The sequence below is a fragment of the Pseudomonas sp. 05N432 genome (genome assembly GCF_056396945.1).
This window is the reverse complement of sequence record NZ_JBFTMM010000007.1, coordinates 113,357-219,720: the sequence shown is the minus strand read 5'-3', so window position 1 is coordinate 219,720 and position 106,364 is coordinate 113,357. Positions and strand designations below refer to the sequence as shown.

The 106,364-nt window shown below is 59.9% G+C and carries 110 protein-coding genes, 1 tRNA gene and 3 pseudogenes (1 of these 114 cut by a window edge); 41 read left to right on the top strand and 73 right to left on the bottom strand.

Features of this window, described 5'->3' with window-relative positions; genetic code table 11:
• Positions 1–329 precede the first annotated feature (329 nt).
• Positions 330–1,214: a LysR family transcriptional regulator gene (locus AC1DHT_RS10235; RefSeq protein WP_054597883.1), complete on the bottom strand. Its 885-nt coding sequence runs from the start codon at positions 1,212–1,214 to the stop codon at positions 330–332.
• 148 nt (positions 1,215–1,362) lie between these two features.
• Here AC1DHT_RS10235 and AC1DHT_RS10230 point away from each other — a divergent pair, with 148 nt between their 5' ends.
• Genes AC1DHT_RS10230 through AC1DHT_RS10220 form a run of 3 tightly spaced genes read left to right on the top strand, consistent with a single transcriptional unit; the run spans position 1,363 to position 3,962 of the window.
• The gene (locus tag AC1DHT_RS10230) at positions 1,363–2,061 is read left to right on the top strand and encodes a CoA transferase subunit A (protein ID WP_054597884.1); all 699 of its coding nucleotides are present in this window, start codon (positions 1,363–1,365) and stop codon (positions 2,059–2,061) included.
• A 36-nt stretch (positions 2,062–2,097) separates the two neighbouring features.
• Positions 2,098–2,757, top strand: a complete 660-nt coding sequence (locus AC1DHT_RS10225; RefSeq protein ID WP_054597885.1) for a CoA transferase subunit B — start codon at positions 2,098–2,100, stop codon at positions 2,755–2,757.
• Positions 2,758–2,780: 23 nt separating this feature from the next.
• Positions 2,781–3,962, top strand: a complete 1,182-nt coding sequence (locus AC1DHT_RS10220; RefSeq protein WP_427527388.1) for an acetyl-CoA C-acetyltransferase — start codon at positions 2,781–2,783, stop codon at positions 3,960–3,962.
• A gap of 410 nt (positions 3,963–4,372) precedes the next feature.
• On the opposite strand, the gene AC1DHT_RS10215 is transcribed toward AC1DHT_RS10220, so the two are convergent.
• Entirely contained in the window at positions 4,373–4,909 is a 537-nt protein-coding gene (locus AC1DHT_RS10215) for a DUF4174 domain-containing protein (RefSeq protein WP_103317253.1), read from the bottom strand.
• Positions 4,910–5,453: 544 nt separating this feature from the next.
• On the opposite strand from AC1DHT_RS10215, the gene AC1DHT_RS10210 reads away from it, so the two are divergent.
• Complete coding sequence (locus AC1DHT_RS10210) at positions 5,454–6,500, top strand: class I SAM-dependent methyltransferase (protein ID WP_054597889.1); 1,047 nt, start codon at positions 5,454–5,456, stop codon at positions 6,498–6,500.
• 55 nt (positions 6,501–6,555) lie between these two features.
• On the opposite strand, the gene AC1DHT_RS10205 is transcribed toward AC1DHT_RS10210, so the two are convergent.
• Complete coding sequence (locus AC1DHT_RS10205) at positions 6,556–7,341, bottom strand: sulfite exporter TauE/SafE family protein (protein ID WP_427546131.1); 786 nt, start codon at positions 7,339–7,341, stop codon at positions 6,556–6,558.
• A 285-nt stretch (positions 7,342–7,626) separates the two neighbouring features.
• On the opposite strand from AC1DHT_RS10205, the gene AC1DHT_RS10200 reads away from it, so the two are divergent.
• The 6 genes from AC1DHT_RS10200 (at position 7,627) to AC1DHT_RS10175 (ending at position 12,925) form a co-directional block, all read left to right on the top strand.
• Complete coding sequence (locus tag AC1DHT_RS10200; RefSeq protein ID WP_427546083.1) at positions 7,627–8,403, top strand: ABC transporter substrate-binding protein; 777 nt, start codon at positions 7,627–7,629, stop codon at positions 8,401–8,403.
• Between the two features lie 185 nt (positions 8,404–8,588).
• On the top strand, positions 8,589–9,278 hold the full coding sequence (locus AC1DHT_RS10195) for an ABC transporter permease (protein WP_103317257.1): 690 nt from the start codon (positions 8,589–8,591) through the stop codon (positions 9,276–9,278).
• A gap of 17 nt (positions 9,279–9,295) precedes the next feature.
• Positions 9,296–9,991, top strand: coding sequence for an ABC transporter permease (locus AC1DHT_RS10190; RefSeq protein ID WP_427546085.1), 696 nt, complete (start codon positions 9,296–9,298; stop codon positions 9,989–9,991).
• Positions 9,992–10,000: 9 nt separating this feature from the next.
• Positions 10,001–11,113: a succinylglutamate desuccinylase/aspartoacylase family protein gene (locus tag AC1DHT_RS10185; RefSeq protein WP_427546087.1), complete on the top strand. Its 1,113-nt coding sequence runs from the start codon at positions 10,001–10,003 to the stop codon at positions 11,111–11,113.
• Positions 11,114–11,131: 18 nt separating this feature from the next.
• Positions 11,132–11,896 (top strand): ABC transporter ATP-binding protein, encoded by a 765-nt coding sequence (locus AC1DHT_RS10180; RefSeq protein WP_019689777.1) that lies wholly within the window; start codon positions 11,132–11,134, stop codon positions 11,894–11,896.
• A 120-nt stretch (positions 11,897–12,016) separates the two neighbouring features.
• The gene (locus AC1DHT_RS10175) at positions 12,017–12,925 is read left to right on the top strand and encodes a MurR/RpiR family transcriptional regulator (protein WP_123583653.1); all 909 of its coding nucleotides are present in this window, start codon (positions 12,017–12,019) and stop codon (positions 12,923–12,925) included.
• A gap of 9 nt (positions 12,926–12,934) precedes the next feature.
• On the opposite strand, the gene AC1DHT_RS10170 is transcribed toward AC1DHT_RS10175, so the two are convergent.
• Positions 12,935–13,246, bottom strand: coding sequence for an AzlD domain-containing protein (locus AC1DHT_RS10170; RefSeq protein ID WP_162491294.1), 312 nt, complete (start codon positions 13,244–13,246; stop codon positions 12,935–12,937).
• Positions 13,246–13,944 (bottom strand): AzlC family ABC transporter permease, encoded by a 699-nt coding sequence (locus AC1DHT_RS10165; protein ID WP_427546090.1) that lies wholly within the window; start codon positions 13,942–13,944, stop codon positions 13,246–13,248. Before AC1DHT_RS10165 ends, AC1DHT_RS10170 begins: the two co-directional genes overlap by 1 nt.
• Positions 13,945–14,251: 307 nt before the next feature.
• Here AC1DHT_RS10165 and pcsA point away from each other — a divergent pair, with 307 nt between their 5' ends.
• The 4 genes from pcsA (at position 14,252) to ahr (ending at position 17,124) form a co-directional block, all read left to right on the top strand.
• On the top strand, positions 14,252–14,971 hold the full coding sequence (pcsA, locus tag AC1DHT_RS10160) for a phosphatidylcholine synthase (protein WP_054597897.1): 720 nt from the start codon (positions 14,252–14,254) through the stop codon (positions 14,969–14,971).
• Between the two features lie 11 nt (positions 14,972–14,982).
• The gene (locus AC1DHT_RS10155) at positions 14,983–15,384 is read left to right on the top strand and encodes a DUF488 domain-containing protein (protein WP_427546092.1); all 402 of its coding nucleotides are present in this window, start codon (positions 14,983–14,985) and stop codon (positions 15,382–15,384) included.
• A 73-nt stretch (positions 15,385–15,457) separates the two neighbouring features.
• Positions 15,458–15,859 carry a cupin domain-containing protein gene (locus AC1DHT_RS10150; RefSeq protein ID WP_427546094.1) on the top strand — a complete coding sequence of 134 codons (402 nt, stop codon included), beginning with the start codon at positions 15,458–15,460 and terminating at the stop codon, positions 15,857–15,859.
• A 233-nt stretch (positions 15,860–16,092) separates the two neighbouring features.
• Positions 16,093–17,124, top strand: coding sequence for an NADPH-dependent aldehyde reductase Ahr (gene ahr / locus AC1DHT_RS10145; RefSeq protein ID WP_442114589.1), 1,032 nt, complete (start codon positions 16,093–16,095; stop codon positions 17,122–17,124).
• 451 nt (positions 17,125–17,575) lie between these two features.
• Here ahr and AC1DHT_RS10140 read toward each other — a convergent pair whose 3' ends face one another.
• The 5 genes from AC1DHT_RS10140 to AC1DHT_RS10120 form a co-directional block, all read right to left on the bottom strand.
• Positions 17,576–17,794, bottom strand: coding sequence for an ester cyclase (locus AC1DHT_RS10140; RefSeq protein ID WP_429538781.1), 219 nt, complete (start codon positions 17,792–17,794; stop codon positions 17,576–17,578).
• 30 nt (positions 17,795–17,824) lie between these two features.
• Positions 17,825–18,241: a nuclear transport factor 2 family protein gene (locus AC1DHT_RS10135; protein WP_427546098.1), complete on the bottom strand. Its 417-nt coding sequence runs from the start codon at positions 18,239–18,241 to the stop codon at positions 17,825–17,827.
• 90 nt (positions 18,242–18,331) lie between these two features.
• Positions 18,332–18,952, bottom strand: a complete 621-nt coding sequence (locus tag AC1DHT_RS10130) for an NADPH-dependent F420 reductase (protein ID WP_427546100.1) — start codon at positions 18,950–18,952, stop codon at positions 18,332–18,334.
• Positions 18,953–19,067: 115 nt separating this feature from the next.
• Entirely contained in the window at positions 19,068–20,033 is a 966-nt protein-coding gene (locus AC1DHT_RS10125) for an SDR family oxidoreductase (protein WP_477761345.1), read from the bottom strand.
• A gap of 48 nt (positions 20,034–20,081) precedes the next feature.
• Positions 20,082–20,717, bottom strand: a complete 636-nt coding sequence (locus tag AC1DHT_RS10120; protein ID WP_427546104.1) for an NADPH-dependent F420 reductase — start codon at positions 20,715–20,717, stop codon at positions 20,082–20,084.
• Positions 20,718–20,877: 160 nt separating this feature from the next.
• On the opposite strand from AC1DHT_RS10120, the gene AC1DHT_RS10115 reads away from it, so the two are divergent.
• On the top strand, positions 20,878–21,330 hold the full coding sequence (locus AC1DHT_RS10115) for a winged helix-turn-helix transcriptional regulator (protein ID WP_018930255.1): 453 nt from the start codon (positions 20,878–20,880) through the stop codon (positions 21,328–21,330).
• Between the two features lie 60 nt (positions 21,331–21,390).
• On the opposite strand, the gene AC1DHT_RS10110 is transcribed toward AC1DHT_RS10115, so the two are convergent.
• The 4 genes from AC1DHT_RS10110 to AC1DHT_RS10095 all read right to left on the bottom strand — a co-directional run bounded on the left by AC1DHT_RS10110 (position 21,391) and on the right by AC1DHT_RS10095 (position 23,772).
• Positions 21,391–21,807 (bottom strand): nuclear transport factor 2 family protein, encoded by a 417-nt coding sequence (locus AC1DHT_RS10110; protein WP_427546106.1) that lies wholly within the window; start codon positions 21,805–21,807, stop codon positions 21,391–21,393.
• Between the two features lie 47 nt (positions 21,808–21,854).
• Entirely contained in the window at positions 21,855–22,283 is a 429-nt protein-coding gene (locus AC1DHT_RS10105; RefSeq protein ID WP_427546108.1) for a nuclear transport factor 2 family protein, read from the bottom strand.
• 83 nt (positions 22,284–22,366) lie between these two features.
• Complete coding sequence (locus AC1DHT_RS10100) at positions 22,367–22,966, bottom strand: NADPH-dependent F420 reductase (protein ID WP_427546110.1); 600 nt, start codon at positions 22,964–22,966, stop codon at positions 22,367–22,369.
• Positions 22,967–23,037: 71 nt separating this feature from the next.
• Positions 23,038–23,772: an SDR family NAD(P)-dependent oxidoreductase gene (locus tag AC1DHT_RS10095; protein ID WP_427546112.1), complete on the bottom strand. Its 735-nt coding sequence runs from the start codon at positions 23,770–23,772 to the stop codon at positions 23,038–23,040.
• A gap of 112 nt (positions 23,773–23,884) precedes the next feature.
• Between AC1DHT_RS10095 and AC1DHT_RS10090 the strand changes: the two genes are divergently transcribed.
• Entirely contained in the window at positions 23,885–24,247 is a 363-nt protein-coding gene (locus tag AC1DHT_RS10090; protein WP_347929875.1) for a winged helix-turn-helix transcriptional regulator, read from the top strand.
• 351 nt (positions 24,248–24,598) lie between these two features.
• Here the strand turns inward: AC1DHT_RS10090 and AC1DHT_RS10085 are convergent, their stop codons facing one another.
• A complete protein-coding gene (locus AC1DHT_RS10085) occupies positions 24,599–25,555 on the bottom strand; it encodes a LysR family transcriptional regulator (protein WP_427546114.1) in 957 nt (318 codons plus the stop codon).
• A 124-nt stretch (positions 25,556–25,679) separates the two neighbouring features.
• Between AC1DHT_RS10085 and AC1DHT_RS10080 the strand changes: the two genes are divergently transcribed.
• Positions 25,680–26,438: a sulfite exporter TauE/SafE family protein gene (locus AC1DHT_RS10080; RefSeq protein ID WP_427546116.1), complete on the top strand. Its 759-nt coding sequence runs from the start codon at positions 25,680–25,682 to the stop codon at positions 26,436–26,438.
• Between the two features lie 210 nt (positions 26,439–26,648).
• Positions 26,649–26,921 (top strand): DUF2790 domain-containing protein, encoded by a 273-nt coding sequence (locus tag AC1DHT_RS10075; RefSeq protein ID WP_427546135.1) that lies wholly within the window; start codon positions 26,649–26,651, stop codon positions 26,919–26,921.
• Positions 26,922–26,965: 44 nt separating this feature from the next.
• Here the strand turns inward: AC1DHT_RS10075 and AC1DHT_RS10070 are convergent, their stop codons facing one another.
• From AC1DHT_RS10070 to AC1DHT_RS10050, 5 genes are all read right to left on the bottom strand, one after another.
• Positions 26,966–27,922 carry a LysR family transcriptional regulator gene (locus AC1DHT_RS10070; RefSeq protein WP_427546137.1) on the bottom strand — a complete coding sequence of 319 codons (957 nt, stop codon included), beginning with the start codon at positions 27,920–27,922 and terminating at the stop codon, positions 26,966–26,968.
• Positions 27,923–28,041: 119 nt separating this feature from the next.
• Positions 28,042–28,992, bottom strand: coding sequence for an aldo/keto reductase (locus tag AC1DHT_RS10065; RefSeq protein ID WP_427546118.1), 951 nt, complete (start codon positions 28,990–28,992; stop codon positions 28,042–28,044).
• Between the two features lie 66 nt (positions 28,993–29,058).
• Positions 29,059–30,549 carry an efflux transporter outer membrane subunit gene (locus AC1DHT_RS10060; RefSeq protein ID WP_427546120.1) on the bottom strand — a complete coding sequence of 497 codons (1,491 nt, stop codon included), beginning with the start codon at positions 30,547–30,549 and terminating at the stop codon, positions 29,059–29,061.
• A 19-nt stretch (positions 30,550–30,568) separates the two neighbouring features.
• The gene (locus AC1DHT_RS10055) at positions 30,569–32,068 is read right to left on the bottom strand and encodes a DHA2 family efflux MFS transporter permease subunit (RefSeq protein WP_427546122.1); all 1,500 of its coding nucleotides are present in this window, start codon (positions 32,066–32,068) and stop codon (positions 30,569–30,571) included.
• Positions 32,065–33,204: an HlyD family secretion protein gene (locus AC1DHT_RS10050; protein ID WP_427546139.1), complete on the bottom strand. Its 1,140-nt coding sequence runs from the start codon at positions 33,202–33,204 to the stop codon at positions 32,065–32,067. Before AC1DHT_RS10050 ends, AC1DHT_RS10055 begins: the two co-directional genes overlap by 4 nt.
• A gap of 258 nt (positions 33,205–33,462) precedes the next feature.
• Between AC1DHT_RS10050 and AC1DHT_RS10045 the strand changes: the two genes are divergently transcribed.
• The 3 genes from AC1DHT_RS10045 (at position 33,463) to AC1DHT_RS10035 (ending at position 35,654) form a co-directional block, all read left to right on the top strand.
• Entirely contained in the window at positions 33,463–34,086 is a 624-nt protein-coding gene (locus AC1DHT_RS10045; RefSeq protein WP_427546124.1) for a TetR/AcrR family transcriptional regulator, read from the top strand.
• Between the two features lie 37 nt (positions 34,087–34,123).
• Positions 34,124–34,648, top strand: a complete 525-nt coding sequence (mug, locus tag AC1DHT_RS10040) for a G/U mismatch-specific DNA glycosylase (RefSeq protein ID WP_427546126.1) — start codon at positions 34,124–34,126, stop codon at positions 34,646–34,648.
• 91 nt (positions 34,649–34,739) lie between these two features.
• The gene (locus AC1DHT_RS10035; protein ID WP_429538545.1) at positions 34,740–35,654 is read left to right on the top strand and encodes a LysR family transcriptional regulator; all 915 of its coding nucleotides are present in this window, start codon (positions 34,740–34,742) and stop codon (positions 35,652–35,654) included.
• A gap of 70 nt (positions 35,655–35,724) precedes the next feature.
• Here the strand turns inward: AC1DHT_RS10035 and AC1DHT_RS10030 are convergent, their stop codons facing one another.
• The 10 genes from AC1DHT_RS10030 to AC1DHT_RS09985 form a co-directional block, all read right to left on the bottom strand.
• On the bottom strand, positions 35,725–36,741 hold the full coding sequence (locus AC1DHT_RS10030) for a M14 family metallopeptidase (protein ID WP_427545812.1): 1,017 nt from the start codon (positions 36,739–36,741) through the stop codon (positions 35,725–35,727).
• A 172-nt stretch (positions 36,742–36,913) separates the two neighbouring features.
• Complete coding sequence (locus AC1DHT_RS10025; protein WP_427545814.1) at positions 36,914–37,903, bottom strand: DMT family transporter; 990 nt, start codon at positions 37,901–37,903, stop codon at positions 36,914–36,916.
• Positions 37,903–38,601, bottom strand: a complete 699-nt coding sequence (locus AC1DHT_RS10020; RefSeq protein WP_216741572.1) for an ABC transporter permease — start codon at positions 38,599–38,601, stop codon at positions 37,903–37,905. Before AC1DHT_RS10020 ends, AC1DHT_RS10025 begins: the two co-directional genes overlap by 1 nt.
• 5 nt (positions 38,602–38,606) lie before the next feature.
• Positions 38,607–39,320 carry an ABC transporter permease gene (locus tag AC1DHT_RS10015; RefSeq protein ID WP_477761344.1) on the bottom strand — a complete coding sequence of 238 codons (714 nt, stop codon included), beginning with the start codon at positions 39,318–39,320 and terminating at the stop codon, positions 38,607–38,609.
• A gap of 146 nt (positions 39,321–39,466) precedes the next feature.
• Complete coding sequence (locus tag AC1DHT_RS10010; RefSeq protein ID WP_103317292.1) at positions 39,467–40,249, bottom strand: transporter substrate-binding domain-containing protein; 783 nt, start codon at positions 40,247–40,249, stop codon at positions 39,467–39,469.
• 26 nt (positions 40,250–40,275) lie between these two features.
• Positions 40,276–42,279: an aminotransferase class I/II-fold pyridoxal phosphate-dependent enzyme gene (locus tag AC1DHT_RS10005; protein WP_427545817.1), complete on the bottom strand. Its 2,004-nt coding sequence runs from the start codon at positions 42,277–42,279 to the stop codon at positions 40,276–40,278.
• A gap of 255 nt (positions 42,280–42,534) precedes the next feature.
• The gene (locus tag AC1DHT_RS10000) at positions 42,535–42,720 is read right to left on the bottom strand and encodes a hypothetical protein (RefSeq protein ID WP_427545862.1); all 186 of its coding nucleotides are present in this window, start codon (positions 42,718–42,720) and stop codon (positions 42,535–42,537) included.
• Between the two features lie 56 nt (positions 42,721–42,776).
• Positions 42,777–42,851 (bottom strand) — tRNA-Gln (locus AC1DHT_RS09995).
• A gap of 192 nt (positions 42,852–43,043) precedes the next feature.
• Entirely contained in the window at positions 43,044–43,697 is a 654-nt protein-coding gene (locus AC1DHT_RS09990) for a peroxiredoxin (RefSeq protein ID WP_103317300.1), read from the bottom strand.
• A gap of 162 nt (positions 43,698–43,859) precedes the next feature.
• Positions 43,860–44,873: a GlxA family transcriptional regulator gene (locus AC1DHT_RS09985; RefSeq protein WP_427545819.1), complete on the bottom strand. Its 1,014-nt coding sequence runs from the start codon at positions 44,871–44,873 to the stop codon at positions 43,860–43,862.
• 309 nt (positions 44,874–45,182) lie between these two features.
• Here AC1DHT_RS09985 and AC1DHT_RS09980 point away from each other — a divergent pair, with 309 nt between their 5' ends.
• Both AC1DHT_RS09980 and AC1DHT_RS09975 read left to right on the top strand, forming a co-directional pair.
• Positions 45,183–45,488: a panthothenate synthetase gene (locus AC1DHT_RS09980; protein WP_427545821.1), complete on the top strand. Its 306-nt coding sequence runs from the start codon at positions 45,183–45,185 to the stop codon at positions 45,486–45,488.
• Between the two features lie 100 nt (positions 45,489–45,588).
• The gene (locus AC1DHT_RS09975) at positions 45,589–45,990 is read left to right on the top strand and encodes a hypothetical protein (RefSeq protein WP_427545823.1); all 402 of its coding nucleotides are present in this window, start codon (positions 45,589–45,591) and stop codon (positions 45,988–45,990) included.
• A gap of 63 nt (positions 45,991–46,053) precedes the next feature.
• Here the strand turns inward: AC1DHT_RS09975 and AC1DHT_RS09970 are convergent, their stop codons facing one another.
• From AC1DHT_RS09970 to gabT, 3 genes are all read right to left on the bottom strand, one after another.
• Positions 46,054–46,542, bottom strand: coding sequence for an Lrp/AsnC family transcriptional regulator (locus AC1DHT_RS09970; RefSeq protein ID WP_008055821.1), 489 nt, complete (start codon positions 46,540–46,542; stop codon positions 46,054–46,056).
• A gap of 45 nt (positions 46,543–46,587) precedes the next feature.
• Positions 46,588–47,244 (bottom strand): HAD family hydrolase, encoded by a 657-nt coding sequence (locus AC1DHT_RS09965; protein WP_427545860.1) that lies wholly within the window; start codon positions 47,242–47,244, stop codon positions 46,588–46,590.
• Positions 47,245–47,339: 95 nt separating this feature from the next.
• Positions 47,340–48,632, bottom strand: a complete 1,293-nt coding sequence (gene gabT, locus AC1DHT_RS09960) for a 4-aminobutyrate--2-oxoglutarate transaminase (RefSeq protein ID WP_427545825.1) — start codon at positions 48,630–48,632, stop codon at positions 47,340–47,342.
• 273 nt (positions 48,633–48,905) lie between these two features.
• On the opposite strand from gabT, the gene AC1DHT_RS09955 reads away from it, so the two are divergent.
• Positions 48,906–49,832 (top strand): 2-hydroxyacid dehydrogenase, encoded by a 927-nt coding sequence (locus AC1DHT_RS09955; RefSeq protein ID WP_427545827.1) that lies wholly within the window; start codon positions 48,906–48,908, stop codon positions 49,830–49,832.
• Between the two features lie 124 nt (positions 49,833–49,956).
• On the opposite strand, the gene AC1DHT_RS09950 is transcribed toward AC1DHT_RS09955, so the two are convergent.
• The 13 genes from AC1DHT_RS09950 to AC1DHT_RS09890 all read right to left on the bottom strand — a co-directional run bounded on the left by AC1DHT_RS09950 (position 49,957) and on the right by AC1DHT_RS09890 (position 66,151).
• A complete protein-coding gene (locus tag AC1DHT_RS09950; protein ID WP_019689743.1) occupies positions 49,957–51,036 on the bottom strand; it encodes a tartrate dehydrogenase in 1,080 nt (359 codons plus the stop codon).
• Between the two features lie 26 nt (positions 51,037–51,062).
• On the bottom strand, positions 51,063–52,520 hold the full coding sequence (locus tag AC1DHT_RS09945; protein ID WP_427545829.1) for an NAD-dependent succinate-semialdehyde dehydrogenase: 1,458 nt from the start codon (positions 52,518–52,520) through the stop codon (positions 51,063–51,065).
• A 257-nt stretch (positions 52,521–52,777) separates the two neighbouring features.
• Positions 52,778–53,935 carry an acetylornithine deacetylase gene (gene argE / locus AC1DHT_RS09940; protein ID WP_427545831.1) on the bottom strand — a complete coding sequence of 386 codons (1,158 nt, stop codon included), beginning with the start codon at positions 53,933–53,935 and terminating at the stop codon, positions 52,778–52,780.
• A complete protein-coding gene (locus AC1DHT_RS09935; protein WP_427545833.1) occupies positions 53,932–55,086 on the bottom strand; it encodes an NAD(P)/FAD-dependent oxidoreductase in 1,155 nt (384 codons plus the stop codon). Before AC1DHT_RS09935 ends, argE begins: the two co-directional genes overlap by 4 nt.
• On the bottom strand, positions 55,083–56,474 hold the full coding sequence (locus tag AC1DHT_RS09930) for an FAD/NAD(P)-dependent oxidoreductase (protein WP_427545835.1): 1,392 nt from the start codon (positions 56,472–56,474) through the stop codon (positions 55,083–55,085). Before AC1DHT_RS09930 ends, AC1DHT_RS09935 begins: the two co-directional genes overlap by 4 nt.
• Positions 56,456–56,764, bottom strand: coding sequence for a (2Fe-2S)-binding protein (locus AC1DHT_RS09925; RefSeq protein ID WP_054597940.1), 309 nt, complete (start codon positions 56,762–56,764; stop codon positions 56,456–56,458). The genes AC1DHT_RS09930 and AC1DHT_RS09925 overlap by 19 nt, the downstream gene beginning before the upstream one ends.
• On the bottom strand, positions 56,761–58,602 hold the full coding sequence (locus AC1DHT_RS09920) for an ABC transporter ATP-binding protein (RefSeq protein WP_427545837.1): 1,842 nt from the start codon (positions 58,600–58,602) through the stop codon (positions 56,761–56,763). The genes AC1DHT_RS09925 and AC1DHT_RS09920 overlap by 4 nt, the downstream gene beginning before the upstream one ends.
• 1 nt (position 58,603) lies before the next feature.
• On the bottom strand, positions 58,604–59,479 hold the full coding sequence (locus AC1DHT_RS09915; RefSeq protein WP_054597942.1) for an ABC transporter permease: 876 nt from the start codon (positions 59,477–59,479) through the stop codon (positions 58,604–58,606).
• Entirely contained in the window at positions 59,476–60,432 is a 957-nt protein-coding gene (locus AC1DHT_RS09910; RefSeq protein ID WP_019689735.1) for an ABC transporter permease, read from the bottom strand. The genes AC1DHT_RS09915 and AC1DHT_RS09910 overlap by 4 nt, the downstream gene beginning before the upstream one ends.
• 48 nt (positions 60,433–60,480) lie before the next feature.
• On the bottom strand, positions 60,481–62,118 hold the full coding sequence (locus AC1DHT_RS09905; RefSeq protein WP_427545839.1) for an ABC transporter substrate-binding protein: 1,638 nt from the start codon (positions 62,116–62,118) through the stop codon (positions 60,481–60,483).
• A gap of 94 nt (positions 62,119–62,212) precedes the next feature.
• Positions 62,213–63,487, bottom strand: coding sequence for an NAD(P)/FAD-dependent oxidoreductase (locus AC1DHT_RS09900; protein ID WP_427545841.1), 1,275 nt, complete (start codon positions 63,485–63,487; stop codon positions 62,213–62,215).
• Positions 63,488–63,533: 46 nt separating this feature from the next.
• The gene (locus tag AC1DHT_RS09895) at positions 63,534–64,202 is read right to left on the bottom strand and encodes a haloacid dehalogenase type II (protein ID WP_427545843.1); all 669 of its coding nucleotides are present in this window, start codon (positions 64,200–64,202) and stop codon (positions 63,534–63,536) included.
• Between the two features lie 476 nt (positions 64,203–64,678).
• A complete protein-coding gene (locus AC1DHT_RS09890; protein WP_427545845.1) occupies positions 64,679–66,151 on the bottom strand; it encodes an aldehyde dehydrogenase family protein in 1,473 nt (490 codons plus the stop codon).
• A 242-nt stretch (positions 66,152–66,393) separates the two neighbouring features.
• Here AC1DHT_RS09890 and AC1DHT_RS09885 point away from each other — a divergent pair, with 242 nt between their 5' ends.
• Positions 66,394–67,251, top strand: coding sequence for a GNAT family N-acetyltransferase (locus tag AC1DHT_RS09885; protein WP_427545847.1), 858 nt, complete (start codon positions 66,394–66,396; stop codon positions 67,249–67,251).
• Positions 67,252–67,320: 69 nt separating this feature from the next.
• Entirely contained in the window at positions 67,321–68,034 is a 714-nt protein-coding gene (locus AC1DHT_RS09880; RefSeq protein ID WP_427545849.1) for a cupin domain-containing protein, read from the top strand.
• Positions 68,035–68,140: 106 nt separating this feature from the next.
• Here the strand turns inward: AC1DHT_RS09880 and AC1DHT_RS09875 are convergent, their stop codons facing one another.
• Both AC1DHT_RS09875 and AC1DHT_RS09870 read right to left on the bottom strand, forming a co-directional pair.
• Entirely contained in the window at positions 68,141–68,512 is a 372-nt protein-coding gene (locus AC1DHT_RS09875) for a DUF6124 family protein (RefSeq protein ID WP_427527497.1), read from the bottom strand.
• A 212-nt stretch (positions 68,513–68,724) separates the two neighbouring features.
• Positions 68,725–69,261: a dihydrofolate reductase family protein gene (locus AC1DHT_RS09870; protein ID WP_427545851.1), complete on the bottom strand. Its 537-nt coding sequence runs from the start codon at positions 69,259–69,261 to the stop codon at positions 68,725–68,727.
• A gap of 138 nt (positions 69,262–69,399) precedes the next feature.
• Here AC1DHT_RS09870 and AC1DHT_RS09865 point away from each other — a divergent pair, with 138 nt between their 5' ends.
• Positions 69,400–69,879, top strand: coding sequence for a VOC family protein (locus AC1DHT_RS09865; RefSeq protein ID WP_427545853.1), 480 nt, complete (start codon positions 69,400–69,402; stop codon positions 69,877–69,879).
• Positions 69,880–70,147: 268 nt separating this feature from the next.
• On the opposite strand, the gene AC1DHT_RS09860 is transcribed toward AC1DHT_RS09865, so the two are convergent.
• From AC1DHT_RS09860 to AC1DHT_RS09835, 6 genes are all read right to left on the bottom strand, one after another.
• Entirely contained in the window at positions 70,148–71,470 is a 1,323-nt protein-coding gene (locus AC1DHT_RS09860) for a purine-cytosine permease family protein (RefSeq protein ID WP_427545855.1), read from the bottom strand.
• 111 nt (positions 71,471–71,581) lie between these two features.
• On the bottom strand, positions 71,582–72,556 hold the full coding sequence (locus tag AC1DHT_RS09855; protein WP_427545856.1) for a 5-oxoprolinase subunit C family protein: 975 nt from the start codon (positions 72,554–72,556) through the stop codon (positions 71,582–71,584).
• Positions 72,553–73,425, bottom strand: coding sequence for a 5-oxoprolinase subunit B family protein (locus AC1DHT_RS09850; RefSeq protein ID WP_427545858.1), 873 nt, complete (start codon positions 73,423–73,425; stop codon positions 72,553–72,555). The genes AC1DHT_RS09855 and AC1DHT_RS09850 overlap by 4 nt, the downstream gene beginning before the upstream one ends.
• Positions 73,422–74,795 carry an acetyl-CoA carboxylase biotin carboxylase subunit gene (locus AC1DHT_RS09845; RefSeq protein ID WP_429538526.1) on the bottom strand — a complete coding sequence of 458 codons (1,374 nt, stop codon included), beginning with the start codon at positions 74,793–74,795 and terminating at the stop codon, positions 73,422–73,424. Before AC1DHT_RS09845 ends, AC1DHT_RS09850 begins: the two co-directional genes overlap by 4 nt.
• Positions 74,796–74,805: 10 nt before the next feature.
• Entirely contained in the window at positions 74,806–75,051 is a 246-nt protein-coding gene (locus AC1DHT_RS09840) for an acetyl-CoA carboxylase (protein ID WP_427546810.1), read from the bottom strand.
• A 92-nt stretch (positions 75,052–75,143) separates the two neighbouring features.
• The gene (locus AC1DHT_RS09835; protein ID WP_427546807.1) at positions 75,144–75,902 is read right to left on the bottom strand and encodes a 5-oxoprolinase subunit PxpA; all 759 of its coding nucleotides are present in this window, start codon (positions 75,900–75,902) and stop codon (positions 75,144–75,146) included.
• 125 nt (positions 75,903–76,027) lie between these two features.
• Between AC1DHT_RS09835 and AC1DHT_RS09830 the strand changes: the two genes are divergently transcribed.
• Entirely contained in the window at positions 76,028–76,945 is a 918-nt protein-coding gene (locus AC1DHT_RS09830) for a LysR family transcriptional regulator (protein ID WP_427546804.1), read from the top strand.
• Positions 76,946–77,376: 431 nt separating this feature from the next.
• Here the strand turns inward: AC1DHT_RS09830 and AC1DHT_RS09825 are convergent, their stop codons facing one another.
• From AC1DHT_RS09825 to AC1DHT_RS09800, 6 genes are all read right to left on the bottom strand, one after another.
• Positions 77,377–79,659, bottom strand: coding sequence for a heavy metal translocating P-type ATPase (locus AC1DHT_RS09825; protein ID WP_427546801.1), 2,283 nt, complete (start codon positions 79,657–79,659; stop codon positions 77,377–77,379).
• Between the two features lie 132 nt (positions 79,660–79,791).
• On the bottom strand, positions 79,792–80,226 hold the full coding sequence (locus AC1DHT_RS09820) for a GFA family protein (protein ID WP_427546813.1): 435 nt from the start codon (positions 80,224–80,226) through the stop codon (positions 79,792–79,794).
• A 148-nt stretch (positions 80,227–80,374) separates the two neighbouring features.
• The gene (locus tag AC1DHT_RS09815; RefSeq protein WP_427546799.1) at positions 80,375–81,706 is read right to left on the bottom strand and encodes an MFS transporter; all 1,332 of its coding nucleotides are present in this window, start codon (positions 81,704–81,706) and stop codon (positions 80,375–80,377) included.
• Positions 81,707–81,752: 46 nt separating this feature from the next.
• The gene (locus tag AC1DHT_RS09810) at positions 81,753–82,598 is read right to left on the bottom strand and encodes an amidohydrolase family protein (RefSeq protein WP_427546796.1); all 846 of its coding nucleotides are present in this window, start codon (positions 82,596–82,598) and stop codon (positions 81,753–81,755) included.
• Between the two features lie 28 nt (positions 82,599–82,626).
• Entirely contained in the window at positions 82,627–83,910 is a 1,284-nt protein-coding gene (locus tag AC1DHT_RS09805) for an MFS transporter (RefSeq protein WP_427546793.1), read from the bottom strand.
• A gap of 137 nt (positions 83,911–84,047) precedes the next feature.
• Positions 84,048–84,779 (bottom strand): GntR family transcriptional regulator, encoded by a 732-nt coding sequence (locus AC1DHT_RS09800; RefSeq protein WP_442114586.1) that lies wholly within the window; start codon positions 84,777–84,779, stop codon positions 84,048–84,050.
• Positions 84,780–84,870: 91 nt separating this feature from the next.
• Here AC1DHT_RS09800 and AC1DHT_RS09795 point away from each other — a divergent pair.
• Positions 84,871–85,076 (top strand): annotated as a pseudogene (locus AC1DHT_RS09795) (ubiquitin family protein); the annotation flags it as partial.
• An 82-nt stretch (positions 85,077–85,158) separates the two neighbouring features.
• Here AC1DHT_RS09795 and AC1DHT_RS09790 read toward each other — a convergent pair.
• The 4 genes from AC1DHT_RS09790 to AC1DHT_RS09775 all read right to left on the bottom strand — a co-directional run bounded on the left by AC1DHT_RS09790 (position 85,159) and on the right by AC1DHT_RS09775 (position 89,188).
• A complete protein-coding gene (locus AC1DHT_RS09790) occupies positions 85,159–86,739 on the bottom strand; it encodes a DHA2 family efflux MFS transporter permease subunit (protein WP_477761343.1) in 1,581 nt (526 codons plus the stop codon).
• Complete coding sequence (locus AC1DHT_RS09785; protein ID WP_427546785.1) at positions 86,736–87,833, bottom strand: HlyD family secretion protein; 1,098 nt, start codon at positions 87,831–87,833, stop codon at positions 86,736–86,738. Before AC1DHT_RS09785 ends, AC1DHT_RS09790 begins: the two co-directional genes overlap by 4 nt.
• 97 nt (positions 87,834–87,930) lie before the next feature.
• The gene (locus tag AC1DHT_RS09780) at positions 87,931–88,344 is read right to left on the bottom strand and encodes a cupin domain-containing protein (RefSeq protein ID WP_123583725.1); all 414 of its coding nucleotides are present in this window, start codon (positions 88,342–88,344) and stop codon (positions 87,931–87,933) included.
• Positions 88,345–88,426: 82 nt separating this feature from the next.
• On the bottom strand, positions 88,427–89,188 hold the full coding sequence (locus tag AC1DHT_RS09775) for an SDR family oxidoreductase (protein ID WP_427546781.1): 762 nt from the start codon (positions 89,186–89,188) through the stop codon (positions 88,427–88,429).
• A gap of 259 nt (positions 89,189–89,447) precedes the next feature.
• Here AC1DHT_RS09775 and AC1DHT_RS09770 point away from each other — a divergent pair, with 259 nt between their 5' ends.
• Positions 89,448–91,046, top strand: a complete 1,599-nt coding sequence (locus tag AC1DHT_RS09770) for a winged helix-turn-helix domain-containing tetratricopeptide repeat protein (protein WP_442114585.1) — start codon at positions 89,448–89,450, stop codon at positions 91,044–91,046.
• A 57-nt stretch (positions 91,047–91,103) separates the two neighbouring features.
• On the opposite strand, the gene AC1DHT_RS09765 is transcribed toward AC1DHT_RS09770, so the two are convergent.
• Together AC1DHT_RS09765 and AC1DHT_RS09760 are read right to left on the bottom strand one after the other, a co-directional pair.
• Positions 91,104–91,871 carry a methyl-accepting chemotaxis protein gene (locus tag AC1DHT_RS09765; protein ID WP_427546918.1) on the bottom strand — a complete coding sequence of 256 codons (768 nt, stop codon included), beginning with the start codon at positions 91,869–91,871 and terminating at the stop codon, positions 91,104–91,106.
• Between the two features lie 87 nt (positions 91,872–91,958).
• Positions 91,959–93,044 (bottom strand): annotated as a pseudogene (locus tag AC1DHT_RS09760) (cache domain-containing protein); the annotation flags it as partial.
• 259 nt (positions 93,045–93,303) lie between these two features.
• On the opposite strand from AC1DHT_RS09760, the gene AC1DHT_RS09755 reads away from it, so the two are divergent.
• The 3 genes from AC1DHT_RS09755 (at position 93,304) to AC1DHT_RS09745 (ending at position 94,441) form a co-directional block, all read left to right on the top strand.
• Positions 93,304–93,432, top strand: coding sequence for a hypothetical protein (locus AC1DHT_RS09755; RefSeq protein WP_427546912.1), 129 nt, complete (start codon positions 93,304–93,306; stop codon positions 93,430–93,432).
• Complete coding sequence (locus tag AC1DHT_RS09750) at positions 93,429–94,169, top strand: Mut7-C RNAse domain-containing protein (RefSeq protein ID WP_427546909.1); 741 nt, start codon at positions 93,429–93,431, stop codon at positions 94,167–94,169. Before AC1DHT_RS09755 ends, AC1DHT_RS09750 begins: the two co-directional genes overlap by 4 nt.
• Positions 94,170–94,279: 110 nt before the next feature.
• A complete protein-coding gene (locus AC1DHT_RS09745; protein ID WP_427527521.1) occupies positions 94,280–94,441 on the top strand; it encodes a DUF2986 domain-containing protein in 162 nt (53 codons plus the stop codon).
• 77 nt (positions 94,442–94,518) lie between these two features.
• Here AC1DHT_RS09745 and AC1DHT_RS09740 read toward each other — a convergent pair whose 3' ends face one another.
• Entirely contained in the window at positions 94,519–94,905 is a 387-nt protein-coding gene (locus AC1DHT_RS09740; RefSeq protein ID WP_427546906.1) for a hypothetical protein, read from the bottom strand.
• Between the two features lie 411 nt (positions 94,906–95,316).
• Here AC1DHT_RS09740 and AC1DHT_RS09735 point away from each other — a divergent pair, with 411 nt between their 5' ends.
• Complete coding sequence (locus AC1DHT_RS09735) at positions 95,317–95,970, top strand: HAD hydrolase-like protein (protein ID WP_427546903.1); 654 nt, start codon at positions 95,317–95,319, stop codon at positions 95,968–95,970.
• Here AC1DHT_RS09735 and AC1DHT_RS09730 read toward each other — a convergent pair.
• Positions 95,944–96,708: a tetratricopeptide repeat protein gene (locus AC1DHT_RS09730; RefSeq protein WP_427546900.1), complete on the bottom strand. Its 765-nt coding sequence runs from the start codon at positions 96,706–96,708 to the stop codon at positions 95,944–95,946. The two genes, AC1DHT_RS09735 and AC1DHT_RS09730, sit on opposite strands and share 27 nt — an antisense overlap.
• Positions 96,709–96,814: 106 nt before the next feature.
• Here AC1DHT_RS09730 and AC1DHT_RS09725 point away from each other — a divergent pair.
• Positions 96,815–96,934: pseudogene (locus tag AC1DHT_RS09725) on the top strand (integrase); the annotation flags it as partial.
• Here AC1DHT_RS09725 and AC1DHT_RS09720 read toward each other — a convergent pair.
• Entirely contained in the window at positions 96,927–97,511 is a 585-nt protein-coding gene (locus tag AC1DHT_RS09720) for an eCIS core domain-containing protein (RefSeq protein ID WP_427546897.1), read from the bottom strand. The pseudogene AC1DHT_RS09725 and the gene AC1DHT_RS09720 overlap by 8 nt on opposite strands.
• 79 nt (positions 97,512–97,590) lie before the next feature.
• Positions 97,591–97,992, bottom strand: coding sequence for a DUF3224 domain-containing protein (locus tag AC1DHT_RS09715; protein ID WP_427546894.1), 402 nt, complete (start codon positions 97,990–97,992; stop codon positions 97,591–97,593).
• A gap of 179 nt (positions 97,993–98,171) precedes the next feature.
• Between AC1DHT_RS09715 and AC1DHT_RS09710 the strand changes: the two genes are divergently transcribed.
• On the top strand, positions 98,172–99,020 hold the full coding sequence (locus tag AC1DHT_RS09710) for an AraC family transcriptional regulator (RefSeq protein ID WP_427546891.1): 849 nt from the start codon (positions 98,172–98,174) through the stop codon (positions 99,018–99,020).
• 219 nt (positions 99,021–99,239) lie between these two features.
• On the opposite strand, the gene AC1DHT_RS09705 is transcribed toward AC1DHT_RS09710, so the two are convergent.
• The gene (locus AC1DHT_RS09705; RefSeq protein WP_427546888.1) at positions 99,240–99,827 is read right to left on the bottom strand and encodes a TetR/AcrR family transcriptional regulator; all 588 of its coding nucleotides are present in this window, start codon (positions 99,825–99,827) and stop codon (positions 99,240–99,242) included.
• Positions 99,828–99,975: 148 nt separating this feature from the next.
• On the opposite strand from AC1DHT_RS09705, the gene AC1DHT_RS09700 reads away from it, so the two are divergent.
• The 4 genes from AC1DHT_RS09700 to AC1DHT_RS09685 all read left to right on the top strand — a co-directional run bounded on the left by AC1DHT_RS09700 (position 99,976) and on the right by AC1DHT_RS09685 (position 103,939).
• Complete coding sequence (locus tag AC1DHT_RS09700; protein WP_427546885.1) at positions 99,976–101,076, top strand: alkene reductase; 1,101 nt, start codon at positions 99,976–99,978, stop codon at positions 101,074–101,076.
• Between the two features lie 53 nt (positions 101,077–101,129).
• Positions 101,130–101,918: an SDR family NAD(P)-dependent oxidoreductase gene (locus tag AC1DHT_RS09695; protein WP_427546882.1), complete on the top strand. Its 789-nt coding sequence runs from the start codon at positions 101,130–101,132 to the stop codon at positions 101,916–101,918.
• Positions 101,919–102,002: 84 nt separating this feature from the next.
• Positions 102,003–102,872: an alpha/beta fold hydrolase gene (locus tag AC1DHT_RS09690; RefSeq protein WP_427546879.1), complete on the top strand. Its 870-nt coding sequence runs from the start codon at positions 102,003–102,005 to the stop codon at positions 102,870–102,872.
• A gap of 68 nt (positions 102,873–102,940) precedes the next feature.
• Positions 102,941–103,939, top strand: coding sequence for an NADP-dependent oxidoreductase (locus tag AC1DHT_RS09685; protein WP_427546876.1), 999 nt, complete (start codon positions 102,941–102,943; stop codon positions 103,937–103,939).
• A 42-nt stretch (positions 103,940–103,981) separates the two neighbouring features.
• Here the strand turns inward: AC1DHT_RS09685 and AC1DHT_RS09680 are convergent, their stop codons facing one another.
• Positions 103,982–104,836 (bottom strand): LysR substrate-binding domain-containing protein, encoded by an 855-nt coding sequence (locus AC1DHT_RS09680; protein ID WP_427546873.1) that lies wholly within the window; start codon positions 104,834–104,836, stop codon positions 103,982–103,984.
• Between the two features lie 105 nt (positions 104,837–104,941).
• On the opposite strand from AC1DHT_RS09680, the gene AC1DHT_RS09675 reads away from it, so the two are divergent.
• Entirely contained in the window at positions 104,942–105,583 is a 642-nt protein-coding gene (locus AC1DHT_RS09675) for an FMN-dependent NADH-azoreductase (protein WP_427546870.1), read from the top strand.
• Positions 105,584–106,016: 433 nt separating this feature from the next.
• On the opposite strand, the gene AC1DHT_RS09670 is transcribed toward AC1DHT_RS09675, so the two are convergent.
• Positions 106,017–106,364 carry the 3' portion of a LysR family transcriptional regulator gene (locus AC1DHT_RS09670; protein WP_427546868.1) on the bottom strand. 582 nt of this gene lie beyond the right edge of the window, so 348 of the gene's 930 nt are visible here — the last part of the coding sequence; its start codon lies beyond the right edge, outside the window; the stop codon is at positions 106,017–106,019.

The window sequence follows — 106,364 nt, the reverse complement described above, 5'->3', positions numbered from 1 at the left end:
GGCGAGGTGCCGTACGCTTGGGGCGAGCGTTTTTTTGCTTACTTTTTTTAGGCGCTTGTAAAAAAAGTGAGTCGCCGTAAGGGCGAAACCGCCAGCCGCCGTTACCGCAGGAATGGATATGTACACCTGCGAGAGATTGGTCGGCTGTCAGGCCGTCATCGCGAGCAGGCTCGCTCCCACAATGGATTGGTGTACATCTGCGGGAGATAGGCCGGCTGTCAGGCCGCCTTCGCAGGCAAGCCAGCTCCCACAGGTTTGATTGGGGTACATCCGCGAGAGATAGGCCGGCTGTCAGGCCGCCAAGGCCAACAGATCGCAGCCTGCGGCAGCTACAGGCGAACTTCGTCCTTGAGAATGTCAAACAACGCCTGCGCCGCCGCCGACAACTCATGCCCCGGCTTGGTCAACACCCCAATCGCCCGCTCAATCACCGGATCACTCAAGGTAATGCAACACGCCCCAAGCTCACGCATCTGCTCGACACACAACGCCGGCACCGCACTCACCCCCAGCCCACTGGCAACCATCCGCCCGACGGTCGCCAACTGATGACTCTCAAACTCCACCGGCAGCTTCATCTGCCGCGCCTGCAAGTGCTCCTCAAGCATCACCCGCACCGTCGACGGCCGCTGCAACGTGATAAACGGCTGCTCCAGCAGCGTTTTCCAGTCGATCTCGGCACGCTCGGCCAGCGGCGAATCACTCGGCACCACCGCGACAAAGCGATCCATGTACAACGGAGTGAATTCCAGCGACGAACTCTGCGTCGGCTCAAACGCCACGCCAAGCTCCACATGACGGTCACGGACCATTTCCAGCACCTGCTCGTTGATCACGTCGTTCACCGTGACGTTGACCTTCGGGTAACGCGCACGAAAGGTCTTGAGGATCGGTGGCAGCAGGTTGCCGGCAAACGACGGCATCGCCGCCAGCGTCACCCGCCCTCGCTGCAGGGTGAAACGCTGGCGCATTTCATCCTCGGCGTTGTCCCAGTCAGCAATCAACCGCCGGGCCAGCGGCAGCAGGGACTCGCCCTCCGGGGTCAGCGCAACGTTGCGGGTGGTGCGGCTGAACAGCCGCCCACCGAGCCCGTCTTCCAGCGCCTTGATGGTCAAACTCAACGCCGACTGCGACAGGTGCAGCCGCTCACAGGCCACCGCAAAGCTCAAACTCTGCGCCACTGCCAAAAACGCCCTGATCTGCTTGACTGTCATCACCGTCCCTCACCATGCTGACCATTACCGATTGCTGAGTTTTATCTATCAATCAACCTTAAAAATCAACTTATCAAATCAATCTGATAGAGCAACACTCCACCCCATACGGCTAGCCAGCCGCCCACAAAGAATAAAAGAGGTGCATATGGCAGGTTTCGACAAGCGCGTGAGTTCCTATGAGGAGGCTCTGGCAGGCCTCGAAGACGGTATGACCGTGATCTCTGGCGGCTTCGGGTTGTGCGGTATTCCGGAAAACCTGATCGCCGAGATCAAGCGCAAAGGGACCCGCGACCTGACCGTGGTTTCCAATAACTGCGGCGTCGACGGTTTTGGCCTCGGCGTACTGCTGGAAGATCGCCAGATCCGCAAAGTGGTCGCCTCCTACGTCGGCGAAAACGCCCTGTTCGAAAAGCAACTGCTGAGCGGCGAGATTGAAGTCGTGCTGACTCCGCAAGGCACCCTGGCGGAAAAAATGCGCGCTGGCGGCGCTGGCATTCCGGCGTTCTTCACTGCCACCGGCGTGGGCACTCCAGTCGCCGAGGGCAAGGAAATCCGTGAATTCAAGGGCCGTCCATACCTGATGGAAGAGTCCATCACCGGCGACTTCGCCATCGTCAAAGGCTGGAAAGCCGACCACTTCGGCAATGTGATCTACCGCCACACCGCGCAGAACTTCAACCCGCTGGCCGCCACCGCCGGCAAGATCACCGTGGTCGAAGTCGAAGAGATCGTCGAACCCGGCGAGCTGGACCCCACACAGATCCACACCCCAGGCATCTACGTCGACCGGGTCATCTGCGGCACGTTCGAAAAACGTATCGAACAACGCACCGTGCGCAAGTGATCCTCGCCCTCAGCCCGAACAGTGGAGAATAAAAAAATGGCTCTTACCCGCGAACAAATGGCTCAGCGCGTCGCCCGCGAAATGAAAGACGGCTACTACGTGAACCTCGGCATCGGCATTCCGACCCTGGTCGCCAACTACATCCCCGAAGGCATGGAAGTCATGCTGCAATCGGAAAACGGCCTGCTCGGCATGGGCGCCTTTCCGACCGACGATAAAGTCGACGCGGACATGATCAACGCCGGCAAGCAGACCGTCACCGCGCGCATTGGCGCCTCGATTTTCTCGTCTGCAGAATCCTTCGCGATGATCCGCGGCGGCCACATCGACCTCACCGTACTCGGCGCTTTTGAAGTCGACGTACACGGCAACATCGCCTCGTGGATGATCCCCGGCAAACTGGTCAAGGGCATGGGCGGCGCGATGGACCTGGTGGCCGGTGCCGACAACATCATCGTCACCATGACCCACGCCTCCAAGGACGGTGAATCGAAACTGCTGCCGTATTGCAGCCTGCCGCTGACCGGTGCCAATTGCATCAAGCGCGTGCTGACCGATCTGGCCTACCTGGAAATCGAAAACGGCGCATTCATCCTCAAGGAGCGCGCACCCGGTGTGAGCGTCGAGGAAATCGTCAGCAAGACCGCTGGTAAACTGATCGTTCCCGAGCATGTTCCGGAAATGCAGTTCGCCTGAACCGCACCTTGAGGAGAAATTCGATGCAAGACGTTGTGATTGTTGCCGCCACCCGTACCGCCATTGGCAGTTTTCAGGGTTCGCTGGCCAGCATCCCGGCACCGGAACTCGGTGCCGCGGTGATTCGTCAATTGCTCGCACAAACCGGTCTGGCAGCGGATCAGGTCGATGAAGTGATCCTCGGTCAGGTGCTGACCGCAGGCTCCGGCCAGAACCCGGCACGTCAGGCGTCGATCCTCGCCGGCCTGCCCCACGCTGTTCCGGCGATGACCCTGAACAAGGTCTGCGGCTCTGGCCTCAAGGCCTTGCACCTGGGTGCGCAAGCGATTCGTTGCGGCGATGCCGAGGTGATCATCGCCGGCGGCATGGAAAACATGAGCCTCGCGCCGTACGTGTTGCCGGCCGCTCGCACTGGCCTGCGCATGGGCCACGCGAAAATGGTCGACAGCATGATCAGCGACGGCCTGTGGGATGCGTTCAACGACTACCACATGGGCATCACCGCCGAGAACCTGGTGGACAAGTACCACCTGACCCGTGAGGAGCAGGACGCCTTCGCCGCCGCTTCGCAGCAAAAAGCCACGGCGGCTATCGCAGCCGGGCGTTTTGCCGACGAGATCACGCCGATCCTGATCCCGCAGCGCAAAGGTGAGCCGTTGTCCTTCGCGGTCGACGAACAACCGCGCGCCGAGACCACTGCCGAGTCTTTGGCCAAGCTCAAACCGGCCTTCAAGAAGGATGGCAGCGTCACCGCCGGCAATGCCTCTTCGCTCAATGACGGCGCCGCTGCGGTGTTGCTGATGAGCGCCGACAAGGCCAGGCAATTGGGCTTGCCGGTGCTGGCAAAAATTGCCGCCTACGCCAATGCCGGCGTCGACCCGGCGATCATGGGCATTGCTCCGGTATCCGCGACCCGCCGCTGCCTCGACAAGGCCGGCTGGAACCTCGATCAACTGGACCTGATCGAAGCCAACGAAGCCTTCGCCGCGCAGTCACTGGCGGTCGGCAAAGAGCTGGAATGGGATGCAAGCAAGGTCAACGTCAACGGTGGCGCGATTGCGTTGGGCCATCCGATTGGTGCGTCCGGTTGCCGGGTGCTGGTGTCGTTGCTGCACGAAATGATCAAGCGTGACGCCAAGAAAGGCCTCGCCACCTTGTGCATCGGTGGTGGTCAGGGCGTGGCCCTGGCGATCGAACGGGCCTAAACCCGCAGGCGTTCAACAGTCAGCGCACGGACCCACGATATCCGCTCGCTGACTGGCAACACACCCGGCGCGACTTCGGTGGCGCCGGGTCTTTTTTTGCCTGGCGAACACTGTTTTTCCACGATGACCTGTCACTGATGCGACATTGGACCTGGAGCGTGTACAGCTGGTGGTGCCGGTCAATTCAAAAATCCCGGATTTCACGCAATCCCCGTAGCCGCTGCCGAAGGCTGCGTTCGGCCGCGAAGCGGTCGTGAAATCAGGCAACACGTTTGTCCCGGTAATCCGCGTATGCAGGATTTGCGAGGACTTCGTCCGAACGCGGCCCGCCTCTAACGCAGCCTCGCGAGCTCGGCAGCTGCTACGGGGATTGCGTGTGTTGAGCCGACATGTCATGCCAGACAAGCGTATCAATCATCCAAAGGTTGCGGTGGCGCTGCCGGTTTTGCTCCTTTGCCCTTTTTTCCGCCCTTGACCGGCGCAGCCTCTACGGGTGGCGGCGCAGGTGGCGCTGCCTCTTTCTCGGCGGCTGGAAGCTGGTCAACGGTGGCGAACAGATCCTTGGCCTCGATCGGGCCGAGGTGGTCGAGTTTTTTCTCGCCGTCCTTGCCCACCAGAATGACCTTGGTCTCGCCACTGACGCCCAGTTTCAACTCGCGAATCAGCGCCATGGTGGTTTGTGCATCGAGGTCCTTGCCGTCACGTTGGCCCATGAGATTGACCACGGTGTACAGCACCATATTGCGTTCTTTGAAGGCCTGGCTGTTGGCCGGTTCCGCCAGGGACTTTTTCAGGCTGACCAGTGTCGGGTCGATGCTGCTGGGAGCGATGACAATCAGCGGCCGGGTCCTGCCGCGTTCCTGGGCCAGGGGCGTGTCGTTGTCGGCGGCGAATAGAGGGCCGGCGACAGCGAGCAGAGTTGCAAGGGTCAGTGACCGAATGAGCATGCGCATCTCCTTTTGATTTCCACACTTTATGATTGCGCATCAAGGCGAAAGATCCAGTTCCGTCGCCTGAAATTTCTATCGCCATGCTGCGAAGCTTAGGCGAGTGGGCTTAATCCGCAACCGAATTTCGCGACACGGGTTTAGGCCATTTAGTTTGTCCAGGCTCACACCGCCAAGGCCAAAACACACGGCGCAGGTTTTTATCGCGTACTACACTTTTATTTGTCCCCCATAGGGGGGACGTTGCCAAATCCGGGTCCGTAAGCAGCGGGTTTGTCGAAGAAGCCCGCTCATGATGCTGGAGCTAATGGCTACTCGTAATCGTCCTGTGGGGCTCGGCCCCACAGTGACGTCATGCAGGACGACGTTATCGCGTCCCACTCGCCCGGACATGTCGCGTGTCCGGGCATTCGCGTGGCAGACGGTTTGGCTTCACAACGCGCCTGCCGTGTCGTCCTGATCATCCACCCGACTGCCGCCTGAAAGGTTGCTGCCTCTGCACACGCCCTCCTTCACCGGTGGTCTTTTTTCAGGAGGAGCAGTTATGGACGAAGCCAAACTCAATGACTTCATGGGCAAGGTGGTTTCCGACATGGGCGGCGCAGCGATGCTCGCGAACATGATCCTGGGCGATGAACTCGGTTTGTACCGGGCGATGGCCGACAGCCAGCCTGTCACCCCTGAAGAACTGGCCAGCAAGACTGGCTGCAATGCACGACTGTTGCGCGAATGGCTCAGTGCTCACGCAGCCTCTGGCTACATGGAGCACGTCGACGGAAAGTTCCGCCTGCCAGAAGAACAAGCCCTGGCGCTGGCGATCGAGGACTCACCGGTTTATGTCCCGGGCGGCGCTGCAGTGATTGCCTCGTTTTACCATGACAAAGACAAACTGATCGCCGCCATGCGCGGCAATGGTGCCCTCGCCTGGGGCGATCACCACAGCTGCATGTTCAAAGGCACCGAACGCTTCTTCAGACCCGGCTACCGCGCACACCTGGTCGGCGAGTGGTTACCTGCGCTTGAAGGCGTGGTGGACAAACTGAAAGCCGGGGCCAAGGTCGCGGATGTCGGTTGCGGCCACGGCGCTTCAACGGTAGTCATGGCCAAAGCGTTCCCGGCCTCCAATTTTGTCGGCTTCGACTATCACGCACCATCCATCACCACGGCTACCCAACGCGCTGAAGAAGGTGGCGTGGCCGATAGTGCTCGCTTCGTTCAGAGTACCGCCAAGAACTTTCCGGGCAATGACTACGATTTGATCTGCTACTTCGATTGCCTCCACGACATGGGCGATCCGGTGGGCGCTGCCAAACACGCCTATCAGGCGCTCAAGCCCGACGGGACGGTGCTGTTGGTGGAGCCGTATGCCAATGACCATCTCGACGAAAACGCGACCCCGGTAGGACGGCTGTTCTACGCCGCGTCGACGTTCATCTGCACGCCTAACTCGTTGTCTCAGGAAGTCGGTCTGGGGCTCGGGGCTCAAGCGGGAGAAGCACGGCTGCGGGATGTATTCACCCAGGCCGGATTCACGCATTTCCGCCGGGCAGCAGAGACACCGTTCAACCTGATTCTGGAGGCGCGTAAATAATCGCGGGGAGTATGCCTCGGGCATGGCGCTGAGAGGGGCAGCGCCATGCCGGGGATCAAAACACTAATTTGTAGCCGATAAACACCAGCATGACCGCCAGGCAAGGACGCAGCACACCATCAGAAATACGCCCGGACAAATGACTGCCCACGTAGATTCCCGGCAACGACCCCATCAGCAGGAAACCCAACAGGTGCCAATCCATGTTGCCCATGCTCGCGTGCCCCAATCCTGCAACCAGGGTCAGCGGTACGGCGTGGGCGATTTCTGTGCCGACCAGGCGTCTGGTCGGCAGGAACGGGTACAGGATAAACAGTGCGACAGTCCCCAGGGCGCCAGCACCAATGGACGTCAATGCGACCATCAGGCCGAGTAGCGCACCGGTAACGACGGTCAGCAGGTTCAGGTTGCGGTTACTCAAATGGTAATGGTCGCCCGCATGTTTCTGGGCAAACGCCAGCAGCTGGCGTTTGAAGAAAATCGCCAGCGCCGTCAGCAACAGCACAATCCCCAAGGCCTGTTTGATAATCGCATTGGTCGTTTGCGGATCGGTATTGAGGTACTTCAGGAACACCAGGGTCAGGGCGACCGCAGGCACGCTGCCCAGCGTCAGCCAGCCGGTAATTTTCCAGTCGATGTTCCTGTGCTTTTGATGAACCAGCACACCACCGGACTTGGTGATCGCGGCGTACAGCAAATCCGTCCCGACGGCGGTGGCCGGATTGATGCCGAACCATAGAAGAATCGGCGTCATCAACGAGCCTCCCCCCACACCGGTCATTCCGACAACGAACCCGACAACCAAGCCTGCGACTACAAAACCCAAATTACCGAAGTCCATTGCCATACCCTGCAAACCAGCGCGACGACTAAAAATCTCGCGGGCAGCATAGCGATTTTTCTTATAACTACTTATACCAATGTGATCTGACTTTATAACTTTCGGCAATTCAACCTTGACCGTCGGGCTGACGCATCGGCCCGTTTTGATATTTTTATTTTCACGCATTTGATTTATGAAATAAAACGTGTCATTTATACGCTCCATGGACATGCAACCCGCTGCACACCCCCGCCAGACCGGAAGGCATTCACCCCCAAACACCCTATCCACGGAGTCAACAATATGAACAAGACCGGACTTCTGGCTGCTCTGGCATTTTGCGCCGTCAGCACCCTGGCCCACGCCGACGAAGACAGCCTGCGCATCGGTATCGAAGCCGCCTACCCGCCGTTCTCCTTCAAGACCCCGGAAGGCAACATCAGCGGGTTCGACTACGACATCGGCAACGCCTTGTGCGAAGAAATGAAGATCAAATGCCAGTGGGTCATCCAGGAATTCGACGGGATGATCCCCTCGTTGAAAGTGCGCAAGATCGATGCGGTGCTGTCGTCGATGTCGATTACCGACGACCGCCTGAAGTCAGTCGACTTCAGCGAAAAGTACTACCACACCCCCGGCAAGTTCGCGGCGAAGGCCGGCCAGGCGATCAATGACCCGAAGGTCGATTTCAAAGGCAAGAAACTCGGTGTGCAACGCTCCTCCACCTACGACCGCTACGCCACCGAGCAACTGGCCCCCGCCGGCGTCGAGGTGGTGCGCTACTCCTCGCAAAATGAAGCCTTCCTGGACCTGGCGTCGGGCCGACTGGACGCTACCCTCGCCGACATCGTCAACACCAACGAGAGCTTCATCAAGACCCCGGCCGGTAACGGCTTTGCCCTGACGGGACCGGACATCAATGACCCGAAATACTTCGGCCGGGGCGCCGGGATTGCGCTGCGCAAAGGCGATACCGCAAACGCGGCACGCCTGAACACGGCGATTGATGCGATCCGTGCCAACGGCAAGTACCAGCAGGTCATGGCCAAGTACTTCGCGTTCGATATCTACGGCGAATAAGCGTTGTGGGAGCGAGTCGGCTCCGGACGGCGTTCCGACGATAGCGGAGTGTCAGCCAACATTGATGTTGACTGATATTCCGCTATCGCGAGCAGGCTCGCTCCCACAGGTTTGTACCTTGATTGATAGCAATTAATCCGTATGGTCCCGCGCGCCTGCCGGCGCTTCGGGTGAGGAACTTCATCATGCTTCACGGCTACGGATCGAGCATTCTCGATGGCGCCTGGCTGTCGATCAATCTGGCTCTGAGCTCCATGGCACTGGCCATTACCCTGGGCCTGATCGGCGCGGCGTTTCGCCTCTCGCCGCTCAAATGGTTGTCGACGCTGGGCGAAGGCTACACCACAGTGATTCGCGGTATCCCCGACCTGGTACTGATCCTGCTGATTTTCTATGGCGGCCAGGACCTGGTGAACCGCATCGCCCTCGGGCTCGGTTACACCCACTACATCGACATCAACCCGTTTGTGGCGGGTGTCTGCACCATGGGTTTCATTTTCGGTGCCTACCTCTCGGAAACCTTTCGCGGCGCCTTCATGGCGATCCCGCAAGGTCAGGCTGAAGCCGGTGCGGCCTATGGCATGAGCAGCGCCCAGGTGTTCTGGCGGATTCTGGTGCCGCAGATGATTCGCTTCGCGATTCCCGGCTTCACCAACAACTGGCTGGTGCTGACCAAATCCACGGCGTTGATATCGGTGATCGGCCTGCAGGACATGATGTTCAAGGCCAAGAACGCCGCCGACGCGACCCACGAACCCTTTACGTTTTTCCTCGCGGTGGCGGCGCTGTACCTGGTGCTGACCAGTGTCTCGTTGCTGGTGCTGCGCGCATTGGAAAAACACTACTCGGTCGGCATCAAAGCCGCCGTTCTGTGAGTGGGAGCGAACCGACCATGCTCGACTACAACCTGATCTGGGAAAACCTGCCGCTGTATTTCAGTGGCGCGTTATTGACCCTCAAAGTACTGCTGATCTCCCTGGCCTTCGGCCTGATGCTGGCCGTTCCGCTGGCGTTGATGCGCGTCTCTCGTTCGCCGCTGATCAACTTCCCGGCCTGGCTCTACACCTACGCCATTCGTGGCACGCCAATGCTGGTGCAGCTGTTTTTGATCTATTACGGCCTGGCGCAATTCGAAGCGGTACGCCAAAGCGTGCTCTGGCCATACCTGTCCAGCGCGACCTTTTGCGCGTGCCTGGCCTTTGCGATCAACACCAGTGCCTACAGCGCGGAACTGCTGGCCGGCAGCCTGAAGTCCACCCCCAACGGCGAGATCGAAGCTGCCAAGGCGATGGGCATGTCACGCCTGACCCTGTACCGCCGCATTCTGCTGCCGTCGGCCCTGCGCCGGGCGTTGCCGCAGTACAGCAATGAAGTGCTGATGATGCTGCAGACCACCAGCCTCGCGTCGATCGTCACCCTGGTCGACATCACCGGTGCGGCGCGCACGGTCAGCTCGCGGTTCTACCTGCCGTTCGAAGCGTTCATCACTGCCGGCCTGATCTACCTGGCCCTGACCTTCATTCTCGTGCGCCTGTTCAAGCTCGCCGAACGTCACTGGCTGGCGTACCTGGCCCCACGCAAGCACTAAGGAAGTCCCATGGAACACATCCACTACGTTTTGCCCTGGAGCGCCTGCGGCACTGAACGCACGCTGTCGCTGTTTAGATTTGGCAGCGGCTCACGCAAGGCTTACATCCAGGCGTCCTTGCACGCCGACGAACTGCCTGGCATGCGCGTCGCCGTCGAGCTCAAGCGCCGTTTGCGCGAGCTGGAATTACAAGGCCGCCTGACCGGCGTGATCGAACTGGTACCGATGGCCAATCCGATCGGCATCGGGCAAATGTTCCAGGCCACCCATCAGGGACGCTTCGAATTCAACAGCGGCAAGAATTTCAACCGTGACTTCCCGGAGCTGGCCGAAGCCGTGGCCGTGCACCTGAAAGGACAACTGGGCGAGGATGCCGAGGCCAACGTGGCGCTGATCCGTCGCGCCATGATCGAGGTCATTGCCGACATGCCGCTAGCCGAATCGGAACTCGACGGCCTGCGCCGCCTGCTGGTGCAGCACGCCTGCGATGCCGATGTGGTGCTGGACCTGCACTGCGACTTCGAGTCGATCATGTTGCTGTATGCCCTGCCGCAAAACTGGCCGCGCCTGCGTTCATTGGCCGCACGCCTGGGCGCCGAAGCCGTTCTGCTGGCCGAGGACGCCGGCGGCAATGCCTTCGATGAAGCCTGCGCGATTCCCTGGTTGCGCCTGGCCGAGCTGTTCCCGCTGGCGAACATTCCACTGGCCTGCGTGGCGACCACCATCGAACTGCGCGGCATGGCCGACACCGAACGGGAACCATGCATGGCCAGTGCCGAACAAATCCTCGGCTACCTGGCCGAACAGGGCCTGATCAGCGGTGACTGGCCAGACGCGCCGGCCACCTGCTGCGACGCAACGCCCTTCGCCGGTGCGCAATACGCCTATGCACCACACCCCGGTGTGGTGAGTTTTCTGCAACCGTTGGGTGCCCGGGTCTCGGTCGGCGACCCGCTGTTCGAAGTGCTCGACCCGCTGACCGATCGCCACAGCGTGGTGAAGGCCAGCACCGACGGCATTCTTTATGCCCGCGAACGCCTGCGCTTTGCCCAACCGGGTTTGTGGCTGGCCAAGGTCGCAGGCTCTACCCCCATTCGCCAGGGTCGCTTGCTCAGCGACTGACTCAAGAGAACCGACACCATGAACACACTTGAAATTCAGGACCTGCACAAACGCTACGGCACCCACGAAGTGCTCAAGGGCGTGTCCCTGGAAGCCAAAGCCGGCGATGTGATCAGCATCATCGGCTCCAGTGGCTCGGGTAAAAGCACCTTCCTGCGTTGCATCAACCTGCTGGAGCAACCCAACTCGGGCAACATCCTGCTCAATGGCGAACAGCTGAAACTGGTCGCCAACAAGACCGGCGGGCTCAAGGCCGCCGAGCCGAAACAGCTGCAACGCATGCGCTCGCGGCTGGCGATGGTGTTTCAGCACTTCAACCTCTGGTCGCACATGAGCGCCCTTGAAAACGTCATGGAAGCGCCAGTGCATGTGCTGGGCCTGGACAAGAAACTCGCCCGGGAAAAGGCCGAGCACTACCTGAACAAGGTCGGCGTGGCCCATCGCATGGGCGCTTATCCGGCGCACATGTCGGGTGGCGAACAGCAGCGCGTGGCGATTGCGCGTGCGTTGGCGATGGAGCCAGAGGTGATGTTGTTCGATGAACCGACCTCGGCGCTCGACCCGGAGTTGGTCGGCGAAGTGCTTAAAGTCATGCAGGACCTAGCCCTGGAAGGCCGGACCATGGTGGTGGTGACCCACGAAATGGGTTTTGCCCGGGAGGTGTCGAACCAACTGGTGTTCCTGCATAAAGGCCAGGTCGAAGAGCGTGGCAATCCGCGTGAAGTGCTGGTCAACCCACAGTCCGAACGCCTCCAGCAGTTCTTGGCCGGCAGCCTGAAGTAAGCCGCTTGCCGACCGTTCCGGGTGCTGCACGCCAACGGTCGGCTTCGGATACACTGGCGCGCACTCATGTCAGGGACCAGACCTGGTCCCTTCCAACCTCCTGCGGATGTTGAGCCGGTTATGCCTACTCCTTCGAAAAACACCACGGTCTACGCCGCGCCGGTCATGCGCAAACTGGCAGAAATTCTTGCCGACTTGCAGCCGTCACTGCGCAAGGTGGCGGACTTCATCCTGCGCCATCCGCTGAAAGCCGCGACACTGACCATCGAAGAGATGGCCCATGAAACTGCCACCTCACCGGCGGCGGTCAACCGTCTGGCCAAGGCGTTGGACCTGGGCGGTTACAGCGGCATGAAAGCCGAACTGGTCGCAACCTTGCAGCAGATGGTCTCCCCGGTAGACAAACTGCGTAACGAACTGGCGCACCGCCCCGGGGGTGCGTTCGGTCTGCATGAGCAGATCCAGAGCGCCACCAGCAATCTAGGCACCGCTGGCACCAACAATCACCCCGACACCTTCGAAGCCGTGGTCACCTGCCTGATCGAGGCGCGCAAGATCTACATCCTCGGGTTTGGCAACAGTGTCTACATGGCCGGTCTCGCGGCCTCGACACTGATGCCGTTCTGCGCCGACGCCACGGCGATCAGCATGGAAGGCGGCAACGAAAACGCCGCTTATCGACTGGCTGCAATTACCGATCAGGACGTGCTGCTGGCGATCTCGCTACCGCGCTATTCCCTCGACACCCTGCAACTGTCGCGCTTTGCCCATGAGCGTGGCGCGACGGTACTGGCGATCACCGACTCGCCCGCCTCGCCCCTGACTCACATCGCTCAGCACGTGTTGTTTGCGCCGGCCGACCACCCGGTGCTGACCAGTTCCAATATCGCGGTACTGGCGCTGATCGAAGGCCTGGTTGCCGGCGTGATGGCGCGTAACAAAGAAGCGGTGAAGCTGGCGACCGAACTCACCGAAAGCGTGATGAATTACCTGCACATTCCCGGCAGCAGCAAAACCTCGAAAAAATGAGGCAGCGCGTCACAGCCACCAGCGCAGCAGGAAAAAGAAGCCCATGCTCAGCAGCATGCTGATCAGGGTACTGCGGGTGTAGAGCACCAGGCCGATGGCGACCAGTGAGCTGATCAGGTACGGATTGTCGTACTGCAGATTCAGTTGATGGTCGGGCATGAACACAATCGGCCCGCAGATCGCCGTGAGCATGCCGGGCACCGCAAATCCGAGAAATTGCCGCGCGTTGCTGCTCAGGCGCACGGGCAACCGTGGTTCAAGGAACACATAGCGGTTGAGAAAAACCAGCATGCCCATTCCGAAAATAACCGCCCAGACCATCATGTGCGCGCTCCATAAAACTTGTTGCAGACAAACCCGGCACTCATTCCCAGCAAGCCGGCCAGCACCAGCGCCGAGCCCCAGTGCCAATAATTGAAGAGCACCGAGCAGAACAGCGAAACCGCCACACAGACGACCGTCGGAACGTTGCGCACCACGGGGGTGATCAACGCGATAAATGTGGCCGCGATGGAAAAATCCAGGCCCAGGCGTTCAAGGCCCGGAATGCTGCTGCCCAGCACAATCCCGGCCAGGGTGAAGAGATTCCACGCCACATAAAAGGTCAGGCCCACCCCGAGGGCGTACCAGCGGTTGAACTGCCGTTGGTCAAATTGACTGGTCAGTGCGAACAGCTCGTCGGTGAGCAAAAAGCCCAGCCCCACCCGCCAGCGACCCGGCAACGGCGAAACCACCGGACGCATGCTCATGCCGTACAGCAGGTGTTGCGAGGTCAGCAGCAAGGTGGTCAGCAGAATCGAGAAAATCCCGGCGCCGCCCTTGAGCATCCCGATCGCGACCAACTGCGCAGCACCCGCAAAGACGATGCTCGACAAGCCCTGGCCTTGCAGTGGAGTGAGGTTGGCCTCAATGGCCATCGAACCTGCCAACAGCCCCCATGGCGCGGTCGCCAGGGACAAGGGCATGACGGCAGCGGCACCGCGCAGGAAAGCACTGCGCGGCAATGGATTGTCAGACATAGCGCTCTACAACGAAGGAAAGGTCGCTAACTGTGTCAGCCGATCAACCTTCTGTCTTGAACAATCTTGCGTAATTGCACATCCAGGCACAGGTCGGTAGTTGAACGCTGACCGGCAAAAAGTACTGCTCGATAAACATGGCAGCGACAGGAGATGGTCTATTTTTAATGGGTGTCGACTTCGGGTCGTTTGAGTGCAGGTGAACCTTATCGCCCGATAGCCGGTCGATAGGTGCAGCCCAGCCAGGTTGCCGGTGACCCCGTCGGTGGTAGCAACTGGCCCGTTTTATTCGCTGGAGAACGCTCCCTTGATAACGACCCGACGCATGGCCACGCTTAAAGCCTGGGGCGCCCACGGTTTTACCGCAACCGGTGTGGTGACCGCCTTCCTGGCGACCCTCGCCTTGTTCGATAACCAGCCCAGGGCCTGCCTGCTGTGGCTGGGCGTGGCGCTGATCGTCGACGGTGTGGACGGCGCGCTGGCGCGCAAGGTGAATGTGCAAACGGTACTGCCGCATCTCGACGGCTCCATACTGGATCTGGTCATCGACTACCTGACCTACGTGTTCATCCCGGCCCTGTTCATCTACCGTTACATCGACTTGCCGGCCTACACCCCGCTGCTGACCACCTCGGTGATCCTGGTCTCGTCGCTCTATTGCTTCTGCAACGTCAACATGAAGAGCAAGGACAACTACTTCCAGGGCTTCCCCGCTGCTTGGAACGTCGTCACCCTGTGCCTCTACATCATTGCGCCGACACCCTGGCTGACGCTGCTGACCATTATCGGCCTGGCGCTGTTGACGGTGACCCGGATGAAGTTCCTGCACCCGTTTCGGGTGCGGCGGTTCATGCCGATCAACATTGCCGTGACGTCCATCTGGTTGCTGTGCAGCCTGTCACTGGTCCTCAACCATCCGACCGCCAACCCTTGGGTCATGGGGTTGTGGCTGGCGATGTCAGCTTACTTCCTGGGGATCTGCATCTGCCGCTCGGCCGCTGACTGGCTTGAGCGCAGTCATCATTAATGGAGGCATGAATGCCTATCCATATCGTGCAATTGGGCACGCCCCGTACACCCCATGAAGGGCTGCGCCTGGGCACAGTCCGCCGCCCACCGCGCGGCGTTCCGAAAGCCGAATTCGCCAGCCGCGACTTCTACGACACCTGGCTCCCGGCCCTGTCGCCCAGCGCGGAGCTGGTAACAGAAGCCAAAGCTGCGGAAGACGAAAAACACTGGGAAGCCTTTCGACGTAAATTCAAGGCCGAAATGAACCACCCCGCCCCCAGCCAACTGCTGGATCTGCTGGCTGCCCTGTCCCATCAAACGTCGCTGGCAATCGGCTGCTACTGCAAGGAAGAACGCCACTGCCATCGCTCGGTGCTGCGGGAGCTGTTGATCGCTCGCGGGGCGGTGGTTGTGGCGGCTCAAGAGGTGTAACGGGTGTTGGATATCAGAAGCTGACAACACAGAAAAACTGTACTGTTAGCGATAATAAATCTGAGCATCAACCATGAATAAATATCTATCCATTTCTATTTTAGTCGGAACCATGATGGCTGCTCATCCAGCCATGGCTGCAGGTATTGCGCCTGCCGCAAAAGAGACAGAAACATTGCAGAGGATTGCCGTAAATGGAACTAATCGTGAGTTGGGTATGGGGATCTCGGAGTTTCCGCCCAATGCAGAAAAACCGCGTCACCGGGCTATCGGACCGGAGATTGTGTATGTCATCCAAGGAGAAATAATCGTTCTTATTGATGGGCAACCCGCGAAAACCGTTCGCGCAGGCGAGAGCTATCAACTTGCGGCGAAAGACGTTCATACAACCAAAGCTGGCCCATCCGGGGCAAAAACAATTGCTTCCTGGGTGACCATCCCAGGTAAACAGTTCAACATCTACACCAAAGAATAGGACATTGTTTATTTATCGAACCTTTTTAATCATGGCTGGTTGCGAATAACCCATTAGGTTTTTCTGACCGCACAATGAGAGCCAGGACATCCCCACGCTATGGACCGGTAGTTTGGGGGGAACAGCAAGCCGGCTTGCGAGAACCAGGACGACGGCAAGCGATACGCTACACTTCCCTAGCTCCGCCGCGGCACCTGAGGTACCAAACCTGTCTCCTGATCTGGAGGTATCCAATGAGCGCTAGCACCGAACTCACTTCCTTCACCGGCTGGGCCGCAACGGCGGCCGGCGCTCCACTGGAGCGCTACAGCTACGATCCCGGTCCATTGGGGGAAGAGGAGGTAGAAGTCGCCGTGGAGTATTGCGGCGTCTGCCACTCCGACCAGTCGCTGATCGATAACGAATGGGGCATCAGCCAGTATCCCTTTATTCCCGGCCACGAGGTGGTCGGCAGTATCGTGCGAGTCGGCGCACAGGTACGCGGTCTCGACGTGGGGCAACGGGTGGGCATTGGTTGGTACAAAGGCAGTTGCATGCATTGCTCCTCGTGTATCGGAGGCTCCCACCATCTGTGCAGCACCGTCCAACCCACCATAGTCGGCAGCAACGGCGGCTTCGCCGACCGCCTGCGTTCGCACTGGGCCTGGGCCCTTCCAATACCGAGCGGACTCGACCCGGCCATGGCAGGCCCGCTGTTCTGCGCCGGCTCGACGGTGTTCAATCCACTGGTGGAATTCGACGTCAAGCCCACTGACCGGGTCGGCGTAGTGGGCATCGGCGGCCTCGGTCATCTGGCACTGCGCTTCCTCAACGCCTGGGGCTGCGAAGTCACGGCCTTTACCTCGTCGTTGAGCAAACAGGACGAAGCCAGGCGCCTGGGCGCGCACAACGTGGTCGCCTCAACCGACAGTAACGCACTGAAGTCCATCGCCGGCACTTTGGATTTCCTGCTGGTCACCGCCAACGCCGACCTCGACTGGCCAGCCATGCTCGGAACCCTGCGCGGCAAGGGCCGCCTGCATTTTGTTGGCGCCGTGCCTGGCGCGATTCCAGTGCACGTGTTCAATCTGCTTCCTCAACAAAAGAGCATATCCGCCTCGCCGGTCGGCTCACCCAGTACCACGGCGACCATGCTGGAATTCTGCGTACGCCATCAGATCCTGCCGCAGGTCGAGCACTTCCCCATGAGCCGGGTCAACGAAGCCATCGACCACCTGCGCAGTGGCAAGGCTCGTTATCGCATCGTACTGGATGCCGGTAAATGACTGATTGGCGCGTGGGGTGACGCCCGTACGCGCCTTTGACTGCGCTCCCCCCTTCACTGGTTCAAACGGTTCATCAATGGATGGATTGGGATCATTGAGAAACTTTGGGGGGAGTAGAAAACTCAAGGGGGAAGTTATGGTTTAAGAGGCCTTTTGTCTCATGTGAGATATCCGCTTTGGGTTGGTTACAACTCCTCGCGACTGGCGGCAATCGGCCAGAAGCTGCCATTCGCTGAAAGCAAGTTTCGACTGAATTTGCCTTTCATGCAGGCGGATGGAGACATCGACCAATCACACGGCCATATGAAGCCGCCGATTGCCATCCCCCACCAAAGATCCATAGTGCGCAGATGACCACGCTGCTCGCGCTTCCTTGGCGAAGCCCTTCAAGTGTGGACGACGGTGGCGACAGAGGTGAGGAAGAGCTTGATGCAGTCCCCAGCGCCGCTCATCAGCTGCTGGCAAGGCAAAGTTGCTGCTGCATTACGGAAGCCGCGTTGTAGCAATTAAAGGATATGACCTTGCCACGCTCCAGGTGAAAAACGTCACAGCACGGAACATCTATTGTCTTGCCCGTTGGAGCGACAGTCCCTGAGGCAAGTGTCAGCTCACCTTTATGCGTCCCCCGAATTGCGAGTTCGACGACTACGACATTCTCCGCGACATAGATGTTGAATAATGTGGTATCGATCTCGATGGGTCAGGGACTGGAGCCCGCGTCCATCTCGGAGGCCCGCGCCAGTGCTTGCGTATCGAGATACTCCCGGATGTTCGTCAGTTTTCCATTTCGCACAGTAATGGCGAAGACCCAATCGTCCTCCCACGTCTTATTCGTCGCTTTAATTCTCCCCCTGGCGAAGCCGACGACCAGAACCCGGTCTCCCTGCGCTACGTATTCGTGGAACTCCATGACTGATGTTTCCATCTTTTCGGAAGCCTTCTGAAGCAGATCTGCCAATCCCGCGTGCCCGCGATGCGTGCCAGCCAGCGGCCAGTCCTCGCCCGGAATGATCCATTCAATATCTTCGGAAGTCAGCGCCAGTAGGTCTCGCCTATTGCTGCGGCCCATTGCTGTAAAGAAGTCCTTAACAACCTGAACATTCTTTTGTGTGTTCATCGAAATCTCTCCGCATCTCTCGCATCTGATCGCGTCCGTTCTGATCAGATACCTTGTGGACCTGCCGGTGAAGGGCGTGGTGTCGGAGACTCAGCCGATATCGACTTTCAAGGCAATGTCCCAAGTGCCGGCGCCGTTTTTCGCCAGGCCGATCATCATCAGGCCGAGCGCCTCGAGCGTCTGGGCCATGTGCAGGCCGCCGACATCCAACGGACGCAGCCCGAGACTTTCGATGAACGTCGAGACGCGCGCCTTGGCCTCCAAATCGTCGGCGGCGATGAACGCGTCGAGGGGGCCTCCCTTGGCAAGGACGTGGCCGAAAAGGGTATTGAATGCCTTCACGACATGCGCGCTGGCGGGGGCGATCCTGGCGATTTCCTGCGCACCAGAACTGCCGGCGGGAGAGACGAGGCCCGTGAGGTCCGGCGAGGCCGTGTTGGTGATGTCGATGATCACCTTGCCGTCGAGGGCGTCCCCGTAATCGGCCACCACCGACGCCGCGCCGGTGTACGGCACGGCAAGGATGACGATGTCGCCGGCGGGCGCGGCCCCATAGGTTCCTGTGGTCGCTCCGGCTCCCAGCTTGTCGACCAGCGCCTGCGCCTTGGCGGGGTCGCGGCTGACCACCTCGACGGTGTGTCCTGCTTTGGCTGCACGACCGGCGATGGCCGCAGCCATGCCTCCTGAACCGATGATGCTGATAGTGCTCATGTGTAATCTCCAAATGAGTTGGGGTTTTGCCCGCAGTCTCTCTGAACAGGCTTCCCCCGGTTAATATCCCGTGGGTGCCGGGCTCGTTGCGACCCGGCGAACAGCCTCAGCTCACTCAGGCAGCAGGGAAGTAGTGGCCGTTGTCCATATCGGCAAACAGGCCGGGCTGCGTTGGTGTCCAGCCGAGCATCTGGCGCGTGATATCGTTCGACGCCGGGGTATCCAGCGTCACCAGATTCGCGAGGAAGCCGAAGAAGCCCGGCCCCATCATTACGTCCACAGGAATGGGCACGACGGGAAGGTTCAGACGGCTGCCAATGGCCTGCGCGATCTCGCGGTACGGGATCGCCCCTTCAGCAACCGCATGCCAGGATCTGCCAGCGGGACTCTTCTCCAGCGCCAGGCGGAACAAGGTAGCGAGGTCGCGGGCATGCACTGCCGCCCACCGGTTGGAGCCGTCGCCGKGGTAGCCAACGACGCCCTTTTCCTTTGCTTGACCGATTAGAACCTGAAGGAATCCGGCCTTGTCGGTTGAGCTGTGCATGATTTCAGAAATGCGCACGACCGAAGACCGCACGCCCCGCTCTGCGAGACCGATTGCAGTCAGCTCGACGATGTTCCGAACCCGCAGCGAGCCCTTATATTGATCGCCAGCCGGAGAAAGAGCCGGATCCTCCTCGGTCGCCGGTCGGCTCTGGAGCGGCCCTGGAACCGGCCAACCCTCGTTAGTCGGCGAACCGATGCTTCCCGACACGACCAGCGGCTTCCCCGTTCCAGCCAGTGCATCACCGTATGCGAGCATGATCTGGACCTCCGCTGCGGCAACAGCGTCGATCCCGCCGACCGGAAGCAGGTCTTGTCGGTGCGCGACGTGGATTACGCCGTCGGCGGCTGCAGCCGCCTCCTTGAGCCCCTCGAGATCATCGAGATCACCGCGACGCACCTTTGCGCCGAGCGCAGTGATCGCCTGCGCCGCGCTGTCCGACCGGGCCAAAGCGGTGACCTCGTGGCCGGCGGCGATGAGGTCGGAGATGATGTACGGACCGGAATGGCCGGTCCCGCCAGTAACGAAAACGCGCATGTTGGTGTTCCTTGTAAGTGAGATAAAAAAAGGGTGCTGCGGGTGCGGTCAGCCGAGAAGGCTGACGCCGATTGAGAAGTGGCTGTGCTTGACGGAGTGGGCGATGAGGCCCAGCGAAAGCAGGCAGGCGTGCTCCAGCGTTCGCGCCATGAGCAGCGGCCCGGTGTCCATCGGGTGTAATCCGAGGCTCTCGATGAATGCCGAGACGCGTGCCTTCGCCTGCGCGTCGTCCCCGGCGATGAACACGTCCAACGGCTTACCCTCGACAGAACTGGCAGCCAGGACGTGGGAGAACTGAGTGCTGAACGCCTTGACGACTTCGGCGTCGGCAGGCGCGGCTTTGGCGATCTCCTGTGCACCGAAACTGTCCTCAGGGGTCACAAAGCTTGTGAAGTCGGGAGCAACGGGGTTGGTGATGTCGACAAGAAGCTTGCCTGCCAATTCTTCGCCGTAATGCTTCACCACGTCGAGAACGGCGGAATAGGGAACCGCCAGGATGACAATATCCCCGGCCGGGGCGGCGCCGAACGTTCCTGTCGTGGCGCCGGCTCCGATCTGCTCGACCAGCGCCCGCACCTTGGCGGCGTCACGACTCATCACCTCGACGGTGTGTCCGGCTTTGGCGGCAAGGCCGCCGATCGCTGCGGCCATGTCACCTGAGCCGATAATGCTGATAGTGCTCATGCGCAGTTTCCTTGCAGGTATGGGGTTGATCATTCCAAGGCTGCTGGTGCGATCCGGCGAACTCATTCAACGTGCGATCCATGCTGGTCGCTTTACTTGCAAAAAGCAAGTGATCAATAGGATTTTACTTGCGACATGCAAGCGATGCTAAGATCCAGCCATGAAGACAACTCTTAAAGAAGACTTTCGATCCCATTGCGCGGTGAACTACGGCGTGGAGATTTTCGGCGACCGGTGGTCGCTCTTGATCATTCGCGACATCGTTTTTGTTGGAAAGAAGACGTATGGCCAGTTTCTGAAATCGGAAGAGGGAATCGCGACCAATGTTCTTGCTTCCCGACTTGCCTTTCTTGAGGAGCAAGGCGTTCTCTCGAAGGCGCCCAGCCCCGACGACAGGCGCAAGGACTTTTATACGTTGACCGAGAAGGGCCTGGACCTCATTCCCATCGTGATCAACATTGTGCTCTGGAGCGCGAAGCATGATTCGAAGTCGTACGTGCGGCGCCACGAGGATTTAGTTGCTCGATTAAGTCAAAACCCCATGCAGGTGAGCGAGGAAGTGAAGGCGCTGGTCCGCAATGGCGGGTGCCTCTTTCCTGAGAGCGGGGGATGAACAAGGTAGCGAACGCGCCCTGTCATGGCGCGCAAATGAGTTGGTATCGGTTCCGATGACTCAGGTCCGAGGGCTCGCGACCATTTCTGAGGCCCGCGCCAATGCTTGCGTGTCGACGTACTCCCGGATGTTCGTCAGCTTGCCATTGCGAACAGTGATGGCGAAGACAAAATGGTCCTCAAACGTCCTGTTCGTGGCTTTGACTTTCCCCGTAGCAAAGCCGACGACCAGAACCCGGTCTCCCTGTGCTACGAACTCGGGGGGCTGCGGGGAGGAAACTTCCATCTCTGCGGAAGCCTTCTGAAGCACGTTTGCCAATCCTGCGTGCCCGCGGTGCGTGCCGGCCAGCGGCCAACCCTCTCCCGGAATAATCCACTCGATATCTTCGGCAGACAACGCCAGCAGACCTTGCCTATCGCCGCCGCCCATTGCTGCAAAAAAGTCCTTCACAATCTGGATATTCTCTTGATTGCTCATAAAGACTTCTCCATTGCTCTTACAGAGGATCGCGTGGTGTCCGTCATTCAGCCGGGGACGAGGCCGAGTTGTTGCTGCATCGCAGAAGCCTCGTTGTAGCAATGGAAAGATTTGACCTTCCCGCCTTCGAGGTGGAAAACATCGCATGACGGGACATCTATCTTCTTACCCGTGGGAGCTAGCGTCCCTGAAGCAAGAGGCAGATCACCCTTGTGCGTTCCCCGAATCGCGAGTTCGACAACGACGACGTCTCCCGCGACATGGATGTTGAATATCTCACGGTGGACATCGGGGAACGCACTGACCATACCCGCGATAGATTCACCAATGGCCTTGCCGCGAAACTTCATGCCGGATGCCATATCCCACATGTATCCTTCCTCAGAGAACATGGAAACAAATTTCTCGATATCCGTTCCTTGGCCTTCCGCAGCGGCGCAGAGTTCTCTGATTATTCTTTCATTATCAAGCATCATCATTCCTCTCCTTCATTATTGAGCGCTTACCCATTCGTATAAGTTGTGGCCAGGACCGCATCAACATTTGCGATCGCGATGCATCAGCCAAACTTGACCAAGTCCTTGAAGATCAGTTGACCCCAGGTATTTCCGCGCGCCTGCACAAGCAGTCCACCTTCCGAAAGCCCACCCAGTTTGATCGGCGAGAAACCGAGATTTTCTGCAAGCGCACCCACTTCCGTTGCGGCGCCGTCATCGTCGCTCGCCAGAAACACGACTCTCCTGCCACCCTGTACGGCCGGATCCTGGCCAAGGACGGCAGCGCCCAAATGGTTGAAGCCCTTGACCAGTCGTCCACCAGTAAAGGCCTGCGCGACGACTCTGGAAGATGGCTCTCCTCCCAGTTCTTCAGGGGACACGCCGTAGGCATTGGTCATATCGATGATGGTCTTCCCCTTCCAGGTCGGCAACGCCTTGGCGACATCCGGGTGCGACTCGAAACGGACAGCCAAAAAGACGATGTCCGCCTTGACCGCGTCCACCAGGTTTTTGGGAATGATCTGAGGTCCGATCGCTGCTGCGGCGGACGCAAAGCTTTGCGGGTCGCGCGTGGTTGCAACGGATACTTCGATGCCGTTGCGGGCAAACGCCTTGGCCAAGGCCTGACCGATATTGCCGAAGCCGATAATTGCATAGCTCATATACTTTCCTCAGGTTTACCACGCCCAGCGGCTCCCACTATCGAATGGAGTGACCGGCCGGGCGCGGCGGGTCAGATTTGCGCCAGGCCGCCGTCGACGGCGACCTCACTTGCGGTCATGAAGCTGCTGTCCTGCGATGCGAGAAACGCGGCTGCCGCTCCGATCTCCGCCGGATCGGCCATGCGCTGGAGCGGATTCATCGAGGCGAAGACCTTCATGCCTTCCTCGCCTAACGCTGCCTTCGCAAGTTCGGTCGCAGTCGGCCCGGGCGACAGCACGTTTACCCGGATGCCGGTACCCTTCAGGTCCTCCGCCCAGGTCCGCGCGAGGTTGCGCACTGCTGCCTTGCTTGCGCTGTAGACACTGAATGCCGGGGCGCCCGTGGTGCCTGCGCTCGACCCGGTCAGGATTATCGAACCGCCCTGCCCCATCAGAGGTAGCGCCTTCTGGACCGTGAAGATCAAACCCTTCACGTTGGTGTCGAAGATTTCGTCAATGTGCTCGGCAGTGATTTTGCCGAGCGCAAGCTGGCTTCCCGCCCCGGCATTGGCGAAGACGATGTCGAGGGTTCCGCGCTCGGCCTTCACCGCCGCGTAGAGTCGGTCGAGGTCGGCCAGATCGGAGACCGAGCCCTTCACCGCGCGGGCATTGGGTCCAAGGTCGGCCACAGCGGCGTCGAGCGCTTCCTGTCGGCGGCCAAAGATGAAGACGAAGGCGCCCTCCTCGATGAAGCGCTTTGCCGCGGCCCGGCCGATGCCGGTAGCGCCGCCGGTAATCACGGCGGTCTTTCCATTCAGTCTGGTCATGTCGTGCATCCTTCGTTGGAGTTGTACCCAAGCAGGAATTGCTTGCTTGAGAACGAGGATGCAGCTCTGATAACCTAAGGGCAAGTATGCACCTTTTGGTAAGTATCAAAAAATGACGACGACTTCTGAAATCTGCGGTACCGGATGCGGGCTCAACGCCACGCTGCGCATCATTTCGGGCAAATGGAAACCGCTGGTCTTGTTTTTCCTGCGCGACGGCCCGAAGCGCTACGGCGAGCTCAAGCGTTTGATCCCGGGCGTTAGCGACAAGGTGCTGATCCAGCAATTGAAGGATCTGGAAGCCGACCACGTGCTGGCGCGGACCGACTACAAAGAAGTGCCCCCGCGCGTGGACTACACGCTGACCCCGCTCGGCCGCAGCCTGGCTGAGGCGATCGTCCCGCTGTGCAACTGGGGAACCGAGAACGCGGCGGAAATGGCAAGCATCTTCGCCAAGCGCGACACGTTGCCCTAGCGGGATGCTGAAGAACCGATGCGTCGGACAACCCTGCGCGTTGGTGGGAGGGCGGCAGGTCGAACTCCTCCAATCAGATCGTCAGGATGCGCGATTTGGCACTCTGGCCCATGTTTGTGTTGCATCAACCGGTTGAATTCACAGCCGTTAGCTGCCTTTCACAAAGGGCAGCTTTGGATCAGTTGTTGCCGCTGGTAATGGATCACCATCGAAAGGGGTTTAAGTGTCGATGAGCGGCGCGTCTGCGATCAGGTCGATCCAGTAAGAGGGCATGTATCGATCAATTTTGAAGGTCTCCGTTTTGATTGGCTCAAGCCCCCCCACACAATCGCCGCCAACCGACTTGCAGGGTCAGCCCATCCCCTGCAATCCGGTTTTGATCAGCGGTAACGCGCGTTTTCGGTCCAGACTCTCGCCAAAGCCACGGATCACCTGCAGCAGAGACTTCACCCGCAGCGGCAGATTCCCGGCCGGGTACACCGCGTGCATCTGTGGGCTTTCGCCGCTGCTGGAGGTGAGCATGTACTCGGGGCAGACCCGGAGCAGGCGCCCCGCTTCCACTTCGGGCTCTGCGACCCAGTCCGCCAGGCGGGCGATACCGACGCCCGCCAGGGCCGCCTGGAACACCGCCGAACCGGAGTTGAAGCGAAACTTGGGATCAGCCCGAAAGCTGATGGCCTGCGTCTCACTGCGAAAATTCCAGTCTTTTAGAATCCGCGGCGCCGTGTGCAGGATCAGCGAGTGCGCCTCCAGCGCTTCGATGGAGTCGGGTGTCCCGCGCCGCTCCAGGTACCCGGGGCTGGCGTACAGGTATCGTGAATAACTCCAGAGCGGAAAGCCGATCAGGTCACTGGATTGCGGATACCCGCCACGAATCGAGAAGTCCAGTTTGCTCTTGGCCGGGTCGATGGTGTCATCGGTGAAAATCCCATCGACGTTCACGTCTGGATAACGCTCACCGTACTGCGCGATCAGCCGGGGCAATACCCCGTGGCCGAGAAACTCGGGGGCGGAAAAGCGGACCCAGCCGTAGGCCTGGCCGCTGATTCCGGCCAGGTCTTCATCCGCTTCACGTTGCAGATCCAGCATTTTGTAGGCGTGGGGCAACAAGCGCTCGCCCGCCTCGGTCAAGCTCACGGCATTAGAGGAGCGATTGAACAACTTGACCCCGACGCTTTCCTCCAGGGCTTGAACGGCGCGGGTCAGCGAACTCGGGGAGCGCCCCAGCGAGCGTGCCGACGCGACAAAACTGCGCTTGCGAGCCACCGTCGCAAAGGCTTCGAGCTCCCCCAACATATCCAGTGCCATTCACCACCTCGTTGCACTTTTCACAATGTGGCATTGCAACACAAAAAAAGTCGTTCCGTTAACCTTCCCGCTCAATCCACACCGCTGGACCTTCACCACTCCTTCATCGTCAGGGCCTGAATTCATGATCGATATTGTCATCCTTTGCGTGTTCGCCTTTGCTGCCGGCCTGATTGATGCGGCGGTGGGTGGCGGCGGACTGATCCAGATACCTGCGCTGTTCAACGTGCTGCCCACGGCACAACCCGCGGCACTGCTGGGTACCAACAAGGTCGCGGCAGCGTGCGGCACCGCATTCGCGGCCCGGTCTTTCGTGCGCAAGGTGGTGATCGACTGGGGGCTGGTGATTCCCGCTGCCTGTGCGGCCTTTGTCATGTCCTTCTTCGGCGCGGCCACGGTGTCGTCCGTCCCGCAGTCGGTGATCCGGCCGGCAGTGCTGGTGTTGATCGTGCTGATGGCGATCTACACCTTCTGGAAAAAGGACTTCGGCGCCCTGCACAAACCCATGCACATCGGTACCCGGGAGAAATTGCTGGCGATCGTCATCGGCGGTGCGATTGGCTTCTACGACGGACTGTTTGGTCCCGGCACCGGCAGCTTCCTGATTTTCCTGTTTATCCGCTGCTTCGCCTTCGACTTCCTGCATGCCTCGGCGTCGGCCAAACTGGTGAACATCGCGACCAACGTCGCGGCGCTGATTTTCTTCATTCCCACGGGTAACGTGCTCTACCTGATCGCCCTCCCCATGGCCGCATTCAACATCCTTGGCGCGCTGACCGGCACCTGGCTGGCGGTTCGTAAAGGCGTGCCCTTTGTCCGGAGCCTGTTCCTGGTGTTGCTGGTGATCCTGATCAGCAAACTGTCTTACGACCTGTTCGTGTGAACCTGAGCCGTGGTTCTGACTGTCCCCGTAGCATTCTATTCATGCGAAATCCGACAACAGTGTTTGTCCAATAGGCCGCTGTCTGGGAAAGGGATAAACATCTAGCATCGTTCCTACCCGGTGAGCACATTGAATAAACATCAACTAGCTCTCGAGGTAAAAACGATGCAGGTCAACCCCTTGAGCGATACGGTGAATATGATGAACATGATGAATATGTCAAAAGTTGCGATCTTCCTTGCGCTTGGCAGTTTAGGCGCACAAGCATTTGCAGACGAGAGCCATTCAACAGTCGCCACCCGTCAGACACCGGTAGAAAGTTACACTTACGCAACCAAGCTCGACATTAAAAAAGTCATTGCAATGACAGACGCTGCGGACCAGTGCGGGCCGGTTCCTGTTCAAATGACCTATGAAGACTCTCACGGTCAACAGCACGTCCTTCAGTATCAAGTCATGGGAACGGGCTGTTCAAACGGTTGAGCACTGTGCGGACGATGGAGGGTCGACACTCCATACCTGCCGCGCTAGCGAGCTCGAAAGCTGTTGTCTTTTCTGGCCGAGCGAACGATTTCTTCATCGGATGCGAGCAAACTCGGAATGTAATCTTTAAGAAATTCCACCCATGTCTTTATTTTTGCATCCACGAACTTTCGTGATGGATAAATGGCAAACAAGTTGAACTCTTCAAAATGATACTCCGGCAGTACGCGCACTAACGTGCCGGCCCTGAGTCCGTCGACTGCCGACGCAATCGGCTGAATACCAATCCCCATCCCATTCGTTATGGCAACAGTCATGGCGTCGGCGGTATTAACGTGAAATGGCGACAATGGAACGTTGACGGTCTCCACGCCTTCGGGCCCCTCAAATACCCAGTTTTCAACCGGCATTACCGTATTCACAATTCTCAAACAATCATGTTCGCCAAGCGATCTCGTGGAATCGGGAATCCCGCGTTTCTTCAGGTACGCGGGCGAGGCACAGAGAATGCTGTAAGTGATGCCGAGCCGCTGAGCGACAAACCCGGAATCGGGTAGATCCCGCGCCAAAACAATCGATATGTCATAGCCCTCCTCCAGCAAGTCAGGTAGTCGATTGGTCAGTGTCAAATCAAACATTACCAAGGGATAAGTCTCTCTATACTTGGCAATGGCTTTGATCACGTAATGATTACCGACGGCTCCCATCGCGTGGATCTTGAGCCTGCCAACGGGCATGACCTGCGCGGTACCCGCTTCCTCTTCGGCCTCACGTACCTCCTCAAGAATTTTCTCGCAGCGCTGCAAATAGCGCACACCTGCCTCGGTCAACGCCAGGCGTCGGGTCGTGCGGTTAATCAGCCGTGTTTGAAGCCTGGCCTCCAGACTGGAAACCGCTTTGGAAACGTTAGTTGTGGTGGTGTCCAACAGCTCAGCCGCCGCCGTAAAGCTGCCGCTCTGAGCGACAGCTGCGAAGAAGCGCATGGTCTGGAAAACGTCCATCGTTACCGCCTCCGCAGATAAGTAAAAAACCAGCATGCTCTCCAGGCATGTCTCGCGTGAAGAGTTATTCGTATCGAAAAAAGGGGCGGCCTTGCAAAAGACCACCCCCTTGTCATGCGTTATTTTTTGCCCGGAATAAATCCGGGCACACCGGTTTCCACCACCGAGTTGAATCGTACGCGGGTCGTAATATCGTCCTTGATTTCAAGCATGGCCCTGTGAGGCAGGGTAGAAATCGCAAAGTTTTCCTGGATATGGCTCAACGTTGCAGACGTGGTCAGGAAAGCCACGCCACGTTGTACGGACCAGGCCAACGCAACTTGAGCCGGAGTCTGTTGCAAGCGCCGGGCGACGCCTGTGATCACCGCGTCTTCCAGTACGTTCGGCTGCATGCCATGCCCCAGTGGTGCAAAGGCAAGGACGATAATTCCATGCTGCCGACAAAACTCGAGCAGTTCCCATTCAGGCAGATAAGGATGCGATTCAACCTGCACGACGGCAGGTTTTATCCGGGCCACTGCCACAATTTCTTGCAATGCCTGCAGTGTAATGTCGGATAACCCGATGGACTTGCACCGCCCCTCATCAACCAAGCGCTCAAGTGCTCGCCAAGTCTCGATTAATGTCACGCCGGAGTCGTAAACGATTCTCCCCTGCTCGTCTCTTGGTTCCTGGTCTTCGCCCGGTTGAAAGGCGAAGGGTGTGTGGACGAGGTAGCAATCGATGTAATCCACTTGAAGCCGTCGGCAGCTGGCTTCAAAAGCCGGCAGAACCCGCTCGGGGCGATGGTTGGTGTTCCACAGCTTTGTGGTAATAAACAGGTCTTCGCGCCGGACCTTACCAGTATCCAGGAATTCCTTTATCGCCACTCCGACCTTGTCTTCGTTTCGATAGCGCTCTGCACAATCGAAATGGCGAAAGCCTGTTTCCAGCGCGTGCTTGACGGCTTGTGTTGTCACGCTCAGATCCCGGAACAGCGTGCCAAATCCAACCGCTGGCATCGCACCCGATCCGTGGACAATAGGGAACTTTGTATCGCGAAGTTCATCGTGAAACGCTTCGTATGACATGTCTTTACTCCGATGTCTGGGGCTACAGCCGCAATGGCGATAGTGGTCTCTGGTAAAACGCAGCTGCTATTGATAAACAGTTTTCGGCGCTTCGCGGCTGGCAACGCGTTGCTCGGACACACCCACCGAATTACCGCCGAGTGCCACATACAAGCGCACCGTGTCGAGATACTGCGCCGTCTTCACTCTGATTTGACCCAGTAACGCCTGCTCATAGGCACGTTCCGCTTCCAGCACCTGGAGAATGCTGTTCTCGCCTTGCGCGTAGGCTTGCTGGTTCAAACGAAAACTGGTTTCGGCCGCGCGTAATGCGTCCTCCTGCGCCAGGTTTTCTTCCGAGTCATGGTTGATTGCCTGCAGCGTGTCTGCGACCTGGCCAAATGACTGAATGAGCGTTTGCTGGTAGTCAGCGAGTGTCGCCTTGTAGCCGTCGACGGCTGCCTGACGTTCAGCCTTGAGCGTGCCGCCATCGAAGATCGGCCCTGCCAGTCCCGCAGCAAGACTCCAGAGTGCAGCGCCGCCATTGCCTGAAGCCGCCTGCGCAAGAGACGCGGACAGCGTTACATGGGGATAGAGATTGGCTGTCGCGACCCCGACGGCGGCGCTGGCCATGTGCAATTCAGCTTCTGCTTGCAGTACATCCGGCCGGTCGTGGGCCATTTCCGAGGGCAAGCTGACTGGCACGCTAGATGGCAAGGCAAACTCAGCGAGGTTGAAGTCGGGAGCGGTCCAGTCTCCCGGGCCTTTTCCCGTCAGGACCGACAGCGCATGCCGTGCCGAATCACGCTGTTGAGCGAGGGGCGGCAACAGCGTGCGGTCCTGAGCGAGCCGTGTCTCGGCCAGCGAAACGTCGATCTGCGTGGTGGTGCCATTGGCGTGCGCCATGCGCACAAGCTCGAGGTTCTTCGCGTCATTGGCGAGCAGTTTCTCAACGGCTTCCATCTGCGCGTTTGCCGAAGCAACCAACAACGCCTGGCTCGCAACATCGCCGGTCAGGGTCAGGTACGCCGCTTCGTAGCGGTGTTTCTGCAGACTCGTAAACGCTTCCTTCTGCTCGACCAGCCGCTTGGTACCGCCAAAAGCGTCAAGGTCGAAGCCAACCCGTGGCCCAATCGAGTAGAAATTGGAGACGGTTGGCTCGGGCCCGTTGTGGGTCCGTTGGCGGCCAGCCTGGGCGCCAAAATCGACCTGCGGATACAGTGCACCCTCAGCCGCGGCAACAGAGGATGCCGCTTGCCGGATCGTCGCATCTGCCGCCACGAGTTCAAGATTGCCGTCGATTGCCCGACGTACAACCTTGTCGAGCTTCGGCGAATGGAAGGCAGACCACCAGTCACCGCTGACCTTCTTGCCCAGCTCAATGTGCTGTTCAGCAACCTTGTTGCCGCCCTCGCCGAGACGCTGCTCGGCCTGTTGATCATAGTGCTGCGACAGGCTCTGCGCTGGCTCTTTATAGTCAGGGCCGACGGTACAGGCGGACAGAAACATAAGCGCCGACACCGCACCGACCGTCATTGGGAACTGCTGTCTGTTGAGTACGAACGTATTGGATTTCATTGGGCAGACTCCACGAAAACTAGTTGGTCGGAACGGGTTTGCGAAGAAAGACAACCAGCGGGCTCACCACCAGCATCGCCAGCATCAAAATCTTGAACTGGCCGATAACCGCGATAAAAGCCGCCTGGCCGGTGATCATTTCGTTGAGCCCCCCGAGTGCTTGCAAGGACGTCGACGCCGTCATGGAATGTGCCGCGGTGCGATAAGGCGTCAGATGGCTTGCCAGCGCCACGTGCATCGTTTGCGTGTTGTTGAAGAAGAACACTTGCACGATGGCAACGCCGAGGGTGCTGCCATAGACACGGGCCAGATTGAAAAAACCGGTACCTTCCGGGCGGAACCTGGGATCGAGCGTGCTGAAAGCCACCTTACTGATCGCCGGCATCAAGATGCCGAGGCCGATACCCTGGAGTGCACCGGCCACCGCCACGGGCCACCAGTCCATCAAGGGCGAATAGCCGAGCATCAGCCAGTTGGCATACGCCACCAGTGCAACACCCGCGGCAACAAAGAGTCGCGAGTCGATCCGAGCAGGAACCCGGCCCATCAGTAGAAATGCACCGACAAGCCCGACACCTCGCGGTATCGTCAGGTAACCGGTCGTGTCAGGTGGGTATCCAAGAATTTCATCCAGCATCGGCGATGTCAGGGCCATCGTCGGCAACAGCACAAAACCGAGTGCGAAAAAGATGATCGTCGACAGCACGAAATTGCGGTCTTTGAACAAATTCTTGTTGAGGAAATGCACCTTTGCGGTCAGCACATGAACAACGAACAGGTAGAGCCCCAGTGCACCTGCCAGCGCCTCCAGCCAGATCTCGGGCGAAGCAAACCAGTCCAGACGCTCTCCGCGGTCGAGCAGCATTTGCAACCCGATCATTCCCAGCGTGAAGGTGCCGACGCCGAAGAAGTCGAAAGGCGGACTTTTCTCGGCCTTTTTCTCGGCCAGCAACAACGTCACCACCACGAAGATAAACGCCGTTAGAGGAAGGCTGATGGAGAACATCGAGCGCCAGTCGTAATGTTCGCAGACCCAACCACCGATACTCGGGCCGCTGACGATGCCCAAGAGCACAATGGCCGTGAACATCGAGCCGAATTTCGCGCGCCGCGCAGGTGGCAGTGTCTCCATTGCAATGGCCATCGAAAGCGGTGCCAGCAGGCCACTCGCGGCGCCTTGAATGATGCGCGCACCGACGAACTCCAGCGGAGTCGTTGCCTGCATGGCGAGCAACAAGCCAAGGACGAACAAGGCTATCGCGGCTTGATACACAACCCTCAGGCCGTAGCGTCCGGCGAGCCACTGCGCAATCGGCAGGGTAATGGCGCTCGCCGCGAGGTATGAAGTGAATACCCAGCCAGCCTCGTCATCGGTCATCGATATGGCGCCCTGAATAAACCTCAGTGCCGCATTCGGCAGAGGCAGGTTCGCCGACTGCATATAGGTCGCGAGCAATGCCGCGAACCTGAGCGTGCGCGAGCCCTCTCCCGCCGGGTTTCCAGCAAGACTGGCGTTCATCGGTCGGTACCTGCCGTCAACAGAGCCTTGAGTGGGTGCCACCAGGGCGTGCGATACCCGGTGTCGACTTTGACCGTGGCGCTGGTCCCCGAGAAAAGCGGCAGAGCAGGATCCACTTCATCGAGTTCGAGTCGGACCGGTACCCGCTGGACAACCTTGACCCAGTTGCCGGTCGCATTTTCCGGTGGCAGCAGTGCGAAGTCCGACCCGGCACCCGGACTCATACTGGTCACGTGGGCCTTGAATACGTGATCAGGGTACGTATCGACACTGATGGTCGCTTCCTGGCCCCGACGCATATGCGTCACTTCCGTTTCGCGGAAGTTGGCCTCCACCCAGATCTGACGATCGGACAGCAGCGCAAAGGCCGGCGCACCGCTGTTGACGTAGTTGCCCACCTGCAAATCGTCGACCTTGGCCACGATGCCATCCTCCGGCGCATACACCGTCGCGTACGAGAGATAAAGCTGCGCTTCGTCGAGCTGAGCCTTGGCCTCGCGCACCATCGGGTGTTTATCGGCTTCGATGTCCGGATTGCCGTTCAAGGCAACGACCGTGCTGGCGATCTGCTGTTCGATCGACGCTATTCGTTGCCGGGCAACTTTAAGGTCGGTGTCGGCACGTTCGTAAATGGCGCGCGAAACGAACTCGGTAGCGACCAGCGCTTTCTTGCGGGCAAATTCCCGCTGGTCGAAATCAGCCGACTCTTTGGCCGATTGCAGTTCCGCCTGCTGCTGGCGGTAGCTTGCCTTGAGGCCATCGATGCGAAGCCGCGCGACGCTCAACTGCGCTTCTGCACGGTTAATCGCGATCTGGAACGGCTCCGGGTTGATCCGAAACAGCACCTGGCCCTTGCGAACAGGCTGATTGTCCTCGACCGCGATTTCGACGACTTGTCCGGAAACGCGAGCGTTGATCGACGCCTTCGCTACTCGGGCATAAGCGTTATCGGTCGAAACGTAGGGCTCGCCCGTCACATAGTGTGAGTACCCAACCGCAGCGACGAGAGCAGGAACGCCTACCATAAGGAGTGGTCGCAACTTCTCTTTAAACGGTTTCTTGACGGGCCTGTCGGCCTGGTTCGGCCCTGGGTGCTCGAAGGTTTGCGAAGCTGGAATGTCGAACTGTCTGGTCATGATCGAATACACCTTTAACCGGGAAATCGGGCTAACACGGGCAACGATCGCCTGCGACCCTGATGTCAATAATTGCTGTGAGCAATCAATCTCGTGTGCGTCAGGAGGATCGCTCTGCCGCACCTGTTTCATCGCCGCAACACCCAGTTCGAGCTCCGCTGCAACAAACCTGAAATTCAGGAACTTCTGGTTCCTTAATTTTGTGCGATGGTGTAAGAATATGCCGTGACTCACCTTCATTCAAGGAATTTGTACAACATGGCACAAAATAAAACTGCAGAGGGCAAAGGCCGCGGCCGCCCTCGCGCGTATGACCCGCAGACAGCGCTGCAGCAGGCGCTTGGGGTTTTCTGGAGCACCGGATATTCCGGCGCCTCTCTGGATAGCATCGCAACGGCGGCCGGCATGAATCGCCCAAGCCTCTATGCGGCATTCGGTGACAAGCACGCGCTCTACATCAAAGCGCTTGAGCAGTATTGGGAATTTGCCGCGGCGGCCATGCATGAGGCGCTGACAGACAACACACTGACGCTGGAGCAGGCGTTGATGCGTTTCTATGAGGGGCAGTTGTCGATCTACTTCTCGGGCGAAGGACAACCGCGCGGCTGTTTCGCGATTGGTACGGCGACTACCGAGGCCGTCGAGGATGCTGAAATACGCGACGTGCTTTCGGATCGACTGAGCAGGCTCGATGCCGAACTCGAAGCGCGTCTGCGGGCAGCAATCAATTCCGGCGAGTTGAAAAGCGATGCCGACCCTGCAGCCCTTGCCGTACTCGCGTCATCCTTGCTGCACAGCATTTCGATACGTGCCCGGGCGGGCAAATCCCGCGAAGAATTAACGGAACTTGCACGCAATGCGGTCAGCGTGATCTGCGGCTAGTTAACCTCGGCAGCTGTCGGGTTTGTGAGGTTTTATCGTGGGTGAAAGACTCGAAGATATTCTTGCCGAGCAGCTTGCAGTGATTTTCTGTGGCATCAATCCGGGCATGACGGCCGCCGCCCAGGGGCATCATTTTGCGGGTCGGGGCAATCGTTTCTGGCGCACACTGCATCTCGCCGGTTTTACGCCGGAGGAAGTACGCCCGGAACACGATCGGACGATCTTGCAGTATCAGTGTGGGTTAACCGCCGTGGTCGAACGGCCAACGGCGCGGGCGGATCAGCTGTCTGCACATGAATTCATCGCTGCCGCAGCGGATTTTGAACAAAAGATCGCACGCTATGCACCACGCTTTGTGGCGTTTCTCGGCAAAGCGGCGTACAGCGCATTATCTGGTCAACGAGAAATTGCATGGGGGCTTCAGTCAAAGACCTTTGGTAATGCCTCGGTCTGGGTCCTGCCCAATCCGAGCGGGCGAAATCGCGCGTTCACGCAGGATCAACTGGTCGGTGCTTACCGCCAACTCTGCCTGGCAGCAGGTTCGGATCGGTTTTCCGTTTGATCAGGGGATCACTTTACTTTTTCGTCAGACCGGGATAGATAGCGTGTTACACCCCCTACTTGATACCTGATGTAATCAATCGAGAGATGCGATGCCCCGGCATTTTGACGATGTGCAACTCGGCAGCATTGAGCTGTTCTGTCTGGCAGTCGAGTTTGAAAGTTTCACTGCCGCTGCGCAGGCCGCCGGCGTGACGCCTGCCGCCGTGAGCCGGTCGGTGTCACGCCTGGAGGAGCGTCTGGCGGTGCGCTTGTTTGTCCGCACCACCCGGCAGATACGCCTGACCGAGGCAGGTCGGGTCTATTACGAGCAATGCCGTCAAGCGTTGACTCAACTGGTTGACGCGGAACGTAAAGTGACGGGCCAACAACAGGCGCCCTCAGGGGAATTGCGCATCAGCGCACCGACGCCCTATGCGCATTTTCGACTGTTACCGCGCCTTGCCGAGTTTCGTCGACGCTACCCACTGGTCAAGGTAGTCGTACACGTCAGCACCCGGAACATAGATTTCGCTGAGGAAGGTTACGATCTGGCCATCCGTGGTCGAGCGCCCGATGACTCGGCGCTGATTGCGCGCACACTCGAGAATGCAGAGCTGGTGGTCGTCGCCTCTCCTGAATACCTTCGGCAGCATGGCGTTCCACAGTCACTGTCGGACCTGGAATCACACGATTGCATTCAATTTGAACTGCCCAGCAGCGGAAGGAATGTGCCGTGGACTTTCATCGTCGATCAACGCTCGGTGAGCGTGAACACCTCTGGAAATACCACCTGCCTTGAAGATTATCTGGCAACGATCACGATGGCCAGACACGGCGCCGGGCTCGTCCAGGCGTACCGGTTTACCGTTCAGGCGCAAATTGACAGTGGTGAATTGGTCGAGGTACTCGGGGAGTTTGGTGGTGCTACCCGCCCCTTCCTGTTGCTGTATCCCCATGCCCGCTACCTGCCGATGAAAGTCAGAGCGCTGATTGATTTCTTGACGGACCCGGAGTCGGTTCATTGATTGCCAGGTCAGGTGCTACTTCTCTGGGGGCTGAACACATGCTGATTCGGAAGGCTGCCGCTTCCCCCTGCTAATTAGGGTCCAACAATCCTCCGCTCCAGTTGCGCGACACCCGGGTTCCGGTGAACTTCGCCACCACCATGCCCTGTTGCACAAGGCGATCCCGATAACGTGTCACCATCCGCCCCGCTTGTTCGGCAACCAGCACCACTTCGGAAGACGGATCACCCGGGCGCCCCAGAATCCGCGCAAACCGCTGCCCTTCTTCGACAAAATCGCCCAGCTCCTTTTCAAAGATCAGCACCCCGGGCTGCGGCGCGAGAATGGTCTCCATGTGGCTCATCTCTATCGCCTCGACAGGCCAATCGCCTGGCGACTGCGGCTCATCGATCACCCCGCACGCGCAAAGCCAGGCGTATAGCCCCGCAGCATCCTGCTCGGCAAACCGGTCGCTGACATCGCCCTGCCCGCGCAATTCCAGGGTCGCCGCCAGGCGCTGGTCCGTGACGCCATCGCGCAGCCAGGGCGCAATGATGGTTTCCTCGAAGGAGCCATCGCCACCGTCATCCCAGATGATCGCCACCGCCATCTTCATCGCCGCCGCCAGTTCACGGCCACGTGGCCAGAAACTGCGATGAACGTAGAGGTATGGCATTGCCTCGTCATCGGTGTGCAGATCGAGCATTAAGTCCGCCGTGGCCGCCAGTTGTACCAGGCTTTTTTGCCAGGCCTGGACAGGAGTCGAAGGCCGGGCCATCGCGGTCGACTGGTCGAATGAACGGTTGAAATTATGGCCCGTGGCGTCGTGAAACCGACCGAGTATTCGCCCTTGGCGAAACTGCCCGATGCCCAGGGGATTGGCCTGTGGCACCACGGTCACACTGCCCTTCAGGCGGCCCTCGGTCTCGGCGATCTGGAGTCGCTGCATCAACAGGTGCAGGACCAGCATCCCGGCGATTTCGTCGGCGTGCACCCCCGCCTGCAGGTGCACCTTCGGCCCGCCGCCATTGCCCTCGAATCGCCACACGCCGACCCGCACCGCGTCGCCGTTATTGTTCCGAACCGCGAACGAAATGTCCTGCCCCATACGTGTGTCCTCCGGTCATGACCGTTAAAACCCGATTACTCAATCCGTAGCAGCTGCCGAAGGCTGCGTTCGGCCGCGTAGCCGTCGCAAATTCGGCATCCACGGATTATTGGAAGACCGCATTGCGTGATTTTACGACCGCTTCGCGGCCGAACGCAGCCTTCGGCAGCTGCTACGGGGGTATGCGTCGCCCCGGAATCTCTTGACTGAGTGGCATTACGCCAACGGCCTCGCTATCTTGGGTTGCGGGATAAAGGGCTTGCGTCACGGAGCATTCGGCGCCGACGACGTCTTGTGCCGGGTGACGGCCAACGATCATCGCCAGGGTGCCGCTGACCGCGATCAACCCGGCGCCAATCATCAGCGACTCATCCATCAGCGTGCCCCAGACCAGGTTCGATAGCAGGAACGCCCAGACCAACCCGGTGTACTCGAACGGCGCCAGCAAAATCGCCGTGGCCCGCTGAAAACTGGCGAACAGCAGGAACTGCCCGATACCGCCCACCAACCCGGCACCGAGCATCCCCAGCCAGGCCGGGGTCGGCGATGGGGTGTGGGTCCAAGGCAACGCCAGCATCATGCAAATGACAAACACCCCATTGGTGATCAGCATCTGTTCCAGCACTGACGTCTGGTTATCCACCTGCCGCAACTGGATGTAGGTGAAGGCCCAGCACATCGCCGCCAACAGCGTCAGCACGATCGGCAAGGGCTCGGTCATATTGCTGGGGCGACAGGCAATGATCACGCCGACAAAGCCGATGATCAGGGTGAACCACTGCCAGCCGCTGGCACGCTCCTTGAGGATGACGACCGCCAGCACCGTGACCATGATCGGCGCCGAAAAATACAGTGTGGTCATTTCTGCCAGGGTCAGGTCCCGGGCTGCCGTGTAATACAGCAGCCAGGCAACGAGCGACAGCAACCCGCGCACCACCAGCAAGCGCCGGCTCGGTGAGCGCCAGGCCCGTTGAACCAGCCGCGGGCGTCCGGCCAGCAGGCAGGCGACCACCACCACGAGGCTGCGCCAGAACAGGATGCTGACCACCGAATAGTCGGCCACCAGCCACTTGATGCTCGCATCCTGCAACGCCAGGAACGCATAGCCCAAGGTGCACAGGCCGATGCCCTGCAGCGACCGGTCAACCCGTGGCGCGCTCATTACACCGCCCTGCGCAGTGGCGTCCCGCGCCGTTCGGCAAAAGCGAACAGCGCCTCGATCAGGAACGTCAGACAGACATACACCCCGGCCACCAGCAGCAACGGTTGATAGACTTGCAGGGTCTGCGCGCGGACCACATTGGCGGCGCCCAGCAGATCGATCACCGCGATGGTCGAGGCCAGCGCCGTGGACTTCAGCAACATCACGGTCTCCCCGGCCAATGTCGGCAACAGCAACCGCATCGCCCGCGGCAAGCGCACCCGCAGCAGGGACTGGCGCGGGGTCATGCCAAACGCCGAAGCGGCTTCCATTTCCCCCTTTGGCACCGCCAGCAGGCCGCCGCGAATCACTTCGCCCACATAGGCCCCCACCGACAGCACCAGGGCGAACACGATGTACCAGTAGCCGTCACGCAGATAAGGCCAGAGAAAACTGCCACGGATCAGCGGAAACTGTGCAAACAGGCTGCCAAGCCCGTAATAGAAGATGTAGATCTGGATCAGCAACGGTGTCCCGCGAAACACACTGGTGTAGAACAGGCTGGCCTTGGCGATGACTTTATTCTTCGAGATCCGGGCCAGCGCCACCAGCACCGCGAGCAAAAAACCGAACGCACTGGCAAACAACAGAAGGGTGATGCTCGTTTGCAGCCCTCGGCCCAACAGCGCCGCGTATTCAACTATCCACGCTGGAATCATTTCATTCACTCAGCCAAAGGCATCCAGCGACGCGTGCGTCGCTCAAGCCRTCCCGACAGGTAGTTGGACACCAACGTCACCACGTAGTACATCGCCGCGGCCGTGAGGTAGAACAACAGGTAGTGACGCGTCGAACCCGCCCCTTGCTTGGCGGTGTACAACAGCTCGTTGGTGCCGACTACGCTGATCAATGCGCTGTCCTTGATCAGGTTGATCCACAGGTTGGCCATCCCGGCCATCGCATAAGGCGCCATGATCGGCAGCGTGACGCGCCGGAACAGTCCGAACCCGCTCTGGCCGAACGCCCTCGCCGCTTCGATCTGACCAAAGGGAATCGCCTGGATCGCCGCCCGGAAAATCTCCGAGGCATAGGCGCCTTGCACCAGGCCCAGCACCAGGATTGCCGCCAAAGGACCGCTGACATCCATCGCGCCGTAACCCATCCGGGCCATCAGCGAATTGAGGAGCATGGAGCCGACGTAGTACAGCAACAGGATCAGTAATAATTCCGGAACCGCCCGGAACAATGTGGTGTAGCCACGCATCAGTGCCGCAATCGGTTTGGGCGCGTTCAACTTGAGACAGGCCACCACCAGGCCAATGAACAGCCCGACCACAAAGGCCCCGGCCGATATTTGCAGGGTCATCCAGAGCCCCTTCAACAGCGCACTGCCCCATCCTTGTTCGCTGAAATCGATCAACTCGAACATTGCTGGCATTTCACTCTCCGGTTAGCAGGCGTGAGGACACCGCTGGACCTTGTGGGGGCGGGCTTGCTCGCGATGGCGGTGGTTCAGTCACCATAGATGTTGACTGTTGTGCCCTCATCGCGAGCAGGCTCGCTCCCACAGGATTTGTGTTCAGGTCAGAACGCGGGCTTCACGCTGGTCCCGAAGTAGCTTTGGGAGAGGTCGTCATAGTCCTTGCTCGCCAGCAGGGTCTTGATCGCCTTGTCGAGATTGGCCTTGAGCTCGGTGTCATCCTTGCGCAGACCGGCGCCCACGCCTTTGCCGAAGATCGGGTCATAAGGCACCGTGCCCAGGTAGGCCAGGTCCTTGGCATCCGGCGTCTTGACGAATGCCGCCATGGCCGTGCCGTCCGCCATCATCAGGTCGACTCGACCGGCAATCAGGTCGGCGTTGGCCGAGTCCTGGGTGTCGTAATACTTCACGTCGGCAATTTTTTCGTAGTAAGCCTTCAGGTAACTGGCGCTCACTGTCGAGTTCTGCACCGCGATGATCTTGCCCTTGAGGTCATCCGGGTACTTGTTCACCGCAGTGCCCTTGGGCCCGACAAGCGCAATCGCCGAGTCGTAGTAGGCCTTGCTGAACGCGATCTGTTTTTCGCGCTCTTCGGTCACCGACATGGAAGAGAAGATCACGTCGATCTTCTTCGCCAGCAGCGACGGGATGATCCCGTCCCACGCCACTTCCTTGATCTCGCACTCGGCTTTCATTTCGCTGCACAGCTTGTGGATCAGGTCGACTTCAAAGCCTTTCCATTCACCGTTGGCCTGCTTCTCGGTGTACGGCGGATACGGTTCGGCGGCGACCGCGAACCTGATCGGCTGCGCCTGTGCCGCACTCATGCCGGCCAGCATTACGCAGGCCACGCCGGTCAACCAGTTTGCCAAACGTCGATTTCCCATGATTGTTCCCCGTTTTTTTTATGTTATTAGCGAGTCTGATGAGCGTTGACGAATTGTCGGCAACGTTCGCTGCGTGGGTGTACGAACACTTCATCCGGCGAACCGGCTTCCTCGATCAACCCTTGATGCAAGTAGGCGACTTTGGAAGAGACATCGCGTGCAAAGGCCATCTCATGGGTCACCAGGATCATGGTCCGGCCTTCTTCGGCGAGAGAGCGGATCACCCGCAGCACTTCGCCGACCAGTTCCGGGTCGAGTGCCGAGGTGGGTTCATCGAACAGCATGACCTTGGGCCGCATGGCCAGGGCCCGGGCGATAGCCACCCGTTGTTGCTGTCCCCCGGAGAGAAACGCCGGGTACTCGTTGCGCTTGGCCGCAAGCCCGACGCGTTCAAGCAAGGCTTCGGCCCGTTCAGTGGCCTCCGCACGGCTTTCACGCAGGACCTGAGTCGGCGCTTCGATGAGGTTTTCCAGCACCGTGCGATGGGGCCAGAGGTTGAAGTTCTGGAACACCATGCCCAGGCTCGAACGGATCCGTACCAGCTGTTTGACGTCGGACACCAACGGCGCGCCGGGACGGTCGAAGTTCAACTGAATGCTTTCGCCGTCCACCAGAATGCGCCCCTGGTCGGGCACTTCGAGCATATTGATGCAGCGCAGCAAAGTACTTTTTCCCGAGCCGCTGGCGCCGATCAGGGAGATTACATCGCCTTCGCGGGCCGTCAGGGAGACGCCTTTGAGGACTTCGATATTGCCGAAGCGTTTGTGCAGGCCATCAACCTCGATCATGGTCTTGGCCGCGACCGGCTCAGTGGCCGCTTGGCTGGTCACACGAGTGATCGCCGGTCGCGGCGCTTCGCCTTTCAACACCCGGACAAAATCGCGAATACGCTGGCAGGCCTGGGCCAGTCGTTCTTCACCGAGCGTGAACGAGAGCCGCACAAAGCCTTGTGCCGGTTCGCCGAAAGCCGCCGCATCGAGAACCGATACCTGCGCCTCGCGCAACAGACGCCAGGCGAACTCCAGAGAACTCAGGCCAGTGCCCCGCACGTCCACCAGCACGAACATGCCGGCATCGGGCGTGAGCACTGAAATTCCCGGGCAATCAGACAAGCCTTTCACCACCAGATCACGACGACGGCGATAGATTTCGCGCATGCCGTGGGTCACGTCCTCATGGGCCTGCACAGCCTTGAGCGCGGCCTCCATGACAAACCCCGGCAAGCCGTAGAGCATGCTCAGCATCAGGGTTTCGGCATGCGCCACCAGGGCTTCAGCGGCGACGATCCAGCCGATCCGCCAGCCGGTCATGGCATGGGATTTCGACAGGCTGCCGATGACCACGCAACGCTCGGCCATGCCCGGCAAGGCCGCCAGACTGAAGTGCTCGCGTTCGAACGCCAGGCTCTCATAGACCTCATCCACCACGACCCACAGGTCATGGGTGATGGCGAGATCCGCGATGGCTTGCAGCTCTTCGCGACTGAGCACCACGCCGGTGGGGTTGTTCGGATTGGACAGGAAAATCGCCCGGGTGCGCGGGGTGATGGCCTTGGCCAGCACCGCGGCATCGAGCCGGAAACCCGAATCCGCCGCGCAAGGCACCCGCACCAGCGTCGCGCCGGAGGCCTTGAGCGTCGCCTCGTAAGTCACGTACATCGGGTCCAGGGCAAGTACTTCGTCGCCGGCAGTCAGCAGGCACAGTGAGGTGATGAACAGTGCGTTCTGCGCCCCCGCCACATTGATGACGTTTGACGCTTGCAGCTCACGGCCGAACAGTTGGCTGTATCGCGCGGCGATGGCTTCGCGCAAGGCCAGGCGACCGGCGATTTCGGTGTAGTGCGTGTCGCCCTCACGCAGGGCATCAACCGCGGCATCGGTAATGAAGTCTGGCGTGGGGAAATCCGGGTCCCCGACGCTGAGGATGATGACATCCTCGCCACGGCGCTGGGCATCGAACGCGGCATGGTGAATATCCCAGGCGGCAACGCCCTGGCCCGAGATCCGCTCAACAAAGGGTGAAAACCGCATGCCAGTGCCTCGTTCGGGAAGAAGAAACGCAAGCCCGCAACCAGCCGGGGAGAAGGTGGAACGAACATAGTCGAAGCTGAACAGTCGTTCAACAGAAAAGTCACGAGGGTTCGCGTTCAGCGTCAACAGGTCGTTTTTACGACAGTCGAGGCGCTTTCCAGTATTCGAATGGCAGGCAGAAATGAGGTTTGCGATGGCGCTGCTGGTGCGTTGGGCAATGCTGCGATAGCTTGGCCCCTTTCCCAAGGAACGGCGTCAGGCATCCTGGAGTTGCTCACGCAGGAACTCGATAAACCGTTGGGTTTTCGTTGGTAACAGTCGGGTTTCGATCAGGCGACCGCTGAGGCCTTCGCCGCGCAAGGTCACGGCTGCGCAGCCACCGGCATTCGACACGCCGGAAAAGCCAAGGAAGAGAGTGCGGTTGTCGATATAGACGATCATCCTGTATTCGCGCAAAACCTGCCGGTTGAGGGAATACCTGGATGAGCATGGGAAAATGGCAGGGGCGGCTGGATTTGAACCAACGCATGGCAGGATCAAAACCTGCTGCCTTACCGCTTGGCGACGCCCCTGTAGCTGTTGCTGAAAGCCCCGTGAGGGCCTCTGCAAGAACGCGCGGAAATTTATCAACTTTCGCTTCGTCTGGGAAGCCCCCCAAACCACATAAATTGTTTTTAAAACAGCCACTTGCTATTGATCGAATTAAGCAACCCTCCCCTGCCCGAGCCTGAGGCAATCGTTGCAAGGAAGGGACGCTGGCTGAGTTACTTCGGTTGCGCCACGGTGCGCAAATAGGGTTTCAACGTCTTGAAGCCCTGCGGGTACTTCTTCCTGGCCTCTTCGTCGGACACCGACGTGGGAATAATGACGTCCTCGCCCGGACGCCAGTTCACCGGGGTGGCGACCGTATGCTTGGCGTTTAATTGCAGCGAGTCGAGCAGACGCAATACTTCATCGAAGTTGCGTCCGGCACTCATTGGGTAGATCAGCATCGCCTTGACTTTCTTGTCCGGGCCGACAATGAACACAGAACGCACCGTCGCGTTATCCGCGGCGGTGCGTGAGCCGCCGCTGGCATTCGGGTGAATCATGTCGTAGAGCTTCGCCACGACCAGGTTCTCGTCGCCGATCATCGGATAGTTGACCGCATGCCCCTGGGTTTCTGCGATGTCACCGAGCCACGCCCGGTGGTCACTGACCGGGTCGACGCTGAGCCCGACGATCTTGGTGTTGCGCTTGTCGAACTCCGGCTTGAGTCCGGCCATATAACCGAGTTCAGTGGTACAGACAGGGGTAAAGTCCTTCGGATGCGAGAACAGGATCGCCCACTTGTCGCCAATCCACTCGTGGAAATGGATCGGGCCTTCGGTACTTTCGGCAGTGAAGTCCGGTGCTTCATCGCCAATGCGAATTGCCATGTTCAATCTCCTTGCAGTGACTGATAGGGAAGCTGTCAAAACCCTGACGGCGGGCCCGACGGCGTTGGGTGCCAGCGTTGGCCTGGCAACGCGAATCAGTATAGGAGACGTATCAAGACAGCCGTGACAATCGCTTGGCCCGGCCTCGCGGTGGCGTCGTTTTCATTTGACCAGTCGCGTTTCCTTGGATGGCCTGTATCCAAAGTACGAGCTGTAGCATTTGCTGAAATGACTGGGTGAAACAAAACCGCAGGCCACCAGCACATCGACCTGGGACAGCTCGGTGTGTTGCAGCAGACGCCGCGCCTCGGTGATACGCAGTTCCATGTAATACCGCTGCGGCGTCGTGCCCAGTTGCTCCTTGAACAAGCGTTCGAGCTGTCGACGGGAACGGCCGGCATAAACCGCCAGTTGCTCCAGCTCCAGGGGCTCTTCGAGGTTGGCATCCATCAGCTTGACCACCTCGCGCAATGGCGCGCTCACACAGATGTTTTCAGCCGGTTTGATGCGCCGATAACGAGACTCCTCGAAAGCCAGAATGTCCTCGATACCCTCGACCAGGGCTTTATCGTGCAGCCCCTTGATCCAGTCCAGCGCCATATGGAATGCCCCCGCGGGACTGGAAGCGGTGAGCCGGTCTCGATCAATGACAAAGGCTTCGCTGGTGACATGCGTCGCCTTGGAGATTTCCGCGAGTGCGGGGCGATGTTCGGGGTGGATGGCGCAACGATACCCATCCAGCAAGCCAGCACTGCCGAGGAACCAGGCGCCATTCCACAATCCGGCCAGGCTGACGCCACGGTCTGCCGCTGCTCGCAACAGGCTGATCAGCTCATCGGTCGCCTTCAGTTCTGTCCGGTAGCCGCCACAAATGACCAACAGGTCCAGGTCCTGAATGGCTGAAGAATCGAAACGCGCATCCGGACGAATCACCAGGCCGAGATCACTGATGACCTCCCCGTCATTCAAGCCGAACGTTCGGGAAGCGAACAACCCGGGGCGTAGCAGATTCGCGGTAACAATCGTATCCAGCGCCTGGGTGAACGCGGGCAGCGAGAAATGCTCGAGCAGCAGAAATCCTGCCCGGGTCATTTGAGCCGTCTCGCTGGGATTCTCATTCAGATAGCGAAGGTTTTTCCCCTTCATGCCTCCGCTAAATTGGCGTCGTTCGATCAATGTTCGACCTGCTCGGTTGCGTTAACCCACCTGTCATTTGGTGCGTCGGTAAAGCGCAATGCTAACCGCATAAGTTTCAACACCACCAGCACCATTATGCAACTGCTCAGGCAAGCTGAAAGCCGTGCAAAACGGGTGACATGATCCACTTTCAGCGCCACGACCGCCCGTAACCCTGGACGGGCGTCAGCTCATGCTTCGCTATGCTTAACCACACACCGCTGGAGCGGTCGAATACGAGCTTCGTGGCATCAGTGCCAGGAGCAAAGGCAGGGAGATGAGGCAGCTATCTGAAAAGAGAATCGAATAATGAAAATGCTAATGATGGTCGAGTGCCCGAATGAACCCTTCAACGCGCTCGTCAGGGCCGGGAAGGTTGGCGAAGTCATCGAGCGAATCCTGGAAAGCATCAAACCGGAGGCGGCCTACTTTACCGAGCAGGATGGAATGCGCGGCGGGATTTTCCTGATCGACGTACAAGACTCCTCCCAGATCCCCAGTTTTGCAGAACCGTTCTTTCTCAACTTCGATGCCACCTGCAAGTTCCGTCTGGTCATGAGCCCACAGGACCTGCAAAGGGCCGGCCTGGAAGCGCTCGGCAACACATGGGGTTGAGGGCGATCAGTGCGGGGTGGTTTTGTCCGCCCCACACCCTTATCGGGTCGCGACAAACCCGCTGGGCAATTGCGGTTGCCGATAGCTATGATTGGAGACCATGACAGCCTCTCTCCAGATTCGACAACCCTGTCCGCCCGGCGCCTGCGATTGCAGGCGCGAACAGTTGCTGGACATACCCAGCGCGGACTTGCGCATCCTGCACCTGACCCGCCAGGAGGAAAAACGCCTGCTCGACCGGCTGGAGAATCTGCAGAGCCTGGCCGACCTCGAGCACCTGCAGCGGCGGATGTACGAGCAATTAGGCATTCGTGTGCACATCACCCCCAGCGTGCACGAAGTACGAAGCATGCGCGGCATCGGTATTCAGCTTCTGGAGCTGCCAGGGCTGTGCCGCAAAACCCGCCAGTCAATTCCGGCCGCCATTCGTCGCGGTCTGGAAAAACACCCCGAGATTGCCTACGAGCTGCTTAACGCCCACGACCTGTTGCGCGATGCCTGAGGCGCCGCCCGGCGTGCGTCTCTTGCAAAGACGCAGCGGGCTCAAGCGTTTATGGAGAACGTCTCAATGGCGCAGCAATTTGCGCAGCGGCACGCCGTCCTTGAGCACGGGCGACTTGATGACGATGTAGCTGAAGTACTTGGAGATGCCGATGTTCTTGTCCAGCAGGCTTTCGATCACTTCCTGATAGTGCTGGATGCTGCGGGTCATGAAGCGCACCAGATAATCGTAGCCACCGCTGATCAGATGGCATTCGAGCACCTCATCCACCAGGCGGATATTGGACTCGAACTTGGCGAAGTCTTCGCGCTTGTGATCGCTCAAGGTTATTTCGGTGAACACCGTGACCGAGTCAGTGATCTTGGCCAGGTTCAAATGCGCCTTGTAACTCGAGATGTACCCGGCCGACTCCAGTCGCTTGACCCGTTGCAGGCACGGACTGGCTGACAGCCCCACGGCATCGGCCAGGCTGACGTTGGTCATGCGCCCGTCTTTTTGCAACTCAACCAAGATGCTGATGTCGATCCGGTCCAGTTTCACTAAACCTTCCATTGCGTACCTCTTGATTGCCGTTTGTAGGACAATCTTCTAGCAAAATCAGCGCCGTAAAGACAGCTGATGCTGAGCCACCAGGTCAGCCATGCTGTTAATGCAGTAATCCGCCGCACACGACGTTGCAGGTTTTGCCCGCCCGCGACAAATCAGGCACACATCGCTGGTCGCCTGCCGACCGGCAGAAGGTCGGGTCACTTGCAGGATCTCCCGGGCCTCAAGCCCATTGGCCTGTAACCAGTCCCGATCCAGCAAGGGATCGCTGGCCAGTGAAATGAAGTCGTCGGGCATGACCCCCAAACGCTCACAGAGCAGCCCTCGATCTTCGGCATCCCGATCGCCCTGCACCAGCAAGCGATAGAACTTGCGCAGGTACAACATCGCGCCGGGCGCATCCTCGAACAGCGACCAACTGGCCACCGAACGGGCAAAACTCATGCCCTCCTCCCAACTGGCTCGCAGCCCCCAGCGCTCGGCCAGCTGCCGATGGGCGAAACACAGCAAGCCACTGAAGCCCAGTTCACCGAAACGCGGGTAGAGCGCACGCACCACCTCGCTGTATTCGGCCAATACCTGCTCCTTGTCCGGGCGACCGCCAAGGCCGTCTAGCAGCGGTTGCAGCGCCGTCCAGACTCCCGAATCGCGATCGACCAGGACTTCATCGCAATCGATGAGCAACGCTCGATAATCAGTCAGCCCCATGGTACGCCAAGCCTCCAATAATGCACTCCGTCACCCCATGCTCCATAAATGCTCACGGGCGATACCTCGCGGTATCGCCCAAAGCAGGCATGAACTCAGTTCAAGACGCGTGCCAATGCTGCTTCAAGAATCTGCAGCGCTTCGTCGATCTGATCCTCTGTTGTCACCAGCGGTGCAAGGAAGCGCAGCACGTTGCGGTACACGCCGCATTTGATCACCAGCAGACCGCCCGCTCGGGCTTCGTCGATCAGCCGCTGATTCAGCTCCGCATCCGGGGTACGCGCGTCGTCATCCTTGATCAATTCGATCGCCAGCATGAACCCGCTACCGCGCACGTCGCCGATTTGTGGGTGACGGGCCTGCAAGCGCAGCAACCCCTGACGCAAACGCTCGCCCAGAGCATCGCCACGCGCCAGCAACTGTTCTTGCTCATAGGCGTCGATCACCGCCAGCGCTGCGGCGCATGACAGCGCGTTACCGCCGTAAGTACCGCCCAGGCCACCGGGCAATGGCGCGTCCATGATCCCGGCCTTGCCGACCACACCGGACAACGGTAGACCACCGGCAAGACTTTTGGCGACGGTCACCAGGTCCGGCTGGATGCCGGCGTGCTGGAAACCGAACCACTTGCCGGTGCGGCCAAAACCGGTCTGGATTTCATCGAGAATCAGCACAATCCCGTGTTTTTCAGTGAGGGCACGCAGCGCCTGGAGGAACTCCACCGGTGCCGAGAGGAAACCACCGTCGCCCTGGACCGGTTCAATGATGATTGCCGCGACCCGCTCAGGGGCGACCTGGGTGGCCAGCAACTCGTCCAGCGCCTTGAGGGCCATCTCGCTGCTGACGCCGCGATAGGCATTCGGGTACGGCGTGTGGAACACCTCCGGCGCGAACGGCCCGAAGTTCTGCTTGTACGGCTGGCTCATGCCGGTCAGCGTGGTGCCGAGCAAGGTGCGACCGTGAAACCCGCCACGAAACGCAATCACCGCCGAGCGATTGGTATGAGCGCGGGCAATCTTCACCGCGTTTTCCACGGCCTCGGCGCCAGAGGTAAAGAACGCCGCTTTATAGGCTTCGTTGCCGCCGATCATTTCACACAGGCGCTGGGCCAGATCGAGATAAGGCTTATAGGCCACCACCTGAAAACACGCGTGGGAGACCTTTTGCAACTGGGCCTGCACCGCGGCGACCACCTTGGGGTGGTTATGGCCGATGTTCAGCACACCAATGCCGCCGACAAAATCCAGGTAGCGCTGGCCGTCCACGTCCCACAATTCGGCACCTTGGGCGCGATCGATCACCAACGGGTGAGCGGTAACCAGGCCACGTGGCACGAATTGATCGCGCTGACGGAGCAAATGAGGGGTTTCGTCGACTTTGCTGTTCATGGCATTTCCCATCGTGAGTCCGGCAACCGGGAGGTGGTTGCGATGGTGTTCAGGTTAAGGCTTGTGCGAAACGAACTACGCCGAACTTGCGCCCTGAGAAATTCGGATCGACTGTTTTCACCCCGCCAAACGGCAGATTCCTTCAACCCGCCGAATCTGCCGGGGCATGCCTGATAGAAACGGGTGCAACGCGTTTAACCCGGCCCTTTCGACAGATCCTGCGCTGGCGTTGCGCGATGATGGACAGCCTCGTCCCCCCTTCAGGAAATGCCCATGGCCCTGCTTTATAAAGCTGACCCGGTACGCGGCGAACAGTGGAAAGCGCTGTTCGCCGAGCATGCCCCGGATATCGAATGGCGCGCCTGGCCGGACATCGGCGACCCCAAGGACATTCAGTACCTCGCCGCCTGGCAGGCACCGGATGATCTCGAGGCGCGGCTGCCCAACCTGCGCGTGTTGTTTGCGTTGTCCGCCGGGGTCGATCAACTGGACTTGCGCCGCTTGCCGACAAGCCTGCCGGTGGTGCGCCTGCTGGACCCCGGCATCACTCGCGGCATGTGCGAATACGCCAGTTTCGCGGTGCTCAGCCTGCACCGGGACATGCTGCGCTATCGCCAGCAGCAAATGGCCCGGTGCTGGCAGGCTCACTTGCTGCAACCGGCGGCCAAGCGACGGGTTGGCGTCATGGGCCTCGGCACCCAGGCCCGGCAGATTCTCGCGACCTTGCAGCCCCTGGGTTTTACGTTGTCCGGCTGGGCGCGCAGTGCTCATCAAGTCCCGGGCGTCGCTTGCTATGCCGGCAACGAGCAGCTGCCGGCGTTCCTGAGCCAGTGCGACATTCTGCTGTGCGTACTGCCGCTGACCGAACAGACCCAAGGCATCCTCGACCGCACGCTGTTCCAGCAACTGCCCCGTGGCGCGGCGCTGATCAACATGGGCCGTGGCGGGCATCTGGTGGAAAGTGATTTGCTCGAGGCGCTGGACAGCGGGCAACTGAGCGGCGCGGTACTCGATGTGCTACAGGAAGAACCGGCCCCGGTGGATCATCCGTTTTGGGACCATCCGCAGATTCTGCTGACCCCGCACATTGCGGCGATGACCCAGCCGGAAAGTGCGTTTGGGGTGTTGCTGGAGAATATTCGGCGGTATGAGCGGGGGGAGAAAATGGTGGGTGAAGTGGATCGAGCCCAAGGTTACTGACTAAAACACAGACCAAATGTGGGAGCGAGCCTGCTCGCGATAGCGGACTGTCAGTCAACATCACTGCTGAATGTCAGGCCCTCATCGCGAGCAGGCTCGCTCCCACAGTAGTTCGGTGGGTGACTTAGAGTCTGTCGGCAATCGCCTTCCCGACATCCTGAGTCGAGCCCTTCCCACCCAGATCCGGCGTGATCGGCCCCTCGGCAATCACCCGCTCGATCGCCTGCAGAATCCCGTCATGGGCCGCGCGATAGCGCTCATCACCGTTACCGAGGAAATCGAGCATCAACGCCCCGGACCAGATCATCGCAATCGGGTTGGCGATGTTTTGCCCGTAGATATCCGGCGCCGAGCCATGCACCGGTTCGAACAGCGATGGAAAACGCCGCTCCGGGTCGAGATTTGCCGATGGCGCAATGCCGATGGTGCCAGCACACGCCGGCCCGAGGTCGGAGAGAATGTCGCCGAACAGGTTCGACGCCACCACCACATCGAAGCGGTCCGGTTGCAACACGAAACGCGCGCACAGAATATCGATGTGCTGTTTGTCCCAGGTGATCTCCGGGTACTGCGCGGCCATCAATGCGGTGCGCTCGTCCCAGTACGGCATGCTGATGGAAATCCCGTTGGACTTGGTCGCCGCCGTCAGGCGTTTGCGCGGCCGGGTCTGGGCCAGCTCGAAAGCGAACTTGAGAATCCGGTCGACGCCGCGCCGCGTGAACACCGACTCTTGCAGCACGAACTCATGCTCGGTGCCTTCGAACATCTTGCCGCCGACCGAGGAATATTCACCTTCGGTGTTCTCACGAATCACCACGAAATCGATGTCCCCCGGCTTGCGGCCGGCCAATGGGCACGGCACGCCGGGGAATAACCGCACCGGGCGGATATTCACGTACTGGTCGAAATCCCGACGGAATTTCAGCAGCGAACCCCACAGGGAAATGTGGTCCGGCACCTTGTCTGGCCAGCCCACGGCGCCGAAGTAGATCGCATCAAAACCCTTGAGCTGTTCGAACCAGTCGTCGGGCATCATCTGCCCGTGCTCCAGGTAGTAATCGCAGTGCGCCCAGTCGAGCACCTCGATGCTCAATTCCAGCTGCCATTTCTTCGCCGCCTGCTCAAGGACTCGCAGCCCTTCGGGCAGGACTTCCTTGCCGATGCCATCGCCGGCAATCGCGGCGATTCTGAATGTCTTGCTCATCAATCGTGGCTCCCCGTGTCTGTGAGTTACAGCCCGCCAATGTGGAAGGCTTTGACTTCAAGGTATTCGTCCAGGCCGTACTTGCTGCCTTCACGGCCCAGACCCGACTGCTTGATGCCGCCGAACGGCGCGACTTCCATGGAAATGATCCCGGTGTTGAGGCCGACCATGCCGAACTCCAGCGCTTCGCCGAAACGCCACGAGCGGCGCAGGTCCTGAGTGAAATAGTAGGCGCCCAGTCCATAAGGCGTGGCATTGGCCAGCGCGAGTGCTTCGGCCTCCTCGGTAAAGCGCATCAGCGGCGCCACCGGGCCGAAGGTTTCTTCGTTGGCCAGCAGCATGCCGGCGTGGGCATCGCCGAGTACCGTTGGCTGGACAAATTGACTGTCGCCCTCGGGAATACCGCCGCAGAGCAAGCGCGCGCCCTGGCTCAGGGCATCGTCGATATGCCGGGCGACTTTGCTCACTGCCGCCGGATTGATCAGCGGGCCGATGGTGACGTCGGCGTCGAGGCCGTTACCGACCTTGAGCTTGCCCACCTCCTCCACCAACCGCTGGGCGAAGCGCTCGTAGATGCCGTCCTGCACCAGGATGCGGTTGGCGCAGACGCAGGTCTGCCCGGCGTTGCGAAACTTGCTGAGCATGATGCCCGTCACAGCCTGCTCCAGGTCAGCATCGTCGAACACAATGAACGGCGCATTGCCGCCCAGCTCCAGGCTCAAGCGCTTGATGTGCTCGGCACTCTGGCGCATCAGCAAGCGGCCCACCGCCGTCGAACCGGTGAAGGAAAGCTTGCGTACGGTCGGGTTGCCGGTCAGCTCTTCGCCGATGCCGGCGGGCATTCCGGTCAGCACGTTGAACACCCCGGCCGGGATGCCGACGCGCTCGGCCAGTACTGCCAGGGCCAGTGCCGACAATGGCGTCAGGTCCGAGGGTTTGACGATGATCGGACAACCCGCCGCCAAGGCCGGCGCGCACTTGCGGGTGATCATCGCGTTGGGGAAGTTCCACGGGGTGATGGCCGCACAGACACCCACCGGTTGCTTGAGGGTCAGCAGTCGGCGGTCGCCGCTGGGGGCCGGTATGGTTTCGCCGTAAACCCGGCGGGCCTCTTCGGCAAACCATTTGACGAAACCGGCGCCGTAGCGAATTTCGCCTTTGGCTTCGTTGAGCGGTTTGCCCTGCTCGCAAGTCATGATCAACGCGAGGTCATCGAGGTTGTCGATCATCGCCTGATACCAGCGCTCCAGCAGCGCCGCACGCTCGGCCGCCGGGCGGGCGCGCCAGGCTGGCCAGGCTTTTTCGGCGGCGTCGATGGCGCGGCGGGTTTCCGTGCCTTGCATCGCCGGTACGCGGGCAAGGAACTGGCCGTTGGCCGGGTCGATGACGTCCAGCGTCGCGGCGTTGTCGGCGCCGATCCACTGCCCGTCGATGTAGGCGAGTTCTGCCAAAAGGCTTGGGTCTTTCAAACGATTCTTGAGCATGGTCGAGGTCCTGATCCGAGACACTTGCCAGTCTAGGGAGGTGCCTCGGAAGAGGATGCTGAAAGTGCCTTGAGGGCAGCGTCGGATGCTGAAAATCGCGGCGGGACGGCAGGCTCTACCGAAGGAGTTTATGGTCTATCAGACAAACACAAACCCCTGTGGGAGCGAGCCTGCTCGCGATAGCGGTGGATCAGGCAATATTGATGTTGAGAGATAAGCCGCCATCGCGAGCAGGCTCGCTCCCACATTTAATTCTTTTACAATTTCAAAGAACCGGTCAGGCCCTCAAGAAACCGCTCCCCGGCCTCCATCTGGCTGATCTCGATGAACTCGTCCGGCTTGTGCGCCTGTTCGATCGAACCCGGTCCGCAGACCACCACCGGCACATCCAGGCGCTGCTTGAACAACCCGCCTTCGGTGCCGAACGAGACTTTGGCGGTGCCGGTATCCGGTGCGGCGAAGTTCTTCAGAAAGCGCACCGCTTCGACACTCGGATGGGTATCGAGACCTGGATAGACATTGAGGGTTTCAATCTCGATGTCCGCCACGCTGGAGAGCTTTTTGGCCTCGCGTACGATCACTTCCGCACGCTCTTGCATCTGCGTCAGGAACTGATCCAGATCGTCTGCCGGCAGGTTGCGCACTTCGAAGTCGAGGGTGCAGAGGTTCGGCACGATGTTCAGCGCCTTGCCGCCGACAATCTGTCCGACATGCACCGTGCTGTAAGGCACGTCGTAGTCCGCATCCTGAGCGCCCTGCTCTTGCAATTGCTGTTGGCTTTGACGCAGTGCCGCGATGAAATCGCAAGCCACGTGGATCGCATTGACCGAGCGCGGCGCCAGCGATGAGTGCGCCTCCAGGCCCCGACAGTACGTGCGATAAGAACCCTTGCCCTTGTGCCCCAGTACAAACTGCATGTTGGTCGGTTCGCCAATCAGGCACAGGAATGGCCGCACCGGCGCCAGATGCAGCACATCGAGCAAACGCCGGACGCCAACGCAACCGGTCTCTTCGTCATGGGACAGCGCCAGTTGCAGTGGCCGGCTCAGCGAATGGTCGGCAGCGTCGAGCATGGCGTCGATGGCCAACGCGATAAACCCCTTCATGTCGCAGCTGCCGCGCCCGTAAATCCGTCCCTCCTGCAGCGTCGCCTGAAACGCCGGAACGGTCCAGGCCTGCCCCGCTGCCGGGACCACGTCGGTGTGCCCGGACAGCAGAATCCCCGGCAACTCCTTAGGGCCGGTGCTGGCAAACAGGTTGGCCTTCTTGCCGGTGGAGTCCTTGACGATCAGCGACTCGATGCCCTTGCTCAGCAACAAGTCGCGTACGTACTCGATCAAGGCCATATTCGACTCCGAAGATACGGTATCGAAGGCCATCAGGCGTTTGAGAATATCCAGTACACGGGGTTTCATGAGGCCTTGCTCCGTTGCTCGGCTGAAAGGGCGAACCGGCGAATGGAGAACGGCTCAATCGAAGTGCGGGTGCTGCCGGTGCTGATCAGTTCAGCCATCACGTCACCGACGCCCGGGCCAAGCTGAAAGCCGTGACCGCAGAAGCCGAACGCGTAGAACAACCCGTCGACCGTGCCGCTGCGGCCCATCACCGGCAGGGAATCGGGCATGTAACCTTCGATGCCGCTCCAGACGCGGATGATGTTCAGGTTGCCGACACCCGGCAGCAGGCGCCGCATCTGCTGGATCTGGTTGAGGATGCTGCGCGGCTCGACCTGGGCCCGACGGTTCAGCATGTCCGGCTTGCTGCGGTAGCCACCGCCGATGACGATGTTGCCGCGCGGGATCTGCCGGAAGTAAATCACTTCCTCGGGAATTTTCGTGTACACGCCGATCACCGTTGGCAAGGCGTACGGCACCGGCTCGGTCACCGCCATTTGCGGGCCGTGAGTGTCCAGCGGCACCGGTTCGCCGAACTGCGCCGACAGCTTCTGGCCCCAGGCACCGGCGGTAATCAGCAACTGTTCGGCGCTGAACTGGCGACCATCGGTGGTGGTGACGGTGAACTCACCGCCAACCTTTTGCACTTCGGCGACTTCGGTCTGCTCTTCGATCCGCGCACCGAGACGCCGTGCGGCGCGGGCAAACGCCGGGGCTGCCAGACGCGGGTTGGCGTGGCCGTCGTGGGGCGCGTAGGAGCCGCCCTTCACGTCCGGACCAAGAAACGGAAAACGCTGGTGCAGTTCGGCGCCGCGATAGATTTTCAGGTCCAGTTGCGCCGCTTCGGGAGCGGCGGCGTAGGCCTCCAGTTCGGCGATTTCGTCTTCGCGGTAGCACACGCGCATGTGCCCGCTGGCGATGAATTCGAGGTCGTCGTCGATCAGTTCCGGCAGGCGTTTCCACAATGCCCAGGAACGGTTGGCCAACTCCAGCTGCCCGAGGAATCGTCCCTGGCGCCGGACGTTGCCGAAGTTCACGCCGCTGGCGTACTGACCGATCTGGTCGCGCTCCAGCAAGATCACCGACTGCCCGCGCTGGCGCAGGAAAAACGCCGCCGCCGAGCCCATCAGGCCACCCCCGACAATCACCACATCGGCTTTCTGTAGCGTCATGGCGACACCTCCTCGGTGAGCATCGAAAGCGGTTTGACCGGCGCCTGACCACGCTGGCGACCGACCAGTTGCACATTGACGCCGGCCGCAGCGGCAATCACCTCGGCCCCCGCCTGGGAGCAATAACGGCCCTGGCAGCGGCCCATGCCGACCCGGCTGAACGCCTTGGCCCGATTGACTTCGCAGGCGCCCTTTTCGCTGACGGTGCGCCGCAATTCGCCAGCGCTGATCATCTCGCAGCGGCAGACAATGGCCGAGTCGGGCAAGGCCTTGGCTTGTTCGGCAGGCCAGGGAAACGCCTGGGCCAGGCCAAGACGAAACTGGTCCATCAGCGCCAGGGCGCGGCGTTGTTCGTCGCGTAACCCGGCGTCCACCGGCTGGTGCAGATCCTCCAGCAGCGCCATCGCCACCAGACGCCCGGCATGTTCGGCGGCGTCCGCCCCACGAATTTTCGAACCATCGCCGGCGGCATACACACCATTCACCGAGGTCCGGCCATCTTCATCGGTGGCCAGCCACCATTGACTGGACGCCTCATCGAAGCGCAAACGGCAACCGGCCAGATCCGCCAGTTGGGTTTCCGGGCGCAGGTGATAACCCAGCGCCACGGCATCGCATTCCACGGTCAACGTCTTGCCTTCGGCGGTCCGCACCCGCACACCACTGACACCGCGCTGGGCATCGCCCAGCACTTGCAACGGAGAAATCCCCAAGTGCACCGGAATCTTCGCCCGGTACAGCTGCGCCAACAGTTTCATCCCGGCGAACAGCAGTCCGGGGCGCGCCAGCAGTTTCGGCAAGGCGCCGATGCGCTTGCTCAGCGGCGAAGTGTCGAGCACCGCCGCCACGTTGGCACCGGCCTTGAGGTATTGACTGGCGACCAGATACAGCAACGGCCCGCTGCCCATGAACACCACGCGATGACCAATCGACACCGCTTGGGATTTGAGCGCGATCTGCGCGCCGCCGAGGCTGTAGGTGCCCGCCAGTTGCCAGCCTTCGATCGGCATCAAGCGGTCGGTGGCGCCGGTGCAGAGGATCAGCGCGTCGTAATCAACCGTCGAGTGTTTGCCCTGGCTGACGCAGCACAGTTGCCCCGGTGTGAGGTTCCACACCAGCGTGTCCGGGCGGTAGTCGATCAACCCGCGCAAGCGGTCGAAGCTTTGGTGCAAGTCTTTGGCCTTGGCCGCTTCGGCGCCGTAGAGCGTGGTGTAATCGCGGGTAAAACCTTGCGGTTGGCGACGGTAGATCTGCCCGCCATCGCGACGATTTTCATCGATCAGGATCGGCTTGCAGCCCGCCGCCAGCAAGGTTTCGGCGCAGCGAATGCCGGCCGGCCCGGCGCCGACGATAACGACTCGATGAGTGCTCAGCCGTGCAGTGGCCATATCGCCTCCGGTTGTGTGGTGATGATATCCAACCCTTCACGGACTTCGTTGGAACAGGCACGCAGCCGTTCGCCGCTGCGGGTCCAGACCCAGCAATCCTGACAGGCGCCCATCAGGCAAAAACCGGCCCGCCGGCCCGAGTCGAACTCCGACTGGCGCAGCGCCGAACCCTGGGTCAGCAACGCGACCATCAGCGTGTCGCCCTGCAACGCCTCGATGGGTGTGCCGTCCACCGTCAATTTGACGGTCGGCCGGCCCTGCTCGGCCAGCCTCACAAAACGCCCCTTCATACATAGGCTCCCTGAATCATGCTGTTCAAATCCTGCTGGGTTTTCAGCAGCTCGGCACTGTCGTGGTGACAAAGGATTTCACTGCCGCCGACAAGCGTCCGGCGGTTTGGCGCGGTGCGATTGCACAAACCGTCGACCCGTACCGGGCAGCGATTGAGAAACGTGCACAGCTCCGGCACGTTGGCCTTGGCACCGATCGGCGGCAGCGTGCCGCAGGTGGTGCCGCAGTTCTCCAGCCAGCCCTGACGCAACTCCGGCACCGAATGAATCAACAGGTCGGTGTAAGGATGGAAAGGCGCTTGGGCAAACGACTGCCGACTGCCCTCCTGAACCTTGTAGCCGCTGTACATCACCACGATGTCGTCGCACAGCGCACGCACGGTGGAGATGTCGTGGCTGATGAACAGGTACGACACCCCCAGCTCCTGACGCAGGTCGCGCAGCAGTTCAAGAATCGCCGCGCCGACCACCGTATCCAGCGCCGAAGTCACTTCATCGCACAGAATCAGGTCCGGCTTGGCCGCCAGTGCCCGGGCCAGGTTGACCCGTTGCTTTTGCCCGCCGGAGAGTTCATTCGGCCGACGCTCGGCCAGGCTCCGCGGCAAGCGCACCAGGTCCAGGAGCTCGCCGATACGCTCGCGCAATGCGGCGCCCTTGAGGCCGAAATACATCTTCAGCGGCCGGCTCAGAATGGTGCTGATGCTGTGCATCGGGTTGAGCGCGGTGTCGGCGTTCTGGAAGACCATTTGAATGCGCCGGAACTGTTCGTCGGTACGCTCGGACAGGCTGCCGCCCAGTGGCTGACCATCAAAGGTCAGGCCACCTAACGCCGGCGTCAGCAACCCGGCCACCACCCGCGCCAGGGTCGACTTGCCGGAACCCGATTCACCGATCACGCCGATGGCCTGGCCCCTGCGCACCGTCAGGTCGATGTCTTCCAGCACGCGGATCGACGGCATGCCTTGGGTGTTTTTGTTGCCATAGCCGGCGGTCAAACCTTTGATGGTCAGCAGTGGCTGATCTTCGGCCACACCGCAGGGCGGACGGATCGTCGTATCCGGGCGCGCCGCCGCCAGCAGGCTACGGGTGTATTCATGGGCCGGGCCTTTGAGCAAAGGCGCGGTGGCGCTCTGTTCGAAGATCTGACCGCCATTCAACACAACGATCTGATCGGCCATCTGCGCCACCACGGCCAGGTCGTGGGACACGTAGACTGCTGTCGCCCCACGCTCACGCACCACTCGTTTGAAGGCGCGCAGCACGTCGATTTGAGTGGTCACGTCGAGGGCAGTGGTCGGCTCGTCGAGCACCACCAGCAGCGGATCGCTGATCAGCGCCATCGCCGCCATCACCCGCTGCAGTTGCCCCCCGGACACTTGGTGCGGGTAGCGTTGGCCGATGTGTTCAGGGTCCGGCAAGGCCAGGTCGCGGAACAGCTCGATGGCTTTGGCTTCGAGCACGGTCCGGTTACCCAGGCCATGAATCAGCGCGCCCTCCACCACTTGGTCGATCAGTTTTTTCGCCGGGTTGAACGCCGCCGCAGCGCTTTGCGCGATATACGACACACGGTTCCCGCGCAGGCCTTGCAGTTCGCGTTCGCTCAACGCCAGCATGTCGTGTTCGCCGACTTGCACCACGCCGCCGGCCAACCGGCAACCACGCCGGGCGTAACCGAGCAGCGCCAGGGCGATGGTGGTCTTGCCGGAGCCCGACTCACCGATCAGCGCCAGCACTTCACCTTTTTCCAGGGAGAAGCTCACCCCCTTGACGATTTCTACTTCGCTGCGTTCGCCACAGGCGACCACGCGCAGGTCCTGGACCCGAATCAATTCACTCATCTCAATGCCCCCCCGTACGTCGACTACGTCGGGACGACAGCCTGTCGATGAACAGATTCACGCCAATGGTCAGGGTGCCGATGGCCAGTGCCGGAATCACGATGGCCGGCGCGCCCTGATTGAGGCCGCCAATGTTTTCCCGCACCAGCGACCCGAGGTCGGCATCCGGCGGTTGCACGCCGAGGCCGAGGAAACTCATGCCGCTGAGCAACAACACAATGAAACCGAAACGCAGCCCCAGATCGGTCAGCACCGGGTTGAGCATGTTCGGCAGGATTTCCACGCAGGCGATATACAGCCGGCGTTCGCCACGGGTTCGGGCCACTTGTACGTACTCCAGCGCTTCGATGTTGACCGCCATGCTGCGGGCAATGCGGAACGCGCCGGGGGTGAAACTCAGCACCGCGGTGCAGATCAGCAACGTCACCGAAGAGCCGAAGGCCGAGACCATGATCAGCGCCAGCATCTTGCTAGGGATCGAAATGAACGCGTCCATCAAGCGGCTGATGATTTCATCCAGCCATTTCGGCGAAACCACCGACAACAGTGCGCAGCTGGTGCCCAGACCGCTGGCCAGCACGGCGGCAACCAGCGCCAGGCCGACCGTGAAACGGGCACCGACGAGGATTCGGCTGAGCATGTCGCGGCCCAGGTAATCAGTGCCGAAGGGGTACGCTGCACTCAGGCTGTCGAAGACATTATCAGAGACCACTTCACCGACCGGGTGCGGCGCCAGCCACGGGCCGAAGACCGCCACCAGCAACCAGATAAAACACATCGCTGCCCCGACCAGACCCAGCCAGGATGGCCCGTTTGACACCTTGCCAACCGACAGGTCGGGGGTCACAGGCATCGATTTCACAATGAGCTTGTTCATTGGTTTCTCAGCCTTGGATTGGAAAGAATCGCGCACAGGTCGGCAATCAGCACCAACCCCAGGTACGCCGTGCAAAACAGCATGGTGCAGGCCTGGACCAGCGCCATGTCACGGTTGGTCACCGCATCGACCATCAGGCTGGCGATGCCGGGATAGTTGAAGATCGTCTCGACGATCACCACCCCGCCCAGCAGGTAGGACAGACTCAAGGCGATGGCGTTGGCAATCGGCCCGATGGCATTGGGCAAGGCATGGCGCAGGACGATCCGCACTGGGCTCACGCCTTTGAGCCGGGCCATTTCCACATACGGGCTATCGAGTTGATCGATCACCGCCGCCCGGGTCATGCGCGCCATTTGCGCAACGATCACGCAGCAGAGCGTCATCACCGGCAAGGCGTAGGTGCGCAGAAATTGCAGCGGTGAAGTGATGTCGCTGGCATAGGACAGCGCCGACAACCAGCCCAGGTTCACCGCAAAAATCAGCACCGCCAGGGTTGCCACCAAAAACTCCGGTACAGCAACCATCGCCAGGGTGACAAAGCTGAGAAAGCTGTCGACGCGCCCGCCCCGGCCCATGGCCGAACCGATGCCCAGAATCAGCGCCACCGGCACTGACACCAGCGCCGTGGCGGCCGCCAGCATCAAGGTGTTGGGCACCCGACCGGCCATCAAGTCGCTCACCGGCATGGCGTTGGAAACAGACAGGCCCATGTCGCCGCTGAGCAGGCTCATCAACCAGTGCAGGTAACGCAACACACCGGGCTGATCGAGCCCCAGTTTCAGCCGCAGTGCCGCCACCTGTTCCGGCGTGGCGAACTGCCCGAGGGCCTGTTGTGCCGCGTCCCCCGGCAGTACCGCCGTGATGGCGAAAACCACCATGGACACGATCAACAAGGTCACGATCGCGGCGCCCATACGCCGGCCGATCAACCACAGTGTGTTGCTATTCATCGCCCTGTTCTCCTGCAATGTTGCTACGGCACAAACCTCGTCGGCGCATCAAGCATCCAGCCAGACCTGCTCGGCGAACATGTAGCCCATGAAGCCGCCCAACGGGTTGCTGCCATAGCCTTTGACGCGCTGGTCGACGCCGTCGATGTTGCTGATGAACACCGGGATGCCGATACCGCAGTGGTCATGCGCCAGGGTCTGCATGTCCGCGTACATCTTGCCGCGCTTGGCGTCGTCGGTTTCCGCGCGGGCGAGCATCAGCAACTGGTCGAACTGGTCGTTCTTCCAGCCCGATTCGTTCCACGGCGCGCTCGACTGGAAGAACTGCGAAAACATCACGTCGGCGTTCGGCCGCGGGTTGATGTTGCCGAAGCTCAACGGGTGCTTCATCCAGTGGTTGGACCAGTAGCCGTCGCTAGGCAGGCGGTTGACGTCGAGCTTGAGCCCGGCCTGTTTCGCCGATTGTTGCAACAGCACGGCGATGTCCACCGAACCGGTCGCGGCAGGTGATGCCACCAGCGGCATGTTGATGCTGTCCATGCCGGCCTTCTTCAGCAGGAACTTGGCTTTCTCCGGGTCATAGACGGTCTGCGGCAGGTCAGCGTTGTAGTAGCGCGAACCGGGGGCAATCGGATGGTCGTTACCGACCACCGCAAAACCACGGAACACCGCGGATTTGATTTGCTCGCGGTCCATCAGGTACTTCATGGCCTGGGTGAATTCCGCGCTTTTGCCAGGCATCTGATCCTGACGGATGATCAAGTCGGTGTAGTTGCCCGAGGGCGCATCGACGACGCGGTGACCGGCGCTGGCCTTGATTCGCGTGGTGGAGCGCGGGTTGACCTCGTTGATCATGTGCACGTCGCCCGACAGCAGCGCGTTGACCCGCGATGGCTCGTCGGCAATGGCGATGAACTCGATCTCGTCCAGGTAAGGCAGGCCCGGTTTCCAGTAGCCGGTATTGCGCGCAGCAATCGAACGCACGCCCGGTTTGAATTCCTTGACCTTGAACGGCCCGGTACCGATGCCCTGGTTGAAGTCGGTGGTGCCTTCGGGAACGATCAGCAGGTGCGACACGGCCAGGATCGACGGCAGTTCGGCGTTCGGCGCGCTCAGGCGGATCTGTACTTCATGGGGGCCAGTGGCCTTGATCTCGGCGAACTGCTCCATAAGCGGCATGACCTTGGAACCGGTCAGCGGGTCCTTGTGTCGCGACAGCGAGAACACCACGTCGGCGGCGCTCAGGGTTTTGCCGTTGTGGAAGGTCACGTCCTTGCGCAAGGTAATGGTCCACAGCGTGGCATCGGTGTTGTCGATGCGCTCGGCCAGCTCCAGTTGCGGCACCAGGTGGCTGTCGAAACGGGTCAGGCCGTTGTAGAACATATAGTGGCGCACGTAGTCGGTGGACAGCGCACCCTTGGCCGGGTCCAGGGTATCGGCGGTGGAGCTGGACATGCCGGCGACGCGAATCCGCCCGCCCGGCTTGCCTTTGCCAGGGCTCGCGGCTTCGTCGGCGAACAGTTTGCCGGCGGCGCCGAACAGGCTGCCGGCGCCCGCTGCAGCCACCCCGGCGACACCGAGCAATTGCAACGCGTTGCGGCGCGACATGCCGCGATTGAGGCCTTCGAAGACTCTCAGGCTTTCCTGGCCGGAGATCAGTTTGGAGTCGATCTTGTTATCAGTCATATCAGTTGTACCTGTCGATAAAGAGAAGGCTCGAGTGTTCCGGTTGACCGGAACGTCCTGGAAACGCAAACGACGGTAAAGCCACAACATCAACTCAATGCAAATAGTCCTGGAACCGGTAATAAGCGCCCACCAGCGGCAGGAACCACGGCTTGCCGAAATGCCCGGGAATCGCCGGCCAGTCGAGTTCGCGCCAGGGATTGGCCTCGACCTTGCCGGCCATCACTTCGGCCATCACCTGGCCCATGTGCACCGACATCTGCACCCCATGGCCGCTGTAGCCCATGGAGTGATAAACCCCGCCGTGCTGGCCGGCACGGGGCAACCGGTCGGAGGTCATGTCCACCAGCCCGCCCCAGCAGTAATCGATCTTCACCGTGGCCAACGCCGGGAACATCTGCACCATCGCCGCACGCAGCACCTTGCCGCTCTTGGCATCGGAGACGCTGTCGGACATGGCAAACCGCGCACGGCCGCCAAACAGCAGGCGGTTGTCCGGGGTCAGGCGGAAGTAGTTACCGATCATCCGGCTGGTGACATAGGCTCGCCGGCCAGGCAACAACTGGTCGATCAGGCTCTGGGGAAGGACCTCGGTGGCGATCACGAAACTGCCCACCGGCACGATCCGCCGCCGATACCAACCCAACCCGCCGTGCTGACAGGCGCCCGTCGCCAGCAGCACCTGCCCGGCGTGCAGCGAACCCTTGGCGGTGTTGACCTGATAGCCACCAGCCTGGGCTTTCCAGTCCGTCACCGGCGTGTCTTGATAGATCAACGCACCGTGCCGTGCCGCCGCTTCGGCCAGACCGACGCCGAAGCGCCCGACATGCATCTGCACACCGTTACGCTGCAGCAATCCTCCGTGGAACTGGGCCGAGTCGACTTCAGCGCGGATCTGTTCGGCGGTCAGCAACTCGACATCGGCATCGACCTCCCGGCGAATCAACTCGCAAGTCCGCGCCAGGCCCTCGTAGTGCATCGGCTTGGCGGCCAGCTTGAGCTTGCCGTTACGCTTGAGGTCGCAGGCGATCTGCTCCTGCTCCACCAGCGACACCACGCTGTGCACGGCACTCTCGTAAGCCTTGTAATAAGCCCGAGCCTTGTCCGCGCCGAGGCTGGCGCTCAGGCCGGCGTAATCCTGGGCCACGCCGGTATTGCACTGACCGCCGTTGCGACCCGAGGCTTCGCCGATCACCCTGCCGGCTTCCAGCACTGCCACGCTGGCGCCCTTCAAGGCCAGCGCCCGAGCTGCCGCCAGGCCGGTGAAACCACCCCCGACAATGGCCACGTCGACCTGCCCGGGCAACGCGCCGGTCTGAGCACCGGTGAACGCCGGTGCAGTGTCGAGCCAGTAGGATTCACTGCCCATGTCTAACCCCTTATGCTGCCGTGAAGAGTGCCGTTACGAACACGACTCAGAGACCGACCAGCGCGGCCAGCCCGCCGATGTCGGTGATCTGCCGGTACTCGTAGAAAGCGTTGGCCGGGACTTCGTGACCACGGGCGACGAAAGCCTTGTTCTTGATCTTCATGTCGTGGGCCGGCATCAGGTCGTAACGGAAGCTCGACGACACATGCAAGATGTCTTCCGGCCCGCAATTGAGGTTGTCGAGCATGAACTCGAACGCGGCCAGGCGCGGTTTGTAGGCTTGTGCCTGTTCGGCGGTAAAAACTTTGTGAAACGGTGCGCCGAGCTTGTCGACGTTGGACATGATCTGGCTGTTGCTGGCGTTGGAGAAAATCACCAGCGGGATCTTGTCGGCGATTTTCGACAGGCCGGCCGGTACGTCCGGGTGCGGACCCCAGGTCGGCACGGCGTCGTAATACAGCTGGCCTTCGTCACGGTATTCAATACCCCAACGCTTGCAGGTCCGCGCCAGCGCGGTCTTGAGGATTTCGTCATACGGCCTCCAGTCACCCATGACCTGGTCCAGGCGATAGGCCGAGAAGTCCCTGACGAACTGCTCCATCTGCTCGGGCACCACGCGATCGGCGAACAACTCGCGAGTCATCGTACCCATGTGGAAATTGGTCAGCGTACCGTAGCAGTCGAACGTAATGAATTTGGGGCGAAGAAAGCTCATTGAGTGCGGTCCTGAAGTTCGTTGAGGTCATGGCGTGACAAGCATTCGCTCCGTTCCGGGAGCCGTGATGCAACGCTGCAGCACACCGTCATTACACCACCGTGAAATCAGCAGATGGCGTTAAAAGCGACCTCTGCTCGATACAAACCACCGTTTTAGCGCCCCCCCTCAGCAGACTTTGCGGGTCGCTCCAGCCTTGGGCAAACCCCGTATTCATGCGCCCTTATGGGCCTTTATAACGCCGCAAGGCTCAAGCGCAAACGGATTGACCGCAGAACCTGCGCCAAGCAGAACGAAAACGGGCGCTTCCCTGAGGAAGCGCCCGTTTGGGTGCTGATTAAAGCGTGTTGAAGATCCGGAGGTTGTATAGGACCTGTGGGAGCGAGCCTGCTCGCGATAGCGGTCTGACGGGCGACATTGATGTTGAGTGGACTGGCCTCATCGCGAGCAGGCTCGCTCCCACAGGGGTTCGCGTGTTATTGAACGATATCGATCAGCACACTCTTGAAACGCAAATTGGCTTCGAACGCTTCGCGCCCCAGGTCCTTGCCAATGCCGGAGCGTTTGTAGCCACCGGTCGGCAGGATGTAGTCGTTACTGCGTCCGTAACGATTGACCCACACCGTCCCTGCTTCCAGGCGCCGAACCAGACGCAAGGCACGGTTGATGTCGGCCGTGTGCACACCCGCCGCCAGACCGTAAGTCGCATGCGCCGCCAGGCTCAGCGCCTGCTCTTCATCATCGAACGCCTGCACCGTCAGCACCGGGCCGAAGATTTCTTCGCAGATCGCCGGGTTCTGGTGGTCCAGGCCGGTCAGCAAAGTCGGCTGGTAATAGGCGCCACCAAGACCTTCGAACAGCCCGCCACCGGTCAGCACTTCGGCGCCGGCCTGACGCGAGCGCTGGACGATGCCATCAATGCGACTGGCCTGCAGCCGGGAAATGATCGGCGACAGCGTGCTCTCGGACGACCAGGTCGGACCGGGGCGCAGCTCCTCGAAATACGCCTGCAAGTGGGCGATAAACGGTTCCATGATCGAACGCTGGATCAACAGTCGAGACCCGGACACGCACACCTGCCCGGCATTACCGGTAATGGCCATGGCCACCGTGCGAGCGGTTTTGGCGACATCCGGCACATCGGCGAAGACCAGTTGCGGGCTCTTGCCGCCGAGTTCCAGGGTGACTGGTTTCGGACCGACCAGCGCACAGGTGGACATGATGCTCGAGCCGGTCGCGGTGGAACCGGTAAAGGTCACCTTGCCCACTCGCGGATGACGGCACAAGGCATCGCCCGTAACGCGACCATCGCCCTGAATCACGTTGAAGATCCCCGCCGGCATGCCCGCCTGCAACGCCAGCTCGGCAAAGCGCAGACTCGAGAACGGCGTCAGCTCCGAAGGCTTGAGCACCACGGCATTGCCTGCAGCCAGCGCCGGCGCGACTTTCCACGAAGCCATGCTCAACGGGAAATTCCACGGCGCAATGGCAGCAATCACACCGTAAGGTTCGGCGATCTGCATGCCCAGTCGATCGGTCTGGGTGGCGGCCACATGACCGCCATGCTTGTCCGCCAGTTCGGCAAAGAACCGAATGCCCTCGGCGACGTAGGGAATATCCCAGGCGATCACATCTTTATGGGGACGGGTCGAACCCACCGCTTCCAGCGGCGCCAGGACAGCGGCGTCAGCTTCGATCAGATCGGCCCAACGGCGCATGACCCGCGCCCGCTCCCGAGGCGGGCGACTGGCCCAATCGCTGCGATTGAACGCCTGCCAGGCATCGTTGACCGCTTCATCCACCAGGTCGGCATCGGCAATCGGCAACTGGGCATAGACCTGGCCATCCGACGGCCGCACCACCTCAAGCCCCGGTTGAGCATCGCGGTATTTACCGGCAATGAAATGAGCGCTGCGCACAGCGATAAGGCGAGGATCGAAGCTATCCATGGAGCTCTCCAGAAAAGGGACGGCGAGTCGTGAACTCAGGCCTCCATCGTAGAAAAAAAGCCCAAGCATTTGCTGCCGACCTTGCCGGGCAATTAAGTAGTAAGTGTGGTCTTGTGGCCCCGGGCGTGCGGAATCTGCCGAATGTTCCAGCCCCTCTTGTCAGGTCTTCGCGCAGATGGGATACAGGCACCATCGCGCCGCACAGCCGGTTGATTGCGCACACTGTCCAACGGAGACTCGCCATGTCCGCCCCGCACCCTTCTGCTTATGTCTATCGCCCGATGACGACCGCCGACCTGCCCTCGGCCCATGCCTTGTCCGTGCAATTGAAGTGGCCCCATCGCCTGGACGACTGGGCCATGGTGTTGCGCCTCAGCGATGGCTTTGTGGCACTCGATGGCGAGCGTCTGATCGGCACCGCGTTCGCCTGCCCCCAAGGCGATTTCGCCACCATCGGCCTGGTGATCGTCAGCGACGACTATCAAGGCAAGGGCATCGGTCGCAAGTTGATGGAACAGGCACTTGATGCGTGCCAGTCACGCACCCCGGTACTCAACGCGACCCTTGCCGGTGCGCCGCTTTACGCGAGTCAGGGCTTTGTCGAGTTCGGGCGGATTCAGCAACACCAGGGCCTGGCGCAAGCCGTTGCACCTGTGCCGCTGGCCGACGGTGAAAGCTGTCGCCCGCTGCGTGAGGCCGATAAGGCCCGCGTACTGGAACTGGCCAATGCGGGCACCGGGCTGGACCGGCAAACGGTGCTCAACGATCTGTTCGATGTGGTCGAGCATTCGGCTGTCATCGAGCGCGATGGCCAAGTGCGCGCCTTCGCCCTGTTGCGCCCTTATGGCCGTGGTCGCGGCCTTGGCCCGGTGGTCGCCGAGAACATCGAACAGGCCAAACACCTGATCGCCGTATTGCTGGCCCACGTACCAGAGGCCTTCGTGCGCATCGACATTCCGGCGGACAGTGGCTTGAGCGAATGGCTGGACTCGGTCGGTCTCAAGCAGGTCGATACCGTGGCGCAAATGGCACGGGGCACACCGCCGCAAGCGGTCAACGGCGTCCGACAGTTCGCGCTCGTCACCCAGGCCATTGGCTGACAGCTGCGCGCAAAACAGCAGCTGCTCTCCAACACCCTCCACACCCCATTTGCATGGAGCGTCACCCGCATGTCTCAACCTACCGTCCTGCTGTTGGCTCGCGCTGACGGAAGCCGTGTCGCCACGTCTTTCAAGGCAACGTCCTTGAGCGTTGCCGACCCCTTCAGGGAACACCGGCAAGTCGCCTACACCGGGCCCGATGGCATCTGCGCCGGGACCGTGAACACAAGCAAATCACTCGATATCAATGACTTCCCGCACACCGAAGTGATCGTGGTCCACGCTGGCCACGTCGTGCTGCAATCCCAAGGCCAGACGCTGGAACTGGGGATCGGTGCCAGTGCGGTCATCGGTCGTGGGACCACGCTGCGAATCGAGGCGCAAGCCGATACGTGCTGGGCATTCTGCGCCGTCACCAGCCCCAGCGCTGAACCGACACCCGGGCTGACAGCGCTGGACCCGCTAGCGATGCTCTCCCCTTCGGCCGCGCCGGAACCACAAATACTGATCGGGCCTACCCCGCAGTGCCGCGCACGCAATGCCTTCGAAGACAGCACCACCGACCTGCGCGTCGGCGTCTGGGATTCGACCCCCTACGAACGCCATGGCCGGCCGCATAAACTCAACGAGCTGATGCACCTGATCGAAGGCAGCGTCACCCTGCGGGCAGCCGATGGTACAAGCCTGACAGTCAACACCGGCGACACCGTGTTCGTACCGCAAGGCGCACCGTGCGCCTGGCAAAGCACCCGGTATGTCCGCAAGTTTTACGCCGTGAAATAAGCTCCATGGCACAACGCCGGCAACCGCGCCGGCACTGAACCCACCGACCGGTCGCGAACCAACGCAGACCGGCCGACGGGGCAAGCCGCCTCGCTACAACGCGGTACTACGGCGCCTCTGGCTGATCGTAATTATCCAGCGCCCGATTCACCAACAACTCCCCCAATGAAATCATCTGCTGAATCGCCAACGCCACATGCCGGCGCGTGCCCTCCAGCTCGAACGCCAGATCGCTGGCCAGTACATTCAGCGACGCCAGGGTTTCCGAGGCGTGGGCCAGCAGGGTTTCGTTATCCAGATCGGGGATGACTGCAAAGATGTTGGAGGGACGTTTATCGGGCAGGTTGCCCTTGTCGAACGGCGGCTTGAGGTAATGATCCAGCGCCCGCTCGGCGGCGTCGTGGAGTTTTTTGGAGTCGGTGGAAGCGTAAGGGGAAGTGCTTGGGGTTTCTGCGAGATCAGGAGTGATCTTGTGCATGATGAAGCTCCTTGAAGTAAGTGGGAGCCTTGATTGGTCCAGGCCGCGACGCCCGGTCGCTGAATTGGCAGCGACACCCGGAGGTTATCCATTCACCTTCCCACCCGGCAACCTTGAAAAGCTGTCGGAGAATTCTCTTGAGCACCTGATGTTTGTAGGTATTTCCTAGGACTGAATCGATTGCTCTTGGATCGGACATCCACGCAAGCGGGTCATAGGTTCAACCGATAAGTAGACTGCACCAACCCCGAAGGAAAGCAGCGGCTTGATACCAGTTTCAAATCAATGTCCTGCTCAAGAGCCCCGAATAATGGCCTTCCCGACCCGATCAGCACAGGAACAGTGGTAATCACCATATCGGCGACTAACCCTTCGCGCAGGAATGACTGCACCAACTGCCCGCCATCGACATAGACCCGACGCACGCCTTGCCTCGCCATTTCTTCCATCAAGTCCCTGGGTTTGAGGTTGGAGAAACGCAACTTGCCCGTCAGTGCCTCGGGCACCGCCGAATCGGCCAGCTGTTCAGACAGCACCACGACGGGCCGGTCGTAGAACCATGTGTCGAAGGTCAACGCCTTCTCATAGCTTCCCCGCCCCATCACGATCACATCCTTATCGGCGATGAAGGCTGAGTAGCCATGATCTTCAGTCGGATCATCGCGCTGCAACAGCCAGTCGATGTCACCATCAGGTCGGGCGATGAAACCATCCAGGCTGGTGGCAATGAAAACATGTGCCGTGGCCATCAAAATCTCCTTTGGCCGATTTTTGAAAAATCAGCGCTTTGAACAATACTTGGGGTTTGCCTGTTGATTTGCCAACGTTCAGCCCGGCTGACTACGCGGCTGGAATGAACGTATCAGACCTGATTCTGGAGAAGCAAAATGGTCAGCAAAAACACGATTTGCCTCTGGTACGACGGCACTGCGCAGGAGGCTGCAGAGTTCTACGCCCGGACATTCCCGGACAGCGCGGTCGTCGCCGTCCATCACGCGCCTGGCGACTATCCGGCGGGTAAGCAAGGCGATGTGATAACGGTCGAGTTCACGGTGATGGGCATCCCTTGCCTCGGGTTGAACGGAGGGCCGGGGATCAAGCACAACGAGGCTTTTTCATTCCAGGTGGCGACCGACGACCAGGCCGAAACTGACCGCTTGTGGAACGCGATTGTCACAAACGGTGGCCAGGAAAGCGTATGTGGCTGGTGCAAGGACAAGTGGGGCCTGTCGTGGCAGATCACGCCCCGGGTCCTGAGCGCCGCGATAACCAACCCTGATCGAGCGGCGGCCAAGCGCGCTTTCGACGCCATGATGACAATGACCAAGATCGACGTCGCGGCAATTGAAGCGGCACTTGCGGGTTAGTCGGCTGACACTCCGGCCGCTTGATTTCAAACGAAACGCCGCATGGACCGATTCAGCGGTGATTGCCTGTGCGGCAACGTGCGATTTATGGCGCAGGTCTGCCCTACCGGGTCGTCCTTCGGCCGTTTTCTGCGTGTCACGAATGACCGGTTGAATCCACAGCCAAAAGCAGTCACTGGAATACCCATCAGCGAATTCGAAATGAGCTTCCCATTGCCCGCTCTACCTTGTTAGAGCAGGCGGGTACGGGATGAGTGACTGCAAAACTCTACTCTGCCAACCTTAACCGCAACCGGCTTCGATGGGATAAGCCTGCTTGCAAGGCAAATGCAACTATCACGGTAGATGGCGCGGAAAAGCTGCTCAGGCCGCCGCCGGAAAACATCAACGCAAGACCCAATGCGGTGGCGCCAAACCAGGCCGTCAAGCCCACCGGGTTAAACGCGGCCACCCGTTCGAGCGCTGCCACGTCACCGCGTCCGTAGACAATCTGCGCCAACGCCACACCCACCCAGGCCACCACGAAAATCCCCTGATAGGCCAACGCTTTAAGTATGTAAGTAAACACGTCCGCGAGCATCAGGCCGTACACGATCACCCCAACCGTCAGCGCCCACATCAAGTACGAACCGCGTATGCCAAAGCGTGCAAAGAACGCCTGCATGTTCAGGGTCGCCAAGTAATAGTTGGCGGTGTTGATCCGGGTTTGCGTGGCCCAGACAAACAGCAATCCCCACAAGCCCATCAACTGCAGAATCGCCATCACCACCGACACTTCGTTCAACGCGCCGTCATGGGGAATGCTGCTGACCAGATAGATGCCGGCTGCACCATTGAGCAGAAACGTCACCGCATAGAACGGCATGCCGAAGTTCCAGCGACCGTGATAACCGGCGTCCTCAGGCTTGCCGAAGCGCGCATAGTCAAAGGTGAACAGCATCAGCACCCAGACACCCATGTAAGCGACAAAGCAGTCCCACCAGCCAAATGCACTGGGCGTTGCCGGGCCGAAGTCCAGCCATTGCGGCTGGTAGCCATAACGGCTGATCGACAACCCCACCGCTACCAGCAAGCCGCCCAGATACACTGGCAGTAACACGCCGTTAAGCTTGTCCAGCCAGTGCTGCACGCTGCCCAGGATCATCGGTACGCTGTACAGCACTACGATTTGTGCGGCCAGCGGATAGAGCAGTTCGGGGTACAGATGATGGAGCGCAACGGCAATCACCGAGCCTTCGAACACGGCGTAATAGATCGCCGTCGAGAAGAAGATCAAAGTTGCCAGGCACGCCCCAGTGCTGCCGAACAACAGCCGTGAAAACAACGCCACTGACAAACCGCTGCGGATGGCGAATCGACTGAGCACACCGTTGACCAGCCCATAACTGATCACCGACAGGACCATCCCGATCAGTGCATTTCGGGCACCGTATGACAACGCCAGTGAAGCGCCGACCACGATGTAAAACATCGCACTGCACACCGCCCACCAAGCCATGGTCAGGGACAATCGGCCCATGCGTGCTTCGGGTGGAACGGGATGATGGGCCGGGTCTTGCCCGGTTTGACTCGATTGCGATAAAGCAGCCATATGTGTGAACTCCAGAACCAGTCAAAGGTTGAAGCGCGGGCAGCCGTCACCGCACCGAAGTGCGGCGTTGGCGTACCGTTTGGCATGGCCCGCGCTAGACGGCGGGCAGAATCAGGAAGGGAACAGCTTGCTCAGGCAGCTGAGTTTTTTCTTATAGGAACGTCGCGCTTCCAGCGCCTCTTCGAGGGTTACCGCGACAAAGCGGGCCTTCTGGTTGGGTTGCATCTGGCCGATCAAATCGAGGTCGGCGCTGATCACCGTGCCAATCATCGCGTAGCCGCCACCGGACACCGCATCACGGTGCAGCACGATGGGTTCGAGCCCGGCGGGCACCTGGATCGAGCCGATCGGGTAGCAACTGTCGACGATGTTCGACGGATCGGAACCGGCACCGAACGGCTGCTCCCGGGGCTGAAAGCTCAGCGCGCTGCCGCCCTTGAAGCGATAGCCGATGCGGTCGGCTTCCGAACCGACCGTCCACGGCTCGGCGAAAAAGCTCTTCGCCGCCGATTCGGTCAAGCGGTGGTAGTACAAACCTGGCACCACCCGCAGGGTGATTTCGCCACCCAATGATTGCCGTAACGCCATGGGCAAACTGGCCCCGGCGCGGCTCTTGCCGCTGGCAACGCCCACCGGCAAATCGTCGCCAGCGATCAGGCGACGCCCCTGAAAACCGCCCAGTGCACCGAGCGCATACGTCGAACGACTGCCGAGTACGATGGGTACATCAATGCCACCTGCCACCGCCAAATAGGCACGGGCACCGGCCTTCGGAAAGTCAAAACGCAGCACTTGCCCGGCCTTCACTGTGAACGCCGTGTCGTGGTGCATTTCCACTCCATCAACACGTGGCGTCATGTGCGCGCCGCAGACCGCCACCAGCGCATCCTGCTGAAATTCCAGCTCAGGCCCCAGTAGCGTGCATTCCAATGCCGCCGAACCTGCCGGATTACCGACCAGTTGATTGGCCGCACTGAGGGCGTATTGATCGAGCGCACCGGAGGGCGGAATGCCCAAGTGGTAATAACCTTCACGGCCCTGGTCCTGTACCGAAGTGGCGAGACCGGGTTTGAGTACCTTGATCATGCCAACACCTCCTGCAGCGACTTGGGATAGCCGACGGGGTCGGCCAGAAACGCATCCAGCGAAAACTCTACCGGACGAATCCTCAGATCAAAGCGCCCTACTTCCACTTCGGCCACCGCTTGGTCATAGGCCTCACGGTCCATCGGTTTGAACTGCACGATGTCACCCGGCCGGAAAAACACCATGTGCTCTTTCAGGTACGCGAGGTTCTGCTGCGGGTCGTAGATCGGTGCCGGGGTGACGCCAAACATCTGATAACCACCGGCACCGCGCACCGAGTAGATGCAGCCAAAGCAACCGCCGTGGCCGAGGGTCAATTTCGGGGTGTCGGTACGTGGGCGCAGGTACTTGGGCACCTGCAACTGACGTTCACGCTCAACCATCTGGAACATGAACGGTAGCCCGGCGACGAAGCCGACCATCGAGACGAACCACGGCGCGCCACTGTGGGCGGCGATGAACGCATCGACGTCTGCCAGGCCGTTGATCCGCGCGGCGTACTCCAGGTCCGTGGCGCTCGGGTCCTGATGGCGATCGCGAAAACGCATCAGGGTCTCATGGGTCCAGGGATCGTTGTAGAGCACCGGAATTTCGATGATCCGGGTCTGCAAGGTGCGCTCGGCGACTGCCTCGGCTTCTGCGCCTTTCACGGCTTCGAGCAAGGTATGAGGCGCGATACGGTCCGGGTCAAAACGAATCTGGAATGACGCGTTGGCCAGGCACACATCGAGCACGCCATCCAGCGCCAGCCGTTCTACCGCGCGGGTGACCGCCATGCCTTTGAAAAACGCTTCCAGAGACATGCTATCACTGACTTCGGCAAACAAATGCTCATCGGCGCCAAAGCTGTAGCGGATGGGATTGCTCACGCTTCACCTCCGAGGCGGCGCTCGGCCAGCCAGGTTTCCAGGGTGCCGGTGTGGAAGTCGGCGCTGTGCAGCCACGGTTGTTCCAGCAATTCGCCGTGCAACGATAAGGTGCTGGCCATGCCCGTGAGCGTGGTTTGCTTCACCGCAACCCGCGCACGGGCCAAGGCTTCGGCGCGATCAGCACCGTGAACGATCAGCTTGGCTAGCAACGAGTCATAGTACGGCGGCACGCGATAGCCTTGATACAGATGAGTATCTACGCGAATGCCTTCACCGTGCGGCCAGATCAGTTCCTCGACCAGGCCCGGGCTGGGGAAGAAATCCCGCGCTGGGTCTTCGGCGTTCAGGCGCATTTGCAACGCAGCGCCATTGAGCTGAATATCACTTTGCTTGAAGCCCAACGGCTCGCCGCCAGCAATGCGCAACATGGCCTGGACCAGATCGATGCCGGTGATCAGTTCGCTCACTGGGTGCTCCACCTGAATCCGCGTGTTCATCTCAATAAAGAAGAACTCGCCCGTCACGTCGTCATACAGGTATTCCAAGGTCCCGGCGCCCTTATAGCCAAGGGATTCGGTCAGGCGCACGGCGCTGGCGCAGAGTGTCTCGCGTTGCTGCTGACTGAGTACCGGCGACGGCGCTTCTTCGAAGATTTTCTGCCGCCGACGTTGCAACGAGCACTCGCGTTCGAACAAATGTACAGCGTGCTGACCGTCGCCCAACACCTGCACTTCGATGTGCCGTGCCCGGCTGATGAAGCGCTCCAGATACACCGCGCCGTTGCCGAACGCAGCTTGGGCTTCGCGCTGGGACCGGGGGAACTCTTCAGCCAGTTGTTCGGCGTTTTCCGCCAGACGAATACCGCGCCCGCCACCGCCGGCCGAGGCTTTGATCAACAGAGGAAAGCCAACGGCTTCGGCGGCCTTGAGCGCCGATTCGACATCGAACAGTTCACCGGGCGAACCGGGCACCACGGGCACGCCCGCTTCCTGTGCGGTGCGTCGAGCTTCGGCCTTGTCGCCCATGCGCCGGATCGTCTCCGGGCTCGGGCCGACAAAAATAGCGCCAGCAGCAAGGACAGCTTCAGCAAAGTCGGCGTTCTCCGAGAGAAAGCCATAACCGGGGTGAACCGCGTTGGCGCCGGTGGCTTTCAGGGCACCCAACAGCGCCTCGACGTTGAGGTAGCTTTTGTCGGCACGGGCCGGGCCGAGGATGTGGACTTCATCGGCCATGCGCGCGGCCTGGGAATCGACGTCCGCTTCGCTGCATGCAGCAACGGTGGGAATCCCCAGTACTTTGGCGGCACGGATAATCCGAACGGCAATTTCGCCACGGTTGGCGATCAGTAATTTACGAATGCCTTGAGTCATGATCGCGCCCTCACTCCTCGTCGAGAGTTGCAATGACCTGACCCGGCTCCACCGGATCACCGTCTTCTACCAGGAATGCGCTGAGGCGACCGGCCGTCCCGGCGGTCAGTTCGGAAAACTGCTTCATGACTTCGATCAGGCCGATCACCGTGTCGGCGCTGACCTGCGCGCCCACCTCGACGAAGTTCGCCGATTCGGGAGTGGCTTTGCGGTAGAAGGTCCCGGGCAATGGGGTGATTACAGTGTGTTCGGCCATGTCTGTTCCTCTTGGAATAGTTGTAGAAAGGCAGGCAAAAATGAATCGGTGTTCAAACCCTGGCGTCTGTGTGCCAGGTGTTTCGTCCGGCATCAGCGCGGTGCGCGAACCTGAATCCCGGCGCCATCGAGCGCGTTACGCGTGGCTTCGACCAATGCCAGCGCGCCCGGTGTGTCGCTGTGCAAACAGATCGAATCGAATTCGATCGCCAGGTCCTGACCCTCGACCGTGCGCACCACGCCTTCCTGGCAGGCACGCAGCACCCGCGCAGCCACCTGGGCTGGGTCGTAAGCCCGCACGTTGCGGGTGAATACGATGGAACCGCTGAGGTCGTACTCGCGGTCGGCGTAGAACTCGCGGATCACCGGTTGGCCAAGTTCCTTGGCGACACGCCAGATCACTGAATCAGGCATGCAATACAGCAGCAACTCAGGCTCCAGGCGCTGGAGGTTTTCCACCAGCAAACGGGCGGCTTCCTCGTCCCGTGCCAGGTGCATGTAGAGCGCGCCGTGGGGTTTGATGTGTTGCAGGGCCACGCCTTGAACCCGGGCGAGTTCACGCAGGGCACCCAACTGATAGAGCATGTCGTCCACCAGCTCCTGGGCCGGTGCATTAATGTGCCGGCGGCCGAAACCGACCAGGTCGCGAAACCCCGGATGCGCGCCGATGGCCACGCCCAGGCGCTTGGCCTGTTCGATGGTACGACGCATGGTGCCGGGGTCGCCGGCATGAAAACCGGTGGCGATATTGGCCGAACTGATATAAGCCATCAGTTCACTGTCGACGCCATCACCGATGGTCCATGGGCCGAAGCCTTCGCCCATGTCCGAGTTGAAATCTACTGCCTGCATAACACTTGCTCCTGACGCTTGTGACTTCATGCAGACCACGTTAAATTCCGGCCAACCCCTTGGGAAGATCCATTAACAGATAGGGTATCTTCTGAAAAACAGATACCTCGTCATCCGGAGTGCCCATGTCACTGACCCTGCGCCAGGTCCGCTATTTCGTCGCCACCGCCGAGATCGGGCAAATCTCCCAAGCGGCGATTCATCTGAATATTTCCCAGTCGGCAGTGACCACTGCGATCAAGGAACTGGAAGGCATGCTTGGCACGCTGTTGTTCCAGCGCTCGGCTCAGGGCATGAGCCTGACCGATGCCGGACGGCACTTTCTGAACAGGGCCTATGTGATTCTGCACAGCGTCGACGACGCATTGAACAGCCCGCTGCCCGACGTTCGCGCCAGCGGCCTGTTACGACTGGCCGCCAGCTATACGGTGATCGGCTACTTTCTGCCGCACCATCTGCAACGCCTGGAACACTGGCATCCGGACGTGGCCATCGAAGTCCACGAACAAGAACGGCAAGCCATCGAACAAGGCCTGCTGGAAGGTCGATTCGACATGGCCGTGGTGCTCACCGCGAACCTCACTCACTCGGACATCGTCTCGGAGATTCTCTTCAATTCCGAGCGCCGGTTATGGCTGCCCAGCCGCCATCCCCTGTGCGAGCGTTCGGCAGTCAGCCTCGCCGACGTTGCGAAGGAACCTTACATTCTGCTGACCGTCGACGAAGCCGAACAAAGTGCCATGCGCTACTGGGAACACGCGCGACAGCAGCCAAACGTGCGGGTGCGCACCAGTTCAGTCGAAGCGGTGCGCAGCATGGTCGCCAATGGCAGCGGCGTGGCAATCCTCTCGGACTTGGTGCACCGCCCCTGGTCACTGGAAGGAAAACGCATCGAAACGCTGACAGTCACCGACAAGGTGACGCCGATGAGTGTCGGACTGGCGTGGCATCGCGAGCGCGAATTCAGCCCGGCAATGCAGGCGTTTCGTAACTATTTCCACGATGCATTTTTGGCGCCGCAACAGCTGTCTGCGCGACGCTGAAAAATAGCGAAAACCATACCCTCCTTTTGTGGATTTACGATGAGAGCTTTGGGCCATTTCCGGTCTGTTGTGACGGGAAGATTTGGGCCGTTTTCTGCCTGTCTTGAATGACTGGTTTGGGTCGATTCTGTTGAAAAAGTCGGCCATGGTTTGCGCATCAATAAAGTACGCGTTCGAGATTGAAATCTTTACTTTGGGCAGAGGCTTCCGGACTCTGATTTCACGTAGCAGCGTGCAAAAGAGGTGTTTTCACCCATCAATATTCGAGCGTTTTGGGCAAACCGACTTTTTCAACAGAATCGGCCAGAAACCGTCATCCACTTACCCCTTAAACCAGCGACACCGAGCCCAAGCTGAGCAGTGGGAAATGCCCGGATCAAGGATTACTCAAGAATGCTCCGGAATCATTTGAACAATGTCCCGCAGGCTCTTTAGCGCCTATCAAGGTAGCGGAACAGTTCCTCCTCCTGATCGAAGTGCAGCTGCACGAGGGTATCCAGGCGAATTAACTGATGCTGAATCTCTTCGACAGGAACAGAGGTCGGGTCGGCACTGAAGTCGCTGCTCATGCGCGCCAGCAAATGGATACAGCGAAAAATCTCGCGGTGTCCGTGGCTCAGTGCCGACAAGGGGTCCTCGCCCGGCATGCTTCGGGTCAGCAGCGGGTACAGTGTGTTTTCATCGTCGCGTTCATGGCTGGCTAGCGAGACTTGCAGCTTTTCGACCAGTTCCAGCAGATCGGTCCGCGCTTGCTCAAGCGGACGCCGGGCGAAATCGCCGGCCAGTTGATGCAGATCACTCAACACGCTGGTGAGTTGGCGGTGTTCGTCTTGCAGGCGATCGATCTGTTCGCCGGCCAGTCGTCGTTGGCCCAGTACTGGGAATGGCCCCAATGCACGCAGAGCATTAATGATGATGAGCACGTCGATGACTTCCTGAACCACGGCGCCGGCGAGCGGCGGCAGGTAACCGAGGGCGGCCACGGTCATGGCCAGCAGTGACAGCCCCATGCCGGCCAGCACGCCTTGCCGGGCGATATGGCGGGTACGGCGGGCAATCTCCAGCGCCTCGACCAGACGATCCAGGCGATCCACCAGCAGCACAACACCCGCCGCTTGTGCAGAGGCAGTGGCACCACTGGCCCCCATGGCCACGCCGACGGTGGCCGCCGCGAGTGCGGGTGCATCGTTGATGCCGTCGCCGACCATCAGCGTGCTGGCGCGCGTGCAGCCCTCCTGTACCGCGCGCACCTTGTCCTCCGGGGTCAACCCGGCACGCAGCTCGTCGATGCCGGCGGACAGAGCAATCATTTCGGCAGTTTCCGGGCGATCACCCGTGAGCATGACAATCCGCTCGATACCGCTGTTGCGCAGCCGGCGAAGGGTTTGCGGGGTTTCCCGACGCAGGCTGTCCGAGAAGATCAGCAGACCCGCGAGAACCCCATCCACTTCAATGAAGCTTCCACCGCAGGCCAAGTAGTCCATGTGGCGCAGCATTGCTGCGGCCCAAGTGCTGACAGACGCCTCTGCATGAGCAAAAGACAGTGTACCGAGGCGCACCCGCTGACCATCGATCAGCCCACAAAGACCGGAGCCCGGACTTTCTTCAACCTCTTGCGGGGCGCTGAGCGGCAATCGGCGTTGGCGCGCCGCTTCGACGATGGCCTGGGAGATGGGGTGCACCGAGGCCTGCGCCAACGAAGCGGCCAAGCCAAGCAGATGGTGTGGATCGACCTGGCCATTGACCTCAACCGACTGCAAACGGGCGTGCCCACAGGTCAAGGTGCCGGTCTTGTCGAGAAACAGCTGTTTGCTCCCTGCCAGCGCTTCCAGGGTGGCGCCGTCCTTGATAAGGATGCCGCGCCGCGCCGCCTTCGAGATACCTGACATGATGGCGATCGGCACCGCCAGGATCAAAGGACAGGGCGTTGCCACTACCAGAACTGCCAGAGCCCGCACAGGATCTCCACTCAATTGCCAGGCCAGCCCGGCAATCAGCAAAGTCAGCGGAATGAAGAGCAAGGCGTAACGGTCGGCCAGACGCACGAAAGGCGCGCGCGAGCGTCGTGCTGTCTCGGCCAGCCGCACTATCCCGGCGTACGTACTCTGCGCCGCCGTCTGCGTCGCCATTAGCAGGATCGGCGCACCAACATTGGCAACGCCACTGAGCATTTGCTCGCCTTCCCGGCGGGTTACCGGCAAAGACTCACCGCTGAGTGCCGACTCGTCCAGAGTGGCCGTGGGGCTGAGTAGACGGCCGTCGACAGGGACCACTTCACCCAGGCGTACAAGCAGTGTCTGACCCGGCTGGATCTGCTCAACCGGTATCTGGCGCAAGTCGTTCAGCTCCTGCAGCCAGGCAAAGCGCGGTGCCCGCTCGACGAGCGCACGCAGCTCGCGTTCGGCGCGCTGAGCAGTGAAAAACTCCAGGGTGCGCCCGGTGGCCAGCATCAAGGCAATGACTGCCGCCACCAGCATCTGCTCCAGCATCAGCGCCGCGCCGATCGACAGCAGCGCGATCAAGTCCACCCCAGCCTCGTGCCGGGCCAGACGCCTGACGATCTCGATCAACAGCACAAAAGCCATCACCAGGCTGCCGAAGGCCCAGCACACTGCCGCCCAATCAGGCTGCTGGGCAAAATGCGCAACGCCACCCGCCAGCAGTGACAGCGTGGTCAGCAGCAATAGGGCGGGATCCAGCCACTTGTTGAGCATCGTTGCGGGTTCCTCAAAAGGGATACGCCTTCACACTCTGCAAAAATGCCTGCTGCTCATCAGTATGAACAGGAGACAGACTGCCGGTAGCGGCAAGTCCACCCTCGCCCGCGCCCTCGGCAAGCGCCTGAATCAATCATTGTCGACCTGGAGCTCCTGCAGAAGAAACCCAAGTGAGTCCGGGGTTGAGCAATGACTTTTTCCCGAGCGTTGTTCATCCCATGGCATAGCGTCATCGGTGCAGAAGTCTCCAACACACTTCATGCTCAGTTTGCCATCGAGAAGTCCAAGCGGAATCCAGAAGTAAGGCGTTTCGCGAAGAGCATTAGGCACGGTCGAGCCACATCGTGAGCAAAAGTCATTTCTGTACCCGCTGGATTTGCGCCAACTGGTGATCGCACCTGGCCCTTCTTCCCATCGAAAGTCGCGAGCTTTGACCACTGTGGCGAGATTATGGCCGACCCCGGTTTGCTTGCGGCACAGGCTGCAATGGCATCGATAAAAAAATCGTGGTTCAACCCCGAGGGAAAAACGTACAGCCCCGCAAAGACACTGCCCTGTTGTCATGGATATCTCCTTGAAGAACGATTCATCGGTATTCTGCCGGTTCAAGCGTTGGTACCGGAAAAGGGGTGGCCGTTATGTTACTGGCCTTAAACTGGAACATACACAACAAGGAGGCTCGCCCATTTCGAGCCTCCTCAGAAGCAATCGGTCAGTTGCCGACCGTAGCGACTTGCTTCGCACGAGCGCTCTGTTTGCCAATCAGAAACACCAATAGCGAGCCGATAGCGGTCACTATGCAGAGCGGCATCAGTGCAATTGGAAAGCTCCCGGTCTGATCACGCAGTACACCGATCACCGAACTCATGGCACCCGTACCCAAGTGGGCAAAAGTATTGATCGCTGCAATCCCGGTGGCCAACGTCGCCGGCGGCAGGGATTCGGAGCAAAGTGCCCAGAACGGCCCCTTGATCGCATAGTTACCCATCAATACGAGCGTCAGCAGTACCAGCGTAATGGTCAGGGAGTCCGTGAACAGCGTGGCAGCGAAGCTCACCGCAGTAATGGCCAGCGGAATAGCAGTGCTCTTGATCCGCTCCCCGCTCTTGTCTGCACGCAGTCCCCAGAAAATCATGAACGCGGCGGCCATGCCGAACGGAATCATGTTCATCAGACCTGTTTGCATGTTGGTCAGATGGAAGGATTTCAGGATCTGCGGCATCCACAACGACAGCGTGTTGCTGGTTGCCGAACTGCCCATGTAGATAATCGAAAGCACCCATACATATTTGTTGGTAAACACGGCCTTGAGGGTGCCACTGATGCTGTGAGCGTGCTGAGGAATGCCACTTTCGCGTGCGGCCTTATCGTTAGTCAGTTGCTCGCCTAGCCAATCCTGTTCCCGCTGAGTCAACCATTTCGCTTCGCTTGGCCGATTGGGCAACACTTTCAGCGCGAGCAATCCCAGGGTGATGGCGGGAATGGCTTCAAGCATCAGCAACCACTGCCATCCCTTGAATCCGGCCAGACCGTCCAATTGCAACAGCAGAGCCGATACCGGTGAGCCGAGAAAGTTGGAGAGTGGTATCGCCACCATGAATAGCGCAACGATTCGAGCCATGTACGCTTTGGGGATGCATTGCGTGAGGTAAAGAATGACGCCGGGAAAGAAGCCGGCTTCGGCTGCACCCAAGAGGAATCGGGAAACCGAATAGGATATCGGCCCGACCGCAAATGCCGAACAGAAACCGACGATGCCCCAGGTGATCATGATGCGCGCGATCCACCGGCGGGCACCGAAACGCTCCATGGCCATGTTACTGGGCATTTCGCACAGTACATAAGCGACGAAAAACAGCGTGGCGCCGAATCCGAAGGCACTGGCTGTCAGGCCGATGTCCTGGTTCATGGTCAGTGCAGCGAAGCCGATATTGACCCGGTCAATGTAGGCGATGAAATAACACAGTACGAGAAAGGGGATCAGGCGAATCCCCAATTTGCGCATGGTCGATTGTTCAATGTCAGTACTGGATGGTTTGTTCATGGAAACCGCTCTCTTGTAGTTGTAATAGGCTGCTCTTGGGTGAGCTTCAGCCTTCGCGTTGTGCAAAACCGAATAACCGTTGAGGTGCTTGCACGAGCAACGAATGGCTAAGCTGCATCGAAAACTCCAGGGCTTGCCGCTGATCGATTACGGTGTCGAAACCGATGTTTTTCTCATGCTGCGTGTGTGGCCAGTCGCTGCCCCATACCAGTTGGTGGCGGCCGAAACTTTGCTCCAACAGCGGTAATGCCGATCGGGCGAAATTGAGGTTTTGTTGCGGCGTACCTCCCAAACGATAGATTCCCGATACCTTCATCCAGATCGACCCTCTCGATCCCAATTCCAGCAACTCGGAAAACCCTGGCTGATCGACGCCCGAATTGGCATCCGGCCGACCAAAGTGATCAATCACCAGCTTCAAACCGAACGGCGTCAATTGATGGATCAGCGCCGGCAGATCCTTTACCTCCCGATGCAATTCGACATGCCAGTCAAGGTCAGCGATGTGGCTGAAAAATTCTTTCCAGGCGCGACTGCGAAAATCAGGTAACGCCTTGTCCATCAGGTTCAAACGAACGCCGACCACGCCGATGTGAGCCATGTCATTCAACAGGGCACGACTAACGCCTGGCTCCAGCACGACCACTCCTCGCAACCGCTCCGGCACTTGCCTCAGCGCCGCCAGCAGGTAGCTATTGTCGGTGCCCAGAAAGCTCGGCTGCACCAATACGCCGTGACTCAAGCCATGGGCGCCCAGGTGATTCAGATACTCCGCGAGCGTGGCATCGTAGTCAGGGGCGTAGCGCCGTGTAGCGGCCAGCTTCAGCCCCCGGCTAAAGACATGAGCATGGGAGTCGATGCCAGTGATCGATGTTGAACAGGTATCAGACATGGGTTTCATCTATCGCAAGTAATGATCATCACGCTCGGGCGCTTTCGCTGCCTTGCACCGAGACGGAGGGGATTGCAGCGTCGAGACTGCGACCACGGGTTTCCGGCAGGCAAAGGGCCGCAATAACGGCCACGCCGTAAGCGATCCCGGCGTCGATGCCAATGGCCGAGCCCAGTGACATGGAGTCACTCATATGGCCGACCAGAAACGGGAATACCGCCGAGAGCACTCGGCCAAAGTTGTAGCAAAACCCCACGCCAGCACCGCGCACGTCCGCCGGGTACAGCTCGTTGAACAGTGCGCCGAGGCTGGCCGGAATGCCTGCTGCGAAGAAGCCGAGCGGAAAACCGAGGAAGAGCATTTGGGTATTGGTCAGGGGCAGGAACACGTAGCACTGCACGGTAACCACGCAGCACAGGGCGAACAGCACGATGTTTTTGCGGCGGCCAATACGGTCGATCAAGAATCCGCTGACGACGCAGCCACACCAGAAGGCAAGGATGATCACGGCAAGGTAGCCGCCAGAGTTCAGCACCGACAGGTTGCGTTCGGTCTTGAGGAAGGTCGGCAGCCACGTCATCACCGCGTGGTACCCGCCGTGTGCGCCCAGGCCCAACAGCCCGCCGAGCAGTGTCACGCGGATCAGTTCAGGGCGGAAAATACCGGCCAGGGATTTGAAAAAACCTTGTGGGATAACGTGTTCTTTTTGCAGACGCTGGAAGCTGTCGGGCTCCTCGACATTGCGCCGTACCCAAATGATCAGGAGCGCCGGCAACAAGCCAACGATGAACATCACACGCCAGGCCATGTCTTGCGGTACGAACGAATAAATCAACGCAAAAACCCCGACCGCCACGCCCCAACCTACGGCCCAGGCACTTTGTACGGTGCCCATCACTTTGCCGCGGTATTTCGGGTTGATGGTTTCGGCCATCAGTACTGCGCCGGCCGCCCACTCACCGCCAATGCCGAAGCCTTGCAGCGCCTTGACCATCAGCAACTGCTGGAACCCGGTGACGAAGGCGGACAGAAAGGTGAAGAAGGAGAACCACAAAATCATCCACTGCAACGTACGCACCCGGCCGTAGCGGTCGGACAACGTCCCCCCTACCCAACCGCCGATGGCCGAAGTGACCAACGTGACGCCGCTGATCAGCCCGGCATCGCCCTTGGTCAGCGCGAAGACGGCAATTAACGCCGGAATTGCCAGGCCGAACATTTGTACTTCCAGTGCGTCCAGCGACCATCCACCGAAGCAGGCCCAAAACGTTTTGCGCTCCCGAGGAGTGACTTGGCGATACCAGCTAAACATGATTTCTTATCCTTATAGGTGGAACATGAGGCAGCCGAGAGCGAACCGCGCCGCTGCGAGGCCAGTCATGGCAAACAAAACGATGAAACCGCCAGCGATCGATTCGCCGGTGAGCGATCCGCTATCCGGGCAATGCGCTAGCGAATGTCCACGCTGTAACGGAAATGCTCGGCATGCCCACGGGAGCGCCGCCACTCCAGAGGCGCACCGGCGTAGTCACGCGCCAGACGCTCGATCACCACCACGGGACTGTTGACCGGTATTTTCAATAACCGCGCATGCACGTCATTTACCGACTCGGCGGTGAGTGCTTCTTCGGCAGAGGCGACGACCTGACCGCAGAGCTCTTCGTAAATCGGGTAAAGCAATGGCCCTTTTCGATTCAGGTCGATCTCCAGTAGCGGCTGAAACCGGCTGCGAGGCAGCCAGATTTCTTCGGCAAGTACCGGCTGAACATCCAGAAGACGAACGCGGACAATGCGAATGACCGGCGCGTCGATTGGCAGCCCTAGCGCCTGGGCCACCGCCGAGGGTGCGGCCACCGGTTCGATAGACAGGATGCGACTCTCCGGGACCTGGCGTTCACCCGCAGCAGTCTGGAAGCGGAAGAAGCGGAAAAGCGAAGATTGAAACTGAGGCCGACGAACGAAGGTGCCTCGACCTTGCTGACGCTCCAGGATGCCCTCACTGACCAGTGTGTCGACCGCTTTGCGCACAGTGCCAGTGGACAGTTCGTACTCCGCTGAAAGCGCAGCTTCAGTGGGAATGGCCTCCCCCGGACGCCAGCGATTGTTGGCAATCTGTTCAGCCAACTGATCACGCAGGCGTTGATAAAGCGGTAGGCGGACATCACTGGACAGGGAATTCATCGACTTTATTCACCTTGTTATCTAGTCATCTATATGAATATTGGCCGAGTATTCTCCTGATGCATTTTTCTGTCAATAAGGGTTACCGAACCTGACGGACGAACGGTGCCGGCAGTCCTTTACCTACGAGTGCGCGCGAGGGGCGACGGTCGAGCGCATGATTGAGGCGCTCGGGATACCGATGTCGAACTGGTGCAGCTCAATGGCAAGTCGCTGGGCCTCGAGCGGGTGATCTTCGACGGTGACCGGTTGGTGATGTATCCCAAGTTCGAAACGCTGGACATCAGCCCGCTGCTAATGGCTTCGAGGATGGCGCGCCCACCTGATCCCTGCTCTCAAAACGCCTTGATCCAAAGCCCGACGGCTGGTGTATCGCGTCTCACGCGCCAGTTTGCGCAGCGCGCGCTTTCGCATGGCGCGCCAGACCAATCTTGATGCCGACCAGCATAGGCGCTGCGACCACAAACAGCAGGGCCACTGCGTAGAACGCGGTATCGAAAGCAATCACCGTGGCTTGACCTGACACGACCTTGCCCAGCAGGCTGGTCGCTGCCCGGCCAGCGGCTGCTTGATCCATCCCCTTCCCCACCAGCATCGCCGTGATGGTCGTCAGCCGTTCGATGACGGCATTTCCTCCTGGGGTGACGTTGGCGCCGAGTGCCGCGACATTGATGATGATGTGATGATCAATCAGGGTTTGGAGCCCGGCGACGCCCATTAAGCCGCCCAACTGACGTCCCGTATTGAACAGGCCAATGCCGCTGGCGAGGTTGCGGCTGTTGAGGTCGCTGAAGGCGATCAGCGTGATCGACAGAAACAGGAAGCCAAGGCCCAGGCCACGCAACAGGATGGCCGCCATCAAGTCGTCGGTGCCGCTTTCGCTGGTGGAACCGGACAGCATCCACATCGCCCCCATGATCAACAGGATGCCAAAGGGCACTGTCACAACCGGTGGAACGCGACGGACTTTGATAAGAAAGGCAGCGATGAGCAGCGAGCCAACAAAAAAAACACCACTGGGCAGCAGGAGCAAACCGGCATCAGTCAGCGTTAACGCAGGCACTGACAGGGCGAACGCCGGAATCAAAAACGCACTGCCGAACAAGGCGGCACCGGCGACAAAACTGACGATAAAGGCAAAGGTAAAATCGCTCGATCTGAACACCGTGAAATCGAGCAATCCCTGACCTTTGGCCAACGTTTGCTGGCCGAAAAATGCCAGCAGCGCGGCTGTACCGATCATCGTCAACATCAGGATCCGAGGTTCCTCGAACCAGTCCCATCGGCTGCCCTGGCTGAGGACGTAGGTAACACAGATCAGGGTGGCCGAGATCAGAGAGAAGCCGAGCCAGTCAAAGGGACGCTGCCGGCCCTTGGCGGGCATGGGGTGGTCTGCGATGAGCAAAAGGCCGCTTGCCGCCAGGGCCAGCGGCACCACGCTGAAGAAAATCCAGGTCCAGGACTGGCTGTCGATCAACCACCCTTGAAGGGCCGGGGCGAGAGTCGCCGGTGCGACCACGGAGCCCATGGCAAACACGGCTTGAAGGATCGRCTGAAGGGCACGCGGCCAGGCACGAAAAATCATCGTCTGGCCCGCCACCAGCAGGGTGCCGCCAGCGAAGCCTTGAATGATGCGAAGCGCGATCAGCAGGTCCAGCCGAGCGGTGATGGCGGCGATGCAGCACGCCAGGCCCATGGCCAGGGTTGAACCGATGATCAGGTTACGCGCAGTAAAACGCTGCATCAGCCATGGGGCCATGATGAAACCGATCAGCTTTAGCGCGGTGTAGCCGACGTCCAGCCAGGCGAACTCATCAGGTGTTGCGTAGGTGTCACCGATGATATGGCCGCGCCCAATCGATAGAACGGTGCCGGCGATCGCTTCCGTCAGCGTGGCCAGCACGATGCCCACGATGAGCAAGGCGCCAGTCGTAGCCTTGGCGCTGACAAAGGTGTTCATGAGCCTTCCCCTTGCGTCACCTCCACCCGCGCGGACAAGCCAGGCACGATGCGCCCCGGCAGTGGATTGTTGGCCAGCCGGATCTTGACCGGAACCCGCTGCACGACACGGACAAAGTTTCCGGTTGCATTGTCGGGCGGCAGCAAGCTGAACGCCGCCCCACTCCCCGGTGCAAAGCTATCGACCACGCCTTCAAGTACCGTGTCAGGGTAGCCATCGACCTTGACGCGCACGTGCTGACCGGGACGGATATGTTCGAGCTGGGTTTCCTTGAAGTTCGCCACGATCCACACATCATTGACCGGCACAATATCGAGCAAGGCAACGCCCGGCGTCACGAGCCGGCCAATACGAACCTGGCGATTTCCGACGACGCCACCCACAGGCGCGCGGACAATGGTGTTGTCGAGATCAATCTGGGCGAGATCACGTGCCGCCTGTGCTTGCGACACGGCAGCCACGGCAGCCTCTCTCTCTGCCGCATAGACGGCAATGTGTTGCTGTTGTGCCTCAACCGTTGCCGAAGCGGCCGATACCGACGCTTCGGCTCTGGACCGCGCCGTGTCGGTTTCATCGACCAGGGCTTGGCTCACTGCGTTGCTGACGATCAGTTTGCGGCTGCGATCATGGGTCTTGGTCGCAAGATTCATATCGGCGGTGGCCGAACGTCTTTGGGCTTCGGCCTGCCGAATCAGCGCACGCTGAAGCTGGGTCTGCGCATCAACATGGATCAGGCGCGCCTTTGCAGCACTGACATTAGCCTCTGCTTGCACAAGTTTGGCGCGATAGTCCCGGTCATCGATACGGAACAGCACGTCACCCGCCTGGACAGTTTGGTTGTCTTCGACCTCTACCGCAGTGACGTAGCCGGCCACCTTGGCGGCGAGTGAGGTTACGTCACCACGAACATAAGCGTTATCGGTCAAGGTTGAGCTGCTCGAAACTGCCATGGCCCCCCAGGCAGCCACGACCACCGCGGCGCCAACGCACAGCAGTATGCCGAATATCTTGCGCTTGCTTTGCCGAGCCACTATGACGGGGATCTCGGCGCTTGCACCGGAAGCAATGGCGGTCTTGTCCTGGAGCGAGTTCATTTTTTCATTTCCCGTTCAATGCCATGCACTGCGGCAGCCCCGGGGCGGCGGTGGCCTGCCGCCCGGCTGTCGAGTATTTATGAGCGCGTTGATCGGCTCACTTTTTGATAGGTGTGACGAGCGTCTTTTCGTCGGTGTCGAGGACGAACACGGCCAATAAGCGTGCAGGTTCGGTGGCGCTGGCGTTGGCGCTGACTTCGTGTACGGAGCCCGGCTCCTCTACGAAGTTTTCGCCGGCATGGTAGATCTTCTCCGGCTGGCCTTTGACTTTGATGCGAAACGCGCCCTCAAGGACCGTTGCATAGATGAAGGCCGATTTCGGATGGGTGTGGGACGGTGATGCAGCACCCGGCCCATACTCGACGACCACACCCTTCATGCTCTTGCCAGGGATGTTGGGAATGGGACGGTCAAACACGACTGTCACCTTGCCGGCGGGTGGCTCAGTGGCCGACGCTGTGCTGATCGACAGTACTGCGAAAGCAGCGGCTAAGAGAAATCGGGTAACCATGGCAATACTCCTTCGTGGGTAGGTGTTATGACGGCGCGCCCCATTACCAGGGCAACGCCTTCCTGAGTTGTCCCTGGAGGCCTCAGCGGCCCGCTTCGGCCATTGACTGGCTGAGCCAGTCTTCGAAACGGATCGCGCCCAGGCGCGGGTTCTTGCCGGGTGTCAGCGATTGATCGTCAAGCACGGCGCCGTAGTAGCGCGCGTGTACGTCCGGTACGACCTGGCGGGTGTCCTGAGTGGCCCGCAGAAAGCGCCTGATCAGCTCGTCGAGCGGCATGGCCTCGGGCCCCGCGACTTCGACGGTGCCATTCACCGGCGCTGCAAGCACGACGTCGGTAAGTGCCGCCACCACGTCGTCGGACGCCATCGGCTGGATCAGCGCCGGCGAAACGTAAAGCTCGTCGCCGACGGTAAACGAATGGGCAATGCCGCCGACAAATTCGAAGAACTGCGTGGCACGCAAAATGGAGTAAGGAATGCCGGATGCCTTGATAAGGTTTTCCTGTGCGACCTTGGCCCGGAAATAGCCGTTCTCGGGAAGCCGTTCGCTCCCGACAATTGACAGTGCAACGTGATGCCGAACCCCGGCGGCCGCTTCGGCAGCCAGCAGGTTACGGCTCGACGTTTCGAAAAACTCGAGGACGGCCTGGTCCTCCCACGACGGAGCGTTCGCCACGTCGACGACGATGTCAGCACCATCCATCGCCTGGGCCAGGCCCTCGCGGGTGATGCTGTTTACGCCCGTGCTGGGGCTGGCTGCGAGCACGTCATGGCCGTGCTCGCGGAGGTTCTTCACAAGTTTCGATCCGATGAGGCCGGAGCCTCCGATGACGACGATCTTCATGGGCTTTCTCCACGTATCGACTGCAACCATTGCGTCGGTGTAAGGGGAGATTGCCTGCGCGCGTGAACGAAGTCCTTGTGCCTGCTGTGGCTTTCCCTCCATGAAAGCTTGGTTTTATGTCCAAAGACGCCGCAGTTCGACGTCGTCTCTGCCGCAGACGGTGCGGCGGGTTTAGCGCTGCCGTATCATCAATATCAAATACTAATCGCCAGCCGCCTGGGACACGGAGTTGAGGGCGCGTCGCCAGGGGATCCTCACTTTGCCATTCGTTTTTGAAGACTACCTGCTCGATGAGGAGCGCCGGGAACTCACCTTGCGCGGGCAAGTCGTGGCCGTCGGGCCGCAGGTTTTCGATCTATTGCTGCTGTTCGTCAACAACCCCGATCGCGTCATCAGCAAAGACGACTTGCTCAGGGCGGTATGGAACGGCCGGATCGTCTCGGAGTCGACGATCAACAGCCACATCAATGCGGTGCGCAAGGCCATTGGCGATACCGGTGAAGAACAGCGCCTGGTGCGCACCGTCGCCCGCAAGGGCTACCGCTTCGTCGGCCAGATCAAGGTCGGAGGGATCGGCGAAGCGCAACAGCCTGACCAGCCTGCCATCGACGAACACGCGCGCACAGACCCGAAGGAAATGCCCTCCTCCTCCCTCGTCCTCCCGGACAAACCCTCGATTACCGTCTTGCCCTTCCAGAATTTGAGCGGCGATCCGGAGCAGGAATATTTCGCTGACGGCATCGTGGAAGATATTATCGCTGCCCTGTCGCGTATCCGCTGGCTGTTCGTCATCGCGCGTAATTCGAGCTTCACCTACAAGGGGCGGACGGTGGACGCCAAGGGCATAAGCCAGGAGCTGGGCGTTCGCTACGTGCTGGAAGGCAGCGTGCGCAAGTGCGGAAACAAGGTACGCATCACCGGGCAGCTCATCGACGCGACGAACGGGACGCATATCTGGGCGGAGCGCTTCGAAGGCGCGCTCAACGACATCTTCGAGCTGCAGGATCAAATCACCGAAAGCGTCGTCGGTGCCATTGCGCCGCAACTCGAACGGGCAGAAATCGAACGCGCCAAACGAAAACCCACGGAAAGCCTGGACGCCTACGACTACTATCTGCGCGCAATGGCAAAACTGCACAACGGCACCCGTGAAGCCATCGACCAGGCGCTGCCGTTGTTCTACAAGGCTATCGATCTCGATCCGGAATTTGCATCGGCCTATGGCATGGCAGCCTGGTGTCACTTCTGGCGCAAGCTGAATGGCTGGATGACCAATCGGACGATAGAGATCGCTGAGGGCGTACGGCTTGCGCGTCTGGCAGTAACGCTTGGCCGGGATGATGCGGTCGCGTTGACGCGAGGTGGACATGCATTAAGCCATCTCGCCGGTGATGTTGACGGCGGCATTGCCTTGCTCGACAGAGCACGTCTGCTCAATCCCAACCTCGCACCCGCCTGGTACCTGGGCGGTATCCTGCGCGCGCTGCGCGGTGAAACGGACGCCGCCATCGAGCATCTGGCCCATGCCATTCGCTTGAGTCCGCTGGATCCGGAAATGTTCAGGATGCAGGTGGGAATGGCGCTCGCGCATTTCTTCGCCGGGCGCTTCGATCCCACGACGGAATGGGCGGAAAAGGCGCTGGGCAACCTGCCCAGTTTCCTGGCCCCGGTGGCCTTGGTGGCGGCCAGTCATGCCCTCAGCGGACGAATGGATAAAGCGGGGTTGGCGATGCAGCGTCTACGCGAACTGGACCCCTCTTTGCGCCTCTCCAACCTGAAAGACTGGCTACCAATCCAACGGTCCGAGGATTTCGCGCGCTTCGTCGATGGACTGCGGTTGGCCGGGCTGCCTGAGTGATCGTGGAACGGATCCATGTACTCACGATCAACGGGACACTACAACCGCACAATGCCTCTACGACTTGAAGCGCCCCACCAGGCCGTTCAGTTCATTCGAGAGGTGCGAAAGCCGGCCCGAGTCTTCTTGTGCAGAGCTGGCCAGGGTTTCGACCAGCCGCGCCTCGTCATAGATTTGCTGGATATGCCGATTGATCTCTTCGGCCACGCTGTGCTGCTCTTCCGCCGCCGCCGATATCTGCAGGTTCTGATCCCTGATTTCATTGACCGACAACTGGATGCCTTCAAAGCTGTCACGTGCGCTCTCGATCGAGGACACACTGGCACGCGACAGGTCCAGGCAACTTTCCATCTTCTGCGAAACTTCCTGGGTCTTGCTGCCGAGCGTGTTGAGCAACTGGTCGATTTCCCCGGTGGAGTCAGATGTGCGTTTGGCCAAGGCCCTGACCTCATCCGCGACCACGGCAAAACCCCGGCCCTGGTCACCCGCCCTGGCAGCCTCGATCGCCGCGTTCAGCGCCAGCAGATTGGTCTGCTCGGCAATGGCGCGGATGGTGCCCAGAATCTGGTTGATGCTGCGGCTGCCTTCTTCCAGCTCCACCATGGCCTGGGAAGACTCGGTCAAGCGACGACCCAGGCGGTTGACGTTCTGGGTGGTCAACTCGATCTGCTGTTTGCCTTCGGCCACACGGTGGTGTCCGTTCTCGGCGGAGTCGGCTGCCGTACTGCACGAACGGGCCACTTCGTTGGCGGTAGCGACCATTTCGTTGAATGCAGTGGACACCAACTCCACCGCTTCACGCTGACGACCGGCCGCCTGGTTCATGTTGTTGGCCACCTCGCTGTTGACGCGCGAGGCATCCTGCAGGTTGGTCGATGCTGCGCCGATACGTTGTATCAACTGGCGTATCGCGGCGAGAAACTTGTTGAACCAGCCTGCCAGCTCTGCTGTTTCGTCCTTGCCCTGCACCTCAAGATCGCGGCGCAGATCGCCCTCGCCCTCGGCAATTGATTGCAACCCCGTGCTGACCTGGCCGATAGGCTTGACGATCACCCTGGCGAACGCCGCCGCGAGCAGCGCAAAAAGCAGCACCAGCACTGCCACGATAGCCGCCGTCAGGTAGGTCATGCGAGTGGCCGCGCCCATGACTTCTCCATACTCGATCAAACCGACGTAGCGCCAACCAAGGCCGGGCGATGTCCAGATATTGGCCATGTACCTGACCCCGTTGATTTGCACCTCGGTGGAACCCTGCGTGGTGGCAGCCAGTTTGGCGTAGGGCTCGCCCAGGTCCTTGAGCTGCTTGAAGCTGTGCCCGGCGTCACGCGGGTCGACCAGCACGGTGCCGTCCTCGATCAGCATTACGTAGCCGCTTTCGCCGAGCTTGATGCTTTTGACCAGTTCGGTGAGGTTTTTCAACGAAACGCTCACGACCAACACACCCTTGGCCTTGCCAGTATCATCGAGCAGTGCCCTGGCACTACCGACCAGCGCCACAGCGTCCTTGTCATAGTAGTAAGCAGGGGTTCGCACCGTTTTGCCGGGGCTGACCATGGCGGCTTTGTACCAGGGGCGCAAACGCGGGTCGTAGTTCGACAGCTGCGGGTCGTCCGGCCATTTGGCGTAGCTGCCATCTTCCAGGCCGATGGAAAGGATTGCGGCGGCCGGGTGCATCGAGCCATAACGTGCGAACGCATCGATGACATGCTGGGCAGCCGGTGGCAGAGGCTGGCTGGCGGCATCGGCGGCCTCATAGTGCTTGAGGCTGGCGACCGATTTGTATACAGGATCAGTGGCCATTTGATCGACATTTTGCTGTGTACCGTCGAAAAACTGCCGAATATTACCGTCGATCTGGCGTATTTCACGGGTGCTGCCATCAAGAAACTGATCGACCGCCTGAGCCCGAATATTCAGCACCGATATCACAGCCACCAGGCTTACCGGAATGAAGGCGACCAACACAAAAGCAAGGACGAGCTTGTTTTTTATTTTCATTATGACGATCACCATCCTGGGAAGTGAGGTACAAATAGCCGAATCACACGGATTAATGGCGATTTGCCGTTTAATCTGTTTCGGCTGATTTTGTCGGACCTTTACCGTTTATTCGTGTACAACAAAAGCAACGATTGCTCTCAATATGTGCACTGATCGACAAGCCTCTATCTTCATGCGGCTGCGTTGGTGAGCTGATTCCTGTATCAGCTCGAATCAGCTCACCAGGATGCTGGTCGAGCGGGCCCTTGAGGCCAAAATGATCGAATACCTGACACCGCGTGCAACGGCGATCCGCCAGTTGCTGGCGCATCAATGGATGCCTGCCGGAGAAGATCTGCGGACCGGACTCGCCCATCCTTCAGCCCTGCCATACTGTTCAGCATGACTCGTGCAACCTTCCGCTTCTACGAGGAGCTCAACGATTTCCTGCCGGCCGAACGGCGGCGGCAGTCCTTTACCTGCGAGTGCGCGCGAGGGGCGACGGTCAAGCACATGATCGAGGCGCTCGGGATACCGCACACCGAGGTCGAGCTGGTGCTGCTCAACGGCGAGTCGGTGGGCTTCGAGCGGGTGATCTTCGACGGTGACCGGCTGGCGGTGTATCCCAAGTTCGAAACGCTGGACATCAGCCCGCTGCTAAAGGTTCGTGCGCAACCTTTACGGGTGCTGCGCTTCGTTGCTGATGCGCACCTCGGCGGGCTGGCCAACCTGCTGCGCATGAGCGGCTTCGACACCCTCTACGACAATCGCTTCGAAGACGCCGAGATCGCCGAGATCGCGGCGCAGCAAGGACGCATCGTGCTAACCCGCGACCGCGAACTGCTCAAGCGGCGGATCATCAGCCACGGCTGTTACGTGCATGCCCTGAAACCGTCGTTGCAGTTGCGCGAAGTGTACGAGCGCCTCGACCTGGCGCGTAGCGCGCGCCCCTTCAGCCTGTGCCTGCATTGCAACCTGCCGCTGCACGAGATCAGCCCGGAACTGGCTCGGCCACTGGTGCCGCCACGCGTTGGTGCGCTCTATTCTCACTTCGTGCGCTGCGACGCCTGCCAACGGATTTACTGGGAGGGTTCGCACTGGCGTGGCATGTGTGCACTGCTGGCACCTCTGCTGGACCGATAGTCGAGTGCATCGGGCAGATAACGGCCAAAAGCGCTCAAGTGCACACCACAAGGCTCTGGCCCGATATTTAAGCTGATATCATTCGAAAACGTACAAGCCGAGTAGAAAAGATGAATCGTCGTAAAAAAATAAATCAGTTATTAAAGGCTAACGCCAAAAAGGCCAGCGCCAAATTGGCACCGAAAAGCAAGTCCAAATACATTTGCAAAGCTGACCGATTGAAGCTGGCGGCTGAATCCAGTCTCGACTCAATCACTTCTTCCGAGAGCTGATCTGTGTCGCTTAAGCACCACCTGGATTTACACATCAGCAGGCAGTGCTTTCGGCGGATTTATCTCGCGGCTACGCACTAGCGACGGTAGTAGCGGTGATCGTCATCGTAGCGGTGCTCATGATGGCGCTCCCAATCACGATGGCGTTCGGCTTCCCGGCGCGCTTGTTCTCTGCGCCATTCCTCTCTACGCCATTCGTCTCGGCGCCAATCTTCTCTACGATCGTGCCAACGGCCGTCACGCCAGTATCGGTCGTCATGGGCAAGCAACGGCCCTGGCTGCTTGCCGGCCATACTGGCCAAGCTCGGCCAAGGGTTTCCGGCAGCCTGGACCGGAGCCTGAACGGCTGCGACTTCAGTTGCGAAAACAGGGTTTGAGGTCTTCATCTGTGATGCTGATGCCGAGCCCACTGCCGCAAACGCGAACAGGCTGAGGAGCACCATCCGTGGGACATAAGATTTCATGGGCGAAGACAACCTCTGATTGACAATTGGACGTGGCGCCATTTGGCTGCGGGAAACCTTCGGGTCGCGCTTACCGAGCTTTATGTGCGTATCCACATAGACCGGTAAATAGGGAAAAGTTCTAGGAGGCCGCTGCATAAATAGCTGACGGCCCCTCAAACAACAGAGGGATGCAACGCACGTCCTGATCCGAAGGCTTGCTGGAGCAGGCGCAGAAATGAGCTTCAACGTGCCAGCGTTTTTACACACTCAGATCCAGAAGCAGCCCCTCTACAAACGTTAACCTCGCTCTCCTTCCGTACAGATTCCGGAGCAGGGATAATGCGCCCTCCCAGTTGATCGGGCGACTTGATCGCCCTGCACAAGCAGCCGTCTGTATTCGGCTACCACACTCCAGGGAGGAGCTTTTACATGTCATACCGACTTGTCATTTTCGACTTTGATGGCACGCTCGCTGATTCATTTTCGTTCTTTGTTACCGTGTTCAACCAGGTCGCTGACAAGCACGCATTCCGTCGGATTCACCCGCAAGAGTTGGACTCTCTGCGCAAGCAGGGGGCTCGGGAAATCATGACGCATATCGGAATGCCCCGCTGGAAGTTGCCTCTGGTGGCGCGAACCTTCATGGGCTTGATGAAGAAACATCGAAGCTCGATCCTGCTCTTCGAGAACATCGCCAATACCCTGCTCCATCTTGACGAGAAGGGACTGATTCTGGCCGTGGTGTCTTCTAATTCCCGAGAAAATGTCACGCAAATTCTGGGCTCCAGCTGTCGACATATCCAGGCCTTCGAGTGCGGTGCCTCGATTTTCGGCAAGGCGTCTCGCTTGCGCCGTGTCATGCGCAAATTCGGCGTGGCGCAAGAGGACGTGATCTACATCGGCGACCAACCTACGGATGGTGAAGCCGCAGCGACTGCCGGTATCGCCTTTGGCGCGGTTGCGTGGGGATATGGGACACATGATGCATTCCACACCCTTCAATCCCATGAGTGGTTCGCCGATGTAAGCGATTTACGGCGACTGGCACTCAGAAACTCAACCGCGCACCAGGTAGGCCCCTAACGGAACCCGATGTCGCAGCTTCTTGCAACTGCCGGGTGCGGGCTGATGCCCCGGCGGGCGATCAGGAAACCAGATTCGGCATTTACCCGGAGGCGGCCAATGGCCGCGAGGAATATCAACCTCGTCGTACTCGGGCTCTGGCTCGACGGAAGTCATTTGCAATTGTCCTTCGGACCGAGGTCTGCCAGCCGTCGGTGAATCCGATACCCCATCTGCCTTTGCGTAAGCGAAGTTGCCAGCGTCGCGCCCAGCATCCAGAGTGGATTGTTCAGCAACGGCCATTTCTGCTTCGCGGCGCCGTTGGGTCTCCTCTTCCAGCCCCTGCTGTACGGCGACCTGGTCCGCTTTGGCGTTGGGTGGGGTATTCGACGCCTGGGCCTGCTGCGCCGCCTGGATCAATTGGAAGTTGCGGTTGCGTAACGCGACGTTGCCACCCACCCGCATGTTCGAGCGCACCGCCAGCGTTTCAGCCTGCTGGTACTGACCCTGCTGAAGACGTAATACACCGAGGTAATGCAGGGTCGCGGGGTTGTTCGGCTGGATATGCAGGGCACGCTCCAGCGTGGCAGCGGCCTGGTCCAACTGGCCATCGCCGTACTGCCGCGAGGCCGTTTCGATCAGGGTGGTTGATGCGCTGTTACTTTGCGAGGGCGCTCTTCGCTCGGCAGCAACCGAACAAAGCGACGCGACGGCGCAGAACACCAGGATAAGACCCGGCAGAAAACTCTTGGTTGGCATCAGGGGGCGGACTCGACTGATCTCGGACGGCACTGCCGTAAAACAGCTCCCAACTGACCTGGCGAGTACCCTGAAGTTCCCGCAGCATCAGCCTTGGAACAAGGGAATGCTAGTTGGGCAAACAGCCCCGCTCCGGGTCAGAGATATCCGGGCCATCCGTGTAAGGCTCCAGCTTGCGGATAAGACACGGGACTTGGCCCTCTTCAACGCGGCAATCGTCAGTGAGTCCCTGCCCGCACCGACCGTCTGACCTCAGCCTGTATGGCATAAGCCGGCGCCTCCACAGCATTGAAATCGTGTGTATAGCGCTGGGCAAATCCTTCTACCCCCCATTCCTGATACTGCTGCACATGCTTCAGTTCGTGGGCCCAGAGCGCGACGTCCTGTTCTGCGGTTTGAGCGTCCCGGAAGAGGATGATGTCGATTAGCGTCACGGCACCGACATCGGGATTTTGCAGCATGGCAGTGGCGGCGCTGAGTTGACCGTTGTCGCTAACTTTGTAGTGCGCGGCGTCGAGGACACTGGGGTCGTACCAGCGCAGCAGTTGCTCCCGGATGTGCGGTGGAATGGGCTGGATGTCGGCGTTGGCCGCCTCAGCACGGGCTTGGGTCAGCCACAGCGCCAGGGCAGGTGCCGCGATCTGGTCGATGCCATCAGGCATCTGCCCCAGATCCGGCAGGCAGATGCAGCCGTCCAGGCACACTTGTTTCTCGCCAGCCGGGCAGGTGTTGGCCTGGGCTGGCACTGCAAGAGTCAGGCAAAGAACAAACAGCGCCACCAGGCACGTGGTGATAGGCGGCATTGGGTCCTCCAGGGACAGACGCTTCGAAATGGCCCGACGGCAATGGCCGATATCAGGATGATGCGTTTGAGCTTCATCACTATTCAGCGCGTGACATGAGTTGATAGTTGAACAGATAGAAATGCTGCCCATCACGGATATCTATTTCCATCGTGCCACTGAGTCCCTCCAACTCACCGGTACCCGAGTCGGGCACGACCTGAATGGTCAGTGTTCGCTGGCCTCTGTCCATCGTTCCAAAATGCATCAACACAAAGCTGCCTGCCCTTCCCGCCAGATTACCTTCAACCCGCTCCATTGCCACATAGCCGGCAGATCCCGGGACTGTCGAGAGGGAGGCAAGCATCTCTCCCAGACTACTGGCCACCAAGTCTCCCTGAAACGTTTTGTGTATGGCCTTTCTGCTCAGTTGAGCGGCCTCGGTACCGGTCGCAACAGGATGGACGGGGAGTTGGACGTCGAATGTTCCCTTGGCTTGCATGCTGTTATCTCCATTAATAATCCAGTAATGCCGTACGGTCTAAACCAGGCGCAGTTGTTGTCGACGCTGATCACTCGACTGTTTACAGTCCCCACCTATGCCGAGATCAGCGGCCTATTTGAGCGGTCCACACCGTCGGACCTGTCCCTGATCTGCATTGGAGCAAATGGCGACCGAAGATGATTGGAAAAACACGACCAGCCTCTACTGTTATCCTGCAGCCCGCACGAGGCGTCCTTAATCAGCGATTGAACGGCCCGCAGTTCACTCACACTCGTGAGGCACCTTCAGTCCAGTTGGCACCCTGGGTTGAACATTATTGGCATGTCAGCTGGAATCTCAGTGATCAGCCTGCACAGCAACAGGAAACCCTGCCTCACCCCAATGTGCATCTCGTTGTGGAAAGGGGTCAGGTCCATGTGTGGGGCCCCCGTCGCTCCCGCTTCAGCAAGACGCTGTCCGGCAACAGCTGGGCGTTTGGAATCAAGTTTCGTCCCGCTGCATTCCAGCCATTTCTGGGCGGACCTGTCAGCCGATTAACCAACCGATCGATCCGGGCCGCTGAAGTTTTTGGGGCGGTGGTCGACAGGTTGGCCGAGCACACCGAATGTCCGGGGATGGCGAGCCTGTGCGAGCAATCAGAAGCGTTGCTGAGTCCCTGCTTGCCGCAACCCGATGAGCGTGTACAGCTTCTCAACGACCTCATCGCCCAAATCGCTTCAGACAACAGACTGACAACAGTGGCACAACTCAGTGAGTTGTCCAGGGTTAGCGAGCGGCAGTTACAACGCCTCTTTGCCCATTACGTTGGCGTAAGTCCGAAGTGGGTGATTGCCCGATACCGGCTACATGAAGCACTGACCCTGCTGCAAAGCGGCGAAGCCCGGCCGGGGGCGGATCTCGCGCTCAAGCTGGGTTATTTTGATCAGGCACACTTCATCAGGGACTTCACCCGGATGGTCGGTCTGGCACCCGCAAAATATGTCCAGACATATACGGCTTTGTTGCAGAACGCTGATGCGGGCTGAGTCTCCCCTCCCCCAGGCGGACTTATCTCACTCGCACCGTCATCGGTACTCCAAGTGCTGAACTGATCACGATGAACCGATTGCTTCGTCCAGTGCCGCCCCACACGAAGGAGCCCGCCAAAGCATCAACCGGTTGAATCCACACCCCAAAGTTGACTTTCGGGTCCGCGCATCAAAATCGAAGTTCTACCGAAAATCTGCTTTGAATGAGCCGCCGCTCTACACCGCGTCCACTTCATTGACCGGCAATGAAGCAAACATTTCAGCGCGGCACACCTCAAGGATCTCATCCGCCAGCGCGGAATGATCCGGGCAGGCACGCGACAAAATAATCGCACCGACAGCACGAGACAGCAGGTCGATCATTTTCTTTCTGCCCTCACCCGGAGCGGCATCCGGCCTGGTCGGATATTTGTCCCCCAGTGTTTGCAGGATGTGCTCGATCCCTTCGGCAAACGTCGCTTTCACATCGTCCGATTGACGCGCCGCATCGCTACACAACGCGGCCATGGTGCAACCGCTGCCACGTCGGTCCCGATGCTCCCTCGTCACATAGACGTCGATGAAGCCCGGAACATCGAGCGCTTCCGCGCCCACCTGCGATTTGGAAAGACTGCAGGCCGAAGCTTCGGCCATCAGGTCGGCCTTCGAACCGAAATGCTTGTAGAAACCTCCGTGGGTGAAACCGGCAGCCGCCATGAGATCCGACACACCGACGCCGTCGAAGCCGCGCTCACGGAACAGCTCAGAGGCCGTTTCAACGATGTGCTCCCGATTGGCCTGCGCCTGGGCCTTGGTCACTCTCACGTGCAATACCTCATGTTCACTGGGAAATCATGCGCCCAATGATACATAGATGTTGGTCATAATCAAAATCGTTGACAGCTTAGATTTCGATCATCATCCTAATTGCACGCACAACGATCTCCATCAACGGGCACGGAAGAAATACCAAATGACCGACCAGAATCTGTTCACCCCTTACACGCTTGGCGCCCTCACGCTGTCGAACCGTGTCGTCCTCGCGCCACTGACTCGCAACCGCGCAGGTGAAGGCTTTGTGCCAAGCGAGTTCGCGGCCACCTATTACAGCCAACGTGCAAGCGCAGGCTTGCTGATCAGCGAGGCCACGCAGATTTCCCAACAGGGTCAGGGCTATCAGGACACCCCCGGGATCTACACGCAGGCGCAGATAGATGGCTGGCGCAAAGTGACCGATGCCGTCCACGCCAAGGGCGGAAAAATCTTCCTGCAACTGTGGCATGTCGGCCGTGTGTCGCACGTTGATCTGCAAGAAAACGGCGCCGCACCCGTAGCCCCTTCTGCGCTGCGAGCCGCGACAAAAGTATTCGTCAACAACCGCTTTGAAGACGTCTCCGAGCCGCGCGCACTGGACATCGGCGAACTACCGGGGATCGTCTCCGATTTCCGCCGGGCCGCGGCAAACGCTGTCGCCGCCGGGTTCGATGGCGTGGAGATTCACGGCGCAAACGGCTATTTGCTGGATCAATTCCTCAAGGACAGCGCCAACGTGCGCACCGATGCTTACGGCGGTTCGATTGAAAATCGTGCGCGTCTGTTGCTCGAAGTGACGGCAGCCGTCGTCAATGAAATCGGCGCGGATCGCACCGGGGTGCGCTTGTCGCCGGTGTCGCCGGCCAATGGCGTTTCCAGCAGCGATCCGCAGGCGCAATTCGATTACGTCGTCGATCAACTCGACGCCCTCGGCGTCGTTTATCTGCACGTGGTCGAAGGCGCGACCGGTGGCCCGCGTGACGTGGCGCCATTCGAGTTCGGCGCCTTGCGCCAGCGCTTCAAAAACACCTACATCGCCAACAACGGCTATGACCTGGACCTGGCGACTTCGCGGCTCGCCGAAGACCAGGCCGATCTGATCGCGTTCGGTCGCCCGTTCATTGGCAACCCGGATCTGGTGGAGCGCCTCAAACGTGGCGCGCCGTTGTCCGCTTTCAATCCCGCCACCCTCTATGGCGGCGGCTCGGCAGGCTACATCGACTACCCGACGTTGGCTGAATCGAGCGCCACCGCAAGCTGAGCAATCATGACCGCGCTTTCTGTTTTCACACACCCTGAAAGAGAGATGACCCCATGAGCAATCGCCCTACTGTTCTCATCACTGGCGCCTCCACCGGCATTGGCGCCGTCTACGCCGAACGCTTCGCCCAACGCGGTCACGACCTGGTAATAGTCGCCCGCGACCAAGCACGCCTGGGCGCACTTGCAGCCCGGTTGCGCAGCGAACACGGCATCGCCGTCGATGTGATTCCGGCGGATCTGACCCAACTCAGCGATCTGACAACCGTTGAGTCCCGCCTGCGCGACGACGCTCGTATCGGCATCCTCGTCAATAACGCCGGCGCCGCGCTGTCCGGTAACTTCATCGACCAAAGCACCGACAGTGTTGCGCAACTGGTTGCCCTCAACACCACGGCACTGGTGCGCCTGGCCAGTGCCATCGCCCCACGCCTGGCCAAAGCAGGCGACGGCGCGATCATCAACATCGGTTCGGTGGTGGGTCTTGCGCCGGAGTTCGGCATGTCGGTCTACGGTGCGACCAAGGCCTTTGTGCTATTCCTTTCCCAAGGCCTGAGCCTGGAACTTTCGCCTCAGGGCGTCTACGTGCAGGCCGTGCTGCCGGCCGCCACTCGTACGGAGATCTGGGATCGCTCCGGCGTCGACATCAACACCTTGAACGAAATCATGGAAGTGGACGATCTGGTGGATGCCGCACTGGTCGGTTTCGATCGTCGCGAACCGGTGACGATCCCGCCGCTGCAAGAAGCTGAACGCTGGGATGACCTGCAAATCGCACGTCAGGGCCTGCTGGGGCAAATCCGCCAGTCTGCGGTTGCCCAGCGCTACCACACTCAACAGTGATCTTTTGGTAGCGAGCATTTGCGCCGGATTCGATGCAGGCGTGCCAGACGCCGCATCGAATCCGGCCCGCTGTTCGGAGTAGAAATGAATCCAACGAAGACAAATACCCCCTCGGGTTCGCAGACGTCGTTTATCAACGCGGCGAACCAGTCGATCACGGTCAACGGCACTCCCTTCGCCTATCGCGACATCGGCCCCAAGACCGACGTGCCCCTCGTACTGTTCAACCACTGGGGCGCGGTGCTGGACAACTTCGACCCCGCGATAATCGATGGCCTGGCACAAACACGGCGTGTCATTGCCACCGACTATCGCGGCATCGGCGGCTCTGGGGGAACCGCGCCACTGACGGTCGGCGAAATGGCTGACGATGCCATCCAGCTGATACGTGCACTGGGTTTCGAGACAGTCGACGTGCTCGGTTTCTCACTCGGCGGCTTCGTCGCCCAGGACATCGCCCTGAAGGCGCCCGAATTGGTACGCCGATTGATTCTCAGCGGAACCGGACCGGCCGGCGGCACCGGTATCGACAAGGTCGGTTCGGTGACGTGGCCATTGATGATCAAGGGCTTGCTGACCTTGCGAGATCCCAAGTTCTACCTGTTCTTCACTTCGACGCCCAATGGCCGTCGAGCCGCATCGCAGTATTTGCAACGCCTGAAAGAACGCAAAAAAAATCGCGACAAAGGCCCGACGCCCAGCGCTTTCCTACGGCAGTTGAAAGCCATCACCGCGTGGGGCAGACAGGCGCCCCAAAACCTCGGGCGCTTGTGGATGCCGACGCTGATCGTCAACGGCGACAACGACATCATGGTGCCCAGCATCAACTCGATTGAGCTTGCCAACCGCATTCCCAATGCACAACTGGTCATTTATGAAGATGCCGGGCACGGCGGCATTTTCCAGCACTACGCTGACTTTGTGACCAAGGTACTGGCGTTCCTTGATGCCTGATAACGCGGCGCAGCAACGCCGCAAACGCTCCGCCCACCCTCATTCCAACCGACAAGAGCCGCACAACGATGAAGGCATTTTTAATTGATCGCTACGGCAAGAGCAGCGGGCGCATTGGCGAAGCGCCCGCCCCCGTGGTGGGCACCCACGACGTCTTGATTGAGGTACACGCCAGCAGCATCAACGTGCTGGATTCGAAGATCCGCAAAGGCGAATTCAAACTGATCTTGCCCTATTCATTTCCGCTGATACTGGGCAATGACCTGGCGGGCGTCGTGGTTGAGGTTGGCGCGCAAGTGAAACGCTTCAAACCGGGAGATGAAGTCTACGCTCGCCCGCCCGAAGCGCGGATCGGGACGTTCGCTCAATTGATCGCCGTAAACGAAAACGCGATCGCCCTGAAACCTGCCAATACCAACATGGCACAAGCCGCGTCCATCCCCTTGGTCGCACTGACCGCCTGGCAAGTGCTGGTCGAAACCGCCCAACTGAAAAAGGGCCAGAAAGTGCTGATCCACGCCGGCTCCGGCGGTGTCGGCACCCTCGCCATCCAACTTGCCAAACACCTCGGCGCCTTTGTCGCGACCACCACCAGCACCGCGAATGTCGAATGGGTGAAGGCGCTGGGAGCCGACCTGGTGATCGATTACACACAGCAGAACTTCGACAGTGTCTTGCACGACTACGACGTGGTGTTGAACAGCCTCGGCGCGGACGTACTGGAGCAGTCACTCAAGGTCCTCAAGCCCGGTGGCCAACTCATTTCCATCTCAGGGCCACCCACTGCGCAGTTCGCGCAGGAGCAAGGGTTGTCCTGGCCATTGAAGCAAGTCATGCGCCTGCTGAGCCTCGGTATTCGGCGCAAGGCACGCAAGCAGGACGTCAGCTACGCGTTCGTGTTCATGCGGGCCAATGGCGCCCAACTGCAACAAATCACCAAGCTCATTGAGGCCGGAATCATCAAACCTGTGGTTGACCGCTCCTTCCCCTTTGAATCTACGGCAGAGGCATTGAAGTACGTCGAGCAGGGACGAGCCAAGGGCAAGGTCGTTGTTACGGTCAAATGACTACGCCGCCTATCGATGAGTCGAGCGCAGAGGCAAAGACGCTCAAGCCCTTCGCGTGGAGCAATACTCCACAATGAGCTGAGTAACCGCTGCCACAATCGCCTGATCCGCTTCAGGAGAGGTGAACAACCGAAATTGCACATCCGGCAAATCCGGTAACCCATGTTCAGCCCCAAGAGCCACCAGTCCTTGCCCCAACTGGCTGAGTGGCATGGGCGCGACTGCAAAGCCTGCAAGCGCCGCCGCCCGCAACCCGGCGGCGCTGCTGCATAACATCGCCGTGCGTTGGGCGATCCCCACCTGAGCCAGCCGCGTCAGCGCTGTCTCTCGATAAGGGCACGGCTCGGGGAACAGGGCCAGCGGCAACGGCGTCGGTAATTGGGTGACGGGTTGCGCTGGCCAGGCCCATACCAACGGCTCTTGCCACAGCAGCAGCCCCGCTTCGCTGGTTTCGCATAGAGAGCCGATGACCAGTTCCAGATGGCCTTGCTTCATCAGGTTCAGCAACGTGCCAGGAATGCCCACCTGCACGTCGATTTCCATGCCCGGGTACTGCGCCGCGAAATCCTGAACAGTGCGCAGTAACCGCGACTCGACAAAATCCTCGGACACCCCGATGCGCAGCCGTCCGTGAAACGGCGTGCGCGTCAGTTCTGCCCAGGCATCACGGTTCAGCACAAGGATCGTGCGCGCATAAGAGACCAGGCGCTCGCCATCGGGAGTCAATTGCTGGGAACGGGTGGTACGCGTCAACAGCGGTTTACCAATCTGCTCTTCCAATCGCCGTACGTGGCCACTGACCGCAGACTGAGTGAGGTGCAGCTTCTGGGCGGCACGGCTGAAGCCTTCTTCATCGACGACAGTGACAAATGTCTTGAGCAGCAGCGTATCGAACATAGTTTTATTCGTGATCAATTGCGTATTAATTTACGATTTATATTTCAAATTCAACTATGTTGCAATGCGCCCACTTGCCCTACCCCCCACCACTCGAGGCGCGTCATGACGACTCTTCTGCATATTGAATGTTCCCCACGCAAGCAGCGCTCGGCTTCCCTTGAAGTCGCCCGCAGCTTCATTTCGCGTTACCAGGAACACGCCCCAAACACCGAAATCATCACGCTCGACCTTTGGAACATGGCGTTACCGGAATTCGATGATCTGGCGATGGAGGCCAAATACGCCGGGCTCAATGGCACGCCCTTGACCCCGGCACAACAAGACGCCTGGAACACGCTGAAAGAGCTGGCAAGTCACCTGCATCGCTCGGATGTGCTGGTGATGTCCGTACCGCTGTGGAATTTCAGCATTCCGTACAAACTCAAGCACTTCATCGACCTGGTGTCGCAGAAAGACATCCTGTTCAGCGTTGACGCGGAGCGCGGCCTGGAAGGCATGCTACTCAACAAAACCGCTGTGGTGATGTACGCCCGCGGCCTGGATTTTTCGGCGCAGTCGAGCACCCCGGCAACGCGCTTCGACTTTCAGAAGCCCTATGTTGAAGCCTGGCTGAAATTTGTCGGCGTGACGGATGTGCATTCGGTGATCGTGGAGAAAACCATCCTGGGTGAAGACATTGATCGCAGCGCGCGTGAGGCCGCGACTCAGCAGGCCAGGAGATTGGCAGACGATATTTGTCGCTGATGTTTCAGGGGCGCTGGCGGGTGGATGGCATCAGGAAAAAGAGCAGTGGCTGCCGTGCGCTCATGTCCGGCTGGCGATAGCATTTTTCCATCCTGCCGCTCTCCTCCTTGAACGCAATCGGTCTAAAAAATCCCGACCCGCTTTTTGGAGTTTTTGCTATCCTGAAACTGTAGGTGAAGACGCAGACTGATGCGCAAGAGGATAGCAAGGAAACGTGGGGCGACGTTCCGAAGGGTACACGGTTAGAAAGATCTCCGCGCTGAGATCCAGCCCTTATGCCGTGTGAAGCAGAAGAGCCTATTTTTGTTCCCGGGTAATTCTGTGAGAGGCCTGATAAACCTTGTAAGCCGGGGACCAGCGCCGGCCACCTACTCGATTTTCAAAGCCCGCCTTGTGCGGGCTTTTTCGTACCCGCTGGCGCAAGCCTTGTCCCCTATTCAACCTCGCTCGCGCCCAATGCCCCCTCATTGCCCGGCTGCGCGCACACCTCCCGAAGGCACCCGCGCAACCAGCGATGCGCCAGGTCGGCATCCAGCCGTGGATGCCAGAGCATTGAGACGGTAAACGTCGGCAGGGTCAGTGGAAGCGCAAAGCTGTGCATGCCGGCACGCAGGTTTTCGGTGTGCCGCTGCGGAACGCTGGCGATCAGGTCGCTGGCCCGGGCGAGCGCCACTGCGGTCGAAAAGCCGTCGACGATAGTCACCACTTCCCGCGCAAGCTCCAGCGACTTCAGGGCCTCATCGATTGGCCCCTTGTCGAGCCCCCGCCGGGAAACGTAAAT

What these genes read in the sequence shown, in the direction of transcription:
- ahr (WP_442114589.1), top strand. Translation starts at nt 16,093, where the DNA reads ATGAGCGCTAGCACCGAACTCACTTCCTTCACCGGCTGGGCCGCAACG.
- AC1DHT_RS10180 (WP_019689777.1), top strand. Translation starts at nt 11,132, where the DNA reads ATGAACACACTTGAAATTCAGGACCTGCACAAACGCTACGGCACCCAC.
- AC1DHT_RS10185 (WP_427546087.1), top strand. Translation starts at nt 10,001, where the DNA reads ATGGAACACATCCACTACGTTTTGCCCTGGAGCGCCTGCGGCACTGAA.
- AC1DHT_RS09970 (WP_008055821.1), bottom strand. Translation starts at nt 46,542, where the DNA reads ATGGAAGGTTTAGTGAAACTGGACCGGATCGACATCAGCATCTTGGTT.
- AC1DHT_RS09715 (WP_427546894.1), bottom strand. Translation starts at nt 97,992, where the DNA reads ATGCAAGCCAAGGGAACATTCGACGTCCAACTCCCCGTCCATCCTGTT.
- AC1DHT_RS09900 (WP_427545841.1), bottom strand. Translation starts at nt 63,487, where the DNA reads ATGGGCAGTGAATCCTACTGGCTCGACACTGCACCGGCGTTCACCGGT.
- AC1DHT_RS10135 (WP_427546098.1), bottom strand. Translation starts at nt 18,241, where the DNA reads ATGAACACACAAAAGAATGTTCAGGTTGTTAAGGACTTCTTTACAGCA.
- AC1DHT_RS09890 (WP_427545845.1), bottom strand. Translation starts at nt 66,151, where the DNA reads ATGGATAGCTTCGATCCTCGCCTTATCGCTGTGCGCAGCGCTCATTTC.
- AC1DHT_RS09845 (WP_429538526.1), bottom strand. Translation starts at nt 74,795, where the DNA reads ATGACTCAAGGCATTCGTAAATTACTGATCGCCAACCGTGGCGAAATT.
- AC1DHT_RS09710 (WP_427546891.1), top strand. Translation starts at nt 98,172, where the DNA reads ATGATTGGAAAAACACGACCAGCCTCTACTGTTATCCTGCAGCCCGCA.
- AC1DHT_RS09780 (WP_123583725.1), bottom strand. Translation starts at nt 88,344, where the DNA reads ATGGTTACCCGATTTCTCTTAGCCGCTGCTTTCGCAGTACTGTCGATC.
- AC1DHT_RS10155 (WP_427546092.1), top strand. Translation starts at nt 14,983, where the DNA reads ATGCCTATCCATATCGTGCAATTGGGCACGCCCCGTACACCCCATGAA.
- AC1DHT_RS10100 (WP_427546110.1), bottom strand. Translation starts at nt 22,966, where the DNA reads ATGAGCTATGCAATTATCGGCTTCGGCAATATCGGTCAGGCCTTGGCC.
- AC1DHT_RS09745 (WP_427527521.1), top strand. Translation starts at nt 94,280, where the DNA reads ATGAATCGTCGTAAAAAAATAAATCAGTTATTAAAGGCTAACGCCAAA.
- AC1DHT_RS09755 (WP_427546912.1), top strand. Translation starts at nt 93,304, where the DNA reads ATGATCGAATACCTGACACCGCGTGCAACGGCGATCCGCCAGTTGCTG.
- AC1DHT_RS09815 (WP_427546799.1), bottom strand. Translation starts at nt 81,706, where the DNA reads ATGAACAAACCATCCAGTACTGACATTGAACAATCGACCATGCGCAAA.
- AC1DHT_RS10055 (WP_427546122.1), bottom strand. Translation starts at nt 32,068, where the DNA reads ATGAACGCCAGTCTTGCTGGAAACCCGGCGGGAGAGGGCTCGCGCACG.
- AC1DHT_RS09765 (WP_427546918.1), bottom strand. Translation starts at nt 91,871, where the DNA reads ATGAACCAGGCGGCCGGTCGTCAGCGTGAAGCGGTGGAGTTGGTGTCC.
- AC1DHT_RS10035 (WP_429538545.1), top strand. Translation starts at nt 34,740, where the DNA reads ATGCCCCGGCATTTTGACGATGTGCAACTCGGCAGCATTGAGCTGTTC.
- AC1DHT_RS09750 (WP_427546909.1), top strand. Translation starts at nt 93,429, where the DNA reads ATGACTCGTGCAACCTTCCGCTTCTACGAGGAGCTCAACGATTTCCTG.
- AC1DHT_RS09980 (WP_427545821.1), top strand. Translation starts at nt 45,183, where the DNA reads ATGAAAATGCTAATGATGGTCGAGTGCCCGAATGAACCCTTCAACGCG.
- AC1DHT_RS10105 (WP_427546108.1), bottom strand. Translation starts at nt 22,283, where the DNA reads ATGATGCTTGATAATGAAAGAATAATCAGAGAACTCTGCGCCGCTGCG.
- AC1DHT_RS09885 (WP_427545847.1), top strand. Translation starts at nt 66,394, where the DNA reads ATGTCCGCCCCGCACCCTTCTGCTTATGTCTATCGCCCGATGACGACC.
- AC1DHT_RS10030 (WP_427545812.1), bottom strand. Translation starts at nt 36,741, where the DNA reads ATGGGGCAGGACATTTCGTTCGCGGTTCGGAACAATAACGGCGACGCG.
- AC1DHT_RS10020 (WP_216741572.1), bottom strand. Translation starts at nt 38,601, where the DNA reads ATGATTCCAGCGTGGATAGTTGAATACGCGGCGCTGTTGGGCCGAGGG.
- AC1DHT_RS10080 (WP_427546116.1), top strand. Translation starts at nt 25,680, where the DNA reads ATGATCGATATTGTCATCCTTTGCGTGTTCGCCTTTGCTGCCGGCCTG.
- AC1DHT_RS09785 (WP_427546785.1), bottom strand. Translation starts at nt 87,833, where the DNA reads ATGAACTCGCTCCAGGACAAGACCGCCATTGCTTCCGGTGCAAGCGCC.
- AC1DHT_RS10060 (WP_427546120.1), bottom strand. Translation starts at nt 30,549, where the DNA reads ATGAAATCCAATACGTTCGTACTCAACAGACAGCAGTTCCCAATGACG.
- AC1DHT_RS09740 (WP_427546906.1), bottom strand. Translation starts at nt 94,905, where the DNA reads ATGAAATCTTATGTCCCACGGATGGTGCTCCTCAGCCTGTTCGCGTTT.
- AC1DHT_RS10230 (WP_054597884.1), top strand. Translation starts at nt 1,363, where the DNA reads ATGGCAGGTTTCGACAAGCGCGTGAGTTCCTATGAGGAGGCTCTGGCA.
- AC1DHT_RS10175 (WP_123583653.1), top strand. Translation starts at nt 12,017, where the DNA reads ATGCCTACTCCTTCGAAAAACACCACGGTCTACGCCGCGCCGGTCATG.
- AC1DHT_RS09950 (WP_019689743.1), bottom strand. Translation starts at nt 51,036, where the DNA reads ATGAGCAAGACATTCAGAATCGCCGCGATTGCCGGCGATGGCATCGGC.
- AC1DHT_RS09735 (WP_427546903.1), top strand. Translation starts at nt 95,317, where the DNA reads ATGTCATACCGACTTGTCATTTTCGACTTTGATGGCACGCTCGCTGAT.
- AC1DHT_RS09875 (WP_427527497.1), bottom strand. Translation starts at nt 68,512, where the DNA reads ATGCACAAGATCACTCCTGATCTCGCAGAAACCCCAAGCACTTCCCCT.
- AC1DHT_RS09935 (WP_427545833.1), bottom strand. Translation starts at nt 55,086, where the DNA reads ATGACGCTACAGAAAGCCGATGTGGTGATTGTCGGGGGTGGCCTGATG.
- AC1DHT_RS10070 (WP_427546137.1), bottom strand. Translation starts at nt 27,922, where the DNA reads ATGGACGTTTTCCAGACCATGCGCTTCTTCGCAGCTGTCGCTCAGAGC.
- AC1DHT_RS09865 (WP_427545853.1), top strand. Translation starts at nt 69,400, where the DNA reads ATGGTCAGCAAAAACACGATTTGCCTCTGGTACGACGGCACTGCGCAG.
- AC1DHT_RS09930 (WP_427545835.1), bottom strand. Translation starts at nt 56,474, where the DNA reads ATGGCCACTGCACGGCTGAGCACTCATCGAGTCGTTATCGTCGGCGCC.
- AC1DHT_RS09880 (WP_427545849.1), top strand. Translation starts at nt 67,321, where the DNA reads ATGTCTCAACCTACCGTCCTGCTGTTGGCTCGCGCTGACGGAAGCCGT.
- AC1DHT_RS09925 (WP_054597940.1), bottom strand. Translation starts at nt 56,764, where the DNA reads ATGAAGGGGCGTTTTGTGAGGCTGGCCGAGCAGGGCCGGCCGACCGTC.
- AC1DHT_RS09965 (WP_427545860.1), bottom strand. Translation starts at nt 47,244, where the DNA reads ATGGGGCTGACTGATTATCGAGCGTTGCTCATCGATTGCGATGAAGTC.
- AC1DHT_RS09730 (WP_427546900.1), bottom strand. Translation starts at nt 96,708, where the DNA reads ATGCCAACCAAGAGTTTTCTGCCGGGTCTTATCCTGGTGTTCTGCGCC.
- AC1DHT_RS10005 (WP_427545817.1), bottom strand. Translation starts at nt 42,279, where the DNA reads ATGCGGTTTTCACCCTTTGTTGAGCGGATCTCGGGCCAGGGCGTTGCC.
- AC1DHT_RS09920 (WP_427545837.1), bottom strand. Translation starts at nt 58,602, where the DNA reads ATGAGTGAATTGATTCGGGTCCAGGACCTGCGCGTGGTCGCCTGTGGC.
- AC1DHT_RS09840 (WP_427546810.1), bottom strand. Translation starts at nt 75,051, where the DNA reads ATGGCCGAACACACTGTAATCACCCCATTGCCCGGGACCTTCTACCGC.
- AC1DHT_RS10170 (WP_162491294.1), bottom strand. Translation starts at nt 13,246, where the DNA reads ATGGTCTGGGCGGTTATTTTCGGAATGGGCATGCTGGTTTTTCTCAAC.
- AC1DHT_RS09805 (WP_427546793.1), bottom strand. Translation starts at nt 83,910, where the DNA reads ATGTTTAGCTGGTATCGCCAAGTCACTCCTCGGGAGCGCAAAACGTTT.
- AC1DHT_RS09945 (WP_427545829.1), bottom strand. Translation starts at nt 52,520, where the DNA reads ATGCTCAAGAATCGTTTGAAAGACCCAAGCCTTTTGGCAGAACTCGCC.
- AC1DHT_RS09695 (WP_427546882.1), top strand. Translation starts at nt 101,130, where the DNA reads ATGAGCAATCGCCCTACTGTTCTCATCACTGGCGCCTCCACCGGCATT.
- AC1DHT_RS09905 (WP_427545839.1), bottom strand. Translation starts at nt 62,118, where the DNA reads ATGACTGATAACAAGATCGACTCCAAACTGATCTCCGGCCAGGAAAGC.
- AC1DHT_RS10110 (WP_427546106.1), bottom strand. Translation starts at nt 21,807, where the DNA reads ATGAGCAATCAAGAGAATATCCAGATTGTGAAGGACTTTTTTGCAGCA.
- AC1DHT_RS10220 (WP_427527388.1), top strand. Translation starts at nt 2,781, where the DNA reads ATGCAAGACGTTGTGATTGTTGCCGCCACCCGTACCGCCATTGGCAGT.
- AC1DHT_RS10065 (WP_427546118.1), bottom strand. Translation starts at nt 28,992, where the DNA reads ATGTCATACGAAGCGTTTCACGATGAACTTCGCGATACAAAGTTCCCT.
- AC1DHT_RS09915 (WP_054597942.1), bottom strand. Translation starts at nt 59,479, where the DNA reads ATGAACAAGCTCATTGTGAAATCGATGCCTGTGACCCCCGACCTGTCG.
- AC1DHT_RS10130 (WP_427546100.1), bottom strand. Translation starts at nt 18,952, where the DNA reads ATGAGCACTATCAGCATCATCGGTTCAGGAGGCATGGCTGCGGCCATC.
- AC1DHT_RS10010 (WP_103317292.1), bottom strand. Translation starts at nt 40,249, where the DNA reads ATGGGAAATCGACGTTTGGCAAACTGGTTGACCGGCGTGGCCTGCGTA.
- AC1DHT_RS10195 (WP_103317257.1), top strand. Translation starts at nt 8,589, where the DNA reads ATGCTTCACGGCTACGGATCGAGCATTCTCGATGGCGCCTGGCTGTCG.
- AC1DHT_RS10025 (WP_427545814.1), bottom strand. Translation starts at nt 37,903, where the DNA reads ATGAGCGCGCCACGGGTTGACCGGTCGCTGCAGGGCATCGGCCTGTGC.
- AC1DHT_RS09860 (WP_427545855.1), bottom strand. Translation starts at nt 71,470, where the DNA reads ATGGCTGCTTTATCGCAATCGAGTCAAACCGGGCAAGACCCGGCCCAT.
- AC1DHT_RS10235 (WP_054597883.1), bottom strand. Translation starts at nt 1,214, where the DNA reads ATGACAGTCAAGCAGATCAGGGCGTTTTTGGCAGTGGCGCAGAGTTTG.
- AC1DHT_RS10225 (WP_054597885.1), top strand. Translation starts at nt 2,098, where the DNA reads ATGGCTCTTACCCGCGAACAAATGGCTCAGCGCGTCGCCCGCGAAATG.
- AC1DHT_RS10190 (WP_427546085.1), top strand. Translation starts at nt 9,296, where the DNA reads ATGCTCGACTACAACCTGATCTGGGAAAACCTGCCGCTGTATTTCAGT.
- AC1DHT_RS09855 (WP_427545856.1), bottom strand. Translation starts at nt 72,556, where the DNA reads ATGATCAAGGTACTCAAACCCGGTCTCGCCACTTCGGTACAGGACCAG.
- AC1DHT_RS09680 (WP_427546873.1), bottom strand. Translation starts at nt 104,836, where the DNA reads ATGTTCGATACGCTGCTGCTCAAGACATTTGTCACTGTCGTCGATGAA.
- AC1DHT_RS09675 (WP_427546870.1), top strand. Translation starts at nt 104,942, where the DNA reads ATGACGACTCTTCTGCATATTGAATGTTCCCCACGCAAGCAGCGCTCG.
- AC1DHT_RS10000 (WP_427545862.1), bottom strand. Translation starts at nt 42,720, where the DNA reads ATGATCGTCTATATCGACAACCGCACTCTCTTCCTTGGCTTTTCCGGC.
- AC1DHT_RS10120 (WP_427546104.1), bottom strand. Translation starts at nt 20,717, where the DNA reads ATGAGCACTATCAGCATTATCGGCTCAGGTGACATGGCCGCAGCGATC.
- AC1DHT_RS09825 (WP_427546801.1), bottom strand. Translation starts at nt 79,659, where the DNA reads ATGCTCAACAAGTGGCTGGATCCCGCCCTATTGCTGCTGACCACGCTG.
- AC1DHT_RS10205 (WP_427546131.1), bottom strand. Translation starts at nt 7,341, where the DNA reads ATGGACTTCGGTAATTTGGGTTTTGTAGTCGCAGGCTTGGTTGTCGGG.
- AC1DHT_RS09700 (WP_427546885.1), top strand. Translation starts at nt 99,976, where the DNA reads ATGACCGACCAGAATCTGTTCACCCCTTACACGCTTGGCGCCCTCACG.
- AC1DHT_RS10115 (WP_018930255.1), top strand. Translation starts at nt 20,878, where the DNA reads ATGAAGACAACTCTTAAAGAAGACTTTCGATCCCATTGCGCGGTGAAC.
- gabT (WP_427545825.1), bottom strand. Translation starts at nt 48,632, where the DNA reads ATGAACAGCAAAGTCGACGAAACCCCTCATTTGCTCCGTCAGCGCGAT.
- AC1DHT_RS10075 (WP_427546135.1), top strand. Translation starts at nt 26,649, where the DNA reads ATGAATATGTCAAAAGTTGCGATCTTCCTTGCGCTTGGCAGTTTAGGC.
- AC1DHT_RS09720 (WP_427546897.1), bottom strand. Translation starts at nt 97,511, where the DNA reads ATGCCGCCTATCACCACGTGCCTGGTGGCGCTGTTTGTTCTTTGCCTG.
- argE (WP_427545831.1), bottom strand. Translation starts at nt 53,935, where the DNA reads ATGAAACCCCGTGTACTGGATATTCTCAAACGCCTGATGGCCTTCGAT.
- AC1DHT_RS09830 (WP_427546804.1), top strand. Translation starts at nt 76,028, where the DNA reads ATGTCACTGACCCTGCGCCAGGTCCGCTATTTCGTCGCCACCGCCGAG.
- AC1DHT_RS09955 (WP_427545827.1), top strand. Translation starts at nt 48,906, where the DNA reads ATGGCCCTGCTTTATAAAGCTGACCCGGTACGCGGCGAACAGTGGAAA.
- AC1DHT_RS09820 (WP_427546813.1), bottom strand. Translation starts at nt 80,226, where the DNA reads ATGACAACAGGGCAGTGTCTTTGCGGGGCTGTACGTTTTTCCCTCGGG.
- AC1DHT_RS09895 (WP_427545843.1), bottom strand. Translation starts at nt 64,202, where the DNA reads ATGAGCTTTCTTCGCCCCAAATTCATTACGTTCGACTGCTACGGTACG.
- AC1DHT_RS09835 (WP_427546807.1), bottom strand. Translation starts at nt 75,902, where the DNA reads ATGCAGGCAGTAGATTTCAACTCGGACATGGGCGAAGGCTTCGGCCCA.
- AC1DHT_RS10090 (WP_347929875.1), top strand. Translation starts at nt 23,885, where the DNA reads ATGACGACGACTTCTGAAATCTGCGGTACCGGATGCGGGCTCAACGCC.
- AC1DHT_RS09685 (WP_427546876.1), top strand. Translation starts at nt 102,941, where the DNA reads ATGAAGGCATTTTTAATTGATCGCTACGGCAAGAGCAGCGGGCGCATT.
- AC1DHT_RS10165 (WP_427546090.1), bottom strand. Translation starts at nt 13,944, where the DNA reads ATGTCTGACAATCCATTGCCGCGCAGTGCTTTCCTGCGCGGTGCCGCT.
- AC1DHT_RS10150 (WP_427546094.1), top strand. Translation starts at nt 15,458, where the DNA reads ATGAATAAATATCTATCCATTTCTATTTTAGTCGGAACCATGATGGCT.
- AC1DHT_RS10210 (WP_054597889.1), top strand. Translation starts at nt 5,454, where the DNA reads ATGGACGAAGCCAAACTCAATGACTTCATGGGCAAGGTGGTTTCCGAC.
- AC1DHT_RS10095 (WP_427546112.1), bottom strand. Translation starts at nt 23,772, where the DNA reads ATGACCAGACTGAATGGAAAGACCGCCGTGATTACCGGCGGCGCTACC.
- AC1DHT_RS10050 (WP_427546139.1), bottom strand. Translation starts at nt 33,204, where the DNA reads ATGACCAGACAGTTCGACATTCCAGCTTCGCAAACCTTCGAGCACCCA.
- AC1DHT_RS10200 (WP_427546083.1), top strand. Translation starts at nt 7,627, where the DNA reads ATGAACAAGACCGGACTTCTGGCTGCTCTGGCATTTTGCGCCGTCAGC.
- AC1DHT_RS10215 (WP_103317253.1), bottom strand. Translation starts at nt 4,909, where the DNA reads ATGCTCATTCGGTCACTGACCCTTGCAACTCTGCTCGCTGTCGCCGGC.
- AC1DHT_RS09810 (WP_427546796.1), bottom strand. Translation starts at nt 82,598, where the DNA reads ATGTCTGATACCTGTTCAACATCGATCACTGGCATCGACTCCCATGCT.
- AC1DHT_RS10085 (WP_427546114.1), bottom strand. Translation starts at nt 25,555, where the DNA reads ATGGCACTGGATATGTTGGGGGAGCTCGAAGCCTTTGCGACGGTGGCT.
- AC1DHT_RS10045 (WP_427546124.1), top strand. Translation starts at nt 33,463, where the DNA reads ATGGCACAAAATAAAACTGCAGAGGGCAAAGGCCGCGGCCGCCCTCGC.
- AC1DHT_RS09800 (WP_442114586.1), bottom strand. Translation starts at nt 84,779, where the DNA reads ATGAATTCCCTGTCCAGTGATGTCCGCCTACCGCTTTATCAACGCCTG.
- AC1DHT_RS09975 (WP_427545823.1), top strand. Translation starts at nt 45,589, where the DNA reads ATGACAGCCTCTCTCCAGATTCGACAACCCTGTCCGCCCGGCGCCTGC.
- AC1DHT_RS09775 (WP_427546781.1), bottom strand. Translation starts at nt 89,188, where the DNA reads ATGAAGATCGTCGTCATCGGAGGCTCCGGCCTCATCGGATCGAAACTT.
- AC1DHT_RS09910 (WP_019689735.1), bottom strand. Translation starts at nt 60,432, where the DNA reads ATGAATAGCAACACACTGTGGTTGATCGGCCGGCGTATGGGCGCCGCG.
- AC1DHT_RS09690 (WP_427546879.1), top strand. Translation starts at nt 102,003, where the DNA reads ATGAATCCAACGAAGACAAATACCCCCTCGGGTTCGCAGACGTCGTTT.
- AC1DHT_RS09870 (WP_427545851.1), bottom strand. Translation starts at nt 69,261, where the DNA reads ATGGCCACGGCACATGTTTTCATTGCCACCAGCCTGGATGGTTTCATC.
- AC1DHT_RS09990 (WP_103317300.1), bottom strand. Translation starts at nt 43,697, where the DNA reads ATGGCAATTCGCATTGGCGATGAAGCACCGGACTTCACTGCCGAAAGT.